This is a genomic window from Paenibacillus sp. 01T424 (assembly GCF_056398745.1).
In genome coordinates this window covers 1-112452 of record NZ_JBFTPZ010000022.1, presented here as the reverse complement: position 1 = coordinate 112452, position 112452 = coordinate 1, and the positions used below count along the sequence as shown (strand labels likewise).

Here is a 112452-nt window from a genome sequence, read left to right as displayed (position 1 = left end):
TCCCAGGTACGGTCGGTGGTGCTTTGTATATGAATGCAGGAGCCTATGGCGGACAAATTTCGGATGTATTAGTCAAAGCTTTAGTAATGAACGAAGCAGGCGAGCTTCTCACATTATCAAGTGAGGATCTGTCATTAAGTTATCGGAAAAGTAATATTTCTGCAAATAAATATGTCGTGCTCGAAGCTGTATTTAATCTTAAACAAGCTGAATATGCCGATATTAAAGAAAAAATGGATGAGTTCACTTTTGCGCGAGAAAGTAAACAGCCATTGGAATATCCTTCATGCGGCAGTGTATTCAAACGCCCGCCTGGATATTTTGCTGGAAAACTGATACAAGACAGCGGTTTGCAAGGGAAACGAATCGGAGGAGCAGAGGTATCCACAAAACATGCAGGTTTCATTGTAAATGTGGATCATGCTACATCTCAGGATTACATTGATTTAATCGAAGTTATTAAGACGACGGTAAAACAAAACTTTGGCATAGATTTAGAAACGGAAGTCATTGTCATTGGGGAAGACAATCAAAACTAAAACAAACGATTAAAGTTCAAAGACCCTTCCCATTCAATTGGCGAGGGTCTTTGATTTTTTACAATATTTATATTTATATAGCATTTTTGGTTTCTTATATAAAATATATCTATTATGTAATCAATTGACCTCAAGTGGGTGTGAATGCTACAGTTATCTCAGCCTTTAATCCTCACTTAACCCGTAGGGATTATGAGTTTAATACACAACCAAATTGGAGGAAACGATTTTGAAAAAGTTTAATGCATTTACGTTTGCCCTTGTTTTCTTATTTGTTATTACAGCATGCGCCAATAATGGCAGCAGCAATAAAGGAGAATCAGCCGCGGGGGTTAAAAAAGTTATTGTCGGCACTGGTAATGATTTCGAGCAAGTCGCTTTTCTCGATGATAACGGAAAGTTAACAGGCTACGACGTTGAAGTTATCAGAGAGATAGACAAACGTCTGAAAGAGTATGAATTTGAGTTTCAAACGATGGAATTTTCCAACATTCTATTAAGTCTAGAAACGAAAAAGATCGATATAGCCGCTCATCTATTTGAGAAAAATCCTGAGCGTGAACAAAAGTTTTATTTTAACGAAGAACCTTACGCTTATTGGCGGAACAAAATTATTATTGCAGCAGCAAACAATGAATCGATCAAGTCCTTAGATGATTTGAAAGGAAAAAAAGTGCTGATTGGCCCGACCAGCGCTCAAGCTCAAATCCTTGAAAATTACAATAAGGAGCATGATGGCGCAATAAAAATCGTGTACCAGCAAAACGATGCTAACGATGAAGTTCTTCAAATCACTAATGGACGGGTTGACGCAACAATAAGCGCAGACTTCCTTCTTCCGATCAAAGATCCGCAAGGCAAGCTCAAAGCAGTAGGAGATGCGCTTAATGAGGGGCATATCCAGTATGTACTCCGTAAAGACGACCCCGAGTCAAAGAAACTTGCCGACGCTGTGGATCAAACGATAAAAGAAATGAAAGCGGATGGAACCCTCGCAAAGCTTAGTACGGATTGGCTTGGTCAGGACTTTTCAAAATAAAAGCTTAACACTTTAAATGTGGAGGTGATTATTCACAATGGGAATTGCAGTGATTTATGGAAGCTCCCGCAAAAATGGAAACTCGGATCAACTAGCAAATTTATTAGTTGAAGGATTTGAAGCAGATAAAATTCACTTATCTGACTACAACATCGAGCCTATTGTCGATTACCGGCATTCTGAGAAAGAGCCTTACCCAAATGATGATTACCATCATCTGATCGAACGCGTAAAGGCACAAGATGTATTGGTGTTTGCGACGCCAATCTACTGGTATGGCGCATCAGGACTTACGAAGACGTTCATTGATAGATGGTCCCAATCATTAAGAGAGAATAAGACCGAGTTTCTATCTAGTTTTGCGTCAAAAACAGCTTGGATCATCGGTATAGGCGATGACGAGCCCCATCTGAAAGGAATTCCGCTTGTTCAGCAATTTCAATATATTTTCGACTATACGGGCACAAATTTTGCAGGTTACATCCTTGGGAGAGGCAACAAACCAGGCGATATTTTGCAAGATACCATTGCTTTGGCCACTGTGGAGGAAATCCGGAAAAAATGGCATACTTAATCAAAATGTAAATTTAGAGGAATTCACACGTTGTAACAACATCTGAATTCATTTTATAATGTAAAGAGGCAGGGAGGTGATAGGAATGGCAAATCAAATTGCCGGGAAAAGTAACTGCTCATGCAAAGCCTACTATTAGGGCGATACTTTGCGTGGGGCCGGACTGAAATATTTTCGCCCAATGGAGCTCATATCGTTTCTAATAAAAGCTTTGCACCTTATATTTTTTTTCATTAAAAATAAGGGGCTGAACAGCTATGAATAAACCATTTATTAGAAACCATCAATATAATTTAATTAAGAAACAAGCACATCTGCTTCAAACTGCGTGTAACACGGTATCCGATCCAAAAGTAGTTGAAGCGGTTAGGTATAGTACGCAAACAAAGATTTCCGAAGCATTCCCGGGCGCAACTGATCTTCAAAAGCATGAGTTAGAGAAGCTTGCAACGTTAAATAGGACAGAAGAAATTCAATCCTATTTGCAATCGCTGCAGCCTTTGATGTCGGAATTCACTCAAGTAACGGCAGCTCAAATAAAAAAGCTGTTTCCAAAAGTCAAAAAGCTAAAGGTACCTGATTTAGATGATATTGACTACCGTTATGTTACGTATATGGGTTGGACCGATATCGCATCTAATAGGCTGTTTCTTATTTACCGTCAAGACGGACAGCTTATCGGCATTGAAGGAAAGTTTACGCCAACAAATAAGAAAAGCACCTGTTTTTTGTGCAATAGACATGAAGAAGTTGCGTTATTCACGGCGATTACGAAATCAAGGCCTGCTAATGCTTCACCTGATTACTACAAGGCCATTGGAAATTATATGTGCGTAAACAGCGAAGCCTGCAACGCAAATATAACGGATGTCACCGTTTTAGAGAAATTCATAAGCAACTTCATCGGAAAACATGAATCATAATATGAAAAGAAGCATCAGAAATTCTGATGCTTCTTTTTTTTATGGTGATTTGCTTCCTCCAGTATATCTGATTGCAGTCTACACAAGTTCTTCAAAAGTGTAAGTTACAATGAGGATAAGGAATAGTAGATAGGAGGACATAAGAACAAATTTTTTAAAAAAAGAAATGAAATTACGTTTCCGAAATACCCATTGGGGGTATAATGCGAATAACATACTGAACGAATAAACAGAGGAGTGTTATATAAAATGAAAAAACAATTGGTTTTACTTAGTGTTGCTGCGGTAATCGCTTTAAGTGGATGCGGTAAAAACGAAAGTGCTGAGAACGCTATGACCAGCAATCAAGGTGAAGACCACTCACAAATGAATCACTCCAATAGCAGTCAGCTTCCTAAAGGGTTAAAAGAAGCAACGAATCCAACCTACAAGGTGGGGAGTGAAGCGATTATAAAAGCAGACCATATGGCAGGAATGAATGGAGCTACAGCAACAATTGTGGGCGCCTATACGACTACTGCCTACGCTGTATCTTATACCCCAACAACGGGCGGCGAAAAAGTGACCAATCATAAGTGGGTTATTCAAGAAGAAATTAAAGATGCAGGCGACAAACCCTATGAGCCAGGTACAGAAGTTATCCTTCAAGCAGACCATATGGCGGGTATGAACGGCGCAACCGCAACAATTGATTCCGCAGAGCAAACCACGGTTTATATGTTTGATTACGTTCCAACCACTGGGGGAGAAAAAATGAAAAACCATAAATGGGTAACGGAAAGCGAGCTTTCACCGAAGTGATCAACCGTTTCTGAACAAACGACGATTCTTTCTCAATAGTAGAGAGAATCGTCTTATTTTATACAGGAAAACGAAACTTTTTTACAAATAATGGCGTCTAATCCTTGTAAATAAAACAATGAGGTGATGATTTGCGAGGATTAAAAACCCGTTTGCTTATACTATTCATTGTAGGTGCTGTTTCATTATCTATGACACCAGCATCCGTAAATGCGGCGCAGTTACCTTTTCTAGATGGCATTATCAGCATTGATGGAAATCATGCATTGGATAAAAAAGGTGTGCTCTGGTCATGGAATGAAAAAACATTTGAAGCCGTTCCCATCTTAGATCAAGTAAAGAAAATCTCGGAAAGCAATGCCGCAATAAGAACGGACGGCAGTGTGTGGACCTGGGGAAGAAAACCTGGAACGACGTCAAGCCTGTCTAATGTTCAACCCTCACAGGTGGAAGGTTTGGACAAAGTCATTGATATTTCAGGTAATTATGCATTAAAAGCAGATGGTACCGTATGGTCACTCGGTGGATTATGTGAATTTCAGATTCAAAATTATGCCTGCAGAGAAGGCAGTAGTAAGGAAGAGCAGCTTCGACCCGGCCGTATTGGCGAGTTAGAAAATATTGCTGCGATTGAAGGAAACGGTTATTTTCCGATTGCACTTGCAAAAGATGGGACAGTGTGGATTTGGGGGTACGATAAATATGGCGATTCCTTTCTGCCGATCACAGTGCTTGATAAAAGCAGCATGAAAACAGACCATTTAAAAGGTATCAGTTCTATTTCTAATGGAACACTCGTAACTTCTTCTTGGAATGTGTATATTATGAATCGATATTCTCTTTATGGGCTGACCGAGCCTAGCTTCAATCTGGCCAAGCTCGCTCCAAACGTTTCGGCTGTATCGGGCTTTGTTGATGGGATGGGAGATTTTCATGCCTTTTCATTTGTACTTACGAAAGATGGCAAAGTATCTTATTGGATTTGGCCTATACAAGATAAGAAGCTTTACCCTGTGAAAGGACTAGATCAAGTCAAGATGGTCAGCGCGATTGGCGAAGGAGCAGGTACAGCTTTGCATAAGGATGGAACGGTTTCATCTTGGGGGAAGTTGAGTCAGTATTACGGTGACGATAAATACAAATACAACTATAAGATCATACCTAAAAAAGTGGTTAAAGGCATAGGCATTCGCTTAAATAATAAATACCACTTAATGGACGCGCAAGCAGCTTTTATAAATGGATCCGTATTCGTGCCCGTCAGGGGACTTATTGAATCTCTCGGGGGTACGGTCAGCTACTCAAATGACATCGTAAAGGTAAAATACGGTTCCCATTCAATCACAATGGAAGTGTGGAAGAACCAGGCAACGGTTGATGGCAATGTTGTAAAGTTAACCGCCCCTGTTCAAATCGTTAGTGGCAGTACGATGATTCCTCTGCGATTCGTTGCACAAGCACTTGGTGCAAATGTCGTATGGGATGGAAAAAATCAGGAAGTACATTTGACTATAAAGTGAACCGCAAATAAGCTTCAAAATAAGAAAATGAACAAAACCAGTTCAAACACATCTCATGTGTTGAACTGGTTTTTTTTATAGGAAAGAAGCTTAGATTTGTTTTATTATCATTGAATCGCATACGATTTCCGTAATATTACATCTTATAGCTCGGTCAATTATGTCTTTATAATGTAAGGGTGTGACAACGAGAGGAGGGTTGTCTATTATTCTAAAATGAACTAGGAAAGTGAACGGAAGGCTATACGGAAATCGCATAATAGTGAAACAATCTTTTTTGTAAACGCTGCCATTTGTACGTTTTTCGGTAGATCGCACATTTCTCGTACCCCCACATTATTGAGGAGGAATATAATGCGCAATAAGTATGTTGCATGGTCGCTCATCGTTACCATGCTATTCTCAACCTTGCTCCTATCTACTGGACCGTTTACTCCCGTTTCTGCTGCAGGTGGATCAAACCTGTCGATCGGCAAAGACATTACAGCAAGCGGCCAATCACAAACCTACAGTCCAAGCAATGTGAAAGACAGCAACCAAGGAACGTATTGGGAAAGTGCAAACAACGCATTTCCACAATGGATTCAAGTCGATCTCGGCTCCAATACTAGCATCGACCAGATTGTATTAAAGCTGCCTGCAGGCTGGGAAACCCGGACACAAACGCTTGCGGTTCAAGGCAGTGTTAATGGAACAACGTTCACGAATATTACAGCTTCTACAGGTTATGTATTTAATCCGGCGGTTGCAAGCAATTCGGTCACAATTAACTTCGCATCAACGAACACACGTTATGTTCGCTTGAATTTTACAGGCAATACGGGCTGGCCAGCGGCACAGTTATCCGAATTCGAAATTTATGGCACTGCGCTGACACCGTCACCTACTCCTACATCAACGCCTACGGGCACCTATCAGGCTGAGTCTGCTGCATTGTCCGGCGGAGCGAGCGTAAATACCGATCATACCGGCTATGCCGGCACCGGATTTGTTGACGGCTACTTAGCACAAGGTGCGACAACAACGTTTACGGTCAATGCAGCCGCGGCAGGCAGCCGCAACGTGACACTCAAGTACGCCAATGCAAGCGGAAGCACAAAAACAATAAGCATCTACGTTAACGGAACAAAAATCCGCCAAACCTCACTTCCAAACCTTGCGAACTGGGATACGTGGGGAACGAAAGCAGAGGCTCTCACTTTAAATGCAGGCTCCAATACGATTGCTTATAAATACGATGCAGGTGATTCCGGCAATGTCAATCTTGACCAAATCACGGTTGATTCAACGATCATTACGCCTACACCTTCTCCTACAGCAACGGCAACTCCTACTCCAGCGGTGACACCAACATCAACTCCTACGCCAACTGCTACGCCAACAGTGACACCAACTCCAACAGCAACGCCTACGATTCCTCCAGGTGGCAACATCGCTATTGGCAAAGCTATTAGCGCATCATCCAGCACACAAACGTTTATTGCAGCGAATGCAAACGACAATAACACCGCCACTTATTGGGAAGGCGGCAGCGCTTCGAGCACCTTAACTCTCGATCTTGGGGCGAATCATGACATTACATCCATCGTGCTGAAGCTGAATCCTTCTACAGAATGGGGCACTCGTACACAAACGATTCAAGTACTAGGTCATAACCAAAATACAACAACCTTCAGCAGCTTAGTGTCGGCACAAGCTTATACGTTTAATCCAGCTTCGGGCAATACGGTAACGATCCCGGTTACCTCGACGGTTAAACGTCTGCAGTTGAATATTACGACGAACTCCGGCGCACCTGCCGGTCAAATCGCTGAGTTTCAAGTTTACGGAACGCCTGCTCCAAACCCTGATTTGACGATTACAGGCATGTCATGGGCACCTGTCTCACCAATAGAGACAAATGAAATTACACTGAACGCAACAGTTAAAAATATCGGCAACGCCAGTGCCCCGGCGACTACAGTCAACTTCTACCTTAACAACACGCTTGCCGGCTCTGCTCCAGTAGCCGCACTAGCGGCCGGTGCTTCAGTAACGGTACCATTTAATGTTGGTGCCAAAACCGCAGCCACCTACTCAGTAAGCTCGAAGGTAGATGAGAACAATGCAATTATTGAGCAAAATGATACCAACAACAGCTATACGAATCCATCATCACTTATTGTCGCTCCTGTTGCCAGTTCCGATTTAATTGGAGCTGTATCCTGGACACCAAGTAATCCAGTTGCCAGCAATACAGTCGCTTTCAACGTTCTCCTTAACAATCAGGGAAACATTTCTTCAGCAAGCGGCACCCATGGCGTAACCGTTATTCTTAAAAATTCTGCCGGCTCTACCATTCAGACCTATAACGGGTCATACAGCGGTACATTAGCAGCTGGAGCATCTGCAAATGTCAGTATTCCTGGGACATGGACAGCAGTAACTGGCAACTATACCGTATCAACAATCGTTGCTGTTGATGCCAACGAATTAGCAATTAAGCAAGCAAATAACACGAGTTCAACAAGTCTAGTCGTTTATTCTGCTCGAGGTGCCAGCATGCCTTACAACAGGTACGATACGCAGGATGCGACTCGTGGTGGAGGGGCAACTTTACAATCTGCACCGACATTCGATCAGGCGCTGATTGCATCCGAGGCATCTGGTCAGAGTTACGTGTCACTTCCATCGAATGGCTCATATCTTCAGTGGAACGTAAGGCAAGGGGAGGGCGGAGCAGGCGTTACGATGAGATTTACGATGCCTGACTCGTCAGATGGCATGGGGCTCAGCGGATCACTTGATGTTTACGTCAATGGTGTCAAAGCCAAGACCATCCCGCTCACTTCTTACTACAACTGGCAGTATTTCGCAAGTGATCAACCAGCTGACACTCCATCAGGAGGACGTCCGCTCTTCCGATTTGATGAGGTGCATTGGAAACTAGACACAGCTCTTCAACCTGGCGATACCATACGTATCCAAAAAAGCAATGCAGACAATCTCGAATATGGTGTAGACTTCCTTGAAATCGAGCAGGTTCCTGCTGCGATTGCCCGCCCAGCCAACTCGGTTTCTGTAACGGATTTTGGCGCTGTTGCAAACGATGGCCTCGATGATCTTGCAGCCTTCGAAGCTGCTGTAACATCAGCGGTTTCTACAGGAAAAATCATGTATATACCAGAAGGAACATTCCATCTCGGAAACATGTGGAAGGTCGGTTCTGTCAGTAACATGATTAATGATATTACGATCATGGGCGCAGGCATCTGGCATACAAACATCCAGTTTACCAACCCTAATGTAGCATCGGGCGGCATTTCATTCCGTGTCGAAGGCAAGCTTGATTTTAGCAATATTTATATGAATTCCAAGCTGCGGTCACGCTATCACGAGGGTGCTATTTACAAGGGCTTTATGGACAATTTCGGTAAAAATTCAAAGGTGCACAATGTATGGGTAGAGCACTTTGAATGCGGTTTTTGGGTAGGGGATTATGCACATACACCAGCAATTTATGCGGATGGGCTCGTGATTGAAAATAGCCGTATCCGAAATAATCYTGCTGATGGTGTCAACTTCGCTCAAGGCACAAGTAATTCGACTGTTCGCAACAGCAGCGTCCGAAATAACGGTGATGATGGTCTTGCCGTATGGACGAGTAATGTAAATGGTGCCCGCGCGGGTGTCAACAATACTTTCTCGTTTAATACGATTGAGAATAACTGGCGTGCGGCTGCTATTGCATTTTTCGGCGGGGGAGGACATAAGGCTACTAACAACTTGATCATCGACACTGTCGGCGGATCTGGCATTCGAATGAACACTGTATTCCCAGGCTACCATTTCCAGAACAATACCGGCATTTTGTTCTCGGATACAACGATTATAAACAGCGGAACCAGTAAAGACCTCTACAATGGTGAACGCGGAGCTATCGATTTGGAGGCATCTAACGATTCCATCAAAAACGTGACGTTTACCAACATTGATATTATCAATACGCAGCGCAGTGCAATCCAGTTTGGATATGGCGGCGGATTTGAAAATATCGTGTTCAACAATATCAATATTAATGGTACGGGACGTGATGGAATCCTTACATCGCGGTTCACATCACCGCATCCAGGTGCGGCAATTTACACCTATACGGGGAATGGATCAGCAACGTTCAACAACCTGACGACTAGCAATATCGCTCATCCCAACACGAATTACATTCAGAATGGATTTGGTTTGATCATTCAGTAACAGATTGATCATTCAGTAACAATAAGAAATGCCTGTGTAGGGGAGTTCTTCGGAACTCCTCCATTTTTTTTATGTTTATCAAAGCTATTCAACGAAAATGGAAAATCTCAAAATACATATTAAATATATACGATTTTAGAAAATGAATCTGAAAAACAAACAATTGTAAGAGCAATTAGTTGATAACGTCGTTTATTAGATAACACAAAGCGATTAGTTAACCAAAATGTTGATGATTTAAATAAAAATAATCGGAATAATCCAAGCATTCTATGCATTAAATGAATTACCGTTCATATTTTATATATAAAAGAAGCAGTTCACTCCAGAAAGCAGGAGGTTATCGCATGAATGCCGAGCACAGTCAAGGACTTAATGCCATTTCGCAACCCGGTGAATTCACAGAGCTTGACCGTTTCATGTTCGAGTCGTGGGGTTATTTGATCATTCCTAATGTATTAACCGCTGACCAAGCACAGCAATGTTTGGAGGCATCTATTCGCCTGCATGAGAGAGAAGGTACAACCGGATGGGCTCAGGTTGGCCGAGGATTTGAAAGTGAACCCACGCTGGACCAGTTGATTGATCACCCTGCGGTGCTCCCAAAAGTGAGAGCATTATATGGCGATCGTTTCATTCTTCAATCCGCTTGGTGCACGAAGCAGCCTGCATTTGGAGGAGCAGGCGGCTGGCATCAGGATGGCTCAGGAGCCTACGATTTTAATCAACTAGCTTATCCGATTCCTCTGCTGCAGCTTCGTGCTTCCTATTTACTCACTGACCAATCGCTGCCTAGGATGGGCAACATGGAGATGATTCCAGGCAGCCATAGAGCCCAAGTTCCACTCCCGGCAGACATCCGCCGCGACAAAGGTGATTTGCCTGTAGGACATGTCATTTGTGCGCCTGCCGGATCTGTATTGCTCTTCCATAACGCGGTTTGGCATCGTACATATTATCATGACGGAGATTACGACCGTTATACCGCACATTATATTTATAGTCCGCCTTGGGTTCGATTCTCCGATCGCTTTGGAAACAACAAGGACTATTTGGAGCGTACAACGCCTATGCGCCGTTACTTAGCAGGAGAATATGAGCGGCCAGACGCGCCATTTGGCGCCGGGTACCCCGCAACGGCTTTTAAAGATTAGCAATTCGCCGCTTAAGCAAATATTTGAATAATGGAGGGATTTTTGAATGTTAAATGTCGCGATGATTAGCAAATGGCATGTTCATGCTGATGGATATGCCAAACACCTGCAATCACTTGGGAACGTAAACATAACAGCAGTTTGGGATGAAATAACGGAGAGAGGGCGAACGTGGGCAGCAGAGCTCGGAGCTGCTTTTGAATCTGATCTGGATACGCTGCTTCAAAGGGAAGACGTAGATGCTGTTGTCATTGATGCCCCTACCAGCATGCACGCGGGAGTCATGGTTGCTGCTGCGCAAGCTGGAAAACATATTTTCACAGAGAAATCGATGGCGCTTACGGTAGCCGAATGCGACAAAATTACGGCTGCTGTACAAAAATCCGGCGTGAAGTTTTGTATATCTTTTCCCGCTCGAACAAGGCCTCACCATTTATTCGCAAAACAGCTTCTGGATGATGGGCTGCTTGGCGCCGTTACGCTGCTGCGTATCCGAAATGGTCACGACGGAGCATTAAACAATTGGCTGCCTGAATACTGGTACGATGAGAAACAGGCAGGCGGCGGAGCTATGATGGATCTTGGTTGCCATCCGATGTATTTGGCAAGCTGGCTGCTTGGTGAGCCGAGACGAATTACATCCATGTTTAATTATTTTACGGGCCGGGCTGTTGAAGATAATGCACAATGCTCGATTGAGTTTGCTAACAACGCGGTTGCGCTGCTGGAAACGAGCCTTGTTACTTACTCGACGCCATCTGCGTTTGAACTATACGGTACGGAAGGGACACTGATCATATCCGGAGAAGATGTTAAATTTGCTTCCAAACATACCGATTCACCGCTCCAAGGCTGGATTTCACCTCGACAGCTTCCAAAGGAGCAGCCGCTTCCACTAACACAATGGGTGGATGGCATTCTGAACGACAAGCCGATGCCATTTGGACTCGAGGACGGAACAAAGCTGACGGAGCTTCTTGAAACGGCATATATCGCACATCACGAGAGAAGAACGGTAGATTTTAAACGGCAAGGAGGAAATTAATTAGATGCGAACAGTAAAGGTAGGTATTATCGGATGCGGCATGATTGCTGGCGGCAAACATATGCCAAGCTTAGCCAAGGTGGGTAATGTAAAGATGGTCGCATTCTGCGATCTAATCGAAGAAAGAGCGCGCGAAGCTGCTGAGAAGTATGGAGTTCCCGGCGCGAAGGTTTTTACCGATTATAAGCAGCTATTAGCCATGGAGGATATTGAAGTCATTCATGTATTGACGCCAAATATTTCACATGCCGTCATTTCAATCGATGCCATGGAAGCAGGCAAACACGTTATGTGTGAGAAGCCGATGGCCAAGACCRGTGCCGAAGCGAAAGCGATGTACGAAGCTCATGTTAGAACCGGCAAGAAGCTGACAGTCGGCTACCAGAACCGCAGCAAAGCTCAGTCGTTGCTGTTAAAAAAAATGATCGAGAATGATGAGCTTGGCGAGATCTATTATGCCAAAGCGGTTGCAACAAGGCGTAGAGGGGTTCCTACATGGGGAGTATTTCTGGATAAAGAGAAACAAGGCGGCGGACCTTTGATCGATATTGGCACCCATTCACTGGATCTCATCCTATGGCTGATGAACAATTATGAACCTCACAGTGTTGTAGGCAGTGTGTTTCAGAAGCTGAAGGATACAGAAAATGCAGCTAATGAATGGGGATCATGGGACCCAGAGCAGTTTGAAGTAGAAGATTCCGCTTTTGGTTATGTGAAATTCAAAAACGGTGCTGTCGTTTCAATTGAAACCAGCTGGGCACTTAATATCGCCAAATCTGAAGGATCATATTTGTGCGGTACGAAGGGCGGTGCTGATTTTCATGATGGTCTGCGCATTAACGGTGAGAGGGACGGCAGCTTATTTCTCAACGTCATCGACGTGAAAGCAACCGAGAGAGAGCAATTCCGTGGAGAAAACCTGACTGATTTCGAGTATGAAGCCAAGCAGTGGATCAGCAGTATTGTGAACGACACCGATCCGCTCGTTAAGCCTGAAGAGGCGATGGTGGTATCGGCTATTCTGGAAGCGGTTTACTTATCAGCCAAAACCGGAAAAACGATCTACTTCGATTGATAGGCAGCTCAAGGACAAAAGTAAAAAGTAAGAAGGACGATAATAATATGAATTGCATTAAAGGACGGTATCCTGAGGTCATTAGACTTCTGGATATCGTCCTTTTCAATTGGTGTGCCCTATATTTAAGATGAAGATTTAGTGCTTTTTGCAGAGCTGAGGTGATCAATTTGATCATCTAGTACTTTGCCGGCTCTCTCTAGAAACAGTGTAATCAGTTCCAGCTCTGCATCTGTATAGGAGGAAGCCAGCTTCACCATCTCGTTGTGAAGTGGAATATACGTATTGCTGACATCTTCTTTCTGTTCATAGAGCGGAACAATAATCACTTTGCGACGGTCATTGGGATCGTTTTGCCTGCGTACGTAACCGAATTTTTCAAGGCGGTCAATTAATGCTGTCACACTTCCAGTAGCAAGCCCAGTTAGTTTGGACAACTCACCGGCTGTGATTGGTCCTTTTTCACGTAAAATATCCACAGATAAAAAATCATTATTATATAAGCCGAGAGCAGCAGCTACATTTTGTTGGTACAAAACTGTTCGGCTTCCTAGTCCGCGCATACGTGCGACGAATTGTTCCTGCTGATCGGTCGCTTGCACTTGTTGCTCGCTTGACAAAGGACAAACCTCCTTTTAAGATATGGGTATCTCGGATTCCGAGATACTTTGTTATAAAGATATTAGATGGAATGAATTTAATCAAGTTCATTCTATCGAAATCATTCATAATTTGCAAAAACTTTAGTCATGATGGCTAAACACTTTAATCCATATTTGAGATCGGAATGCTATAAGACATAGAATAATTATTTATTATGAGGAGGATTTTTATGAAAGATACCATTTTTATTAAAGGTGCACGTGAAAACAACCTGAAAAATGTTTCCCTTTCAATTCCAAAGTACAAGCTGGTCGTTCTTACAGGTCCATCAGGATCTGGCAAATCAACTTTGGCTATGGATACACTTCAAAGAGAATGCCAAAGGCAGTATTTGGATTCCATGGGCATGACCTCGGATTCGATAGGGAAGCCGAAGGTTGAGTCTATCGAAGGATTATCACCTTCCATCAGCGTTGGACAGCATGTTACCAATCGAAATCCGCGCTCAACAGTCGGAACAGTAACCGATATCTATACGTTTGTAAGGTTTATCTTCTCGCGACTAGGGAAGCGGATTTGCCCTTCTTGCAGCGGTCACATAGCTCCTTTATTTGAGCCCATAGGTGCAATGGCCGATGAAGATGAGGAAATGGATCATCAAATGATAGGCTGTCCTCACTGCGGAGCAGCGCTTGAGCAGCTAGGAATGTCACACTTTTCCTTCAATAAGCCAGAAGGAGCCTGTGGAGCTTGCAGTGGGCTTGGGCATGTGGCAAGCATTAATGAAGCAGCCGTTTTCAATTCGGAGCTCAGTCTGCGCGATGGGGGAGTGGCTTCTCTGAACGGGGTTCATCGCGATATTCAAATTCGTATTTTGATGGCGGCAGGAAAGCATTACGGCTTTGCATTTGGTCCGGATCAGCCATTAAAGGATTTCGGAGAGGTACAGCGCGATTTGTTATATTATGGTGTCGGTAGTGAAGCCTTCAAGCAGCATTATCCAAATGTGAAGCCTGTCCAAGGTACAAAATTCGAAGGAGTCATCCCTGGTTTATGGAGGCGTTACAAAGAAAAAGAAGGGGAAACAGGCACTGCGGAAAAAGAGGGAAGTTTTTTTCATGAACAGCTTTGCCCGGAATGCCTAGGAGCACGCCTTAAGAAAGAAGTTCGTCTTGTTCAAGTAGCCGGCTCAACCATCTCCGATGTATCGGAATGGTCACTCAGTGATGTATTTAAGTGGACCGAGGAATTACAAGAGACGCTCCCGCCTGAAGGTCATTATCTGCTCGAACCCATTCTGCATGATATGCCTACTAGGCTAAAACGAATCATTGATGTTGGCCTAGGCTATCTTTCTCTGAATCGGCAAACCGTTTCGTTATCAGGCGGCGAAGCACAGCGGCTGCGGCTCGCATCGCTGCTCGGTTCTGGCCTAACCGGAGTACTTTATATTTTGGATGAACCGACCACGGGTCTTCATCCCCGTGATACATCCGGTCTCATACGAGTACTTCAGCAGCTTCGTGATTTAGGGAATACAGTACTCGTAATCGAGCACGATGTTGAGATGATGCGTGCTGCAGACCATATCATCGATATAGGTCCTGGCGCTGGGTTGCACGGTGGAACCGTCGTAGGCGAAGGAAGTCTGGAGGATTTAATGTCCAGTAAGCTTTCGGTTACAGGCGCTTATTTGAGAGAAGAGAATGGCTCAACTCCTGTACGCATCCGCAGAGCAGGCAACGGTCAGTTTATTACAATCGAGCAGGCTAAACTCCGTAATGTTGACATTCCAACTGTAGCATTCCCGCTTGGCTGTCTCGTTTCCGTTACAGGTGTATCTGGCTCCGGCAAATCCACGCTAGTCTTTGATATCCTAGCAGAAGGAAGTCAGAAGGAGTTGGAGCGAATAGGGTGCAAGAAAATTACGGGCTTAGAGCATGTCGGAAATGTCGTTATATTTGACCAGACACCCATGGGACGAGTGCAGCGCTCCAACGTAGCAACGTATACGGATGTGTTTACGCAGCTGCGCCAGTTGTTCGCTGGTTTGCCTGAAGCTAAAAAAAGAAAACTGACAACCAAACATTTCTCATTTAACACCTCTGGTGGTCGTTGTGAGACATGTCAGGGGCTAGGTGTGCTTTCCGTTGATATGAACTTCTTGCCTGATCTGGAGGTAAAGTGTCTTGACTGCAAAGGAAAACGATTTACGGATGAGGTTTTGCAGGTTCAGTATGAAGGCTGCTCTATATCGGATTTGCTGAATATGTCTGTGCAGGAAAGCTTAGCTATTCTCAAAAATGAAACAAAGATAACAGGTATTATCGAGATGCTTTGTGAAGTCGGACTAGGCTACTTGAAATGGGGGCAATCGGTCAAAACGTTATCTGGCGGCGAAGGACAGCGGATCAGACTGGCGAAAGAGCTGAGCAAGCCTTCCAAAAACCATACGCTCTACCTGCTGGATGAACCGACTACAGGCCTCCATCCATCTGACATTAAGCAGCTCCATACTTTACTCAGCAAGCTGGTTGATACAGGCAATACGGTAATCGTTGTTGAGCATAGTCTGGAACTGATACGAGAATCCGATTGGGTTATCGATATCGGCCCAGAAGGGGGCGCAGCCGGCGGAAAATTAGTAGCAGAAGGCACGCCTGAGCGTGTAGCGGAAGTGGCAGAGTCGTATACGGGTATGTTCTTAAAGGAAATGTTGGCTAAAAGGCAGTAATTATAGCTTGCCAATCTATTGCTAAATCAATACGTAGTGAAGGTACTGTCATGCTAACGGTACCTTTTTTTGTTAACTATTCCAAATGGAGAGTAAAATTCAATTACTATTATAACGAATCACTAATTTATGGTAAATTACAGTAGTGCAACATTTAAATCAAAGGAGGAGATCACCGTTTCTAATGCTCTAAATAAACATAATGAATACCCAATGGTAAGCATTCCAGCTGGAGTAATTGAATTAAGAGATGACCGGACGAAGCGAAAATGGAAGTCTGATATTAAACCCTTTTATCTTTCACCTTATCCCGTAACGATGGAATTGTATTTAGCTGTAACCAAAAAATCTCCTCTTTCTTTGAGTAGTGATCAAAGACCAGTGGTCAATATCTCTTGGAATGAAGCCATTTATTTTTGTAATTTACTGTCCCTGAATGCAGGATTAACAGAGTGTTACTCATTCAGTCAGGATGGAGATCATATTGAATGTGATTGGGAATCTGATGGCTATCGCCTCCCGACAGAGGCAGAGTGGCAATATGCGTGTAAAGCAGGAACAGCTGGCTATCAATACGGAGAGATTGATAAAATCGCTTGGTACAATGGAAATTCGGGAGACAGCATTCATGAAGTAGGTAAAAAAGAACCCAACGCATGGGGTTTATATGATATGTTAGGAAATGTCTGGGAATGGTGCTGGGATTTATATGATGAGCAGGTATATGGCTCATATCGCATTTTTCGGGGCGGCAGCTGGGCTGAAGAAGCGAGAGGCTGCGGAGCTACTTGTCGTCGTCGCAGTCATCCGTCATTTTGTATTGACGACCTTGGGTTTCGCCTTGCCAAATCATGTTAACGATTGATAATAACCGCGGAGGTATAGACCTCGGCGGTTATTTCTAATTCCTATTAAGCTATTTGCTATTCATAAGCTCACGCAGCGCATCAGCAAATTTGGAGATTCCTAAACCAATTTCAGCTTCTTTTGCTCGAGCAAAAGTAAATCTTACGAAACCAGAATCCGATCCGTACACACTACCAGGAACAAAAACAATCCCTCTTTTAATGGACTCCTCCAGCAGCTTTCCATCGTGAACATCCGGAACTAGCTTACACCATAGATGAAGACCACCTTGTGGGGCAGTGAACGTAACCAATCCTGGAAGTTCCTTCTGCAATGCTTCAATAAGTAAATCTCGTTTATATTGGAGCTGCATTCGCAAGCGGTCAAGATGAGGTTCAAAGTAATTGGACTTCAAAAATTGTGCCGCTACCTGCTGCGGTATAACGCTAAGTCCAAAATCCATTTGCTGCCTTGCGTCAGCAAGTCTCTCCACAATGGAGTTAGGGGCAACCATCCAACCTATTCGCATGCCAGATGCAGCTATTTTGGAAAAAGAACCGATATAGAGGACAGACCCAATTGAATCCATTGATTTCAGCGGTGAAGGCGGTAAACCTTCATAGTCCGTTAAGCTAAATGGGTCATCCTCGACAATAGGTAGCGCCAACTCGCTTGCGACGTCAAGCAGCTGTTTGCGGCGTTCAACACCGAACACTGTACCTGTTGGGTTCTGATAGTTGGGGTTCATGAACACCATTTTGATCCGATGTTTTTTGTATAAAGCACGAATGTCCTCAGGACATACCCCTTGACTGTCAACAGGAAGTCGGAACAACCTAAGCCCAGCTGATTGAAACATAGGCAGAGAATAGCAGTAGGAAGGATCTTCAATCGCAACCGCGTCGCCAGGCGACAACAAACACTGGGTTATTAAATATAACGATTGCTGAGATCCCGATGTGATCAAAATCGATGATTCCGTTGTCTTAATACCCCGATGTTGATCTAGATAGGATACCAATGCTTGTCTAAGCGGAATATACCCTTGAGGATTATCATAACCCAAATATGAAGTATATTTATTCTCGCTCATCAACGTTGTAATTTCATCATTTGGAGCCAAATCTGCCGACAGCTCACCGCTAGCAAAATCGATGAGAGAGGGGTTTTGATTGAGCGCTTCACGAATTCTTCGCATAAAGGGCAAGTTAGGTAGAAAGCTGCCGCCCTCAGCGTACCGACTCCAATTAGGCGTGTGCTTGGGAGTGGCTCCCCATTTTGTTTTGGATACACGCGTTCCACTGCCTGTCTGACTTTCAATAATCCCCATCGATCGAAGCTCGGCAAATGCCAAAATGACTGTACTGCGGTTTACGCCTAGTTGTTCAGCCAATTTTCTCTCAGATGGAAGCAAGCTGCCAGGAGGGAATTCACCGTAGGAAATCCGTCTTTCTAGATGATCGGTAATTTGTTTATATATAGGAATTTTACTTTTCCTCTCAAGTTCCCACATCAGGTTCACATCCCTTGCTTGTAAATAAAACATTATAGTCATGATTATCATACCACTGATTTTCAAACTGAAAGAGGCTGTTTTCAACCTAACTATGACAGTTAAATGAAAACCAATCGAATTGGATGGTAGTAATTCATCCGATTTGGATGGTTCGTTTTTTCGCTTTTTATTTTATGATAAACGTTAATTCACATTTCAATGAACTGCACGTATTAGGGATCAAAAATATACTGCTAACATATAGGGGGAAATCATATGCAAGTACCTATCGGCGTATGGATCGTATCTTTTATAATCGTAGCCATTCTTTCATGGATTACATTCTGGATCACGAACAAAGCGTATTCAAGACGTTGGGAAGATCATGATGACAGCAACCTAAATAATTAAAAAAATGATTGTGAGCTACAACAAACAAATAGCACAGGAAGTGGAAATCAGTAACGACAAAAGCTTTGTTGTTACTGGTTTTTTTATGTTCATCTGCGTAGTTTCTGACGATAAAAAATAAAAGGTCAATATTCAATTTTTACTTGCATTTTGCAAATAATTGCGTTATAAATAGATCAAGAGGTGAAACAAGTGGAGAACACTAGAGAGATGTTTCAAATAATGACTCGCCGGTTTGGGCTTCTGGATAAAAATTGTTGCACAGCGGGCGGAGTGGATATCTCATTAATTCAAAGCCATATTATTTATGAGATCGATCGAAAACATAATCCATCGATTCAGCAGGTGGCGGATTCACTATCCATAGACATCACTACGTTTAGCCGCCAAGTTCAAAGCCTTGTGAAGTTAGGATTGGTGAAGAAAACACAACTTCCTGAAGACCGGAGAATCAATATTTTAACGTTAACGACTGAAGGCAAGTACATTTCAACAGTCATTGATGGCCAAATGAATGACTATTTAAAAGAGGTCTTTTCGCATATGTCTGAATTTGAACAAGACATGGTCATAAACTCGATAAAATTGCTTAACGAAAGCATGGCAAAATCGAAAGTATGTTGTACAACACTGGGATAATTATTTATCCCTTTAAAAATCATTAATACTTGCAATTTGCAAATAATATTGAGGAGGAAATAATATGATGAAAAGTATTCCTATTAACCAAATTAGCTGCTGTGAGGTACATGACAACGAAAAAAGCAATTTGCCAATTGCAATTATAGGAGCTGGACCGGTAGGTCTTGCGGCTGCTGCACATTTACGTTTAAAAGGAGAGTCATTTTTACTTTTAGAAGCTGGTTGCGATATCGGAGCAAATATTAAAAAATGGGAGCATGTAAGACTCTTTTCCCCATGGGAATATAACATCGATAAAGCAGCTAAACAATTGTTGCTTTTAACCAACTGGATCACACCACAAAATACGGATATTCCAACAGGGAAAGAACTTGTAGAACAATATTTAAAGCCTCTATCAGAGCTCTCTGAAATAAGTCCGTCTATTCATTTGAATACGAAGGTGACTGCCATTAGCCGTAAGGGTTTAAGTAAAGTTAAAACGAACGGTCGTGATGATCTGCCTTTTGCCATTCACGCCACCCAAAATGGCAGCCAACATCTTTTTGAAGCAAGAGCGGTTATTGATGCCACGGGAACATGGTCAAATCCAAACCCGCTTCGTTCGGATGGTGTGTTCTTATTAGAAGAAAAAGCGCTTAGCAATCAAATATATTATGGCATCCCAGATTTGCTCAGAAAGGATGAAGAACGTTACCGCGGAAAAAAAGTCCTTGTCGTTGGAAGCGGTCATTCCGCTATTAATACACTTTTGGAACTTGGCGAACTTCAAAAGCAAACAAACGAGACTGAAATTGTATGGGCAATACGAAAACATAATCTTGAGAATGTTTATGGCGGACGTGAGTTAGATGGATTACCGGCTAGGGGTGAACTCGGAAATCGAATTCAAAAATTAGTAGAATCGGGAATTTTGAAAGTGATGACCTCGTTTTATATTGAAGAATTAAAGGAGAGTAACGGGAAAATTCATGTTATCGGTACGATTGGATCAGAGAAAGCTTTTATTGACGGTGTCGACGAGATCGTATGCAACACAGGCTCACGTCCTGATTTATCATTTGTCCGTGAGGTAAGAGTGATGATGGACCCGAGTCTTGAAAGTGCATATGAGTTAGCGCCACTAATCGATCCAAACGTTCATAGCTGCGGTACAGTTAGACCTCATGGTGAACTCGAATTACGTCAACCTGAGAAAGATTTTTACATTGTGGGTGCCAAAAGCTATGGAAGAGCACCGACCTTCTTAATGACAACCGGCTATGAGCAAGTTAGATCGATTGTAGCCGCTTTAGTGGGGGATATGGAGTCTGCTCGTAAAGTAGAGCTGGAATTGCCGGAGACAGGTGTTTGTAGCATTGGTGTCGGCGGCGGAGACAGTTGCTGTGGACCAGATCAAAAGTAGAAATAATATACGATGTTCCAGCAAGTAATTTGCCTAGTATTCTAGGAATACCGAAATGTTCCGTCTACTTTCGTAGCCAGTATGAGCAACGTTCTACTTCAAACAACCTAAAACAAAGGGCATTTATTTAATCTAATGCCCTTTGTTTTGTTTATTTAGGAAGAAGGGGCGACTTTGAATGGTTATAAACACTCGAAATTTTCACATCTCATCATATTCGCCATTGATTATATAAGTAGTTAGTTATATAATTATGAAATGAAAAGAAGCCAACGGGAGAAAACAGAGGGAGGTACTACATATGGAGCAAACGATACAGGAAATGGCCGAGGCTTATAAATTATTAGCCGATAAAACGCGGTTAACCATCGTAGCACTGCTCAAAGAAAAGGAACTATGTGTATGTGATATCACTGACATTATCGGGATGTCTCAGCCAAATGCCAGCCAGCATCTACGAAAACTAAAATCAGCCGGACTTCTAAATGAAAAGAAAAAAGGGCAGTGGGTATATTACTCCCTTAATCCGGATGCGGAAGCCTATGTACAGTGCGTGTATCCGTACCTGCCTTCCATGAAAGAAAAAATAGCAGGCTTAAAAAATAACAGCTGTGATACACAGGGGGAAGTATGACACTCATTGCCATTTTAATCTTTTTGCTTACGCTCACGTTTGTAATCTGGCAACCAAAAGGACTAAGTATTGGTTGGTCGGCAGCTGCCGGAGCTATTCTGGCTCTTCTGTTTGGCGTCGTAAGCTTTGCTGATGTTAGTACGGTTACGGGTATTGTTTGGAATGCTACGCTTGCCTTTGTAGCCATTATCGTAATATCGCTTCTTTTAGATGAAATCGGCTTTTTCGAATGGGCGGCGCTTCACATGGCGCGGCTCGCACAAGGCAATGGAAAACTTATGTTTGTTTATGTTGTTCTTCTTGGTGCAGCAGTATCGGCATTCTTTGCCAATGACGGCGCCGCGCTTATTTTAACACCTATTGTGCTTGCGATGGTGCGTGCACTCAAATTTGATCAGAAAATGATTTTGCCATTCATTATGGCCAGCGGTTTTATCGCAGACACAACTTCGCTCCCTTTTGTAATCAGTAACCTCGTTAATATCGTTTCCGTTGATTTTTTTGGAATCGGCTTTATCGAGTATGCTAGCCGGATGATTATTCCGAACTTTTTTTCGCTGCTGGCGAGCCTTCTGGTCTTGTTTTTGTTCTTCCGTAAAAGCATCCCAGGTCACTACGATTTAAAACAGCTCAAGAAGCCGTCTGAAGCCATAAAAGATAAGAAGATGTTCCGAATTTCATGGGTAATCTTAGCCATGTTACTTCTCGCATACCTTGTAATTCAATACATTCATGTTCCAATTTCCGTCATAGCAGGCGTCGCTGCAATCTTGTTTATTTTAGCTGCTCGACGCAGCCCGGCTATTCAAACTTGGAAGCTGGTCAAGGGCGCTCCTTGGGCAGTTGTCATCTTCTCCATTGGCATGTACGTGGTTGTTTATGGACTTCGTAATGTGGGACTTACAGATGAACTAGGAAAAGTCATACAAGCCATCGCCGACAAGGGACTATTCATCTCCACTATCGGTATGGGATTCCTTGCTGCGATATTGTCTTCGGTCATGAACAATATGCCAACCGTGATGATCGATGCACTAGCCATAAAAGGAACAGCAACGCAAGGCGTCATTCGTGAATCTTTGGTGTATGCCAACGTTATCGGCAGTAATTTGGGACCTAAGATGACACCCATCGGATCGCTCGCGACACTTTTGTGGCTGCACGTATTATCACGTAAGGGTGTAAAAATCACATGGGGAAATTATTTTAAAACGGGTATCATTCTCACGATCCCAACACTCTTTATCACATTAACAGGGTTGTATATGTGGCTGCATTTCATCCATTCAACAAGCATTAATGTATGGCTGCTGATTGCCGTAATTACCGCTATATTGGTTCTAATCGCCATATTAATAAATGCTTGGATTAGCTCGAAAATGGGCAAAACGAGATTTCAAGAAGAGATCGTAAAAGTTAACTCGAGAATATAGGAGGCCGATAATAATGAACTACAAACCACTCGTTTATTTTCTGTGTACTGGAAACTCTTGCAGAAGCCAAATCGCCGACGGATTTTTGAAGGCAATGGGCAGCGGCAAATATGAAGTGATGAGTGCTGGTCTAGAAGCTCATGGCTTAAATCCCCGTGCGGTTCAAACCATGAAAGAAGCAGGCATCGATATCTCCAATCATACTTCGGATGTCATTGATCCTGAAATTTTAAAACAAGCAGATTACATCATCACGCTTTGCGGTCATGCTAACGATAACTGTCCGGTTGTAAGTAACGACAAAGCGCAAAGATGGCATTGGGGCTTCGACGACCCCGCAAAAGCGACAGGTACAGAAGAAGAAATCAATACTGCATTCGCAGAGATCCGAGATTCGATAAAAAATCGTATTGAGTTGTTTGTGAAGGAAGGGAAGTAACAAACAGTAATAATTATGTTCTTTCGAATATATTCGAGGATTTAGGAACTGTTTTTGTGCCATTTATAACTATACTACAAAAGAAGCAAGCCCTCAGGGCTTGCTTCTTTATCATTTAAAATTGCTAATTATTTGGTCTTGCTGAATTTCGTCATCTCTAATGATACCTACTCCTGCGTATAAAATATAAATAATGCCGCCAACGAAGCACGCACATAAAGTTAAGAAGGAAATCATATGTTGTCATCCTTTCTAATCGTGATTACATCAATCGTACAGTGACCCTTAAACCTTGTGACCCTCCAATCCAATCTGATATCTCCCATCCAATAAAATTCAACTGACGGTAGTTATTGATAGCTTGACAAAAAATGAAGCTCCTCTTACTATAATATTATCTCGATTATCAAGATACTTATAACTATAATTATATTTATTCAAGACAATCGGTCGTCGAGATAAAAAAAGGGAGTGGCAATTACATTGTCAATTGAACAAAGTGGAGGGAACGAGAAACAATGGAAATGGCAAAAGGAAATAAAGTAGGTGTAATCATTGCAGCACTTCTGCTGGCTACACTGATGGCATCGATGGATAACACCATATTAGCAACTGCGATGGGGACAATCGTAGGGGACCTTGGCGGGTTTGACAAATTAATGTGGGTGACTTCTGCTTATATGATCGCAGAGATGGCTGGTATGCCGATATTTGGTAAGTTATCTGATATGTATGGTCGCAAGCGTTTCTTTGTTTTCGGAATTATCGTATTCATGATCGGCTCAGCTTTATGCGGTACAGCGGAATCTATTGTACAGCTAAGTATTTATCGCGCGATACAGGGTATTGGCGGCGGAGCACTTGTACCCATTGCATTCACAATTATGTTTGATGTGGTCGCACCTGAAAAACGTGGGAAGATAGGCGGATTGTTTGGTGCTGCGTATGGTATTTCCAGCATATTCGGACCTCTAATTGGCGCTTATATTGCAGATTATGTTCATTGGTCCTGGATTTTCTACATCAATTTACCAATAGGAATCATTGCATTTGTAATGATTGCTTATTTTTACAAAGAGTCTGTTGAGCATTCTAAACAAAAAATCGACTACATGGGCGCAATAACGCTCGTAACTTCAATTCTTTGTCTCATGTTCGCGCTGGAGCTAGGAGGTAAAAAATACGATTGGGACTCCTTCACGATCATAGGTTTGTTTTTAGCTTTTGCCGTATTATTGGTCACTTTTATATTTATTGAACGCCACGCAGAAGAACCGATCATCACCTTCAGCATGTTCAAAAATCGGCTTTATTCCACGAGCAATTTAATGGCTATTTTTAGCGGTGCAGCATTTATAACAGCTTCCGTTTACATCCCAATCTACGTTCAAGGGGTACTTGGAGGCTCAGCTACAAACTCGGGGCTCGTGTTGCTTCCTATGATGGTCGGATCTGTTGTCACCGCTGCTGGCGGCGGTATTCTGCTCTCCAAGTTTAGTTATCGCTCCATCATGATTTCGACGTTGTTTCTGCTAGTGGGCGGCATGGCTCTACTGACTACTTTAACACCCGATTCATCCCGATTTACGGTTACAATCTTTATGATTTTAGTTGGTCTTGGCATCGGCTCATCGTTTTCTGTTCTAAGCAATTCTGCCATACATGGATTTACTGCTAGGCAGCGAGGCTCTGCAAGCTCTACACTTAGCTTCACTCGGGAACTGGGAATGACGCTTGGAATTACGGTATTTGGTATTATTCAAAGTCACTTATTTGCAAATAAGCTTTCTTCATCGTTCGGCAGCGGCGGTCAAACGTCGGAGTTCATTGATCTAAGTGATCCAAGTAAAATTTTGACACCTGAGACAAGGGAGAGCATTCCTTCTCAGATTCTTGATAAAATAACTGAAACACTGTCCTCGTCACTCGTTCATACTTTTGCTTGGGCCATCATTCCATCCGTCATTGCTCTTTCAGCTGCCTTTGCTATGAGCAAGGAGAAGTTTGATCCAGCTTCCGAGCTAGAAGAATATTCAGCATCTCATTAAAAATAAACCTCGCTATTCGTAGCGAGGTTTTTCTTATGTACATTAAACTTTGGCAAATAAATCTCTAATGACGCTTGCGTCAAGCTCATTCGTTATTTTATATGAATTAGCAGCATTTTTGAAGCAATATAATCAAATACATTTAGATAATGATAATCATAAAGTGTAATAACCAAGAGACTACTTAATTACATAATAATATTTCACAACTTGACATATTAGCGACTTCATAGGTATTATAGACACAATAAGTCTGTAATTGAGGTGAGAACATGAAATTTTCCAAAGCAACCAATTATGCACTTCACACCATGCTCATGCTTGTAGAAGCTTCTAATTTGAAGCCCATAGGCGTCAAGCAGCTGGCGGAATCCCAAAACGTTTCACCTACTTATCTTTCCAAAATTTTAACGAGACTCGTCAAAGCAGGGATGATTGAATCCGTTTCTGGGGCAAACGGAGGTTACCGGCTATCACRCAAAAAGGACGACATTACGTTTTTGGATATTATCCACGCTATTGAGGGTACAACATCATTATTTGAATGTGATTTTGTTCATGGTGAAGAATGCTTGATTCAAGCTGCAATGAAAGAAGCGGAAGAGAAGATGGAACAACATCTGAAACAAACGAAATTAGCTGACATTGCAAAAAAACAAACCAAAATTGAAAGTTAAGAACATTTTTTCTGAAAAAGGAGAAGTACAATTAACATCGTATAAAATCCTTTTTTGAAATAATTATAGATATAACGAGTCTTCAATGTCGGACTTGAACTTGATAATAAGCGTTTTTTTCGCTTTATTATAGATATAATGAGTCTTTAATATCCCATTAGTAGGAGATGAGCTACATGAATTATGATTGTGCCATTATTGGCGGAGGACCAGCAGGGTTAAATGCCGCACTTATGCTTGGCAGGGCAAGGAGAAGCGTTGCTTTGATCGACAACAATCGTCCAAGAAATGCTGTTACTCATACATCGCATGGCTTTATAACAAGGGATCGCGTTACACCAGCTGAGTTTCGCCGCATTGCTTATGAAGAGGTGCTGAGTTATCCAACAGTCGATCATAGGCAAGCTGAGGTGATTTCTGTCAGTAAAATTGAAGCCGGATTTGAGCTTATTGATTCATCTGGATTTCGCATTCATACACGTAAATTGATCTTGGCAACAGGAGTAAAAGAAATATTTCCCGAGATCGAAGGCTTTTACCCGCTTTATGGAAAAAGCTTGTTTAATTGCCCATATTGCGACGGCTGGGAGCTACGCGATCAGCCGCTTGTCGTTGTTTCGGAATATCCGACTGTTTTTCATACAGTGAAGCTGCTTCTCAATTGGAGCAAGGATTTAGTTGTCTGTACAAACGGGAATGAAAACCTGTCGAACGAACAAAAAAAACAGCTCCAACGAAAGGGGATCGTAATCATGGAGCAGCCCATTGCAGCATTCGTCGGACAAAATGGGAAGCTTGAGCATATTCGTTTCTCAGATGGAACTACCATCGAAAGAGCTGGTGGTTTCGTTACTCCTAAGTTTATTTCAAGCACGCGGTTCGGAGAACAATTGGGCTGTGATAAAACGGAGTTGGGAGGAATTCAAACGGATGGAAAGGGGAAAACCTCAATACCCGGTCTTTATATCGCTGGTGATGCTTCCTATTTTATGCCCTCCCAATTGGTTTTTGCTGCGGCAGACGGCAGTCGAATAGCGATGAGCGTAAATTTGGAGTTGGCAGAGGAAGACTTCATTTAACGAAACTTAAATGAAGTCACAATACGGAAAGAGGGAGCGCTATTTGCAAATAAAAAATCATTTGATTGGGTCTTCAAAATTTCGGGCAGCTTTATGTGTCATCTTGCTTCTTACAGAGCAAGGCGGAACGTTGACTAGCTCAGAAATGGCGCAACAGCTGAATGTCCATGCGGCTTATTTACGAAAAATCATGTCCACATTGCTGAAAGCTGGGATGGTTGAAGCTAAGGAAGGACAAGACGGTGGATATAAACTAAAACATCCTGAATCAGATATAACACTGGCTGATGTTTACGATGCAGTAAGAGAGGTAAAGAAAAGCCAAACCGTTACATTCTGTCATTGGACAACATCTATAAATGAAAACTTAGCGAAATTGATGCTAGAAGTTGATGAATGTACCATTTCATACTTAAAGGAAATTAAAGCAACTGACATGATAAGCAGCTTAAGCAATTCAAATTAGAAAAATCTAACATCCAACTGGAGAGGAAGACATAACCATGACAATTATACATGCAACGGATACAACACTAAAAAATGAAATTCAAAAGGAGGGGCTAACCATAGTTAATTTCTGGGCACCTTGGTGTGGGCCATGTCTTATGTTTGCACCCATTCTTGAAACATTTCGTTCGGCAGGAAGCCATAATGTAAAAATTGTGAAAGTAAATGTGGATGTTAGTGAAGCGATGGCTTCACTATTTGGAATTATGAGTATACCTACTACCATCCTCTTTAAAGATGGAATACCTGTTGACAATAGGAGCGGAGTCTTATCAGTAGAAGGCTTGGAACAATTTATTTCTGGTCATAATAAATAATAGCCTGCCTTATATATTCCTTTACAGGAATATTCCCTATGTGGTATATTTGGTTTAAGAAGCGATTCACAGTAAATAATAAATAGAGGTAAGGTGAACAAATATAAGAAAAACAATCGTATCGGAATTTTTATAGTGACTTATGAAGGATATAGACAAGCTTGATCGTTCATGATAGAGGAAAAAGATGTGTAGTACACACGTATCAAAAGGTTAATATCATCGCAATGGAGGATTCAGATGACTACAAAAATTAAAATGACTCATACGTTTAGTGCTCCTCGTGACCTTGTGTTTAAGGCTTTTTCAGAATCAGAACATTTACTGAATTGGTGGGGACCAAAAGGATGGGCTTTTGATATTAAAAAATTCGATCTCCGCCCAGGTGGTTTATTTCATTACAAACAGACCGCACCAGACGGAACCGAGATGTGGGTCAAGTTTATCTATCATGAAATTAATTCACCTGAGAAAATTGTGTATACAAACTCCTTTTCTGATGAGGAAGGTAACACCGTGCGTGCACCCTTTGACGCTAATTGGCCTCTTGAATTTTCAGTCACTTTTATTTTCAGTGAAGATGGAGACAAAACCATTCTTACTATGGAAGGGGAAGCAGTATCTCCAACTGAAGAGGAAGCCAAAACGTTAGAGGCATCACAAGATATGGTTCACGAAGGATATGAAGTGACGTTTAATCAACTGGCAGATTACTTATTAATGGTATAAACCAACTAGTTAAAGTGATACAGAAAAACTCTTAACGACAAAGGTTAGTTTGATCTCACATTGTTGATGATCAACCTAACCTTTGTTGTTTTTTTGTTAGAAGGGCTCAAATGGAACGGGGGCGAGCCTTTTTGCGTAATGTATCTCAGTACTTTGCACTTCATGTCCAACTTGATATTCTCGCTACATATTTTTACCAAAAAATTGTTGAACCACCAACAATCGTGTAAAATATAACTTATTTGCTCGACGCATATCGTTCCAAATTCCTCGGAGGAAGTGATTAAACATAATATTTTAGTCTTATGTACTTCAGGAAACTAGACTAAGGCTTCAAATCAGTTATTTTGTTACATTTCCCAGTCATTTTATTTTAACTATAAGTCGAGGTTATGCGTCGTATGAATAATAAGTATACAGCTCAAGCAGATACTTGGTACCAACTTGCAGAGCAAAAGGCAGCCCAATATTTTGAAACATTGAACGAACAAGTGAAGAATAAAACTTATGTAACCACACTAACCGAAGATATTCAATTGTGGAAAAAGAACCATATCCAACATTATTCATTGTTATCCTTTTTTTCGAAAGGAAAGAAAAAACCGGATTCTCGGGATTATCATAGATATATATGGTGGCTGAATTATTCAGGAAAACTGGATGATTATTTAGATCGAAGCGTTTCCTATATTTATATGAGGGATTTAGGAAAAGCTTTGGATGCTCCAGAGACACAAATGAGAATTCAACGAGTGATTGCTGACGTCAAAAGCCATTTTATTCAACCCTCAACAACAAACGGAGGAGAGCAGCCTGATTTTATGACCTTGGCGGGGCTGTATCGGTGGGCTCAGAAGGAAGGCATAGAAAACGGCATAATTTGGGTAATAAATAAACTAAAATCCGTATCCTCGAATATCCCAAAGGAAATGAGTTCCGAGCATGCGGTGCGCAAGCTGATCAAAATCATAATTGGCGTAATGTTGCATGTAATTGAAGAAATGGATGACCAAGTATTGCCTGCTGAACGTGCCAGGAGACTAGACGAAGCCATCAGACTTGGTTACTCCTATGGGCTAACCTATCCTTTTATTGACGATCTGCTTGATTCGGGTGTCCTAAAGGCAGAGGAGAAAGAACAATATTCCAATATGATCCGTACTTCGCTTCTAAGCGGATCTGTTCCACAATTAGGTGAATGGTCCGGCAATAACTTTGAATTTGTCCAATACGTACACGCGGAGCTTAGTGATGCTTTTGAGTATATTAAAAAATATCAGCGACCTGAAACACAACAAACCTTTTTCGAGCAATCCTACGTGTTTTTTCATTCTCAGGATTTGGACCGTGTCAAGGACCTATCGAATGTAAATTACACTAACAAAGAGCTTTACCTGCCTATCATTTTAAAATCCTCATCTTCAAGGCTCATCGTTCGTTCCGTCATTAGTGCTCCTTTGGATGAAGGCTTTGATAATCGAACATTTTATTATGGCATTTATAACCAGCTGGCAGATGATTTAGCAGATATGTTTGATGATATGAAAGACGGGGCGGTAACACCCTATACCTATTATTTGAAATACCATGAGCAGCGCTCAGATCTAATCAATCCCTTTGAGTTATACTGGTCCGTCATCTCTTATTTAATTCACAACATATACTACTCCGATGCCAAAACCCGAGAAGTGATTCTTGATCGTGCCTTCAATGGTCTAAAAAGGTTGAAAGAACGTATAGGTACTGAGAAATATAACGAAATTATGGCGGTGTTTGCTTCAGGAGATCCAGATTTCAATCGCCTTATCCAACATGTGGTTCAAAAAGCGGATGATGTGGATTTCTTCGATAAACTGCTCCGGGATCAGATGGTAACGGTTTTAAAAAGCAATCGCAGTGAAAAGGAACAATTCCTTTCAACTGTCAAAACTGCTCGCGAGCAAATCAACAATCTATTGCCGATTCACAAAAGTAATGAAATACCTCCAATGAGAGAGCTGCTTATTGATGCTGCAAACTACAGTCTTGAGGGAGATGGCAAACGATTACGGCCAATATTAGCTTGGGTCATGGGTATTAATGAGTATGGACTGCATGCTTCGACGATCGTGCCACTTCTAAAATCATTAGAGTACATGCATACCGCGTCTTTAATCTTCGATGATCTCCCAACGCAGGATAATGCCTCTACTCGCAGAGGGCGTCCTACGCTGCACCAGGTGCATAATAGTGCCACCGCGGAATTAACCGGCCTATTTCTTACCCAGAAGGCGATTGAAGAGCAATCATCCCTTGAACAGTTTGACCCTAAAACCGTGCTTGCTTTAATGCAATATTCGTCCCAAAGAGCTGGAGATATGTGCATGGGGCAGGCGATGGATTTGCATTCCAAAGGAAAAGCATTAACATTGGAGCAGCTAAATATGATGTGCTTTTACAAAACCGGAATTGCATTTGAAGCTTCACTTGTAATGCCCGCTATTCTCGCTCAGGTTAAGTCGTCAGAAATTGCGATTTTGAAAAAATACGCCTATCATGCGGGCATAGCCTTTCAAATTAAAGATGATTTGCTTGATTCGGAAGGAGATTTAAATTTACTCGGTAAACCTATTGGCCAGGATGTGGAGAACAATAACTCGACTTTTGTAACCATCCTTGGTCTAGATGGAGCTAGAAAAGAGATGTGGGAACACTTCTGCCTTGCAATGGAAGCATTGAAGGAGATGCCACGTAATCCAGCTTTTCTGAAGCAACTGCTGAATTATATTATAAGCAGGGATTATTAAATTACATTCGTACGTCTTGAAGAAGATTCGAGCAATCATGTTAGATAGTGCAATAATTTGAATAAGCTAACAGCAGTCCATCGGTGACATATGGTCACTGTTGGACTGCTTTTACTTTTTAATGGTGTTTGAAGCATTCAGCAAAAGTTGATGAGAATGAGAAGGGGAGAAGTAAAGTGAGCGAGGTTAATATGACTAATTACCAATTCATAAGTGACTATAAAGATATTTCAACCTTCAAAGAAAGCTTTAATGAATTGGCTAAAWTGGTATTTGGACTTGATTTCGAAAAATGGTATGAAAAAGGGGGCTGGAACGAAAATTATATATGTTATTCCTTTCTCGATAAAAGTAAAGTCATTGCCAATGCCTCAGCAAACAAAATGACGGTTATATGTAACAGTGAAGAGTACAAAGCCATTCAAATCGGTACCGTTATGACGCATCCCGACTATCGAAATCAAGGATTATCAGGCAAACTGATGAACCATATTATCGAGAAATATGAACAAGAATATGACTTTATCTACTTGTTCGCTAATGATTCGGTTCTAGACTATTATCCTAGATTTGGGTTTAGAAAAACGCAAGAAAGTAGTTTTACGCTAAACATTTCAGGTTTAGAATTAAAACCAGAAGCAATCCGTTCCTACCGCAAGCTACATACGAATAACGCCAATGATTATCGGTTGATGGAGCAGTTTGCTAAGGAAAGAATACCTGTATCCCCTATAATGGGTGTGAAAAACAATGAACATCTATTGCTGTTTTATTTTATCTTAGCATTCAATGATGCGATTTATTATGTCGAAGAAGTTGATGCCATTGTTATTTTTAAACACGAGGATAAACAACTTCATCTTTATGATATCATCAGCGTTCAAAAAGTTGATTATGATGTTATTTTGAACAGCCTTGTTACTGCCGATACGGAGATTATTCATTTTTACTTTACACCCGATTACGATAATGAAAACATTCATGTCGAGTTATTAGCAGAGAGTGAGGACACATTGTTTGTTCGTCCTTCATTTGAAGATAGAGCAGAACATATTTTGTTTCCATTAACTTCTCATTCATAACGAAACACTTTTTTCAAACATTATCAGTACAAGGTAAATATCATGCTCTACATCCTGCAGGAACAGCATAGGCCATCGTCTTCCATGTCAATCGTACAGGTCGTTTTGTCTTCTTGAGAATACAATATGGTGTATTCCAAAACAGGAAGGAGATAATTCTGTGAACCGTAACGATTATAATAACATGAGTAATAACATGAACATGGGTAGTAATATGGGTAGTAACATGGGTAGTAACATGGGTATGGTAGAAGGTGCGAATTCGGCTAACTTTTGTCCGGATTGTCCAACGCAAACGATTTATGATCCTCCAATTACGCAATATGAGGACATCTACCATCCGCAGCTTGTAAATGTTATTCAAAATATTGAAACGGTGAAGAAGCATCATTGTTGTCCTGTCTATCAGCATTATTACACGCAATCTGAGAAAAATGTCATGGTTTCAGGCTTAAAACGCAGAAAACGTGCTAAAATATCTTCCAAAAAACGTTCCAAAAAATAGTCCTTAAATATAAAAAAAGACCCGTAAGAGCCAACGCTTCGCAAATGAAGCGGCCGCCTTACGGGTCTTTCGCTTGTTTTCAAGATTACTTTAACTGATACAAGAGATGATTTCTTCTTAAATACATATACAATACATACAGAATACAGCAGACAGGCAAAACAAACAGAAAATTACCTTAACTGTTGTCAAAAAGGCTCCAGCCTCAATAAGATATGAATATATATTGTTAAATTTCTAAAGGAATTTAATGGGGAAGCTGAACAACTTTGTGAAATATATCTACTCCTTCATATAAACGTTGCAGATTATTCACAATTTGTATACTTGAAAATCTCAGAAGCAGAGAAGTAGCAACGTTTAGATTGAAACTAATAGAAGTTTAGTTTAACATCAAATACAGTGAACCATACCGCAAGTATCGGAAAAAATGTAATGATGCTAGTAACACATGGCGGCAAACAAAAGCTTCAATCGATGCATTAAGCTTTGTTATTGCCTTTGCTTTGTGTGTTCCTAGAGCCTTGTAAACGGACTTTTCACTTTTCACCAGCTTTCAAATAGCTTATAATTATCTGATAATCGCAGATCATTTAATCTATAATCAATTACAAAACAATATGATATGGTTTTAATTGAAACAGAAAAGGTGTGTGACTGGGTCGAGCATTGGCTTAGTGTAACGCCTATACAGAAGCGCCTACATGCTTTATGCAAATTTTAGGATATAAGGATGGTAATAATGAGCAACGGAGAAAATAAAACAGACGTCATCTTGATTGGTGCCGGAATCATGAGTGCGACTTTAGGGACACTTCTGAAAGAATTGGTACCGGAATGGAAAATTACCGTGTTTGAGAAGCTCGAGAGTGCTGGAGAAGAAAGCTCTAACGAGTGGAATAATGCAGGAACAGGGCATGCAGCACTGTGCGAGCTTAACTACACTGTAAATAAGCCAGACGGATCTGTAGATATTAGCAAAGCGATTCAAATTAATGAACAGTTCCAGCTTTCCATGCAGTTTTGGTCTTACCTTGTAAATAGTAAGCTAATCCGTAATCCGCAAGACTTTATTATGCCATTACCTCATATGAGTATGGTCCAAGGAGAACAAAATGTAACGTTTCTAAAGAAACGTTTTGAAGCCATGTCTACTAATCCGTTGTTTAAAGGGATGGAATTTTCCGATAACCCTGCAAAATTAATGGAATGGATCCCACTTATTATAAAAGATCGTAAATCAAATGAAGCTATAGCAGCAACCAAAATTGACTCTGGTACGGATGTCAACTTTGGTGCTTTAACGCGCATTCTGTTTGACCACTTAAAAAGTAAAAACGTTGATCTCAAATATAAACATAGCGTTGATAATATTAAACGTGCTAGCGACGGCTCGTGGGAATTGAAAGTACGTAATGGCAGCGGCAACGTCGAAAGGCATACTGCAAAATTTGTCTTTATCGGAGGCGGAGGCGGAAGCTTGCATTTATTGCAAAAATCCGGTATTCCTGAAGGTAGACATATTGGCGGATTCCCAGTAAGCGGAATATTTATGGTTTGTAATAATCCGAATGTTGTGGCACAGCATCATGCAAAAGTTTACGGCAAAGCCAAAGTTGGAGCTCCTCCAATGTCGGTTCCACATTTGGATACAAGATTTATCGACAATAAAAAATCTTTGCTGTTTGGTCCTTTTGCCGGATTCTCACCTAAGTTTTTGAAAACCGGTTCAATGTTTGATTTGGTCACTTCCGTAAAACCGGATAATCTCATCACAATGTTATCCGCAGGTGCAAAAAATATGTCATTGACAAAATACCTGATCGAGCAAGTCATGCTATCCAAAGAAAAGCGCATGGATGAGTTGCGCGAGTTTATCCCTAACGCCAAAACGGAAGACTGGGATTTAGTAGCAGCTGGTCAGCGTGTGCAAGTTATCAAAGATACTGAAGCTGGCGGCAGAGGAACACTTCAATTTGGTACGGAAGTTATAACGGCTGCTGATGGTTCGATTGCAGCATTGCTAGGCGCTTCGCCAGGTGCTTCTACTGCTGTTCACGTTATGCTTGAAGTATTTAAAAAATGTTTCCCTCAACACATCAAAGAGTGGGAACCAAAAATTAAAGAAATGATTCCTTCTTATGGCGTTTCATTAATGGAAAATCCAGAGCTTCTGCACGAAATTCATACTTCTACAGCTGACTCATTAGGCCTGAGTGAAAAGGAGCTGGCTTTTAGTTAGTTTTTCTGATGTAAAAACAAATGAATGTAGTGAAATATTACGTAATTGAAAGCATAGCGTGAATTATTTAATTTCATTAAAATAAATATTGAACCTTTGATCTAATTATAGATTGAAGGTTCTTTTTTTATTGAATTTACAGGTGCTGCAGTTAATATTGCTTGCATGTTACCGTTTTTGGTGAGAGGACATACTAATAAAAACCTTTTTGCTCCCTTTTAAAGCAATTGTCCCATTTTTTTTTACAGCGTGAAAAATAACGGGCTGCTCGATTGTATTACTAGTGAAAGGGGGACATTAAGTGAACGATTCATATGAGCTCAATGAATCCGTCCGCAAAGCCGTGGTCAACTATTCCGACAGCCTGGTCAAGATAGCTTTCGCTTATCTCAAAAATATTGCTGACGCGGAGGAAGTAGCGCAAGAAGTATTTCTAGCCTATCTCCAAAAATCCCCCGTCTTTGATAGCGGTGAACATGAGAAAGCCTGGTTAATCCGTACAACGATCAATAAATGTAAAAACTTGCTCAAGACGGGGTGGTTTAAGAGTCGAAACCCCATACCGGACAACCTGTCTAACCTGCCGAAGGATGAATACATGGTCATGCAGGCTGTATTATCATTGGATAAAAAATATCGGGTCCCGATCCATTTGCATTATTACGAAGGTTATTCCTTGGAAGAAATAGCGGATATACTTCATGCCAAACCTGCGACGGTAGGTACTTGGCTCGCTCGAGGGCGTAAACAGCTTAAAGAAGTTATAGGCGGTGATTTGTGAGAATGAAAAAAACAAGTTATAAATCGGCCATGTCCAAAGTGAAAATAAGTGAAGACTTTCAAGAACGTACACTTGAACGCTTAAGCCTGGAGAAGCACAAACAAATCGACAACAATAATAACAACATACGAAATGGAGAGATTCCTATGAAAACAGTTAATTCTAAAGTAAAGAAAAACAAAGTGATGATCTGGGCAACCAGCATTGCGGCTTGTGCGGTATTGACTCTGAGCATTTATGCAGTAAACCAAGACGCAGGCAGTACTTCTCCTGGTGCGGTCACGAAAAATCCAAGCGGCACCATTGAGAATAATGGTCCTGGACCGGCGACCTCAGCAAAACACAGGGTAAACATTGATGGTGTGATTGATGAGGTAAGTACCGACGGCCAAAGCTTTCGAATTGGCGAATTGTGGGTGACAGTTACGGAAAAAACGACTTACGGCATAACAGGCCCAACAGCTCCTGATATTTCAGAGCAGCTGGTAAGCAAGGAATTTAAAGTGGGCAACACGGTATCTGGCTTCACCTCGGAAGACGTCACGAGCGGAAAGGTAACAGCCGACGTCATTTTCAATAATTTTTGATTTAGCAGCTGTTAGCATACTAACCGCATCCTCCTATGGATGCGGTTTTTTGCTAGCATTATATAAAATAGACGATCATAAATCAAAAAAAGACAGATCAACATCAATGCTTGTTGGGATCACTCCGTTTCCAGTGTCCACCACAAAAAGCTAAGTTTTTTACAGTAGGAACTAAATTCTTACAGGTAAACGATAAAGAAACGTTTTGATAAAATAATTATTGTAATCGCTTTCAAGTTAATATATGGAAGGAAGTGAGGCTCGAGCAGCCTATTGCAGGCTTTACAGCATCATGTGAGACTAAATGCAATTAAAGAAGAGGAGGTATACAGATGAAATAATTGTAACCTCCGATGACGGACATGGGACGCTTACCTAGACTATTTAGAAATTCAGTAAAAACACTGAATCTAGTAGAGAGAGTTAAGCAGAACGGAGTGGCGCGAACAACCATACTTGTATGTTTATACGAGGAGGTACTACCATGTTCAAAGCAAAACTAATAAAAGGGGCAGCGGCCCTAGCACTTTTCAGTTCGTTATTCTCCATCCCGATAATGCCTATTGCCAGTGCAGCCGATGCCAACTGCCCGAACGGATATGTAGGTCTGACATACGACGATGGCCCAAATGCCAGTAACACTACATCACTGCTCAATGCTCTGAAGCAGGCCGGTTTGCGTGCAACGATGTTCAACCTTGGGCAAAACGCCCAAAATAACCCGTCACTCGTGCGGGACCAAGTGAATGCGGGCATGTGGGTCGGAAACCACTCTTATACACATCCTCACATGACCACATTGAGCAGCTCGCAGATGTCATCGGAAATTACGCGAACACAACAAGCGATCCAGTCAGCTACCGGAGCTGCACCAAAATTGTTCCGCCCGCCGTACGGCGAGACTAACGCTTCTTTGAAGTCAATCGAGAGTCAAAATGGGCTAACCGAGGTGCTGTGGAACGTTGACTCACAGGACTGGAATGGCGCCACCACCGCACAGATCGTAGCCGCTGCGGGCAGACTGCAGAACGGCGATGTCATCCTGATGCATGATCAATACCAGACTACGCTCCAAGCGATCCCCCAGATTGCTCAGAATCTTAAGAGCCGGGGACTTTGCCCTGGTATGATTTCAACAAGCACCGGCCGGGCGGTTGCGCCTGACGGTGGCGGTACAACTACTCCTCCAAGCACAAGTACAAAAAAGGAAGCCGAAAGCATGACCAAAGCTGGTCAGTACACCGGGAATATCAGCTCGCCGTTCTCTGGTGTTGCTTTATACGCCAACAATGATTTGGTCAAATACACACAGAATTTCACGAGCGGAACTCATAGTTTCTCACTCCGTGGTGCTTCAAATAACTCCAATATGGCCAGAGTTGACTTGAAAATAGGCGGGGTGACGAAAGGGACCTTCTACTTCGGAGGCAGTAGTCCCGCAGTCTATACCATAAGCAATGTCAGCCATGGAACCGGTAATCAAGAAATTGAGCTCGTTTGCACCTCCGATAACGGGACATGGGATGTTTACATTGATTATTTGGAAATTCAGTAAATAACTCGAACCAGTAAAGGATACGATTTAGTTATTGATTTAAATTCAAATCGTATGTTCCACTAAATCCCGGCGGGATCTTCTCCGTCGGGATTTTTGTGATTAGCCCTGTTGAAAAAACTGAATAAAACTTATCGTCATTTTTCAAGCTAAAAGATTGATCATTTATAATATTGGTTTAGTTCTTGACCTAAAGTAATGTCACCCCATATAATTATCCATTAATAACCAATAGAATGAGGTAAGGAGAGTGAAGTTAATGGAACCTACCCTTACAGCCGATCTTGAAAGAATACTGCGAAAACTTGATCAAGCTGATTTAATTAATCTTTTAGTTGATCGGATATCCTCCAGTGACTTGAATTCACTTCTCTTAAAAGTATTCAGCGAGAAAACAAAGACATCTTCTCCAAATGATCTACTTAAAAGATACAAGAATAACCGTTTTGTACACCCAGCTGACGTCGATGTGCTATTGCTTAAGAGGATGGAGTTGGATGTTTTAGATATTGCTTCAAAACATTCTTTTTCGCCAATTCAACTATCTCCCGTAGCACCATTGGGCTGTGCTTCTGTGCTAGGAACAGTTGATCAAAACAAAGCAATTTCCGCGTTAAGAGGAACGGAGGTTGTATCAGATGCAACCAATCTCTTAGCCCTGCATATCAGTAATTTACTTAAAACAATTGATTCAAATGATAAGAGAGATAATTTTATTCGCTTCTGTACCACCCATAGGCATGTCCGAGCGCAATTCTTTGGAGATGATCCAGGGATGCTGCCTCATTTCCATTTATTTTGTATGGTGACGTCTGGATTAGATGAAGGTTCCTATAGCTTCGAAAAACAATCATTATGGGAGCATATAAAAGTATACCAAAGTATATTTAAAACGCTGTTTGGGTCTGACATCGAGATCATTTTAAGTGAACGCAGTGGTTACAAAGATTCGGCTGGCTTAGTCTCAAGGATTATAAAACATGGAAATGAATTGTCATTGAATGTGTCGGTAAGTACAGGTGAGCCGAATATGGAAAACCAGTATTACAAAGGATTACAATTCACATTAAAAACAGTAATAGGCGAAACGGAGTATTTTATTGGCGATGGCGGTTTTGTAGATTGGACACAAAATATGTTAGGCAGCAGGAAAGAGCGGCTTTTGATTAGTGCAATTGGTCTGGACAGGCTCATTTTGTGAAGTTCCGGTCTTTCTCAAAGGACTCGAGATTATCGAATTCCTACTAAGCAGGTGATTATCATTTTTGAGAAGATGTATGCTGCAAACGTAATGGATTCATTGACTTATCTTTTCATCTTTATTAGGACTGATCCAACGAACCCTTTACTTTTTCAACTTTTACTCAAATATCGATGCTGGTTACATAAAGAAACCAAATTTAATTTTCGCTCAATAAAGAGGTTACTAAATGAATTGAATTTAATTGAAGATCCTCGATACAAAGCAACTATTATCTCAAAACTCAAAAGAATAAGGTTGTACAATAGGCTTCATAACATAGAAAGGGTATATCAGAGCATAGGTTCAATTAAATACATAATAGAAAATTTAATACATGTGATTGACCAACAAGATACAAATAAAATAAGCATTATGGCTAGTTCAGTCCATAATTATCCATCATTCATTTTAGGTAAATACAAATGCAACGCTGTAGATTTCTGGAATGAACAGATTTGCTTTTACAATAGAATTTATCAAAGTGACTTCATGAGTGATTGGAAATATTTGTTTTTTGAATATTATCCGAAGCATGAGCAATCACTGTTGCGTTAACCATTTAATAGGAATACATATTAAAATTTAAAAATGGAGTGATTAAGTGTTTCCGATTCTAGAGACAGAAAGATTGCAATTGAGAGAAATCGTTAAAGAAGATGCTCATAGCATCTTTCATTGCTTTTCCAATCATGATGTGACACGATATTATGGACAAGATACGTTAACAAATATCGAACAAGCAGAACCGTTCATTGCGTTTTTCGCGAAAAGCTACCAAGAAAATCGAGGCATTCGATGGGGAATTGAAATAAAAGGTAAAAAAGGAATGATCGGGACCATCGGTTTTAATGTTTTGTCTTTAAAACATAAGAGAGCTGAGATAGGCTATGAGCTTCATCCTGATTATTGGGGAAATGGATATGCAACAGAAGCCATTTCAAAAGTTATAGCATATGGTTTTAGCGAACTTGGGTTAACACGAATTGGCGCGATTGTTTTTATTGAAAATAAAAAATCCAATCAAATATTAACAAAACTAGGTTTTGAAAAAGAAGGGATTTTGAAAAACTATATGTATCAAAATGGTGTTGCCTATGATACAAACATTTACTCTTTGATAAAGTGAAGTTAATGAAAGGATGGAATCAATGAAAACAATTCAAAAGATGTATGAACATCTAAACTGGGCAAATCAACGTATTCTAGAAACTTTGCAAAATGTAGAAGTCGAGGATCAACTGGTGCGGTTATTTTCTCATATTCTATATGCCGAACAAGTTTGGATTGCTAGAATACAAGGAATGGACAGTTCACAAATGCCTATCTGGTCAGATGGTGATCTAGAATCCTGTGCAACACTTATTAAACAAAATGAAGAAAGCTTCAAAAATATTCTCACTAAAATCACAAATGCTGACTTAGATAACTTAGTTTCATATTCAAACAGTAAAGGTAAAGAGTTTATAACTTCCACACGAGATATTTTAACTCATGTAGCACTACATGGTCAGTATCATCGAGGACAAATTAATTTACAAATTCGAGCAAATGCTTTTGAACCCGTCAACATTGATTATATTTCTTTTGTGAGATAGAAATATCAATAGTTACGATTTGAATTACAGGTAAACGATAGTTATACTTTAGTTCTGGAGCAGTTTGCCATGGCAGCTGCTCTTTATTATTTATTAATACAAAGGTTCGTATGGCTCCAATACTTGGTCATAGTGATATATGATGAAGAAGGTCTGTACCCCTCGTTTTTGTAAGAGAAAGGTGTGTAAATCCTGTTTAAGCTTAATCATGTCTCTCGTCCTATGCGTACTACTTTATTCATTATTATCATTCTCGTTTTTTCGATTAGCACCGCATCTGTTCTGTTGTATGGCGATCACTTTCTCATTGGGTCATATGATAAACAAAATAATGACGACGTCAAATATGTAAATAGCGCTAAAATTTTATTGAATAAGCACACGATTGCTTATAACAGCGGCGATGAGCCGTCTGCTTTCATCATGCCAGGAATGCCAGTTGTACTGGCTGGTCTCATGCTCATCTTCGGACAAGGAGATGGAGGGGTTATGGCATTCCGAGTCCTTATGGCAGCCCTGCAGGCGTTCTCGATCTATTTGATTTTTATAGCAGCTAATCAGCTGTTTAATAGTAGAGCTGCTATAATAGCCAGCATCGCAACTGCGCTTTATTTGCCCGATTATTTTTCTTCAGGCGCCATTTTGTCGGAGACAATGTTCCGCACGTTGTTCATATTGCTTATTTGCTTTAGTCTTCTTGCCTTAAGGAGACAGGAAACGAAGTATTACATTATTTCGGCCGCTATTGTTGGGCTAGCATGTTATTTCAAACCGCATGCGGTGCTTTTTCCCGCGGTCTGGTTCATTTTATGGCTTGTGCAAAAGATATTTTGGAAAATTATAGTGAAGTATACAGCAGTTATTTCGTTAACGATGATCCTTTTGCTATCACCATGGTGGATACGGAATTACGTCACATTTGATAAATTCATTCCATTCACACAATCAGCAGGCAATCCAATGTTATTAGGCGCGCTTATCAACAACGACGCACCTTCAAAGGCTTTCTTCGACACCCATCTAGAATACGAGGGCATCAGTGAAAATCTATTTGCAGGCTCAGACGCTGCTCAAGCCGAAACAGCACAAAAGATTGTAAACTTCGGCTTTAAAAATCAACCATTAAAATACTTGAAATGGTATACGATTGATAAAGTATTTGGATTATATGCGGCTCCTTATTATTGGAAAACGGTATTTGGTGTAAATATTTGGATCGCGGGCATCTATCATGTCGTATTTATGCTATTGGGAGCAGCAGGTTTACTGATTACGCTTAAGCGAGCCTTCCGGCAAAATGAGATTGCTTATTTGTTTTTATTGCTTTCACTGGCCTATTTTACATTAATCTATATTCCTTTTGTCGCATTCAATAGGTATGGTTACCCGAATGTGTTTCTTTTCTTTATGAGCGCAGGTTTTTTTATCGACTGGGCGATTGCAAAGTATCAAAGTACGAGTGTGAAAAATCATGTCACTGCCAACCTTTAAAGGCTTCAACACACACGGGAATCGAAATGGATGGGAGGCTTTATGAAAAAAAGATATGCTTTCATGCTATTTATAGCAATCAGTATTTTATTTTTAATAGGATATAATAGATATTTTTATAGTTTTCAAGCTCTTAATAATAATGCTGTCATATTTAGTGGTCCGACCAAATCTCCGAATGGCGAATATAATGCAAGTGCATATTATATCCCTTACGGTGGCGCAGCAGGTGGCGTTTTGTATCTTGTCGAGGTTGAAGAAATCCAAACGGGCAAGAAAAAAACGATTTATTCAAGCAATCATAAAGACATTTTTTCTATGAATTGGAAATCCGCAGAAGTTCTTAAAATTAAAAATGAAAGTCCAGAATATAATGACCATAGGAATATAGAGTTAAATGTGAAGTCCGATATTTATGAAGAATCTGGAGCAGCATGTCGAAGTCTATTGTTAAAAGGAAAGTTTGAAAATTGTTATAAGGCCGATGACATTCAGGTGCCATTTATTCTTAAAATGATTGGTTTCTGAAAAGAGACACGGAACTCCACAATTTGAAATTACGATTGTTAAGATACATTGGCTTGATTAATTATGGTTTTAGTATTTAGCATACTTCATGTTGCAAACGGTACACCAATGCTTAAGGCTCAAATTATTATGAGAAAAGGTACAGCTCCTCTAAAAATATGAGGAGTTGTACCTTTAGTTTTTTCTATAGCTGCTTTTAAGCATAAGAGACAACATAAGAGATCTAAGGGTCATTGCAGTGGTATTTGATGTAATGTTCACCAGAACTAGTCACCGTGCAGGATACTTCCAAAATATATAGAATGTTTTTATAACATATCGATATTTTTGACAAATCTTTCATCAGATGTAGTGGGGGTATATGTTTATGGAAAATAATCGAAATTGGGCAGGTAACTATAGGTATAGCGCAGCGGAACTCCATGTTCCGGAAACATTGGAGCAAATACAAGAAATAGTAGCACGTAGCAATCGAATTAAGACACTTGGCACTCGTCATTCGTTCAATGGAATCGCTGATTGTAACGAAAACCTCATCTCTCTTCAAAAGTTTAACCGAATCATTGCATTAGACACTAAACACAATAAGGTTACAGTCGAGGGAGGTATTAGATACGGAGATCTGTGTCAATATCTGTATGAATTCGGTTATGCTTTGCACAACTTGGCGTCGTTGCCCCATATTACAATAGCAGGCGCATGCCAAACGGCCACACATGGTTCCGGTGACCAGAATGCTAATCTTGCTTCGGCGATTCATTCCATGGAAGTTGTCAAAGCGGATGGGAATAAGGTCGTATTCTCCCGTGATCAACAAGATGGGCTTTTTGCCGGGGCGGTAGTGGGGCTTGGAGGGCTCGGGGTTATTACGAAAATCACTCTAGATATAATCCCCACATTCCAGATGAGTCAATATGTATTTGATCATTTGCCTTTAGTTCAACTTAAAGACCATTTTGACGAAATATTCTCTAGCGCTTATAGTGTTAGTCTTTTTACGGATTGGAAAACGTCTACATTCAATCAAGTCTGGCAAAAGCGTAAGTTACCAGATCTTGAACACGCTGAAGTGGAATCTGATTTTTTTGGCGCCAAGCTCGTAAGTGTACCACGACATCCAGTGCCAGGTTATTCTGCAGAGAATTGCAGTGAGCAGCTTGGTATTCCGGGGCCATGGCATGAAAGGCTACCGCACTTCCGCATGGATTTCACGCCAAGTGCCGGAGAGGAACTACAGAGTGAATATTTTGTGCCGCGTAAAGATGCCTATCAAGCACTATGTGCGATTGACCGGATACGTGATTTCATATCGCCACATCTTTATGTGTCAGAAGTTCGTACGATTGCAGAAGACAATTTGTGGATGAGTCCTTGTTATAAGCAGGAATCCGTTGCTTTTCACTTTACATGGAAGGCGAATTGGGAGGCGGTCCGACAAATCCTTCCGATGATCGAGGAACAAATTGYGCCTTTCCATGCTCGCCCACATTGGGCAAAGCTGTTTGCCACGCCGCCTGCCCATCTTCAATCATTATATGAGAAGTTGCCTGACTTTCGGCAATTACTACTTCAAAACGACCCTCAAGGAAAGTTTTGCAACGGCTTCTTGAAAAACTACATTATGGAGAAACAATAATTCCTTTACAGTTATATAACCATATGGTAATGTATAAAATATAATATGGAAATTATAACTTTGGAGGGGATTGAATGGACGGTAAACTTCTACAATATGAAGGAAGAAGTGTGGTTCGGTTCGAGCGTTATCTAAATCATCCGATAGAAAAAGTATGGAGGGCGATAACTAGTCCCAATCAGATTGTCAATTGGTTAACTGCGCATGCTGAATTTGATTTGATCGTTAACGGAAAGATTACATTTCGTTGGGAGAATGGGGATCTGGTACATGGAAAGTTCACTATGGTCAATCCCCCAAATGAGCTCGAGTACACTTGGATAGAGAAGTCTTCAGGAGAATCAGTGGTTCGATGGGAGCTGCATGACGATGATAATGGATGCCATCTTCACCTGACTCATACGTTTTACGAGTCCGCTGAAGTTGCTGATTTTCTGGCAGGCTGGCATGTGCATCTAGACATGATTGATATGATTCTTCATGAAAAGCATGTCGACTTCCCTTCGGATCGTTTTAAAGACTTGCGCAAGAAATATGATTCGATAATGAATTGAGTTGTAAAGGAAGACAATGCTGATGCTCTTGCAGCGATTAGCACATCAAATTAAAATCCATTGTCGGTTGCGCATTCGAGTGGAGAGGACCAAGTGATGAGTAATAATATATTTGAAGTTTTGTCGGAACCGCACAGACGGTCTATGCTGGATCTATTGCGCATTCGCGAGCGATCAGTTGGTGAACTTGTAGATAAGTGTCAATTGAGTCAACCAGGTGTTTCTAAGCATCTAAGAGTATTGCGAGAAGCTGGATTGGTAGAGGTACGATCTGTATCTCAAAAAAACATCTATTCCTTACGCCCAGAGCCGCTTCAAGAAGTCGATAAGTGGCTGGAGTCTTATCGTCATTTCTGGTCCAGCAAGCTTGACGATCTCCAGTCCTTCCTTGACCAAGAAGAAGAATAGATACTTGATTAGAACTTACATTGACCATGATAAAGTCAGGAGATTATCCTGGCTTTTTCTGTGTTACACCATAGATGAAGATAGAGATTCGAAAATCGAATCTTATTGAACTAACGGAAAGCTAAGAACAATGATAATTGTGGATGAGCAGGCGCTTCGGCGGTCTGCTTTTTTTTATCTGAAAAGAAGTAGAGCGAGAAGTAAGACGGGGTACTATTAATGATAGAACTATTCATTACGATGGGAATGGGGATATAATTCAGGAAACAATAACACTTTTTAGCAATTTCCGCTCCATATCCTTATGAATTAGAATAATTTATTCATAATGCTAACTAATAACATAAAGTAAATTTTTCATTTTGAAAATTTCAATTGGAATGAAGGGGATGTAGCACCGTTGGAGAGAGTTCATGACGCTGCATTAAATAGTTTCTGGGTTGCAGTGGTCGTTTCGTTGATTCTTATGTGTTTTTATCCGCTCAGCTTCTTATTTGAGGTTCATATGATGTTTTATATGTACGTGCTGCCGTTTTTGATATTATTTCTGTGGATATTCACTCTTTTGTGCTTATGCCCTGCTTTTTATTTAATAGATCTGTTACTCAAAATTAAAAAAAGGAGATTAATTCCATCCATGCTTGCTCACGCATTTACCGGATTGATGATTTCCACAATGATATATTCCCTCTGTGTCGGCAAATTAGAATGGAATTACTTCTACTGCGTACCCGGAATCCTAAGCGGCTTTATGTTCCCAGTAATGGAGCGTTGGAATTAGAGAATCATTTCTTGCTTTAGCAGAAAGGATTGAACTACTTGAAGCCTATTATCATTTTGTACATATTGCTTCTGTTCGTAATGGGATGTCAAAGCAAAGAGGACAAGTCAATAATTAAGGAGGTTTCGTCCGAATCCATTACAGTTCGAGTCAAAGTGTAAAGAGAAGAAGCATCAAAAATTAAAATTCATACCGAATTGGTGAATACAGGCGATAATTTCATTGGGATCATCCATGGCGACCCTTTGACTGGAGCAGTCGTCGGAGAGCGATCTAATCGCCCAGATATTATTTATAGTTTTGTTGGTATCTCAAAGTCATTAGCTAAGAATGAAGTATACAGTTTCGATAAGGACAAAATGATTAATATTACACCTGAAGATCAAATTCTTTACACTGAAACCATATTTTCGATTAATGGTGAAAGGAAGACCATAGAATTAAATATTAATTTAGATGAAGTTGATTAAAAAGTATCTTTGAATTCCTAATTCAAAACTTTAAAATTGGAGGCGCATATTTATGGACTATTTTATAATAACCGGCACATCAAGAGGAATTGGACAAGCTATTGCAGAGCAACTTATCTCATCAGAGCACTATTTATTTTGTATTTCACGCGAAAGAAATCATTCGTTAACAAACAAAAGCAAGAACATAACCTATTTAGAATTTGATTTACACGACATTGATCAAATCGAGGCGTTAATGAACCGAATTTTTTCAGAAATTGATCTGTCTAAATCCACTGGTGTTTATCTCATAAACAATGCTTCTATGATCGCTCCTGTTGCATTTATTGATTCGGCTGCTGTTAACGAAATAACAGGAAACATTCATGTTAATCTGCTCGCACCTATTTTACTGACTTCTACATTTATGAAGCATACGAAAACCTTTTTAGGCAAAAAGCGCATTTTAAATATATCATCCTCCTCAGCCAAACATCACCACCCTGGCATGAGTCTTTATTCGGCATCCAAAGCAGGCTTGGACGTATTCACTCAATGTGTAGGTCTTGAACAAAGCCACACCCAAACACCTGTCGGTATTATTTCTATATGGCCAGGAATGATTGATACGAATTTGCAAAAGGAAGCAAGAACTCAAGACCAAGCAGCTTTCCCATCTGCTCAGCTATTCGGAAAGGCCAAAGATGCCGGCATGCTGACGACACCAGAAGAAACCGCACAACAAATAATAGCGTTTTTGTTTACAGAGCATTTTGAACATGGTGCTATCGTTGATATTTATGACTATTCGAAGCTTCAACAACATGTTGACACTCCAAACAAAAACACTTAACAAAGGCGGCTGAAATAATGATTAGCATAATTAACGGTTCTGAAACTTTAATCATAGTCATTCATGAAATCTATGGCATTAACCGTCATATGCAACATATTTGTCAATCACTAGCGGATCACGATTTTGATGTTATTTGTCCAAATCTTTTGGAACAAGAAGTACCTTTTGACTATGCAAAAGAGGAAACTGCATATCGTCATTTCGTAGAAAATGTAGGCTTTATTAAGGCTTCGAACCAAATTAAGCATCTCGTATCCGACAAGAGGGCTAATTATAAAAAAGTTTTTCTTGCCGGATTTAGCGTAGGAGCAACAACTGCTTGGTTATGTTCAGAGGAAGCAGAGGTTGATGGGATAGCAGCATACTATGGTTCACGCATTAGAAACTACACGGAATTATTACCTAAATGTCCAATGATATTATTTTTCCCACAAGAAGAATTGTCGTTTCATGTAGATGAATTAATTTCGATTTTAAGCAAAAACGATGCGAATGAAATCCATAAATTTAGCGGACAACACGGCTTCAGTGACCCGTATTCTCATAAATACAATGAACAATCCGCACAAAAGGCCTTTTCTGAGATGGTAGGCTTTTTCCATAACATAGAACGATTGTGATCCCATCGTAGGAAGCAAATACATTTGGTTGTTTGTAGACTGCCTGTTAACGGAGTTTAACTTTAAGAGGGCTATCATCGGTAATTTTACAGTAACTATTTTATTATTGGGGCGATAGAGTGGAAGAGAACAATTCATATCCTAATAGGACCCGAAGGTGATATGAAGTAACGGAGCCCGGCACGAGCTCTGCTTTTTAATGCGATAATGTTAGAGGGAAATCAAAAAAGAACCCGGATAATTTTATCAGGTTCTAAACATTTGCATATAAACAAACACGATGATATAATCGTTTCACGTCTTCGGAAATAATTTTGAACATAAATGTTACATCTTACAATTTTATTTTATCATGCTGGTAAGCTCTTGTCAAATCTTTTTCTCAATTTATTGGATAGGAGAGATATTGAATGCGTTCTTTAGTTCTCGGTTTTCAGGAAATGGAAAAAACGCAATTTTCACTCGTTGGAGGAAAAGGGTTGAATTTAGGGGAATTATCAAAAATCGAAGAAATTCAAGTACCAGAAGGATTTTGCGTTACAACTGAGGTTTATCAAAGAGCCTTCGAACATAACGAAACGTACTATGCATTGTTGAATCAACTGACAACGTTAAAAGCAGTAGATCGAGACCAGATTGGTGAAATTAGCAGAAAGATTCGACAAATCATTATGGAGGTAGAAATTCCTTCTGAAGTTGTGAAAGCAATTACACACTATCTCTCACAATTTGGTGATGAACATGCTTATGCCGTACGTTCTAGTGCGACTGCTGAAGATTTACCACATTCTTCTTTTGCTGGTCAACATGACACCTATTTAAATATCATCGGCAAAGAAGCAATCATTCAGCATATCAGTAAATGTTTTGCATCTCTATTTACGGATCGCGCGGTAATCTACCGTATGCAAAATGGATTTGACCACAGTCAAGTTTATTTATCCGTTATCGTTCAAAGGATGGTTTTCCCACAGGCTTCGGGCATTTTATTTACCGCCGATCCGATCAGTTCTAACCGAAAGCTGCTCTCCATCGATGCCAGCTTTGGACTTGGAGAAGCGTTGGTTTCTGGCCTAGTTTCTGCCGATTGTTATATCGTACAGGGAGGGGAAATCGTCAACAAAAGGATAGCAACCAAAAAAGTGGCTATCTATGGATTAAAAGAAGGAGGAACAGAGACAAAGCAAATCGATCCTGAACTACAGAAGACACAAACACTTACTGAACAACAAATTTTACGATTGGCGCTCATCGGAAGACAGATCGAAGCTTATTTTGGTTGTCCACAAGATATCGAATGGTGTTTAGTTGATGATACATTTTATATTGTACAGAGTCGTCCAATTACAACCTTATACCCGATCCCTGAAGCGAATGATAAAGAAAATCACGTCTATGTTTCTGTTGGTCATCAACAAATGATGACCGACCCCATAAAACCATTGGGACTGTCTTTCTACCTGTTAACGACCCCTGCAACCATGCGAACAGCTGGTGGAAGATTGTTTGTTGATATCACACATAGCCTGGCTTCCCCTGTCAGTAGCAGTATTGTAATAGATGCCTTGGGAAAATCCGATCCCCTCATAAAAGACGCGCTTATGACTATCGTAGAGCGAGAAGATTTTATAAAATCAACTCCTGATGTTAAACAAGTACCTAGTCCCATTAAAAGCAGTAAAGGTAAGACGTTTTCCGATATTCAAGCACAAATCGAAAATAACCCGACAATCGTTTCTGATTTAATTAAAAGTAGTCAAACATCGATAGAAGAGTTAAAACAAAACATCCAAACGAAATCAGGATCAGATTTGTTTGATTATATTTTAGAAGATATCCAGCAATTAAAGAAAACTCTATTTAACCCACAAAGTTCTGCTGTAATTATGACTGGGATGGATGCTTCATCATGGATTAATGAAAAAATGAACAAGTGGTTAGGTGAAAAAAATGCAGCAGATACGCTTTCGCAATCTGTACCAAACAATATTACTTCGACAATGGGTCTGGCACTATTGGATGTCGCTGATGTGATTCGTCCTTATCCAGAAGTAATTGATTATTTACAATATGTAAGAGAAGATAACTTTTTGGATGATCTAGTTAAGCTAAATGGTGGGAAAGAAACCCAAGACGCTATCTATGCTTATCTCGACAAATATGGGATGCGATGTGCCGGTGAAATCGATATGACAAAAACTCGTTGGAGTGAAAAACCAATTACACTTGTCCCGATGATTCTAGGCAACATCAAAAACTTTGAGCCTAATGCCGGCAAGCGAAAATTCGAACAAGGGCGACAGGAAGCTTTGGAAAAAGAACAAGAGTTATTAGACCGATTAAAACAATTACCGGATGGTAATCAAAAAGCCGCAGAGACCAAACAAATGATCAGCTTAATCCAAAATTTCAGCGGATATCGTGAATATCCAAAATACGGCATGATTAGTCGATACTTCGTATATAAGCAAGCTTTATTGAAAGAAGCCGAACAGCTCGTACAAGCGGGCATTATTCATGAAAAAGATGATGTATACTATCTTACTTTTGAAGAATTTCGCGATGTCGTAGCCACAAATATACTGGATTACCAGATCATCAACAATCGAAAAGACGAATATAAACGATATGAAAAACTGACTCCCCCACGAGTTATTACATCTGATGGCGAAATCATTGCAGGGAAGTATGAACGGGAAAATCTCCCAACCGAGGCTATTGCAGGTCTGCCTGTTTCTTCTGGAGTAATCGAGGGACGAGCACGTGTTATCTTAAGTATGGAGGATGCTGACTTAGAAGATGGAGATATTTTAGTCACTTCCTTTACTGACCCTGGCTGGACACCATTGTTTGTATCCATTAAAGGTCTAGTTACCGAAGTTGGTGGGCTGATGACTCATGGGGCAGTTATCGCGCGTGAGTATGGCTTACCAGCAGTAGTTGGGGTAGAGAATGCTACCACATTAATAAAAGATGGACAACGAATACGGGTGCATGGAACTGAAGGGTATATCGAAATATTGTAATGGCTAACAAGATAACATTTAATTTAAGACATAAAGGAGATAGAGATATGACGGAATTTTGGGAATCAAGTTTTATAGAAAAACAAACGATGTGGGGATTTGAACCTACAGACTCCGCAATCGCAACAAAGGACTTTTTCCTTGAAAAGAATGTTAAGGACATACTGATTCCAGGTATTGGTTATGGCAGAAATGCAAAGGTTTTTATTGACAATGGAATAAATGTAACAGGTATAGAAATTTCAAAAACAGCGATTGATTTGGCGAAGGAAAACGGGCTTGATATTAGTATTTTACATGGTTCAGTAACGGATATGCCCTTTGATAACAAGCTCTATGATGGTATATTCAGTCATGCGCTTATTCACTTATTGGATAATAGCGAGAGAGAAAAGTTTATTCAAGATTGTTATGATCAGTTAAAGCCAAATGGATATTTGGTTTTTACAACGGTTTCACAAAAAGCCCCAATGTTTGGAAAGGGCAAACAATTGGATAAAGACTATTTCGAGATTATGGAAGGTGTAAAAATGTATTTTTATGATGATGATTCCATAAAACAAGATTTTGAAAAATATGGACTAGTAGAGATTTCAGAAATTGACGAGCCAAATAAGAACACGAAAAATGCACTTCCAATCCATTTTTTAATTATAAAGTGCAAGAAAACATCGTAAACATAATCATATATTTTTCAACACGATCTAAAACATAGCTTAAAGAAAAAAACACTCCTCTGATTACGAAAAAGTAGTCATTAGTTCAATCAAAAAGTGACAGTCTAGGACATTATTTAATGGTCCATGACTGTCACTTTTTTTAGTTTGGAATACAAATATCAGTTCAACATTCATGCACTTGTAAAGACAAATAATGAAAACCATGATCATTCGAGATCTTCTTTATATATACTTTATCAGCAGTAGTCCATACCAACTGGTTAAACCCTTCATACGATACATGGCAACTGTCTAAATTGCGGGAGAAATGGATAAAGGAGTTGGATACATGAAATCAATAACAAAACTTACGGGGCGAGTGATTTTCAAGGGAAACCCTGGTTATGAAGCGGCTCGTAAGAATTGGGATCCTCATACCGACAGATTTCCAAAAGTTTTTGTTTTTGCCCAAAGAACACAGGATGTTGCAAACGCTATAAGATGGGCTCGCAAAAATAATGTTCCTATTCGCCCGAGAAGTGGACGGCACGCCTTGGAGACCAACCTTTCTCAAGTTAACGGAGGCATTGTCATCGATGTTAGCGAGATGAAGAAAATCAAGTTGAATAAAAAGTGCAGAACTGTTGTGGTTGAGTCAGGCAATCGGGTAGGAAGAGTCGTAGACAAATTGGCAAGACAAGGTTTTATCGCACCGTTTGGTGATAGTCCTTCGGTTGGAATCGGTGGAATTACACTTGGCGGAGGGATTGGTCCGCTCCAAAGAACGACTGGCCTCATTAGCGACAATCTCATCGGACTAGAAATGGTTGACGCTAAGGGAAGAGTAATCCGGGCAAATAAAAAACGCAATTCCGATCTCCTATGGGCTTCCCGCGGTGGAGGAGGCGGTAACTTTGGCGTATACACAAAATACAAATTCAAAGTACTGCGTGCTCCAGCCAAAGCTACCGTCTTCAGCGTAACGTGGCCATGGGAGCAGTTCGAAAAAGTCGTAAAGAAATGGCAAGTCTGGGCTCCTAATGCCAGCACCAGATTGGGCAGCGAATTAAATGTTGGACCCAAAAAGGGTGGAAATGTTAGCATGATCGGTCTGTTTCTTGGATCTAAAACGGAAGCCCTGCGTCAATTAGAGCCTATTTTAAGCGTGGGGACGCCTACAAAAAAAACCATCCGATTGTTACCATATCTTGAAGCTACAAAGTTTTTGTTAGCTCCTGATCCAGTGCTGACACAAAAGTTCAGCAACCAGTTTTCCAGCGGCTTCGGCAGACGTCCTTTTCCAGATAAAGCCTATAAAGTTATGCGCGAGTTTCTAGAAAACGCTGAGGGAGGGACTCCGGCCGGCTTCTTCTTCCTTAACTGGGGTGGTGCCATAAGCCGTATCGCACCTAAAGCCACAGCATTCTACTGGCGTAAAGCCAAATTTTATGTCGAATGGAACAGCTCATGGGTTAAGCCATCTCATGCCGCTAAAAATATTGCCTTAGCACGGAACACAAGGCATAAGCTGCAGCCATATATCGTAGGTTCCTATATCAATGTACCAGACCAAGGTATCAAATGTTCTGGTCCTGTTTATTATGGTAAAAACTTTCCTAGGCTGCGTAGAGTAAAAGCTAAGTATGATCCAAATAATGTGTTCAACAATCCTCAAAGTATTCCACCGGCTTGAATGAGAATGAATTGAAATAAGGTACTTTCTCACAGTTAAGTTGTGGGGGATATCATGTCACATGCCATGCAGCAAAGACACACAAGGTAACTAATCGCGTGAACCCAAGGGGAACCTTGGGTTCATTTTTCATTTTACAACTAAAATCGATAGGGCTAGGCTTCCGTAACCACAGAGAAAGTAATTTGATTAAAATAGTACCTTGACAGTCACAGTAGTATGTCGTATTATACAGTTGCGGGGTGATTAAATGAGTGAGAACAAAATTACATCCGACCTGCTGCGCGGACATACCGATACGATGATATTGCGACTATTATCCGAAGATGATCGCTATGGATACGAAATTGTCAAATTGATCGCGGAGCGCTCGGGCGGTGAGTATGAACTAAAAGAAGCGACCATGTATTCCAGTGTCAGACGCCTTGAGACAGACGGTGATATCGAGTGGTATTGGGGCGATGAATCACAGGGCGGACGGCGCAAATATTTTAGAATTACCGAGAAGGGCAAGGAAACATATGCCCGCAACAATAGCAACTGGGAGTATGCAAAACGCGTGCTTGAAAACTTACTATAGGAGGTTTGATGTGATGAATCAGAAATTGACGAATTATTTGAACGACGTTTTTACGCCATACGATGGGGTGAAAAGCGTCACCGAATTAAAAGCCGACCTGCTCTCCGATTTACAGGAGAGGTACCGTGAACTTAAAGCCGAGGGCAAAGACGATGAAACAGCGTTTAATAAGACCATTGAGAGCATCGGCGACATCGAGGAAACGATACTGGAAGTCGCCAATCTCTCCCGCTCGCTGGAGAGGCAAGTACTGACAAACTTTAGCGCGAGCAATTTGCTAAAGAGTGACTTTGCAGGTGTTATTGCGCATAAAGGAAATTTCACATCGAGTGCATTACACGGCTCTGACTTTGCAGGTGCAGACTTGACAGGAAGCACCTTTAAGAGCAGTGACATTCGTGAAGCCAATTTTAACGGCGCAAATCTGACCGACTGTACCCTATCTGTCAATGATCTTTCCAATGCGAGCTTCAATAAATCGATCCTTGTACGCACCAACTTCAGTATTTCGGGGATGGAAGGAGCAAAATTCACAGGCGTAAAACTGACCGATGTCACGCTAAACAAGATCGACCTTAAAAAAACAATCTTTGAAGGTTGTATCTTTGACGGCGTGGACTTCAAATATTGTGACCTGAGTGGGCTGTGTCTTGACGGGCAAACCTTTATCGGCGTTAAGTTTGACAAGTCTGCTATAAATGAAGTTTCGTTTAAGGGTGCTACACTCAAGAATGTTTCTTTTCAAGCATTTTTTTCCTTGACTAATAAGTATTACCGCTCCATCAAAACCATCTGCTTTGACGAAGCAGTCATGGATAAGCTGACCTATGCTGCGCTTAAAGGCATGGGAGCCGAATTGTCTAAAGTTACGGTTCGATAAGGAGGGGAAAAACATGAAAAACAAATCAATTCAAGTATTAGGTCTGAAAAAGTCTTACAAAGAGCTTGCTGTCCTTAAAGGAGTAGATTTCGAGGTGGAAAAGGGCAGTATTTTTGCACTGCTCGGTTCAAACGGTGCAGGTAAAACGACGGTAGTGAAAATCCTCACCACGCTGCTCAAACAAGACAGTGGAACCGCCGTCGTTGAGGGATTCGATGTGGCGTCCAAACCTGATCATGTGAGGCAGGCGATTAGTTTAACCGGACAATTTGCCGCCGTAGACGAACTAATGACTGGACGAGAAAACCTAATCATGATTGCCAAACTGCGATACCTGAGTAATCCGCGGCAAGTTGCGGACGACTTGCTTCAACGCTTTGGCCTGACAGACGCCGCCAACCGCAGGGTATCTACTTATTCGGGTGGGATGCGCCGCAGGCTCGACATCGCATTGAGCTTTGTAGGGAAACCGCAGGTTATTTTCCTCGACGAGCCGACCACTGGCCTTGATCCCGAGGCACGCATCGAGGTTTGGAAGATCGTGAAGGAGCTTGCAGACAGCGGCACTACGGTATTCCTAACTACGCAGTATTTGGAAGAGGCGGAACAGCTCGCTGACCGAATAGCTATTCTGCACAAGGGTAAAATCATCGCCAGCGGCACGCTTTTGGAGCTTAAAAAGATGTTTCCATCAACGAAAGTGGAGTATATTGAGAAGCAGCCGACATTGGAAGAGATATTCCTCTCCATTATTGGCAAGAAGGAGGGAGCATAAATGGAGACGGTAAAAAAACATTTTTTTAACGATTTGGGTGTTATGCTCGGACGTTCCATGCGCCATATTTCCCGTAGTATGGACACCATCGTCACGGTCTGTATCACTCCGATAGCGATGATGCTGCTGTTCGTCTATGTGTTTGGCGGTGCAATTCAAACCGGTACAGATAACTACGTTAATTATCTATTGCCCGGAATTCTGCTCATTGCGATTGCTAGCGGGATATCCTACACGGCATTTCGTCTGTTTACCGATGTGCAGCGAGGTATTTTCGAGCGGTTTCATTCCATGCCAATTTCGCGTTCTACCTTACTATGGGGGCATGTGCTGACCTCACTAGTATCCAATGCTATCTCGGTTGTCGTTATCATTCTCGTAGCTTTGATTATGGGTTTTCGTTCTTCGGCCGGGATACTAGACTGGCTTGCAGTAGCTGGCATACTCATGCTGTTTACGCTGGCATTAACCTGGGTCGCTGCCATTGCAGGATTATTGGCAAAATCGGTGGATGGAGCAAGCGCTTTTTCCTACCCGATCATCTTCCTTCCGTTTATTAGCTCGGCATTTGTGCCGACCGAATCGATGCCTTCGGTCGTTCGTGCCTTTGCCGAAAACCAACCGGTAACCTCAATCGTTGAAGCCATTCGCGCGTTGCTGTCAAACCAGCCTGTAGGCAATGATCTGTGGATTGCGCTTGCATGGTGCGTTGGGATCTTGTTTGTAGCCTACTTCTTTGCGATGAGGGTTTATAAAAAACGGTTTTAAATGAAGAAATGCGACCCAGTACTGTACCAGTGCTGGGTTTATTCTTTTTTATGATGATGTTCTTTTAACTTTATGCTGGACCGAAAAAAGTTTTATCCGTCTTTGGATCAGTTATTCTCAACAGATGAACTAGTAAAGCAATTCGAGCATAAGAACAAGGAGCTAATCTAGTTCGCGGTGGAAAACGGTTTGACCCGAAGAAAGGCAAGATCAGGGAGTGCCCTTATCCTGCCTCATACGTCTTATTCGTTACTAGTGCACTAAACTTTCCAAATCCGGCTGCAATTTGTTCCGTAGGACATACAGCATGATGGCTCCAACAAGGAACGCGACGGCATCCGCTATGACAAGCGACCAGACCACCCCATGAAAGCCATTCAAGCGATTAGCTATAAATAACACAGGAATCAGAGTAATTCCTTGAATTATTGACATAATAAACGCGGCGGTTCCTTGCGCTGTTGCTTGGAAGATTCCCGTAAACAACGAGGTCATTCCTGTAATAAACAAGGATAAGAACGTCACATGCAGAATGTAGCTGCCCATTTCAATTAATTGCGGGTCATTCGTAAATAAACCAATTAAATGGTCGGAAATCAGATAGACGATAACTCCGAACACGACTGCTAACGCAACAACCACTTTAATTGTGAATGTAATGGTATGCTTCATGCGTAATTTATTCGCTGTAAAAGAGAAAGCAATCATCGGCACGACTCCCTCACATAATCCCATCAGAATAAACTCTGGAAATTGCAGCAAACGCGATGAAATTCCGAACCCCGCTATAGCTTGCTCCCCATATTCAACAAGAAAATGGTTAAAGATGAGTGACATTGCTCCCATGAAGATACTCATAACAAAAACGGGAACTCCGATTTTGAATACATTGCTTAGAATGTCCTTGGTAGCCTTAAACCATTTTATAGAAATGGTCAAAAATTGGCTTTTATATCTTATATGAAAGGCGTAGTATATACTCGCAACCAAATTAGAAATGACTGTAGCAGACGCAACGCCGATTACATCCCAATGGAAAACGAAGATGACTAGCGCATCTAGAATAATATTTACGACAACACTGATAATCATACCGATCATCGACGTGGTAGCTGACCCCTCCGAGCGCACAATATTCTCCAGCGTGAAGAACAATACGACGATTGGTGAACCAATAAGCATTATCGTGACATAGTCCTTTGTAAATCCGAAGGAGTCAGGCGTTGCCCCCAGGCCATGAACGATTGGATCAATCAACGGGAGACTAACGGCCATCACGATAAGACCGAGCACTAAACTACTGTAAAAGGCAAATGAAGATACATGCTTAACATCATCATATTTTTTCTCACCCAGCAACCGAGAGATGAAGGCTCCGCTACCGATGCCAATCAAGTTGCCTAGTGCCATAATCGCCGCGAATAAAGGCAAGGTGAGTGCGAGTGCAGTCAACATGGCAGTATTGTGGAGTGTACCAAGGAAATAGGCATTCAAGATGGAGTATATAACACTCATTGACATGCCTAACATCATCGGTACAGCGAAGTGAGCTACAGCTTTTGAGACGGGTGCTTTTTCAAAATAATGGAGGTTTTCTGTATCCATGTAAATCACTACTTTCTTTATTTATTGTGACCATCAATCTAACAGTGTTAGTTTGTATCTTACAGTGTTAGATGATATCATGAGCCTATGAACCTGTAAAGCATAAACTTACACTGTTAGATAAAAGGACGGATACCGTTGAAAAAAAAGCAGCCTCAGATTTCGGAGGACAAAATTTTGGAAACCTCGTGGGAGCTTCTTGGAGAGGAAGGAATTGAGAAATTCAGCATGAGACGCTTGGCCGATCGTCTGGGCATTCAGGCTCCCTCTTTGTATTGGTATTTCAAGAGCAAGCAGAATCTCTACCAGCGCCTGGCCAACCATGTATCGAAGATCATTTTGGAGGAGTTTCACTCTGAGGGGGATTGGAGGGAGCAGCTAGCGGAATTTGCGGTAACTGTACGGAGTGTGCTCAGCCGATATCCCTGCTCCACGCAGCTCATGATGTTGACGCTGCCCCACGAACCAGACATGATCCGGTTCACTAACCGAATGCTGCTCTGCATGGAATCGACGCCACTTGAGCAAGAGCAAAAATTACAAGCCGTTCTTACGCTGGTGAACTATGTCTTCTACTTCGTTCTGGACAATTATCAGCATCAGCGCATATTATCCACTATGCTTGAGGAGCAGGGAGAGCTTCGTGATGGAGAGATAACAAGTCTTCTGGACGCCATGAGCGAGACAGATGCGGGAGTGTTTCGAGGGATGTACAAAAAAGGGCTATTCAATCTGATAGGGACCGACGGAGCGTTTGAATTCGGCATGAAGCTGATTCTGAAGGGGATTGAGCAGGTGATAAAGGATCAGGATAGGTAGTATAGTATGTAAAACACCCACATCTGGATATCGGATGGGCGGATTCATTGAGGTTTATATACAACTTTACGGTAGCCCGTTAAGCTAACAGGCAGGACAGTCGAACAATAGTGACTGATAAAAGGTTTTATTAGGTACGATTACATTTTGAGGAAAGGTGATATAAAGGTGATCTACAAAGGGATATTCTTGGCTTTCGTAATCATCCAAAATATTTATTTTCTCATAACACAACCAGATAAATATAAACTATGGATATCAGTATTTAATATATCAGTAGGTACCCTAATGACATTAATGGCTGTTTTTTATTATTTTGATGCTTATAAACCTAAAATTGGTCCAGTAGGAAATGGTCCCGATCCTGATTTAATTTTGACTAATTTTCTCGGCATGATAGTGACGGGAGGATGCTTTATAATTATCGGTTTGATCGGTGTTCACATTAAAAGAAAGCTGAAGCACAAGAAATAATAGGAGAAGCTATTCCTAGTTTGAATTACGGCCCGCCTTGACAAACGGAGAGTCCTCCACTTAGAATCAAATATTTGAAAGTGTATTTAGTCTGTTGCCAAGGAATGGGGATAGGAATCCAATTCCTCAAGATAGCATGCTTCAGCAAAGTCCGCAGATTAATAGTGGGAAAGAAATGGTCGATTTATTTGTAGGCGGGACATTTCCAGCACTGACTGCTCTGAATAGGGAAAGTGTGAATCCATTGCAGATTTACATATAGATTGGATCATATCTTTGGTTCATCTGTATGTTAATCATTATTATCGCTAGCTACCGAAAGACATATTTTGAATGGGAGTCCGCTTGCTTTTGGTGAGGGGAATGTAAAAGGGAGGATTAAAAACGTGTTGAATTACAGAAAACCGAGGTTTTGGTTACTTTTTTTCTCAATTGTCCTTATGATAGCAGTTGGAATTGGATTGCTAGCAAATCCTGTAATAAAGGGGAAAGATGCATTAGGACAAATTGCTGACTCAAATAATATACCATTAAGTGAAGAGGCTTCTTTGGAACTACCAGAGAAATCAGCAGCGGAAATATTAAGTGACCTGGCCAATCTGCAATTTTCAATTAAAAGGGATCAAATTAGTGATGACGATCAAGAAACCGTTGTTACATTTGGAAAAGCTTTTGTGAATTTGTATACCGGTGCTATCGCAGAACAAAAAGCAGTCACATTTAGAAATTACATATCTAACGAGAATCTTCTGAAATACACAAATAAAATGCTAGAGCTAGAACAAAGAAAAGAATTAAAGGGAGAGTTTAGTGTTATTTTTGGTCTGGAAAATAAATTTGCGGAAGCAGAATTCAAGCAACTTGATGAAAATCTCTACTACGTAAATTTACCTTTTTCGAACCAAGGATCTGGTATGAGCTTTAAGATGTTAGTTCAAACAGAAAATAAAATATTAATAATCGTTGATTTGTACTTTGGAAACAAAGACGGTGTAGACACGATTGTAACTGGACATCCCGCTGTTAGAAAACTTCATGATTCAAAACTCTGGGATGACAAAGAATGGGTTGATGGTGTTTTTGAAAAGCTTGAAAAAATAGAAATCTGAACGAAGCTCTTGAGTATGCATAAATAGGAGACAAGCTATTAAAAACCACGTATATCGTGGTTTTTTTGTTTTTTCGGTACATATACTTAGCAATGTGCTATGTCAAGAATTTGTACCGAATAACGAAAAAACAATCATGATTGACAATCATTTTACCGAGTGTTACCATAAATATATTAATTGTACTGACTAGTCAGTACATTACGAAAAGGAGAGTCATTTCGCATTGAGCAAAACGAAAATCATGTCAGCAGCGATAGACGTTTTCTCGGAGAATGGATACCACCGAGCTAATATGGACGATATCGCACTTAGAGCAAAGGTTGCCAAAGGGACGCTGTATTATCATTTTCCAGGAAAAGCACAGCTGTTTAAGACGATCGTAATGGRTGGACTGCAGGTCATTACCGATCGAATACGGAATGAGCTGCGAACTGATCTTTCGTTGGAAGAACAAATCAGGCGAATCATCCGGCACAATCTCGACTTGTTTCTGGATTCCAGCGGATTCGCACATATCGTGTTCAACGAATTATCGAACGGAATTGATCAGGAAGTACTAGAGGAATTGAATGAACTGAAGCTCGGCTATATTCGTTTTATTGCAGAGGTGCTGGAAGGAAGCCGGGAAGAGGGGGTAATGATCAATGTCAATTGCAGCTTGGCTGCTGCGGGAATTGTCGGATTGCTCAACAGTTCCTGCGATTATTTTCTAACCTATGGCAGTAGTATAAACCGCGACGATCTTGAACATTTTCTTTATCAGATTATTACGACCGGGTTGTTTTTGACCCCCGGCGGCAAGCCAGATGGTATGTTGAACTGATTTCATTCTAAGCKGAAAGCGGCGATGCGACGTATGAATTGGAAAACTGACAGCGAACTGATACCTTTGTCTTGGTTTAAAGAAATGCGAAACTCTTCCCCTGTCGTGTTCAATTCGGAGAAAAATACTTGGGACGTGTACAAGTACGAAGATGTAAAGAAGATATTTGCCGATCATGAGCATTATTCATCAAAAGGGACGGAAAGCGCCATGGAGCCGATCAACTCAAGCATTCTTAGGCAAGATCCACCTAAACACCGACAGCTGCGTATGCTCGTTTCGCAAGCTTTCACTCCTCGGGCTATCGAAGCGCTCGCACCGAAAATTGAATCGATTGCGCAGCAATTGTGCGATCAAGCAGAAGAGGCGGGGAAGATGGATGCCCTTCTCGATTATGCGAGCCCTCTGCCGATCATCGTCATCGTCGAAATGCTGGGCATTCCGTCCGTGGATCGCGACCGGTTCAAGGAATGGTCGGATTCGCTAGTTGGGAATGACGGCGAACGTTATTTTCAATGCCAGAAGGAAATGAGCGACTATTTCTCCGACATCATGAATCGAAGACGGCTTGACCCGCTGGATGATCTCATCAGCAATCTCGTTCATGCAAAGGTCGAAGGCAAGCAATTAAGTGACTTGGAGATCATCGGATTCTGCATTCTGCTGCTGGTGGCGGGGAATGAAACCACGACCAATCTTATAACGTCAGCCTTACTGTGCCTAGATAGTGACAGAGAGGCTAGGAAAAGTCTCATCGAGGAACCTTCCATGATTCCGCAAGCCATCGAAGAGGTGCTTCGCTATTGCTCTCCCGTTCAAACGATGATTCGAATCGTTAAAAAGACGACTGTTCTGCGCGGCCAAACGCTTTCGCCCGGACAAATGGTCAACCTCTGGATCGGGTCGGCCAATCATGACGGAGAGCAATTTGATACTCCGGAAAAATTCGATATCCATCGCAACCCGAATCCGCATCTGGCATTGGGACACGGCATTCACTTCTGCTTGGGCTCTCAGCTTGCCCGCTTGGAGAGCAAGATCGCCATTCAAACACTTCTTAGTAGGTTTCCTGACTACGCAAGAGATCGTTCGCACACGCTAGAGCGGTTGGACAGCTGGATGATGTTCGGGGTCAATCGTTTGCCGCTGGTTCTGACGAAATAACGTTACTTTAATAGGTGCATTATTGTATATTCAACGCCAATAAAAGTCGTAAAAGCTTATGTAATCATTGGTTCTACAATCGAACAATACTATAGCGTAAGAATCAACAAGACGAGGCTGCCGATATTAAACGGCAGCCTCTTTGAGCAATATTTATTTACTTATATGTTTAATACTCCGTATGAAGAATGGGAAGATTGGTAATCGCATCAAAAGCTCACCTAATTACTACAATAATTAAATATTCTATTGTGTGTTAAAATAAATTTGAATTAAATAAAGTTTAGATGGAAAATGGAGGAGCTTTTTATGACAATAGAATCACAAAACGATATTGATGGTCTGAAAGAAATTGGCAAAATCGTTGCTTTGACGATTAATGAAATGAAACGTCACACGCGAGTTGGAATTACGACAAAGGAACTGGATGATATTGGGGAGCGGATTTTGAAAAGTCATGGGGCTGTGTCGGCGCCTCAGATAACTTACAATTTCCCTGGCAACACATGTATTAGTGTTAACCACGAAGTTGCACACGGAATACCGGGAAATCGAATCATCCAACCGGGCGATTTAATAAACATCGATGTTTCTGCAGAACTTTGCGGCTATTTTGCGGATGCTGGACATTCTTTTCCGATAGCTCCATATGAGCCATCACTAATGCGTCTGTGTCAATACACACACCATACAATGATGAAAGTAATCTCTTCACTTAAGCATGGAGTGAAATTGAACGAAATCGGAAGGATTATTGAAATCGAGGCTAAAAAAGGCGGCTATAATATAATTAAGGATCTGTGCAGCCATGGTATTGGCAAATCTCTGCACGAGGCCCCAGTAGAGATTCTACCCGTTTATAACAAGCACGATAAACGGGTATTGAAAGAGGGCATGGTAATTACAATCGAGCCCTTTTTATCTACAGGTGCTGGGTATGTCGTTGAGCAGCCGGATGGATGGACTTTATGTACCCCCGACAATAGCTTTGCAGCACAACATGAACATACCATAATCATAACAAAGGATCAGCCAATAATCGTGACTGCAGCATAGAACATTAGTATGAGTCCGTTATTTTGCGTTGGTTACGATAACGGATGAAGTCAGATTAAAAAAAAACGACAGTCTAAGTTTTAATTTTCAATCCACACGGTTATTATTTCTTAGATTCTAGGGACAGGATTGAGACTGTCGGAGGTAACGTAAGTAATCAATGTAGCTACTGTAATTTCTTATTGTGTTATATACCATTTATGGACATCCGTTTTAGAAGAGCGGATATGTCCATTTTTATTGTAAAAATAAAAAGAGACAGAGATGGTAGGTCTTTGTTTTTTCATGTATTTCGTCCGGTGAAAGAGCACAGTAACATATAATACTATCGGTCCGATAATATTGCCCAGGCTGGTAAAGGCAGAGTTAAGTCCTGCCACATATCCCTGCTGTTCATTCGCAACCATGGACATTTGCGTGCTAATAGCGGGGCGTAAAATATCAATGGACAAGAATATAACAAAAGTAACTGCAAAAATCAGCCAATATTGATGAACGAACAACGTCAGCAGGACGAACACCCCTGAAGCGAGCAGACAAAGTGTAATGACTCGCTTTTCGCCGAAACGGTTGATGAGCCAGCCGAAAATGGATAACTGAATGACTGCGCCTCCAATGGACGCAAAGGTGAAAATGAAAGCAATATCCTTCGGTGTGAAGCCGAGCTTATGGTCGACGAAGAGGCCGAATACTGCTTCATAATTGGCAAGCCCAAAGGACATGACGAAAACAAGGAGTAAATTTATAAAATAGGGTTCGCGGTAAGCGAAACGCAACTGTTGGAGCAGACTCTTTTGGGGCTCCCGATTAGACATTGCCTTTTCGCTAATCTCATCTTTTTTTACAGTAGATGGCATCGATTCCCGCAGAACAACTGGTGTAAGAACTGCAGCGACCAGGCCGGCAATCCCTGCAGCATAGAACGGTACGCGAATGCCGAACTCCGCAAGATAGCCTCCAATACCAGGACCAATAATGTAGCCAGTCAAAAAGGAAGCATTGATAAAACCCATCCCTTTGGCACGTTCTTCCTCGGTAGTAACATCTGCCGCGTAGGCAATAACTGCAGGCATGATGAACGCTCCGCTAATGCCGCCCATCATCCGGGATACAAAGAGCAGCAGAGCAGAATCAGCCAAACCGAATATAACTTCGGCGCAAGCGAAGACCATCATTCCGGCAACAATGATGCGCTTGCGTCCGAAGGAATCGGATAACCGTCCCGCCAGTGGTGAGAAAACCAGCTGTGTAAATGCGAAGGAGGCGGTAAGCAAGCCGGCAGTGCTGCCGTTGATATCAAGCATTGTGATGTATTTGGGTATAACTGGAATGACCAGTCCGATACCAGCAAAGACCAAAAATAAATTAAACATCAGAAGCAGCATGGCTCCCCGATTTTTGAGCAATAAAGCCATCTAAATTCTCCTCTAACTCGCTTACTGAGTATTTACTTCAAATACATTTCTTTCTCAGATGCCAGCCTAACCTATTGCAAAGACCACCCATCATAAACCTATCCATTTTCACTCCTCACTTTGTAAATATATATGTATATAAAGTATACAAACAAATGTATTATACAATTATTTCAGTGTCAACAAATACTTTGTAAAATAATTTGTTTACTATGTGGAGAAAATTCATTAGCAAATCAATTTTATGTTTGGACAAGCTGGAAATTATGAAGTAATATTCAATAATTATCTTCCGTTTTATTTGTACAAGTATTTAGTAGTCGTAATAGAAGAAAATATCTTTGAAACTCTTAACAAAATTGTAATGGAAACGATTAATCTTATAGGAGGGATCATGTTGCAGCAGCTCTTTAACGATATGATTAAGCTTGACGTTAAGCCGTTCCTTTCCAAGCGTGGCTTCATGAGGAAGAGTTTGAATTTCAATAAGACGACAGAAAACCTTATCTACATGTTCAATTTCCAAAAGTCTTCTGGCAATTCAGCGGACAATGTAATGTTTTATGTGAACTGCGGTATTTATGCACCGGATTTGGCACTGATACAATCGAGGGAAATTCTGACTGCTCCCCAAGAAGCGGAGTGTCACTTCAGAGCAAGAATTGGAGAAATTGTTGAGTCTGTTCCAGATCGTTTTTCAATCACTCCTGATACGAATATGGATGATTTAAGAAAAACGCTGTTAAGTGGAGTAGAAGAGGTTATTCATTTCTATGATACGATGACCAGTGCCAGATCCCTTGTTGAATATTACACTTCAGGACCATTTCTACATCTGGGTGAAGAGAGCTTTCATTTACTGTTACAATCCAATGATATAGCAGCGGCTAAACATTATTTGAAGGCATTGCAGGAAAAGTACGGAACAGAAAAGCGATGGACTATATTCGAAAATAAATATAAAATCATCTTCAATAAATACGATGTGGAATTTGATAAGCTATAAGTCGCCATAGTGAATGTTAACCTATTATTTAAGCTAATTACTGACGAGTCTGAAATCCAATAAAGCTCACTTTAAGCACACCTCTGATCTGATACGAACAAATGAATAGTGCAAATAGAAGTTTTGCCGCCTATAGGGCGGTTTTTTTATTTTTAAAGGATAAATAATCGATTGGTGCCTTCACCTTCGTTGTAAAGCACAGTAGAGAATTACTTTATTGAGCAGATCTTAGAAGAAATCTTTTACTTAGAACTATCGAAGGCCCACTTACTTAATATCTTATAAGAAATTCTTGAAATGACAGAAATTTATCTGATAGGGGGGTGCTATTATACAAATATAAATAAAGACGAGGTGATGACATGCAATCGAAATTGGCAGCGGAAGCTATTCCCCTCTCCAAAAAGCGGAATTCGTGGTTAAGGACCATACAAAAGTATAAAATGATGTACCTTCTATTAATTCCGGCATTGGTTTATTTTGCCGTATTCAAATACATCCCATTGGCCGGAATCATTATTGCTTTTAAAAACTACAATCTGGCTTTGGGGTTATGGGATAGCCCGTGGGTCGGATTCAAAAATTTCACAGATTTTATTAACGGCGTTTATTTCTGGGACATCATGAGAAACACGATAATTATATCGTTGTATAAGCTATTGTTCGGTTTCTCCGCTCCCATCGCACTTGCTTTGCTTCTTAATGAAGTTCATACCCAATGGTTTAAGAAAATCGTACAAACCATTACTTATTTACCCCATTTTCTGTCTTGGGTCATTGTTTATGGATTGATGGTTGCATTATTGGCTCCGGGTGATGGCCTTTTCAATATGATTTTGAAGGAAAACGGTTTTGATCCCATCTCCTTCCTAACGGAGCCTGCTTGGGGAAGACTGCTGGTCATCTCGTCTGAAATATGGAAGGACATCGGTTGGGGAGCGATACTATACCTTGCCGCATTATCAGGGATTGACCCAAGCTTATATGAAGCAGCTCGAATGGATGGCGCTTCCAAATCGAGACAGCTCTGGCATGTAACCTTGCCCGGCATTCGAGGAGTCATTATTCTGATGCTCATTCTTAAATTGAGCCATATTCTGGACGCTGGTTTTGACCAAATCTTCATGTTTGCCAATACTTTTAACCAGGAGAAAATCGATATTATCGACACATGGGTATACCGCGAGGGGCTGGAGCGTCTTAAGATTGGCCTCGCAACTGCTGTGGGATTGTTTAAAGCTGTCATCGGATTTATTTTAGTATTGGCTGCAAACAAGCTTGCCAAAAAATTCGATGGGCAAATTTGGTGAGGTGGTATGAGATATGATTAAGCTGACGATCGGGGAAAAGGTATGGCAATCAGCCGTTTATTTTATTCTTATTATGTTATCGCTGCTTTGCTTGCTTCCCTTTTTATATGTGGTCGCTGTTTCGGTAACACCGGAATCGGAAGTTTTAAGAAGAGGGATTGTGATTATACCAGAATCCTTTACCTTTGCAGCCTATAAGGAAGTATTCATTTCTAATGGTATAGGTCAGGCGTATAAAATTACGCTATTCCGAACGATTGTAGGCACGGCGTTAAATGTGTTTTTTACGGTAATCGCGGCGTACCCGTTATCCAAAAAATATTTGCCGGGACGCAGTCCGTTTTTATTATTCATTGTGTTTACGATGATGTTTAGCGGGGGATTAATTCCGACTTATTTGTTAATCCGCTCTTTGGGGATGTTAAATAGTCCATGGGTTTTGATTGTTCCGCATCTCATTAGTGCATTTAATCTGGTGATCATTAAAGGCTTTTTCGAGCAATTGCCTGCTGAAATTGAGGAATCGGCGAGAGTTGACGGCGCAAGTGAACTTCAGTCGCTATGGAAAATCATTTTACCGCTTTCCATGCCTGTCCTCGCCACGATTTCCCTATTTTACGCAGTAGGGCATTGGAACAGTTATTTCGATGCGATTGTGTATATCAATGATGCGAATTTAATGCCACTTCAAGTTGTCTTGCGCAACATTCTGCTTAACATTGCAAATCAAAGTGCTGAGTCGATGGCCAATACCGGAACGGTTAGCCAGTTCGCTGTTCAAATGGCTGCTGTTGTCGTGACTACGGTCCCCATTTTGATCGTGTATCCATTTATGCAAAAGCATTTTACCAAGGGTATGCTCATGGGATCGATTAAAGGTTAAAAAGCAAATCTTATCTAGGTTGTTACGGGAAACCGTGATAATATACAAGCAAAGGAGAGGTCAATATGCAAAGAACAAAGATATCATTTGCCATTCTAGCTGCTATTGTAGGGCTGGGAACGCTATTGTCGGGATGTGGGGATCAAGAAGAGGAGGTTAAGCCTACAGCTTCGAGCAGTTCACCATCCACGGATAACCCGTTTGCGAAAAAAATGAAAATCACGATGTTTAACCAAGGCACGTTCAACGCTGCCGCTCCGATTCCTCCACGCGATGAAGACATTCAACGGCAAATGCTGGAGAAGGCAATGAACATCGACTTGGATATGACGATTCCTCAAGCTGGGCAATCAACAACCAAACTAAATACGCTTATTGCAGGCGGGGATATCCCGGATTTGCTTTTCTTGAAAAGTCGGTCCGATCTCGCGCAATATTATGATCAAGGTGTTCTTGCGGATTTGACACCGTATCTGGATCAATTCCCTGAACTTCAGAAACGCTTTAGCAGCGACTCCTGGGAGGCGATGTCCTATCAAGGGAAAACCATTGGAGTTCCAGGTTATGATAATGTAAACGGTATCAGCCGAAGCTTCTTCATCCGTAACGATTGGTTGAAAAAGCTGAATATGGAAGTGCCAACGACACCTGACGAGCTGTTTGAAGTCATGAAAGCCTTTACAGAGAAAGACCCGGACGGAAACGGCAAAAACGATACGTACGGATTCATCGGCGGCATGAATAAAGAGGGCAGTTTGCAAACCTATGGCTTCGATAGCTTGATGTGGATGTTTGGCGTCAATCCTCCATCAGCCATTGAAGTGAAAGATAATGAACCGGTATTTCTATTTATCGATCCCAAAATGAAAGAAGCGCTTGCTTACATTAATAAAATGATGGCAGCCAATGTAGTAGACCCCGATTGGGWGACGATGACTTCGCCTGATTTGTTGGACCAAAAGCTATTTAAAGGGAAAGTCGGCTTCATGATCAGGGATGCGCGCAGGTTGGAGCCGGATTATCAGCAGAAAATGAAAGAAATCAGCGGAGAGGTGCCGGAATGGATCGTTATTCCTCCAATGATAGGTCCTTACGGCGATCAAATCGTAGAGAGAAAATCGTTCCAAGGCAATTCATGGGCCATTTCCAAGAAAGCGGATAAGGACAAAATTATTCGTATCTTGTCCATGCTGAATTATCTCTTTACGGACGAAGAAGCCTATCCGAATTTTGCATACGGAATCAAAGGAATTCATTGGGATGTAGTGGACGGCAAGATCAAAAATAAAACGTCCGAATTATCGAAGGAAATGAAAGAAAAGTACCTATGGGTCGATCATTACAGAATGCCGCGCCGTGGTGACGATGCCGAGTACTTCAGCTTCCAGAATCCTAAGACCGCAGAAGCTTTCGTGAACAATCAGCAATATGTGGGGCCAACGTTGCCTGGAAACTTATTGACCGCAGACCCTAGCGATACCTTGGCAACTGACCGCTCGCGTTTCATTAATGAAAGCTTAGTCAAATTTATGACGGGCAAAGACCCTCTATCCAATTGGGACAATTTCCTCCAAACGTTGGATACCAAGTTTGACATGAAGAAATATAAGGAAACAGCAATCAAGCAATTTAAAGAAGCAGGCTTAATCAAGTAAATGAACGAAGAGAGTGGCTATTCGTAGCCCCTCTCTTTATTGTCATTTTAATACGGACTCAAAAAGGAAGATGCGCAATGCGAAGAAGAATCAGCTTGCCTTTAAAATTATTTTTTATCGTGTTTGCGTTTGTATTAGGCTGCATCATCTTGATAAGCCAATTGTCCTATCGCTATGTCCAAAAGGAAATAAGAACCAATGACATCTTCTACACCAACCAAATACTTGACAAGGTCGATCAGTATTTCACCGTTAATTTTTCCTCCTTCCAGACGATCCTGTTCTCGGTCGAAACATCGGTGAAAGCCAACATAGACAATACGGAAGTAATCAAAAAGCAATTAAGAGAGCTATATGAACTCAACAGTAATTACGTCAGTAATATTTATTTGATCAAAAGCGATTTATCCATTGTAGGCGGAAGCACGCCTACCCGTATTTTCGATGAACCGTTAGCGGAAAGAGAGCCTTTATTTTATGCGGCCGACAAGAACAGAAGGACGACCTTCGTCAGTGATCCTTACAAATCCAAGTATTCCGGCTGGACAGTTACGATGGTTCGATATCTGAATGGCGCTCCGTTTCCGATGGCCATTGCCGTAGATTTGGATCTAAATGCTATTGAAGAAACCTTGTTCAAGATTAATAAGCAGGAACAAATGAATTTGGCTCTGATCACCGCATCGGGTAAGATCATTGCCGGATTTTCGGAAAATAGAGGACCGCTGAATGTTCAAGATCATACGTTTTCAATCGGGGAAACGTCAGCAGAACAAATTCTGGATACGGCAGAAACAACCCTTCAACTGCATACCAAGGACGGCATGCCGGTCTCCCTTCTGAAAAAACCGACGGAGAAATTCAATTGGACCATTATTTCGATCAATGATGAATCACGCTTGAAAGCCGCTTTGTCCAGATTGGAAACCTATTATATCGAGCTTCTAGCCGCAGGTCTTCTCTTAAGTTTGTTCGTTTCTTTTTTTATTGCCAAGTATATAAGGACTCCGCTCTATGCGCTCAAATCAAAAATGAAACGGGTGGAACAAGGCATCCTTACAACGACAATAACGATTAAACGAAACGATGAGTTCGGAGATCTCTCCCGCGCCTTCGACCGTATGCTGCAGCAAATTGTGGAATTGATACGACGAGCGGAGCTTCATAATGAGCTTGAGCGAAAGCTGGAGATTCAAGTGCTGCAGTCTCAAATCAACCCTCATTTTCTGTATAACACGCTTGGTTCGATCAGCAATGTTATTCGTCTCGGACAAATAGAGAAAGTAGATGTGGTGATCGGATCGCTCATTTCATTATTGGAATATGGGATAGATGACGCTTCAGAGAAGGTTTCCCTACATCAGGAATTACGAAATGTAGCGGACTATATCGAGATCCAGAACATCCGGTATAACAGAAACTTCCACTTGATTGAAAATATCGAAGCAGGGTTAATAGATTTCCCAGTTTTTCGAATGCTGCTACAGCCCCTTGTGGAGAATAGTATCTTCCATGGCTATAACGGAGGAGGGATCGAAGGACCGATAACGATTCATGCGTACAGGGAGGGAAGCATCATCATCATCGAAGTCGTTGATCAAGGCGAGGGAATTCCAGCTGATAAAATAAAACATATTTTAGTTTCAGAACCGAGTGATGTGGAAGTGAAAAGGAAAAGAATCGGGTTAAATAATATTCATGGCCGAATTAGACTTCACTACGGAGAACAATACGGGCTCCAAATCGTTAGCATACCTAAGGAAATAACCCGGGTACGCGCCATATTCCCAGCAGACTTGCTAAAAGGAGAAACATAATGGTGAGAAACTATACCTGCTTCATTGTTGACGATGAAGACCTGATCATTCAAAGATTGGAATTGTTTTTTAACGAGCTCTCTCATAGGGATAAGCGATTTGTTCTAGTGGGAAAAGCCAATAATGGGCTGAATGGGATCGAGGAAATTTTAAAGCTTAAGCCGGATATCGTAATATCCGATATCGTTATGCCAAGAATGGATGGAATCTCCATGATTGAGCAGCTAAAGCCGGAGATCCCCCATACCCAATACATCCTTTTGACCGCCTATTCATCCTTTGAATACGCCCAGCGAGCTATTCATGCCAACGTATTGGAGTACATTGTTAAAGTTCCGCTGAAGGAAGCGGATTTAGATCGGGCCTTATCTAAGGCGGCTGGGATTTTAAATGAAGTGAAGAAAAAAGAAGCGGAATTTCAATCGTTAAACGTATCCGTGCTTGAAAATAAATATAGAGTCCGAAAGCAATTTTTTAACGAACTGATCAGAGGCGAAATTCCTTCCCATCGGGCATCGGATTTTGCCAATCGCATGCAGTTCCATTTCTTTCAAGCCAACTATTGCTGCTTCATTGTTGAAATGAATACGTATGAAAGTTTCCGGAACGAATACTCAGCCGCTGATCAAAACATCTTGAAATATGCGATGACGAATGTAATCGAGGAAACGGTGATGAATGGTGGAAGTGGCGTAGCTGCGGATCTGTCCGATAATCGCTTTATTGGTTTTCTTTCCTGGGAAAATAACCGCAGTGATATGGAAACGGAATATGCTTGCCAATCATTGGGAGGACAGATCGTCTCTCATTTGCAGCAATATTTGAATCAAAGGGTATCCGTCGCTTTTGGAGGTCCGCATCGAGGCTGGGAATCGATCAAACAAGCGTACACGGAAGCTAAAAATGTGAGTGAGGATTTCTATTATCATACAGAGAAAATAGTAAAAACACCCATGCATCGGTTCCCATACCATAATGACAAAAAAGCAGACTTTCAGCAGAAATTAGCTGATTTTCTTATGTGGGTGAAAAGGAAGATTTCCAAGGAAGAGCTGGAGAAAGAACTTGCTGATTTGAACCAATTTGTTTCGGACCATAAAATCCATAAGTCTATCATGGCACCCATGCTTCGAGACTTGTATAGAGACATTACTATAAAGTTTAAATCAGGGAACAAGCTGGCCACAGAAGTAGCAGAATTCCCCATGGAATTTATGGCATTTCAAGAGCAGCTTGCCTATATTGGCGACTTCACATTCGAATATGTCCATGCTGGCCAGCTATTACATCGTGCAGAAATCATGAGTGCTATGCAGTTTATAGAAAAAAATCTGAAACAGCGATTAACGCTGGAGGCTATTGCCGAGGATGTGAATTTAGCTCCGTCGTATTTTAGCAGCTTATTCAAAAAAACAATGAACGAAGGCGTGATTAGCTACATCAACCGTAAAAAAATTCAATTAGCTCTCGAGCTGTTAAATGTTCAGGATTATTCTTTATTGGAATTGTGCGAGGAAGTAGGAATCGTCAATGAAGGTTACTTTTGCAAACTATTTAAAGAATATACGGGTGAGACTCCTAAGCAATACCGGATAAAAATGACACGGTACGAATCCAAATAAGGTTGCAAAAAATGTATGATTTTTTCGCGAAATCATGTAAAAAAAAGGGGACCAAAACAATTACCATGATAGAAGGATCTAATCATGGAGGTTATCAAAATGGAGCTTATAAAAGCAGATGTAACCGTCGTAGGCGGAGGTATTGCTGGAATTTGTGCTGCTATTGCTGCCGCACGCCAAGGGCTGCAGGTTTCACTAATTAATGATCGGCCGGTTCTTGGAGGAAATGCGAGCAGCGAGGTCAGGGTTCATATCAACGGGTCTGCATATCTCGGAAACAGTCCATCCTATTATGCTCGTGAGGGCGGGTTGGTAGAAGAACTCAAGCTGAAGATCTTTCATTATAATCCGTTATACAACAAGAAGCTTATGCTTTCGCTTTCGGATACGGTCTTGCTCGACATGGTTTATGCTGAGCCTAATATTTCTCTATTCCTGAATACATGCGTGCATGAAACGGGGATGGAGAACGGCAGAATTCAATGGGTGGAAGGCCTTCAACTCGCTTCTGAAAGAAAATTTCGTTTTGAAAGCCGAACCTACATCGATTGCTCCGGCGATGGAATTGTTGGTTATCAAGCAGGTGCTCACTTCCGTTGGGGAAGAGAGGCGAAGCATGAATACAAGGAGGATTTGGCTCCTGAAGTGGCGGATCATTACACCATGGGCGATACGATTCTGTTTCAAGCTCGTAACGTAGACTATTCCGTTCCATACAAAAGACCTGGCTTTGCGTATGATATTACGAAGTTGCCATTTTTTGATAGTATTAGAAAAGGCTTAAACCATCGCTCTTTTCCAAGGAAAATCAACGGTCTTGGCGGATTGTGGTGGCTCGAATACGGCGGGCACATGGATATTATTAAGAATAATGAAGACATCGCATTGGAACTGCGTAAATTGGTATACGGGATTTGGGATTATATCAAAAATAGCGGCGAGTTTGATGATGTGGACAATCTCATCCTGGATTATGTATGCCCGATTCCGGGAAAGCGGGAGTCGAGGCGGTTCATAGGGGAGCACATGCTTTCTCAGAACGATCTTACAGCAAAACCTCATTTCGAGGATGCAGTATCTGTCGGAGGCTGGTATATGGATCTGCATGCGAATAAAGGCATCTACGATGAGGGGCCGGCTACAGCGTGGAATTTCGTGCCGGGATTGTATAATATCCCTTTCCGCAGCTTATTTTCACGCAATATTCCTAATCTTATGTTCGCTGGCCGCAATATAAGCGCTACCCACGTGGCTTTCGGGTCTACAAGGGTTATGGCAACCTGCGGTTGTATGGGGCAGGCGGTAGGAACGGCTGCTGCGTTATGCTTAAAATACGAGGCAGACCCCGCGGAAATAGTCACAGCCCATATGGATGAGCTTCAAGCGCAGCTGCTTCGAGACGGGCAAACGATTGTAGGGCTTCAAGAGGAGTTGGATCCTTATTTCGCTGACGGATTAACGATTCATGCCTCGTCTCAGCGAAGCTATGATAATCTTCATTCAACCGAAGAGATTTCCTTGGAGAACGCGTTATGTTTGGTCTTGCCGATTCAGACATCCACGGCTGAAAGCGTACGGATCAAGATTAAAAATAGGTCCGAGCATTCGGAAACTTTGCAAGTGAAGCTGTTTGGCGGGGAGCGGAAGGAAAACTATATTCCTGCCAGCGAGCTGAAAGATTACCGATTAGTTATCGCAGCAGGTCACGATGACTGGATTACGCTGGACCTCAGCTGCAAGAAGCCGGCTGACGACAAAATCTACATCGTACTGGAAGGTGCGGCGAGCCTTGCTGTATATGGAAATGAAGAGAAGTTGACAGGAGCGGTCAGCTTCCATTATAGGCCAGAGGTTCCGTCTAAGCTGAAGAAGCTTAATAAGAGCATTTGCTTCAAAGACCTGGTGCCATCCCAAAATATGTATAGCCCAGAGAATGTCGTCAATGGCTTCTCCAGACCTTATGGTCTGCCGAACGGTTGGATATCTGAACGTACAGAAGGACAGGAATGGTTGGAATTCTGCTTTGCAAGCCCCAAAAATGTGGAGGAAATCCATCTTGTGTTCAATTCACGGCTGGATTTGGAGCATTTCGACGATCCGATCGAGCTCCTTATCCAAGATTATGATGTGACCTTGACCTTAGAAGACGGAACCGAGAGTAAAATCATTATCCGCGGTAATTATCTGACACTGAATAAACATAAGGTGGATGCGAAACGCGTAACCCGAATCCAGATTCATTTCTGCGCAACCTACGGTTCTCCTTACTATGAAGTGTTTGCTGTAAAATGCTTTGCTCCGAAATTAATAAGTGAGGGCAGGTGAAGTCGCGATGAAGGAACTATTCCCTCGAAGAGGGCTGCCTAATGTCATTTCGAAGTTGGAACATGGGGAAACCGTGACAATTGTCTATTTTGGCGGCAGCAATACACGTTCTCAAGGATATAGGGTCATGACGGGAGATTGGCTTCGAGGTAAATATCCCAATTCGGAAATCCGCTCTGTGAACGCAGGCATTGATGGGACAGGATCAGACCTTGGCTGCGCCCGCTTGGAGACGGATGTACTGCGTCATCAGCCTGATCTCGTGTTTGTCGAATTTGTTGGTAACGATGGCGGAGTCCCTGAATCCAAGGCGAGGATCGAAGGAATTGTCCGACAGATCCGCAAGCGAAGCCCGTTTACCGACATTTTGTTCGTTTATACGTTGAAGGAGCGAGATGTGCCCTTATTTCAAGCCGGCGAATACCAGAAGGGGGCTATTATGCAGGAGGAAGTGGCTGATTATTACGGTATTCCTTCCATTCATCTGGGCGTAGCGGTCAGTCAATTGGTTTCCGATGGAAAGCTCATTTTCACCTCAAGGGCAGAACAGTCCAATCCAGGAGCCGTTATTTTTACGCATGATTCGGTCCATCCGACAATTCCCGAAGGGCATCAGATTTATACGAATACGATTACTCGGTCATTTGAGAAAATAAGCGAGCTTCGCGATCATCAGGGAAGATTGGAACATCAATTGCCTCGGAATCCGTTGGTCCCAGCTAATCCTTGGGAGTATGCATCCATGCTGCCGCTGGATAATCTTACTCTTTTTTCGGAAGGATGGTCTTACATGACCCCCGATGATTTTGCGTTAGTGCGAGAGTACAATTGGTTGTTCCCTGGCCTATGGCGAGCTGTCGATCCTGGAGAGGCTATCACGGTGCAATTCGAGGGGACCCATCTCGGGCTATTCGATATCGGGGGGCCTGATTCTGGCCGATTGAAGGTGTCAGTTGATGGTGGGGAACCCTTCCTTATCGATCGATTCACACCCTATAACGATCATAATCGAAATCAATATGTTTTCTTGCCGGAGCTACCGAATGGGAAACATACGGTTCGTTTCGAAGTCGATCACGAGAAGACAGACAAAGCGGCCGTGTTTGAGGCAAGCGGCAATGCAAAAAGTATGGAACATGTTCGGCAGCATCCAGCTTGGTATGATCAAACGGTCATTCAGCTTGGGAAGTTGCTAGTGGTGCAGCCGCCATTATAATAGATTTGTTCACTTGGAAAACCTACATCCTATCTGACTGCAAATGAGCGGTCAATTAGGATGTAGGTTTCTTTTTTTTAGATATAAGAATTTTTGATAGAAGATTTTATATGTTTCACGCGATAAAGTATTCTTCTATTTGTATGAGAAACGGATACCCTACTCTTACATAGGACGGCCAAGCCGTTTCTTATCGCTTAAAATCTTATAAGAAATTGTTAAAATGAAAGAAATTTCATGGTGATGTGACATGCTATGATAAAAACGAAGGAGCTGGATTAGCTGATGGATAAGGCTAATTGCTTTTTTACGATCATTCAAGCAAAGGGGGCATTATTATTTTGGAAGCGTTATCATTTAAAGGAGAGGCTGTGAGTGGTTTGGTCAAAAGGAAGCTGTTTTTCTTCATCGTTTTCATGTTGACGATAGTAGTTCCTTTCAGTCTGGTCGGAATAACGACCGCTTATGCGGAGACCTTACCTTATCAGACGATTATCATCGATGACGGAAGCATCACAATTAATGATGTTGTGACACTTGATGAGGGTAACGAGAACAATGGATATTCGGCTCCAAATTGGACCACTAGCACAGGGGTGAAGGGGTATGATCATTCCAGCTCCAAATATACGAGTACAGCAGGCAGATCGATAACATGGAATCCGCGCTTGGAAGCAGGAACGGCGAAAATATCGTTATACAAGCTTAACTGGGAGGATAAGGCTGATAGCAATGTAAAAATCGAAATCGTTCATAATGGAACGACGGATGTACTCTTTCTGGATCTGAGACCCTCATCTGGCCCTCCAGTGGGATGGGTTGATTTGGGAGAGTACTATTTTTCTGGGGTTGGTGAAGAATTCGTTAAAATGACACGGTCTACCAGCACCACGAGCACGATACTTACGCGAGCAGATGCGGTCAAGTTCGAAGGGAATATTCAGCAGAAAGAGCCGCATAAGACGATCATTATTGATGATCGAAGCCTCACCATTGATAATATCGTCACCGTAGATGCAGGTAACGCGAGTAACGGGTTCTCCGCTCCTTATTGGACCACAAGTGCGGGAGTGAAAGGATACAATAATTCCAGTTCCAAATATACGGACGCGGTAGGTAGAAGCATCACTTGGAATCCACGCTTGGATGCAGGGACGGCGAGAATATCGTTCTATAAGCTTGATTGGGCGGATAAAGCAGACAGTAATGTAAAGATTGAGATTGTTCACAACGGGATTACGGATGTTTTGTTTATGGATCTTAGACCTACGTCAGGTCCATCGGTCGGATGGGTGGATTTGGGAGAGTATTATTTTAGTGGTGAAGATACCGAATTTGTCAGGCTGACTCGAATGCAACCTACGACGGGCACGATTATTACTCGGGCCGATGCAGTCAAATTTGAAGGGAATATCCGACAGCAAGCTCCGCCGTTGCCCGCGCTGCGGAGCCGTGCATTAGCGAATCTCAGTTACACAGAAAAAGGCAGCATTGAAAATGCAAACTATAAGGCGACCTTTTATGAGGCAGCATGGGATGGAGGCAAATCCATCGTTCGTGACATGTTCTACAAGAACACGGATACGGGGAACTGGATGCCAATAAACAATGTGTCGGAAAGGCTTGAGGAGCAGTGGGTTTTATTGGATGGGAATGCGGGGAGTCGAACCAATTACTACGATACGATGAACAAACGCTGGATTACATTCGACGGAATCCATTTTCCAGACAGCCACACGGCGGTTTTAACCGATTCTATGCATGGCAGTGATTACGATTTTGAAGTGAACTGGTCCATGGCAGGGGATAAACCAGATGTTTCCTTCACCTTCACGCCTCGCCGCGATGGCAATTATGTGATTGGATATCAGTCCTTCACAACAGAGCAAATCACTGGCATCAATGAAGTATTAAATGGATTTAGGTCGCATGCAAAAATGGTTGGTACGGTGGAATCCACAAGCCTTAGGGAGCTGAGCGCTCCGATGAGTCTGGTGGAGAAGAATGACGGCGCGGGGAATCCTTTGACGTATGGGGTATTTGTACCTTCGGAAGAGCTTCCGGTTGAATTTGAACCGACGGGAGGCGTTACGAAACAACGGCTTGRCATGAGCCTTGTCAACAACGAAGGCAGCGTGCAGCCAATCCTATATGCTCCTCAATTAGGGACTTATTCGCAAATGACCGCAGAAAACACCTATCAATTTCATATGGGGCTAATCGCACAAAAAAGCAATCTTTATGAGTCCTACGCGGATATTCTTCGCAATGAGTACGGTTATTCGGCATATCGGGAAAATGTCTCAGGCCTGTCGCTTACCGACGCGATGTTCAATATGATCGATCTGCTTAAGGTAGAGCCGCAAGGGGACGACTCTGTTCAGTTTGTCCCGTCACCCAGCGGGTGGTGGAGCCGTGCCAAGGGCTTTATTGATATCGAAAACGAGGATAGCGTTCGAACAAGCTCGAATGCCGTTCTTTTGGGGGCTTATTATTTGACTGGGGATGACCAGCTTTACGATACGAGAGCATTGCCGTCCGTCCAGTATGGCGTTTCGCGAAATGGCATCGGTTGGTCGCCGACGCAGAAGAAAGTGTACGGCGTGCCTTCGTTATGGAAAATGGCCACCCTGCCGTTCGATGTTTCAAGCGTAGCCGCTGTCAATCAGATGATGGGCACTTCGGCAGGAATTGGGGCGCTGGCAAAGGAAGAATACCTCGTGCGTGATCCTGACCAAAAAGACCGGGGTCCTGTCATTCAGCCCCTGATGATGTATCGGATGACGGGAGATATGCAGTATTTACAGGCTGCCAAGGATGCAGCCGACAGCTATATCCTGCAGCATATCGATACTCCTGAATCCGTTAATGTGAGTAAAAATGAATTCATTTATTATTATAGCAAGCTGTGGATGGAGATTTTGGAGCTTTACGAGGAAACTCTGGATCCCAAATACTTGAATGCCGCTTATAAGGAAGCCAAACGGTATGCCACCATGTTCGTTGCTCGACCAGTTCCTGAAGGTACCGTTACAATTCCGCAGCCCGAGACGTATAATTACGCGGAGTCGTTCCATTGGCCGGAAAGCGGTAAATACCAATATCCTAGGAGCAAGCTCCCAGAAGATGTAGCAGGAGGCGTACAAGCGGATAGTTGGCTTGTTTCACCTAACGGATTGACGTTTGAAGCAGGAAGCACAACCGGCTATTATCGGATGAATGCTCAGGAAGCTCCATTCATGCTGCGATTGTCGCTCTATACAGGTGATAAACTGCTGCAGGATATCGCTCATAATTCGGTTATTGGTCGATATTCCAGCTATCCAGGTTATTACTATAAGGGCTTTGCCGTTAGCCAACTTGAACCGGATTTCCCTCTGGAAGGCCCAAGCGGGGCTACATCCATCTATTATCACCATATTCCGGGGCAGCTCGGGCAAACGATGGATTATTTGATCAGCGAACAATCATTAAAATCGAACGGGAGTATTACATTTCCTTCCGTATTCGAAACGAATTTTTTATGGTTCAAATATCACCTTTATGGCAATAAGCCAGGTCATTTCTACGGTAATTCCGACGTTTGGCTCTGGATGCCCAAGGGAATTATTCAGACTAACGATCCTCAATTGAACTGGATAACGGGAGAGAGCGGGGATAAATTCTATATCGGGCTAAGCAACGCATCGTCAGATGAAGTTCAGACTTCGATTGAACTGAATGCGGAAATCATTGGGTTCAACCCGTCACAAGATTATACCGTAACCATCATCCGCGATAATGGTACACCAGAACAAGCGGTTATGAGTAACGGAATCATTCAAGCTACGGTTTCAAGCAAAGGGATAACCGCTATCATTGTAGAGGGACTCCAGATTGATGTGCCGCTGCATCAGGTTAGAACTGCTGATACATCGGATGCAAGCTACTTCTTCGATACCCACAGTCCAATCGATGCGGTTAAAGGGATGCTGATCGTGAAGCCCGACGAGACGGTTTATGATGCTTATGTACAGGCAAAAACGACGAAACCAGCGAAAATCCATTATTCCTTGGATGGCGGGGCTACGTATACAACCATCCCAGATACGATCTATCCGATGGAATGGTCAATACGGGTGAACGACTTATCTCAAACCTTCACTTATTACGTGGAATCGGACGGGAAACAGACCCGCAAACGGACACTTTATCTGCCTGATAAGGTATCCGAAACTCCAGTCCAACCCGATTGGCAGGAGGGTTCATCTATTATTGTAGATAATACCGAGGCGGAGACAGAAGGGGTCTGGATAAGGGATACAACGGCTAACGACTATTACTACGATAACTATGTGTATGCCAAATCGACGACCGGCACAGCGACAAGCAAAATTATATGGCGGCCGGAGCTGCCGGATACTGTTACTTACAGTGTGTATTACAAGCTTCCGCAAATAACGGCTGCGAGTGAAAACTGGGCAACGAATGCCTCATTTACCGTTTATTATAGCGGGGGTTCCGAGACGGTTGCTGTTGATGAGACAACGGCAACTGGAACTTGGGTGCACTTAGGCGATTATCCTTTTGCAGCAGGCGATAGCGGGTACGTGGAACTAACCAATAAGGCCAATAAGTCTCGTGTAGTTGCCGATGCAATAATGTGGGTAGACCCGAACAGGATGCCGCAATTGGAGTCTGCGGTGATCCTATCCGATCGGAACGAGCTGCAAATGACTCAAACCGCACAACTGAGCGTAACCGGCTATTTGGATAACGGTTTGATCGGTGATCTTACACAGGCCAATGTGCAGTATTTCGTTGATCGTACGGATCTGGCTGAAGTGGATAGCAGCGGTAGATTGACCCTTCTAAATCTCGATGGAGACACAGATCACATTGAGGTATGGGCCACTGTAACGATTGACGGAGTGACCTTAACAACACCGCCTTTGACCATCACGATCAAGGACCTAACGGTTATCGTCGACAGTACAAATACAACGGGGTTATACACGACAGAAGGGTCTTGGAGCCAAAGCAACTTAGCCGGATACAAAATTGGGGTTAAGTCCCGTTACTCTACAGTACAAGGATCATCAGCAACGTGGAAAGGCCAGTTTCCAGAGGGGAAATATACGGTCTCCATCTACAAGATCGTCCATACGACGGCAAACGATAATTATGTCAAAGTGGAAGTGAAGCATCAGTCAGGTACCGAGGTCACATATATCGATGCAACAGTTGGCTCATCGGGCTGGGTTAATTTAGGAACGTTCGACTTTACAGGAGACGGCAGCGAGTATGTTCGTTTAACCAGGGTTACTCCTACAACGGTAGACCCGCCAACACTTCCTGCCGATATGATCTATACGAGGGTTGATGCAGTCAAATTCGAACGGCATTCCGTTAGTCCGGAGTTGATTGTGAATGAGGCGCCAGGTAAACCGACTCTTTCGAATAATAGCGGTGTTGCAACAGGCTTACATGATGGCAATTATGATGTTGCGATGAATATGTGGTGGGGAACCAATGGCTCACTGTATAAGTTGTACGAGAATGGCCAATTGATCCAAACGAAGTCATTGCCCGTTGATTCGCCAGCTGCCCAAACTTCCATTATTCCAATTCAAGGCAAGCCAAATGGAACCTATGTGTATACATGTGAGTTATCGAATTTGTATGGAACGACTTCATGTGAACCACATACCGTCACCGTTATTGATGCGAATCCTGGCAAACCTGTGTTATCCAGTGACAACTGGGATCAAGATGGGAACTATACCATTACTGCAAATATGTGGTGGGGCACGAACGCAGCACAGTATCGATTATATGAAAATGGCGAACTTATTGAAACGCAATCTTTATCTTCACACTCACCAAATGCCCAATCGGCAAATACACAAATTTCGGGAAAAGCTCCTGGCATTTATCAATATCGCGGTGAGTTTATGAATGGAATCGGAACAACGGTAAGTGATGTTATACAAATTATTGTAAAATAACCCTAAGAGCTGAGTGGATGAAAACGATCCACTCAGCTTTTTTTTCTTGAAATTTAGTTCGTCTCAAGCGCACTATCTAGGAATAGAAGTATTCAGCTTCAAAGCTTTCTCATGCAAAGCTTTATACTCCTATCCCTTTAGCGAGCCGGACGTGATGCCGTTAATGATATATTTTTGCATGAAAATGTAGAACAGAATGAGTGGTGCAACCGCCAGGAGCATCATCGGGAAGAAATTCGTCCAGTCGGTCGAGAATTGCCCAATGTTGCGGAATACTTCTAAGAGCAATACACCCTTTGAACGGGATTGCAAGAACAACAATGGCGTCATGAAATCATTCCACACAGCAAGTGTATTCAAAATAGCTACAGTGGCAATTACCGGCGTAAGCAACGGGAACACAATCTGCCAGAATGTTCTCCAAACCCCACAGCCGTCTACTCTTGCCGCTTCTTCCAGTTCAAATGGAACGGTAGAACTGATAAAGCTTTTAATTAAAAAGATAGAGAACGGAAGGCTGTAACAAATTTCTATTAGAATAATCCCCGTGAAGGTATTCATAAGCCCAAGCTGGGCTACCTGTTTATAAAGTGCTAAGATCCCCATTTGGTATGGTACCATCATCCCAACCATGAATAAAAGGAACACGATCCGATTGAAGTGATTAGTACGTCGTATCAAGCTGTAAGCAGCCATCGCAGAAAAGATTACAATACCCGCAACAGAGGAAATCGTAATGATAAGGTTGTTTCCTAACACATGAAAATAGTTCATTGCCTTAAAGGCACGAATGTAATTGTCGAACGTGATGTTAACTGGAAGGCCAAGCGGTTGAGAGACCGCATCAGCTGGCGTCTTAAGTGTTGTGATGATCAAGTAGTAAACTGGGATCATAAAAATCACCGCTAAGACGAGCATAAGAATTTCCGTGACAGCAGTTTCCTTAGTATATCGATTCATGATTACCGCCGCTCCCACATCTTGATTAGTGAAATGTGAATAAAGGTGATGATGCCTACGAGGATAACGAAGACGATACCGAATGCGGCTCCGTAGCTATAGAACCCTTCACTGAGCCCTTTCTTGATCATGAGTGATACGATCGTTTCCGTAGAATACCCCGGACCACCACCAGTCAAGGCATAAACAATATCAAATACCTTCATGCCGTTTATCATCCCCATAACCGTGTTGAAAGTGATCGCCGGAAGCAGTAGAGGAAGTGTGATATAGCGGAACATTTGCAGCCCACTCGCTCTGTCAATCTTCGCCGCTTCGTAATAATCTGTTGAGATGCTCTGCAAGTTGGCCAAATAAATAACCATTGTGTAACCAACCCACTGCCATACGGAGACAAGGATAACCGAATAAAGTGCAAGATGAGGATCTCCGAGAAAATTGATGCGTTCAAAACCAAGAGCGACTACAAGCTGATTAATCAAGCCAAAGTCGGAGGGAGAGTACATAAAATTCCAGAGAAAACCGATAACCAATACGCTGAACACCGCAGGAAGGAAGAACGCAGCTCGCAGCAGATTTTTTGTTTTTAATTTTTTATTAAGAAACACCGCTAATGGAATGGCTAGTATATTCTGTCCAAGCATCGCAAGTACCGCATAGATTAAAGTGTTTCTAATACCTGWCAAATAGATTGAATCTTTAAATAAAGCAATATAATTGTCTAGACCAACAAATTTGACAGCAACCGGATGCACATCCGACCAGTTTGTAAAGCTGTATAAAGCGGTCTTTATCGTCGGAAATATGAAAAAGGTACAATAAATAAGTAAGGCGGGAAGCAAAAGCAGAACATAATTGATCTCTCGTTTGAAAATGTTTGGTTTGTTCATGTGCAACAACCTTTAGCATTTAGGATGTACAAGAGGCAAATCGCTTTGCCCCTTGTATTTTATATTCGGCCTACTTAGATTTCTCCAGCAGTTCAGTTGCTTTCTTATCTACCGCTTCTAGTACTTGATGAGGCGTTTTGATACCAGCTATGAGTTCTTGAATACCTTTTCCCAGATCTGTGAAAGCAGCAAAAGCAACGCCCCAATTATTAACAGGGAACATAACATTGCCCGCCTTGAAAGCTTCTTGAGCACCGTTATATTCAGCTGGCATTTCAAAAGTAACGCCTTTCAAGAAAGATGAACCGCCTTTATTATCGGCCCAGTAAGCATACTGGCCTTCTGGTGTGGATAACAGATCAAGCACCTTGTACGCCGCATCTTTGACTTCGGACTTCGCATTCAAACCAAACGATACTCCGGGACCGCCTACCATCCAACCCGGGCCGCCTTTCGTGCCCAGGTTCGGGAACATATCAATCTTCATGTTTGGCGCTTTTTGCTTAAAGGTTTCCATGTACCAAGGCCCTGCTTGGAACATAGCTGCCTTGCCGCTTGTAAACTCGTCTATGGCTTGTTCTTCTTCAAGYCCAAGCATATCTTTGGTGAAGATATCGCGTTTCAAGTATTSAGTCCATGTTGTCAAAGCAGGCTCCAGCGCATCGGCTATTTTCGCGGTTCCTTTACCAAAATCGTTATTCCATTTTTTCCCTTCCTCTGTGCCGATAAAATCATTTAATGCCAAACCGAGGAAGGACTGGCCTGCGACGTTAGGATTCTTTAGACCGATCGCTTGGGGTTTGATGCCATTCTTCTTCAGCACATCCGCTACTTGGAAGTACTCATCAAGCGTTGTTGGTACTTCCAAGTTATATTTGGTGAATAGTTCAACGTTATAGAAAACCCCGTTGAACCAACTCGCTTGCGGCAACCCATACAGTTTATTATCAAATGTTACAGTGGACGTGCCGGTTTCATAATACTTGCTAGCGTAGCGTTCTGTTAAATCTTCGAAGTAACCTGTTTTGACAGTATTAGCATCAATTATTCCACCGATAATGTCAGGACCTTCGCCTGCTGCAAGTTGTGTTTTGATGACATCTGCGTAAGTCTTGTTATCGATGAACTGATACTCCACATCTACATCGGGAAGTTTATCTTTGAATAATTGCAGTAGTGTCTTTACACTGTCTTCTTTGTTCCAATACGATAATCTGACTTTCACTTTCTTTACCGGTTCTGGATCCTTTGTTTCTTTCGTATCGGTTGTATTCTTCGCAGTTGCATTTCCCTTTGTGCTGCTATTCTCCGTACTGTTCTTACCGCAGCCTGTAAATAGGATCGTGAAGGCGAGTATAGCGATAGCGGAGACAAACCATGTTCTCTTCATACAAAGACCTCCCAAATAGATAGTTTGTTTCTCGATACTTTTATCATTGTAGTATAAATGTCATTTTCATCGAAATAACAGATTTTTGCGAAACCTAACAGAATTCATTTGGAAGTAAGAATTTAAGAATGTGATTTAATACAATGGTATGAATGGGAATGTCCTGTGTGCTATGCTTTGGATTGTAGAGAGTATCCTCAAGTGGTGAGTGAATAGCGATCGTTTGAACAGACAGGGAGGAAAATATGTATCATATATTAGTCGTCGATGATCAACAAGCTGAAATCGAAGCCATTGAATGGCTTATTCATAAGCATGCTCTACCATTTTCTGTTGCTCAGGCCAATGATGGGGAAGTGGCACTGGAATATATAAAGGGCCATCATGTAGATCTGTTATTCACAGATATTCGCATGCCATTCATGGACGGTCTAGAGTTAATTAAGCAGGCAAAAGCAGTCGTTCCGAACCTTAAAGTACTTATTTACAGTGCATATGGGGAATTTGAATATGCACAAAAAGCGATTCAGCTTGGAACGGTTCATTATATGTTGAAGCCGATTGATGTGAAGGAATTCCTAAAAGTGTTCCATTTCATCATCGCTATACTTGAAGACGAACKGCTTCAGAGAGAGAAAGAGGATCTGCTCGTTAAAGGCTTTCATAAAGGAGTGGCGTATGAGAAAGAGAAGCTCCTGTTTGATCTCTTTCAGGGTCGTGAGAGTGACGTTCATTACGAGGAACGGGCAGCTTTTGCAAGCCTAAATCATCTGGTAAATAAGCGAATGTATATGATTATGATTGGATTGCAAAATCGTTTTTTTGATCAACATCATACAGAAGCGTTCGATTTTCTACAATCGATTTGTACACATGAGATGCTTTTTTTAAATTTGAATGAGTATCAAAGCATCATGCTAGTCGCTATTGATCCAGCTTCAAAGAACCGCGATAACCTGCAAGAGCTTATGGCTTATGGGGATTGGATTAAAGAATGGCTGGAGACTCGCTTCGACCGGCGAAGTTTTATTATTGTTGGTAGTCCGGTAGAGAAGCTAGAGGGACTTCATGATGAGTTTACCCAAATGGAAGAGTTAATGAATTTTCGTTTTTTTATGGAAAGCAGTGTCGTTTGTTCCAAAGAAGATGAAAGCTTTCATGACCATATAGACGACGAATCGTTAGAGCTTATGCTGAAGGATATTTATACTTCCATTGCACAAAAGGAATATTATACACTTGAGCATCGAATAGAGTTTCTCATTGCAAGTATGCAAAGTTGTAAGCGCTTTAGTTCTATGTATGCCAAGCTATTATTTACAGACATATTAAAAAAAATAGTAGAGTCTCAAGGCAAAAGAAACAGCAATTTATTAAAGAATGGTTTTGAGCGAATCGCACTATGCAATTCGATTGCTGAGTTGAGGCAAGTCATTTTATCCGTTTTTCAGGAGCATTTGCTGCAAATCGAAACGGCGACAGATGATCAATGCCGCAAAGTGATTGAAGATGTACAGACTCTCATCCAGATGGAATACGGAAGTGATATTGGGGTCGCCTATTTAGCCAATCGCGTCTTTTTATCGCCAAGTTATTTAAGTTTTTTGTTTAAAAAAAATACAGGCCAAAACCTAGTCAAATATATTACAGCCGTTCGTATGGAGCGAGCGAAGGAGTTGCTGCGAGATACAACGATTAAAGTTGTTGATATTGCCAGTACAGTTGGATTCACGAACACTTCCTATTTTAATTTAATGTTTAAGCAATATAATGGCTTGACTCCAGTTCAATATCGTGAGGTAGGTGGGCGAAGGTGACTCTACTCAAATTTATCCGTAATCTCCGCCTGCGCCAGAAATTATTACTTTCTTATGTGATTGTCATCTTCCTGCCAACCATTGTACTGGGCTTATATGCCTACCATAACTCTAAATCTTCATTAGAGAGCCAGTTTCTGCAAAGTGCGGATAACGAGGCGAAGAAAGTCACTTTAGAGATCAGTTACCGACTTCAGAGGCAGGATGTGTCAATAAAATCGATTGTTTTCCATCCTACGGTTATCGAGATGATGAGTAACCCGAATCTGGATTTGTACACACAATTAATGATGCTGAATGATAAAATTGAACCTATTTTTTTTAACTTGATGTATATGGTTAGGGATATGAATGAGATAATGTTGTACTCCGAAAGTCATCAATCTGAAATAGGAAACTTCATGACGCCTTCATCTGCAATTAAGGAGAAGGATTGGTATCTAGAAACAAAGGGCAGTGATACAACCAAGTGGTGGTTTGAAGATGGAGAATTGTTTGCCACACGAGTGATTTACAATATCGAGTTTAGGACCGTGAGCGCTGTACTTTATGTTAGATTTGATTACCACAAAATCTTCGGTGATTTCATTGGCAGAGTGAACGGAGGGAATGGCATCATCATTACCGATAGACAGAATCGGCCCGTATTATCAGAGCATGCTGGGCAGATGGATGATGTTCAACTTCAATCACTTTCAAGGAAAGGCACTTCAAATGCAAAATTAGATGGCGAATCCTATTTAGTTGTAAACAAAGATATTCCTCAAACCGATTGGATACTTCATTATTTGGTTCCCGACAATCAGTACAAAACAGGCATTGGCAATATTTTAAGCGCAACGGGCATCATTGTACTCATCTGCATGGTTTTTCTAAGTATTATTATCTTCTTGTTCTCAGAAACGCTGTTAAAAGGAATCGAGAAATTAAACACCAAAATGAAGATGGTGGAAGACGGTGATCTTACTATTGTTGTATCAGCGAATTCCAAAGATGAAATCGGGCAGCTTACCAATCGATTCGGTTCTATGCTTAAACAAATTAATCAGCTCATTTCAGAGGTATATCAAACAAAAATTACGCAAAAGTCTGCCGAACTGAAAGCGCTACAAGCTCAAATTAATCCCCATTTTCTATACAATTCTTTATCTTTAATTAATTCAAAAGCGCTGCGTATCGATGCCCAAGAAATTAGTGACTTGGTAAATCAACTATCTAGTTATTACAGAACAACTTTAAATAAAGGGAAGCAGATTATTTCGATTCAAGATGAATGGACAAACGTCCAAGCGTACATACATATTCAATTAGCAATGCACAATAAAAGGTTTGACGTAGAATTTGATGTGGACGACAAGGTGTTTCAATTTGAAATGATCCATTTGATTTTGCAACCGATTGTTGAAAACTCGATTATGCATGGCATCGATCTTAAGAGGGAGGGCCGAGGTAAACTCATCCTGCGGGCAAGTCTCGACGGTGAAGATATTGTATTTGTTGTGGAGGATAATGGTGTCGGTATGGAACCTTATAAGATTAAGCGTATTCTTGAACATGAAAGTGCGGGTTATGGCATTAAAAATGTGCAAGAAAGATTACAGCTCTTATTTGGATCCGAATACGGGATATTAATTCATAGTCAATCCGGGATTGGCACTTCAGTTATCGTACGCATACCGCAGTATCGTCATATAAGTGATCAATAGCCATGATCAAAAAAGGGTCAATGCTCATAAGAGCACGGCCCTTTTTTTGTTTCTAATCGAAATCTGTTAGATTTCAAAAAATACTGTTATTTTACAGGGTTTCAAATGATAATACAATGTAATTGTGAACAGACGGCGTTGTCAACCGCCTTTGTAAGCGCTTCAACAAATGGTTTCTGAATTAAAAAAAAGAATGAGAGGATTGTTGATCCATGTTCAAGCGAACAACGTATAAAATGCTTTGTTTTATGATTCTAGCAAGCTTCTTTTATCAGAACAATACTGCTCATGTCTATGCTGATAGCGGCCAGCTGGATGTATGGGTGGTTAATGCATTGAAAGCCGTATATAGGACCAGCACGATCCCCGCAAGTCCTGGGAACAGCATTGATCTTGTTTCAGCCAGAAACGAATACGAAAATGAGCAAATTGCTGTAAGAAGCACTACTGATTTTGAGATTACTGGAGTTGAATTTTCCAATCTTGTATCTTCTGGCAATACGATCTCAAACAGCAACTTAAGCTATCATTTTGCGGAATACGAACTTGAAGATACAGTGCAACCCAATCAGTATTGGCCGGATTTGGTAGGCGAGCAAATCTATCCCTTATCAGCAATCCCCGACCCGCTGTCCAACGAGCCATCTATACATGTGGCGGCAAATTCAACTCAACCCATTTTAATAACGAATTTTGTTCCAGCCGGTGCTGCTCCTGGCTTTTATCAAGGTATGGTTACAGTGAAAACGACTTTGGGCGATTATCAAGTACCTATTGACGTTGAGGTAGCTAACGTTGAAATCCCTCAAACCTCTGAAGCTAATTTCGTTAATTATCAGTGGTCGATGACGAATGGTTTTATGATTGGAGGTAATCCGCCTGAGAATGTTGATGATCCTTTAACTCAGAATAGTTATGACGTTGGTCAGTACTATTACGGAGTGGAAACATATAGCGATGAATGGTTTGAGCTTATGGATAATTTCGCCAAAATCATGAGCGACTATCGACAGAACATGATTTGGGTTCGGACAGACTTGTTATTAAACGCAAATGGTACCAAAATGGCGTCTTTTAAAGACGGGATACCTAAAGATATCGACTGGTCCTTGTTTGATCGATATGTTCAAACCTTTATGGATAGAGGGATTACTCATTTTGCGAACATTCACTTGATCCATGCATTAGAACAAATGCCGCAAAGCGAAAGGCCAAACAAAGAAAATCCCCAAGATCCGTGGTTAACGTCAATACCTAAGAACAATTCACTACCTGCAACAGACGCTTATCTTACTAACTACTTGACGGCATTGCACGATCATTTAGAGGAAAAAGGTTGGCTTAACGATAATGGCTTCACTTGGTATCAACATACTAAGGACGAACCCAACGGTTCTAGCATTACAAACTATATGACGTATATAGCTAGAAAAGTAAAAGAGATCGTTCCAGATTTCAAAACATTGGACGCTGATGCGGGCGGTACTTTAATGAACGAAGCCATTAAACCCTATGTGGATGTTTGGGTTCCGTTAACGCCGGTTTTTCAATACAATAAGGATTTTTATAAAAAGGAGCAAGCGGCCGGCAAAGACTTGTGGGTGTATACTTGCGATGCCAATCCGGCTCCGTGGTTGAACAGATTCTGGACACAGCCCACTATGACTGGCAGGCTGTTATTCTGGAATCTTAGTCAAGACGATGTTAAAGGGCACTTGCATTGGGGATGGAACGTATGGTATGTCCCACATTATGGCGATTCCACGATCGTATATCCGGATAATGATAATATGACGGTTAAGAGCTCGCTGCGCTACGAAGCCCAAAGAGACGGACTAGAGGATTACGAACTGATGCACAAACTCAAACAAACCAATCCTGATCTTGCCGAGCGTATAGCTGACAGCGCTGTTAGCCCTTCAGATCCGAGAAAATATACCATTGACCCTGAATATATCAGAATGCTTCATAATTATCTGGTTAAAGCTGCTGCCAGTGAACCTGTGGGTGCAATTCCCGTGCCAACGAGTCCCTACGATGGGCAAGATGTACCTATGACATACATGACCGATAACGCGACCGGCGAAATCACCTTCAACGGTGAATGGTTTGCAAAAAGCCGGAAATACGCTTATATGGGCGGTGTGCAAGCCACATTGAAAGCGGAAGATTATTTGACCTATACATTTACAGGGTCCGGAATCGATCTTATTGCAGAGAAAAATGAATACTCCGGTAAAATTGCCGTATACATCGACGATTCCGCTCCGGTCATTATTGATCTATATGAAAAGGTTCAACTCGATTCAATATCGGTATACAGCAATCATAATCTATCAGCAGGCAAGCACACGATCAAGGTAGTGAACCTAGAGAACAAAAGCCTATTCGTTGACGGTTATCGAGTGAGCATGTATGAAGGACAGCAGATCTATGACGGAACACTACAAAGTTTGGACCTGACTAGCTCACCTTCGTTTCATTTTAATAAGGACAATATTAATTACCAAGTTATCGTTCCCAGTGATGTTAACGTATTCTCCATTACGCCAACGCTTTCGGATGCAAATGGAACTCTGGAGGTCAACGGACAACGTATTGGCAGCGGAAAGAGGCTTACATTCAACATTCCTACAGGTAAAAGTAAGATCCATATTCGGTCTACCGCAAGTGATGGGGAAACCACGAGACTATATACTTTGAACTTTCTCAAAGGCAATGTGAATCAAACGACCACCAATATTGCGAGAAGTTATTCAGCGATTACAGCAACAGCTGCCAGGGAAGACAGCAGCGGATATGGCGTTTCGAATATGGTTGACGGCAGTTACGGTTCCATGTTTGCTAGTATTAGCGGGTATACTAACACCCATCCGTTCCCACATGAAATCAATCTTACTTGGGATCAACAGATGACCTTTAATACGATTGTCATGGCCACGCCATCAGGGTTATTACAGGGTATAACGGATATTGACGTTGAGGCTACTTCGGATGGAACGAATTGGACAACAATTGCGAAGAGGGTACCGATTCAATGGAATAGCAGCACAGACGACAACAAAATGGAATACACGTATGTCAATATCCCTACGGTTAATGACGCGCTGAAGCTGAGAATACGGGTCAATGACGCCAACAATACGTATTGGGGCATATACGCTTTATATGAGCTTGAGCTTTATAACCTTCCAGACAACGGAGAGATTAGTCCAATAGCAGATGGAACGCTAAGAAATTTAACAATCTCTAATGTTCCTTCCTTTACGTTTGACAACAGCACGACGACCTACCCGGTAATGATTCCTATTGATGTAAACACCATCGCGATTACGCCAACGCTTTCGGATGAAGAGGGTACGCTGCAGATCAACGGAAAGACCGTCGCCAATAACACGGCGCAGGCGATTGATATTCCAATCGGTAAAAGCATGGTTCATATCAAGTCCACCGCAAGCGACGGGACGACTTCAATGCTCTACACGTTGAACATTTTGAAAGGCAATGTGAATGAACCCGGCACCAATATTGCCAGAAGCTATTCTAACATTACAGCATCAGCTGCCAGGGAAGATAATAGCGGCTATGGTGCTTCGAATATGGTAGACGGCAGTTATGGAACCATGTTCGCGAGTATAAGAGCCAATCATCAATTTCCGCATCAGATTAATCTTACTTGGGAACAGCCGCAAACCTTTAACACCATCGTCATGGCCACAACTTCTGGATTACTCCAGGGTATTTCCAATATTGATGTTCAGGCTTCTACAGACGGAGTAAACTTTGAAACCATAGCGAATGGCGTACCCATCCAATGGAAAAACAGCGTAGATGACAACGTAATGGAGTACACCTTTGCCAATATTCCTACAATAAAGGACGCAATGAAGCTGAGAATACAAATCAATGATGCGAACTATACGACGTGGGGCATGTACGCTTTGTATGAGCTTGAGCTCTATAACCTTCGGGAAAACGGTGAGATTGGAGCTAAGACACATACGATCACAGCGAGTGCAGGGGATAACGGAACGATCAGCCCGAACGGCGCCGTTGTAGTCGATGAGGGTGCTGATCAAAGCTTTACATTCAATCCGAACAATGGATACGAAATCGACAAGGTCTGGGTAAACGGTACCGACGTGTCAGTGACCGCCAACGTCTATACGGTTACCAACGTAACTGCCGCCCATATGATCAATGTTACGTTTAAGCCAAAGGATACTGGTGGCGGTGACCAGACACATACGATCACAGCGAGTGCGGGGGAAAACGGAACGATTAGTCCTAACGGCGCTGTTGTAGTCGATGAGGGTGCTGATCAAACCTTTACATTCAATCCGAACAATGGATACGAAATCGACAAGGTGAGGGTAAACGGAACCTCCGTGTCAGTGACCGACAACGTCTATACGTTTACCAACGTAACTGCCGGCCATATGATCAATGTTACGTTTAAGCCAAAGGACACTGGCGGTGGAGACCCTTCTACTGGTGGTGGCAATGGTACAGTCAATGGAAATACCGATTCTCATACACTTATAGTGAAAACGGAAGACCTTACCTCTCCAGCTTCCAACGGAGTTGTGACAATCATAGCCAAAGATAAAGAGAAAATTGTACTTCCTGCTAATGCAGCCGAACTGCTCGGACCTAATCAATTAGTCATTCAAATGGGTCCATTCACGTTGGAAGTACCTGCTGAATTGCTTAAACAGTTGGTAGATAAATTGTCCGCAGAAGATAAACAAAACAGTAAGATAGAGTTGATCATGACTCCCTTATCCGAATCCGATGCTAACAAACTTCTAGCGATAAGGCAATCTTCCACACTTGCACAAATTAAACTTTCCGGCAAAGTGATCAATTTTAACTTATCGATTGTCGGGAAAGATGGTAAAGTGACAAGCTTGAGCAGCTTCGATAAGCCGATGACGATTCGATTCAAAGTGGATCCTTCCTTAAATCCAAAACTGACTGGCATTTACTACTTGGCAGACAATGGTATGCTGGAATATGTGCGAGGCACATTTATTAACGGAGAATGGGTCGCTAATATTTACCATTTTAGCAAATATGCGATGCTCGAATTCAAGAAATCATTTACCGATGTTAAGTCCACTCATTGGGCGGCCGATGCGATCGAACAGTTAGCGGCGAAGCAAATTATTGACGGAACTAGTGCGGCAATGTTCGAGCCAGAGCGTTCCATCACACGGGCCGAATTTACAGCTATGCTTGTCAAAGCATTGCATCTGACATCAGTAGGCGAATCGAAATTTACGGATGTGGCGAAGGGCGCCTGGTACGAAGATGCTGTTTCCATAGCTGTCAAAGCAGGCATTAGTAAAGGAACAAGCACAACGACTTTCGATCCCGATGCGAGAATCAAACGTGAAGAAATGGTCACCATGATGATGCGGGCGTATGTGATCTTGAAAGACGTCAAGTTGAACGGAAATACGGCTTCTTTCTTCACAGATGAATCCGCTGTGGCTGCCTGGGCGCTTGATTCAGTAAGAGCGGCGGCGGCACTTCATTTTATTAATGGACGCGATGCAAACAAATTCGTTCCGAGCGGTATTTCTTCCCGTGCCGAAGCAGCAGCTTTGCTCAATAGAGTTTTACAGTAAACATGTTAACCCTCAAGTCCTATATAGGGAGTCTTCGTTGAGACGATAGAACAATCCAATATAGGACTTCCTTGGGCACATCCTAAGTAGAGGAACAGCTCTTGCGGCAGCCTATGATTTGCCAGTTGTTCCGCATGTCGGAGAAATGGGGCAAATTCACCAGCATCTTGTGGGTGCAACGCATAATGCGATTATACTAGAATACTTTCCTTGAATTCGTGATATATTCGTTGAACCCGCAATGGTGAAAAATGGATTTATGTCCTCCCAGAAATGCCGGGTGCTTAAACAGAGGTCATTCTCCAGTATTTTGATAATTATCGTATCCGATAATTGTTAGTATAGAAAAGAAGATGGATAAACCAACTGGCAGCAATTCCACCTCTATACGTTGTCCACCTTTTATATTTGAGTCAAAGAGGGATGACAATGAAAAGATACGGATGGATCATTAAGGTGAAAATGGATAGGTTAGCCGAATACAAAGCATTACACGCGGCAGTATGGCCTGAAGTCTTAAATCGGTTAAAAGAAAGTAACGTCCAAAATTACTCTATATACTACCGAGATAGGAATCTCTTTAGTTACTTGGAATACACGGGACAAGACTTCGAGAAAGATATGGCTAATATGGCTGCTGACCCGATCACGCAAGCGTGGTGGAAACTAACAGATCCGTGTCAGGAACCAGTTGATTCCGCTTCGGAAGGAGAATGGTGGACGACAATGGAGGAAGTATTTCATATGGATTAAGGCGTTTCTTCAAATTTAACTACATAGAGTGATTGAGTTAAAAGAATTTGAGGAAAGTCTTAGACAAACGTAAAATTTTCACTTCGAAGTGACACGGAGAACAGAAGGAGGCAACAAGGTGAACGATATGGAAATCAAAGAACTTCAGCAAGCTGAAGTTCCGGAATTGAATGAAGGCGTCCACGGATACAGCAGCGAGACGAAATGGATGAAACCAGAAAATCCGATTACTCTGGAAAGATTGGAATGGTTTAAGGATCAGAAATTGGCCCTAATGATGCATTGGGGACCTTATTCGCAGATCGAGGCCGAGTCCTGGATTCTCAGCGATGAAGACGGTGAATGGGCGCGTAAAGATGTCGACTGGACGAGCGATTACGAAGAGTTGAAGCGCGAATATTTCGGCCTGAACCGCACGTTCAATCCGTTCCGCCTCCAACCGGAGGTATGGGCGGAAATCGCCGCCGAAGGCGGGTTCAAATATTTGATCTTTACGACCAAGCATCACGACGGATTTTGCATGTGGGACACACATACGACGAATTACCGGATTACCGGCACCGAAACACCGTTTCATGCACACCGCTATGCCGACGTTTGCAAGCATGTGTTTGACGCTTTCCGCAGCAAGGGGCTTGCGATCGCCGCTTATTTCTCGAAGGCGGATTGGCATATGCCGTATTACTGGGCGCCAGGAATGGAGAGGGGCCGCGATACGTGGAGAGGGCCATCGTACTCCCCCGAGGAATATCCGTGGCTGTGGGAGAAATTCGTCGATTTTACCCATGAGCAAATCATGGAGCTGATGACCCGTTATGGCCGGATCGATATATTGTGGCTGGATGCGGGCTGGGTCAAAGCGAGTGACGAGGTTAAGCAGGACATTCGTTTGGGCGAGGTCGTCGAGCGAGCCCGTCAAACGCAGCCCTGGCTGCTGTCCGCGGACCGTACAGTCGGAGGGCCTTACGAGAATTATGTGACGCCGGAGCAAGCGATTCCGGAGCGACCACTGAACGTACCGTGGGAAAGCTGCATTACGATCGGCAAACAGTGGGCCTTCAAATACGATGATCAGTATAAATCGGCGAGGGAGATCGTTCGAATTCTGATGGAAATTGTATCAAAAGGAGGCAATTTAGCGCTGAATGTAGGTCCTCAGCCCGACGGACGATTGCCGGCCGGGGCGATCAAAAGCATCAAGGAATTGGGCGCATGGATGGAGGTTTACGGCGAGGCGGTATACGGTACACGTGTGTGCGCGCCGTATTATACCGGTGCCTGCGCATTCACCACGAAAGGAAATACCGTGTATTGTACTTACTTATATGAAAGCGCAGATGCAACCGTCTCCAAGGTCGTTCATATTCCTTATCAGGAGCCCGTTTCCGGCATTGAGCTTGTCGGAAGCGACGCCTTGCTGCAGGTTGAGCGTACGCCGGAAGGTATCTCGATCACGCTTCCGGATTGCGAATTGAACGCGCAGGCTCCGATCGCCCATGTTTTTCGCATGCAGAAGGGCTAGGGGGAAAGTGAGTGATAAGATTAAGTCGCGTAAATCGCGGCTTTTTCTATTTATGGGAGCAAGTTCTTGTCATTGCTTGGTGTCAAGAACATCGTCCCAATCCCGTTTTGTGACAAGAACATAGTCCCATTCCTGACGGATGATTAATAGAGGGGGGGAGATTACCTAAACAGTAAGAGCGACCAAGCCTAGGTTGAGTAACATAACGATTGCTAAGTAATATAGGGCTTACGCTTCAAAGTCATATTGAAAAAAACGAAAAGCATGCCTGATTTCTGGCGTGCTTTTCGTTTTTATTTTTATCAACGCCTATATCCAAAGTAATTATTATCTATTGTCTTTAGGCTACAAACTAGATTGCAGACAAGTTATTAGCTTAGATGGGTGACTTTATTCTGTGTATTAAATAACCCGTCTACAAAACCGATAATAGTAAAGGTAGGAAATTATTGCAAACAAGGGAGAGGCTTAAATGTCCAAATGGGGTAAAAAGAGCATATACATCATTCTGTGCTTAGTCACGATGGCAGTATTTGCAGGTTGCGGAAAAGAGAAAACCGAAGAAGAGAAATTGCAAGAACAATTACAGCAGGCTTTCAAAGATGCGGGGATACAACTAGATAATTCGTCTCAGTCAGATGAAAAACCTACTGTAGAGTCAGAATTAGCGGAGATCAACAACTTCGTCACTAGAGATATTTGGAACGATGGTCTTGTAAATATCGGTCACTTTGCCCACAGTGGTACTTCTGCAACAGGAGAAACCATAGATATGGAATTCATGATCCAGCAACTCGGCAAGGCGATGGAAAAGAAAGCAGAATACGATAAGTATATCCAAGGAATAGATTCAAAATATGATGAAGTGAAACAATTATGGACGAAGGTTTCAGGCGAGATTGATACTTTGTATAAAAAACTTCAAGATAATCCTCCAAAGCCTAATGACGCAGACTACGAGTTTGATACCGGATTGTATCAGCAATACAAAGATGCTTTTTCGGAAGAAGTAGAAACACTAAACCAAAAGTAATAAACTACTTAATTCAGATGTTGAGCAGCTTTGTAAGATGACATAAGTACTATTTCATTAAAGGCCGCAAAAATCGCGGCTTTTTTTATTTAAATGATCAAGTTCATGTTTGGTCAAGTACAGTCGTCATCAAAAGATTAAACGAAGTCATTTTCAAAAAAGTACTGAATAATATGACATACTGTTGTCATCATTCCCGCCCTATAAAAAAGGTTGAGAATATTAAACGGGTGGAGGTATCACCATGATCCCATCAAACAAAGTAATTCTTAATCGCTCCTGAAAATGAAATTGAACCTTCAAAAAAGCGAAGACGAGCAAGTGTGCTCGTGTTTTGCTGGAAAGCTGCATGATATGAGCACAGGAGTTGGGCGGAAGTGAAGCTTGTGGAGAGTACACCGATCCAAGCATCAGTCGGTCGGTGCGGCGTACTTCCTCACGTCCGGCTCAAATGTCGTTCCTTTGGACAGGTCCACCTCCAAGTGGGTAGTTCCGCGATCGTCTGTCAGCACGAGCATGCGAGAGCCTACTAGGGGAACACGGTCGGAACTGGTGCGCATGTGCGCTGAGATGACCCGAGGAGTACCGTCGACGATGTAACCTACCTCGACCTTGAATATCGGGAGATCGAAGAGCCAGCAGTTCGTGAAGCTCACGGTGGTCAGTGTTCCGATGAACGAGCAGCCCTCCACTCGGAGGCGCTCAATGTCACTCTGACGTAGCCGGGCATGCGCGATCGAGCCGGGCAACCGTAAGAGCGCGATGGTGGCCCAGAGGGCGAAGGCGGCTCCGATGACAGCGCCAAGCTCTGGCGGGATCGTCGGTGACGTCCCGATGGCCTCGAGGTTGAAGGGGCGCGACGGATCGCTGATCAGCGTCCAGATCAGGAAGACTCCAGCGATTATGACGAGTCCTCCTGCAATCGCGAGCGACACGAAGAGGCCGGCGACCCTGGTCTGTCCGAACTGTTCTACCGCTCGCAAGTACACTCCGCCAGTCACACCGATTGCGACGAACAGCAACACTACGGCGACGCCCACCGTGACCGGATGACCGAGGAGCATACTGATCGCCGGTGTTGGCGCAAGACCGAGCAGGGCACCAAACGGCAGGGAGCCTGTCAGCGCCCACAGTGCAGCAGCTGCGAACAGCCACGGCAGCAGCGGAGTCGCGCGTCCGACGCCACGTCCCGGCAGCAGCGCAGTCATTCGTCCGCCTTTATCCGTAGTGGAAAACAGCGGCAGCATCTCACTGTGCTCATGTTGTCCCTCTGCAGCATCCCTCATAGATATCCTTCACCTCCATAATTTTTTTGCTGTATTTTTCCACTTATTGACTACTATATTGACTCATTCTCGAAGACTTTACAATAGGAAATAAACTCACGAACATGCATTAGAAGGCATGAAGAGAGCTGGATTTCACATAAAATATGGGCCTGTTGATGAGCTTTGGGGTGTTCGAAGATTGTATGTCCACGACCCGATTGGTAAACTTATCAACATTGTTGCTCATGAACTTTTATACTCTAACAGCCAATCGTAAAGGGACCCTGGTTTGTACATCTAATGGGAAACAATAGTTCAATAAATCAGTAGCGAAGCTATGGGTTTGGAACAATCGTGGGAGTGACGGCAACTTTATAATTAGGGAGTGTTATATGGAGCCAGTTGTAGGATTAGATGTGGCTAAAGGAGCCAGCGTCGTTCAGGTTTTTCTACGAAGGAACGAACCGTACGGGATATTTGAGAGTATTGCGCACGAGTAGAACGGTTTTGAACGACTGGGAGAATTGCTTGATGAATTGAAGGTACTCTCGGGCAAGGTGCCGGTCATTATTTTGGAATAATGTTTCTATTGGATGAAAATTGGTGGGCAATTTCTCCAGAGTTTTAGAGGAAATCGAAAAATCTTTCCGAAATAAGAGTAAACGCCGGTGACCTTTAGCAGGTGACCGGCGTTTCCATATTAGCGTTTCGGCATTTTGCTCTCATCCATGTACAGCAAATTCCAACGGTGACCGTCCAAGTCGGCAAATCCTGCGCCGTACATCCAGCCGTCATTTTCACTCGGCTTRCCAAAGATGCTTCCTCCGGCAAACTCTACTTTTTGAATAAAGGCATCTACTTCTTCTCTGCTTCCAGCACCAATGGAAAATATTACTTCTGCACAACGGGAAGTATCTGCGGTTTTTGAACCGGTAAATTTCTCAAACGCCGCATCCGGGAACAGCAGAATCGTTGTTTGGCCTATGGCAAGCTTGGCTCTCTCGTTACCAACGCTCACCGCATGGAATCCAATCTCATTGAAAAAGGCAGTTGACTTCTCAACATCTTTGACTGGTAGGTTAATCCAAATCTCCTGTGACATGGCTGTAGCCTCCTGGAATAAATTTTTAACTTCTCCTACTATACTCTACTTCTGGCTGTAGAAGCGAATCTTATAAAAGAAACAGCAAAGTATGACATTCCTGTCATGCATCCTACGATTTACTTAGTAAATACGCGCTCCGCAATCAGGGGTAAACGAACGACTGTATGCAGCAATTGTCAGAATAAAATAAAGTAATAGACTGACGTTACTTTATTAAGCCAACGAGCAGGATAGCTTAATCATATCTAGAATAAATATAGAAAAATACTAACAGCGTTTATAAGTCGAATGAAGAGTGGGGGAAGTTTCTTGGATGAGATTGCAAAAATCGCAAAAGAATTATTAAAGAATATTGAAGAAAATAAACGGAATCTTTTAAGCAGAAATGCAGATAAGAAGGTAATCAATTTTTATGAAATAAATAAGCCATATGGTTGTTTCTCAAATTTTTCGAAACATTCAATTACGTTACAAAACAAAGACTGGCCAACATCGGAACACTATTTTCAAGCTCAAAAGTTTGTAGGTACCGTTCATGAAGATGAATTACGTTTTGCAAGTACGCCAATGGATGCCGCCCGATTAGGCCGAGATAAATATAAACCGCTCCGTAAAGATTGGGAAGAGTGCAAAGTTAACATTATGCGGGAAGCTATCGTCGCTAAAATAGAACAACATCCAAATGTTAAGTCAATTCTCTTATCAACTGGTGATTGTGCCATAATCTTAATTGAAAAAGAGGTTTTGAATCAATGAATAGCAAAATGATTTGGGGGATAGTATTATTAGCGCTGAGTTTGTTTTTTAAGCCATTATTGGCGATAGTGGGGCTGAATGAAACATTGTTCGGATTGCAATGGCAAGGTGAAACTGTGTTTTCATTGCGTCCATTCTTAGTTCGGAGTATTCTAGCAATAATTGGTATTATCATGCTTATCATCGGCGGTAAGCAAGTTACAAAGCAGAAGAATAAATAGTTGAAAGGATCGAGAGCACAACAATTAATCTTGCTACAGTATTGAACGTTTATATCAAGGTATTGAAGACCGAAAAAGATTATGATAATCCCCAAAAGGGGATTTTTTAATGTTCGTAGAACAAAAGGAGCCATTGAGGCTCCTTTTGTTTGTAATTATCACGATTTACGAAATGTGACACATCACGAACTTTAATATTTTCAGATGACAAGAATATGAGCCGATTAATTACCGCGTAATTRACGAAAATATACGCTAAGCCCTGAATCCGGCTTGGCGTTTTTTCTTACTTTAACCTGAAACGGTACGATCATTCAACAAAACGAGTATCAAAGTTCTATTTATTTCTAACTCGTGGATGTCGATTTGCCATTCTCTCGTTCGTTGTCTTTATAACGGCGAAGTTCAGCTGATCCTGGATGAAGGACATCCGGGAGATACGCAACGGTCGGAATCGACTACACGACACGAAAGGACAGGGATAAAAATGGGGAAAATCATCATGCAGCAATTCATTACGTTGGATGGCGTCATGCAGGCGCCTGGCGAACTCTATGAATTCGAGTATGGGGGCTGGCAACGGTCCTATGTTGGCGAGGAGCACCTGGCACTCATTGTCGAGCAGGCCCACGCGGTTGAAGCACTTCTTCTGGGGCGTAAAACTTACGAGAGCTTCGCGGCAACATGGCCGTCAGCGATCGGCATGCGGGGGCTGGCCGATCGGATGAACGGCATGTCGAAGTTCGTGGCTTCGAGAACCCTAAGCCATGCGGAGTGGAATGCCACAATCATCCATGGCGACGCGGCAGAAGAAGCAGCGAAACTCAAGCAGGAGTTAAGCGGAGACTTGCTGGTCGTAGGCAGCGGCGATCTTGCACAAACGCTGATGAAGCATCATCTCATTGACGAATACCGGCTCTGGATCCATCCTGTGATCTTAGGTCGCGGACAACGGCTGTTCAGAGAAGGGATCGAGAAGGCTGCTATGCGCCTCATGGACGCCAAAATACTAAGCACAGGTGTCACGATTCACATCTACCAGCCCGAGATAGGCAATTAACAATAAAGCCATCTGAATTTATTCAACCAGAGACGTCTCCATCATCGTTGTGCAAGTGGAGATGGGACGTCTTTTAACCATTCAGATGCTGATCAGCGATCGAAACATTGGTTGATTCAGTAATATCATGCGCAATGATTGCTAAGAAGACATACGGGTGCTTACGATGCCATAAAAAAAATTTGCGAGTATGTCGAGTTTGCCAAAATCTGTTCGTCGTCTGAATAGAGGCTCAAATATCCGTCCGCGAAGGGAGTGATGAATATTAAAATAAAAGCAGTAATAACTGAAAATGAGACGTACGATGCACACAATAACTTCAAAGGACTGTACAAGATTGCCTATTATAGAGTTGGCCGGGGGCCGTCAAACATTCTAGTATCGGGCGCGTTCAGCTATCACAGATCCCCCGGAAAGGTGCTGTTGGCTAATTTGTTGTCAGAGCATTTCACGGTCAACAATTGCAATTACGACTGAATAAAAGATTATAAAATGGACAATGAGAGGGGAATACGATTATTATGTTTACAAATAAGCAGGATACGAGGACGATTCGTCTTCTTCTAATGGGTGGGGTTGTTTCCACACCGCTATTCTACATAGCAGCCATTATTCAATCGTTTACACGTACAGGATTCGATATCAGGCGCCACGCCATCAGTACCCTTACGTTGGGGGATTTGGGATGGATTCAAAGCGCAAATTTCTTCATGACAGGATTGCTTGCTGTTTGTGCAGCGATTGGAGTGCGCCGTTTGCTGCGAGGGCGTATGGGAGGCAAGTGGGGTTCGTTGCTCATTGGAATCTATGGGATTGGCATGATTCTGGCAGGTCTGTTTCGCCCAGATCCTGGCCTCAGCTTTCCCCCAGGTGCCTCTGCCGGAATGCCAACATCGATGAGCGTTCATGCAACACTCCATTCCGTTGCTTTCTTTACGGCTTTTATTTGTCTAATTGCGGCAAGCATTGTTTTTGCACGTCGGTTTGCTACACAAGGCGAGCGTGGTTGGAGTATCTATTGTATTGCATCTTGTATCCTTGCGCCAGTGCTCATTATTTTAGGCTCAAGTATCGGCACTTGGATCGGCGTTATTATGGGGAGCGCTGGAATTGTTGCCTTCGGTTGGGTTTCGGTTCTTACCGCGAGATTACGTGTTGAAGCCCTTTAGGCATAGATTCAACAAGAGAGAACCGTTAATGATTTCCGATTCATTCGAGCCGGTTACGTATAACCGCAGCAGCAGTCTTGTTTTGAACTATCACGATGAGTCAGAAGTCAAAATGGCATATGCCAGGCTAAGCAAGGGCAGCGAAATCCCTGGTGTTTTATACGAACGATGTGGGAGCTATCTCGGCAACTCCTTGTATATCTTCACAAAATAAAGGTTTTTGTATAGATGTACTGATAGGCGTTAAGATAACGGGCAGCTTTAGACATATTCGAACGGAGTGAGAGGTATGGATGTACAAAGTATTATTTCCAAAATTATTGATTGTCTTAAGCAAATCGATGGTGTGCAGGCTCTGGTTCTTGGTGGTTCAAGAGCTAGGGGGACTGAAAACCACAACTCAGATATTGATATTGGAATTTATTATAACCTAAAGAATGGGTTAGACATTTCCCACCTTGATCGGATAGCTTCCACCTTGGATGATGATAATAGAGTCAATTTAATAACAGAAATCGGTGGCTGGGGGCCATGGATAAATGGTGGTGGTTGGCTGAAAGTGCATCAACAACCGGTCGATTTTATATACCGTGATCTTAATATAGTGTCAAAAGTAATTGACAACTGTCTCAGAGGGGATCTTACAATCGACTATCAACCGGGACATCCTCATGGATTTATCAATTCTATATATTTAGCTGAAATCGCGTTGTGTAGGATTTTATGGGATCCAACAGGTCTTATTGGAGAAATGAAGTCTAGAACAAGTCCATACTCGCACGTTTTGCAAAAAGCAGTAATTCAAAAATTTTTATGGGAAGCGAATTTCTCCTTAGAGAATGGGAAAAAAGGTATCTATAAAAATGATTTATCTTACTTTGCTGGATGTTGTTTTAGATCAGTCTCTTGTTTAAATCAGGTTTTGTTTGCACTTAATGAAACATACTGGATGAACGAAAAAGGAGCTGCTGCTATCGTCGATACTTTTAGCATGGTCCCAAGCAATTACTCCCATAGAATAAACAAGATATTCACCTTAGTGACAGAAGAGCAGGCCGGTTTGGAGAAAGCTCTAAGCCTGTTACATGATCTGATTCACGAAACAGACAATCTAGTGAAAAATAAAAATCTGCTGAACTAACGCGACACTATAGCTCAATAAGCAACTAGAACGAGGCTGCCGGTACGGATCGGCAGCCTCGTTGCACTAACAGGCAGGTTAACGATGATTAAGTTAAAATTATTCGTTGTTAGGAGGAAATTATTTACCAATACATGCGTCATATTGGTGATTTTTTTATGATCCAATGCAAGTTCATTGATCAATCCGTTTAAGAAAATTGCAGCTGCAGTATTATAGAAAAACATTGTGGTATGACTGAAAAATTGAACATTGAAATAAATGGAAAAAATTAGATTTTACAATGGAAACTTTACATGAGTTTAGAATTACAATTCATGATGAGCAAAATAAACTTTAAGGATTAACTCTAAAATTAACTCTAAGGATAATTACGACAGCTGAATTGTAGCATTACTAATGAAATTAAACTCTAGATTTTATTAGTATTAATTCACAAGAGCAAACCGTTTAATTTGGAGCGGAAGTTGTATGGAATTTATCATTATAATGAAATACATAAAATGAAGGCAAGAGTAAGTGAAGTAACAGCAAGTTAAAGACGGATCAGTCATTACTGTTAATTTCATTACTACTTCTTCACAAAACTCGTATTTTGTACATATGTATATAAATCGATTTAATACCTAGTAACTACTGAATTTTCATTTACAACCGTGTCGGATGACAAGAATTGATTCCATAAATGACAAGAACTTAACTTACCTTGGATTCTCCTATAACCGTACGTTCGCTCACGCTGTAGATAAATCGCTTTGATCCACTGCTTGGTCTCACCATCAGGGTCTGCTTGCTTACGCTTAAGATATCGATAGTACGCGCTTCTCCATACATCAAGCAATTCACATAGCAGGGTCACTGGGTAAACATCAGATAACTCCTCGATAATTGCATACTTGCCTTTCACACCTCCCGTTTCCAGATTTCTAAGCACTTTTTTAAAACCGTATTCTCCCGTTGAAGTTGTTGGTTGTAACGATCCTTATCTTTATATTCTTCGCGGCGGCCTCTGTTATTCAATAATCCGTACTTTCCTTTTTTCCTAAATTTATACACCTATTTACGAACTCTATCTTTATCTTGTATTCCATACTTCTCTGTAATTTGCTTGTACGTCCATCTATCCTCTTCGTGTAAACGTACGGCTTCTTTCCTTACTTCATATGAATACAATTTATTCGGTTGCTCTCTTTTCCTCATAAAAATACACCCCTAAAGTATCATCGGTTTCCCATATGGGTTTTTCCAATGTCTACTAAAAGGGGTGCACTTCAGTTTCGTGCATGGGCTTGTTTTGTTATTTGGGATGAGAACCCCATATTAGGCTTTACGTTATGCTAATGGTTCAGCTGCCATAAACTTCGAACTCATAAAGAGAATACCAGTGGCCTGTGCCTCGATCTGTCGCATGCATCCTTATATACCTTGCATTTACCGGTTCAAAGTAGTTATCGTCTATACCACCGTCTCCATTCGTTGTCATGTATATATCCGTCCAGTTGGTTGCATCGTTCGACACCTGAATCTTATAGCCCTTAGCATAAGCATACTCCCAGTTGAGTTTGACATTGTTGACGCGGGTTTCCTGTCCGAGGTCTACATAGATCCATTGCGGATTTGAAAACAGGCTGGCCCATCTTGTCGTTACATTACCATCCACCGCTTTATCGGCCGTTAATGTGGATGTCTCGTTGGAAGAAGATGTTGCCGATTTGTTTAACACTAGATTCGGTTTGCCATAAACCTGGAATTCATATAAGGAATAGCCATAGAAGGAGTAAGCTCTCTGGGTTCCGTACATTCTTACATACCTTGCATTTACGGCAGTAAAGAATATATCGTCAATCCCCCCGTCTCCATTCGTTGTCGTATACACATCCATCCAGTTGACACCGTCATTCGATACTTGAATCTTGTAGCCTTTGCCATAGGCAAGCTCCCAATTCAATATAACTCGATTTATGTTATAAGCCTGCCCAAGGTCGATCGTAATCCATTGCGGGTCTGCAAACTGACTGGCCCATCTTGTCGCCACGTTACCGTCAACCGCATTATTCGGAGAAAGAGCTGCCTCTTGATTGGAAGATGACGTAGCTGTATTATTTAACGCCAAATTTGTTGTAGTAGCGGATCCGACGCTGTCTCCATATACTTGAAACTCATAAATAGAGTAACCATAGCTCGTGCCCCTCTCTGTTGCGTGCATTCTCACATATCTTGCCGTTGTAGGCACAAAGCCTATATCGTCTACACCTCCGTTGCCTGTCGTTGTCGAGTACACATCGGTCCAATTGACCGCATCATTCGATACTTGAATTTTGTAGCTCTTGCCGTAAGCATACTCCCAGTTAAGTTTGACGCGTTTGATGTTGTAGGCTTGCCCGAGATCGACGTAAATCCACTCTGTACTTGAATACTGTTGGCTTGACCACCGTGTACCCGGCAAATTGTCAACAGCTTTAGCAGCGGATAGAGAAGAACTTTGGTTGGAAGAGGCTACTGCCGATTTACCGCTTGCAAGATTAACTGGAATGGTATACGTTCCTTTAACAAATTTGTAGATATCTTCATACATCTGTCTCCCGTCATAAACTCCGTTTACACCGTTGTTATTCTTGTTTTTATACAAGTTATATATCCCAAAAATATCTTGATACCAACCCTTGACCGCTCCCGTCATGTATCCGTATTCTACGCCGGCCTTTAAGTAATTATCGAATCGGTTTTTAAAATCGGGGTCGAACATCGCTCTTTCGTCAAACTCCATTTCGATGCCCTTATTATATGTTTGAGCTTGGGTCGATACATTCGTCATTCTCGAATAATCAGTCTCCGGAACGAAATAGTGATTGGGCTGCTGGATGCTAAAATCCATTGCATAATTATTCCAGTTATTGCTTTGTCCGGCACCAAAGTATGGAATCCAGGCAAGTTTCAGACCAAGCGTATGAAGATAGTTACCAGAGTTATTAATTGCATTTACTTCACCCGGATTGCCGGGATCAATATCTTCATGGAACCAGTAGAAGCCTTTTAATTCAAGGTTGCTGTATTGGGCTTGATTCCATCTGCTTAATACGGTGTCGATATACCATTTGGTTACCTTCGTCATATTGCTAGGCGTCGAATTCAGATTTTCGCTGATTCCGTCGTTATCGACATCTCCGAAATTGGTGATTTCACTATTAGGATAAGGCATCATAATATATACTTTGGATTTGTAATTTGTTAGGTTTAGTGTGGTTGCAACTTGCTGGGTTGCTTGGTTGAGGGCATCGAGTTGTTGATTAGCGGTGAAAATGCGGTTTATATACCATTCCCAATCCGCCTTATAGGTCCACTTGGCAGGGTCCGCTGTATCACCAAAATCTCTATAGTCAGATGTGTTGATTCCTAGAAATAGAAATGAATCGAAAAAGGTGTCATCCATCACATTATTACTGTTGTAGTGCGCAACATAGGGCAAAAGCGTATTCTTGTCATACGTGCCGATTTCTCTTCCCTCATATGTCGTTCGTCCACCGTAATATCCAGTATAAAGCAAGGCCATGTTCTTCACATTTCCAGATGCCGCGGTATTTGGTGGGAAATATCCTGTTACAGCAGCAGCGGCAAGCGGCTGTTCTAAGTTAGACTGGGGTTGTTGCTCGAGATCAGGATCGGACTTTTCTTGTTGTCCCTGCTGATTAGGAACTTGAAGTAAAGGCTGTTGATCCTCCTGCCCCTGCGAAATCTTCGGCGACCTATCCCCTTCTCCCTTCACTACTGATGGTTGAACAGAAAAAACAATCGATAAGATTAACACAAATGATAACAACAAGGAACTTCGTCTTGGATACCTCTGACTTCGCTTCATCTTTCATCCCCATTTCTTAGGTTTAAATGATTTTAACAAGTCTGGTACATGGTCTTGATCCGAGTGTCCATTTTATCCAAGCTCCAAACGGCCTCTTTACGACTAATTCTATGAGGCAATTTTATGCTTGGAAATAGATTTTTGTTTACTTTCATATACACCTTTTTACAAATCAAAAAAATGAACCGATGCACCTTTCTCTCGTTTCTTCGCATGTGACCTACGCACATATATTCAAACCCATACGCCGCAAGGAATTCACCAAAAAAAACTTGCCCTTATTTGTGGTACGGTTCACCGCGTTTGRTCTTAAACTATCTTGCCCGTAAGCTCAATGGCCTGCAGAACATAGTTACAAAATTCAATTAATGCTAATTGAAGATATTATAAACGAATTCCAAAAAGCACTAAATAAATGAAAAGTCCCTTTTTACCATTTTCTCTTTGTAGTCGATTTTGGTTTGATTGTGAAATATGCAGAACACTTGATAAAATAGTTCATCGGCAATCGGTATACATTCTTGGCCTTTTTCGGCATTCGGTACATATTCTTGACATTGCACACTGCCAAGAATATGTACCGATAAAACAAAAAAACCGCGATTTACGCGGTAGTTAATCGGCTCATATTCTTGTCATCCGACATTACATGGCTTGTGTCACAATCTATCTTGTATTCTTAGCATTGTTATTTTGTCCACACACCTTAGATCGAGGAAGCGCTCTCACACTCCCCCTTGATCCAATAGAAGGCAGCCGGTAWCATTAGTATCGGCAAATTTGATTGCTATTAATCAAATATAATGATATTCATAGGACGCACACTACGCCAGCACCTCTTGAGGTCGCATCGAGTTGGCTGCGCGCAGTTGTTCGTTAACAGTGGCTTCCCGTCCACTCAAGTGTCTATCTGTGAGCTACTGACTTCCTCAAAGAATATTACAATCATCCTATTCATTTTTGTTCCATCAGATATAGGGAAATCAACACTAAGCTCCTCTAGAATTGAATATAACCTGACAATTTCCCTACTTATTTTGGAAACAGATAGTCAAACTGCTTCCGGAATATATCAGCACGGCGCGGATCGGGGATAATATTCTATCATCTGCAAACTGAACATATAGTATGATTTTCACCTTTACTTATTCTATAGCTTTGTCTATACTCTTGGTGCAGAGGCCCTCTTACATAATTCACTAATATTTCTAATTAAAGGAGATGTAAGGATGAAGAAAGGTATATTTTCCCTCTCACTTGTTTTAGTCATGCTTTTGAGTTTTGCAGCAACAGCATTCGCTGCGTTTAGTTACACTAGCCCGAACGTCACAATCTCAAGCGGAACCATTAAATTTGGACATGGCGTTATTGTTAACACGGGTAAATACCGTGATACTTTGACGATTAATGTTTATCGCGGGAACACATTTGTTGCTTCCAAACAAATCACGTTGAACCCTCAAGAATGGACTTATCCGGGTTCTACAACCACACCATTATTAACAATAGCAACTGGACAACCAGCTGGCGAATACCGTTATACGTTATCAGCTCCAGGGAGCTGGCATGTTATGGCAGGTTTTGCGAGTTAATAGCGAATAAATAGATAGTAATTATCATTAAAACCTCTCGTCTATGACGAGAGGTTTATTAAATTATTAGGACTTAAAATGCGAAAAAAAAAGAGCGAATCTCAGGAGGGATTCCTGAAATCGCTCAGCTTGACTGTAAGTATTTTAAATCCATCTTGTTTCTAGGATGTATACGATGTCAAATGAACATTGGGGTATAACAAATGATCGCTTAGCTTAACAATATTTCACCTTCAAAATCTCAATATAATTTGAATCAATTCCAGTAATATTGGATACTGTTCCAATTTCAATTCCTTGTTTTAAGGCATTTCGGGCAATTCTCATGTTATGTTTCATTTTCAACACCCTATCTTTGAATAAAATATCGTCAAAATCTAAATATTCATCAGCAATTTCTCCGTCTAAATTAAACTCAATATCATAAGTACCGATGTGTTCTTCTAAATAAAAAATATTTACTGAACAAAATATTACTGCTTCTTCAAGGTTAAAAGTATATTTAAGGTACATTGATCGTTCATGTACACTAATAAAATCCTCATACAACTTTCCATGAAATGTGTCGTGGTAATCGTCTTTCTCTTCTTGACGCCATTTTCTAAAATAACTCCAAAAGCCTTCGACAGTCCTATTTATTGCATTATGGCTAGTTTCCCATTCAAGTAATGATTTTTTGTTCATACTATATTTCACTTCCTACAACATTATAGCATGCATGTTTTCCATTTTATCCTGATTTCATTGAACTATCCTGCACGTTAGCTCAACGAGGATGCCGATTAATGCCGGCAGCCTCATCCTGGTGATTATGAAGCTTTAGTTCCCAGTAAGCTTAATATCTTGGCGCATAAATGTGATCAGTATCGGTATCAATTACGATTTCAGATCTGACGCTCTCCAGATATAACGAAGGCACCCGCTCAAATTGAAAAAGCCTGCAAAAAACATCTGTAAACTCACTCATGCTCGTGCATAGGTTTTTGGCTACTCTGTACATATCACTTAATTCCTTTATTGAACATGTCTTGCCGATAAGAAATGAATGCTCGAAATAATCATCAATCTCGACTATCACATAATCACCGCCGGTTGCTAACCAGCCTCTGAGCTCAAAGTTATGGACTGCTTCACTTTTGTTTAACTAACGTTCTCCGTTAGCATTCCTGTAGAGCGTTAAATTTCCGCTTTGCATAAAAACGAGCGCCTCGGTACGATGGAAGTACGCAACGGGTCATAGCCCTAAAAATTCCATCATCCAGGAGGACGCTCTACTATGAAGTTTAAATCGCAAGCGAGACAA

The 112452-nt window shown here is 41.9% G+C and carries 87 protein-coding genes; 76 read left to right on the top strand and 11 right to left on the bottom strand.

Annotation, left to right across the window (positions count from 1 at the left end; translation table 11 throughout):
• From murB to AC1DPK_RS17725, 10 genes are all read left to right on the top strand, one after another.
• The coding region (murB, locus tag AC1DPK_RS17770) for a UDP-N-acetylmuramate dehydrogenase (RefSeq protein ID WP_477511180.1) at nt 1-539 on the top strand (539 nt) is incomplete at its 5' end.
• Nucleotides 540-768: 229 nt separating this feature from the next.
• Complete coding sequence (locus AC1DPK_RS17765) at nt 769-1578, top strand: transporter substrate-binding domain-containing protein (RefSeq protein ID WP_441883241.1); 810 nt, start codon at nt 769-771, stop codon at nt 1576-1578.
• A gap of 37 nt (nt 1579-1615) precedes the next feature.
• The gene (locus tag AC1DPK_RS17760; protein WP_441883239.1) at nt 1616-2152 is read left to right on the top strand and encodes a flavodoxin family protein; all 537 of its coding nucleotides are present in this window, start codon (nt 1616-1618) and stop codon (nt 2150-2152) included.
• Nucleotides 2153-2409: 257 nt separating this feature from the next.
• The gene (locus AC1DPK_RS17755; RefSeq protein ID WP_477511179.1) at nt 2410-3075 is read left to right on the top strand and encodes a FusB/FusC family EF-G-binding protein; all 666 of its coding nucleotides are present in this window, start codon (nt 2410-2412) and stop codon (nt 3073-3075) included.
• Nucleotides 3076-3324: 249 nt separating this feature from the next.
• Complete coding sequence (locus tag AC1DPK_RS17750; RefSeq protein ID WP_477511178.1) at nt 3325-3876, top strand: YdhK family protein; 552 nt, start codon at nt 3325-3327, stop codon at nt 3874-3876.
• 131 nt (nt 3877-4007) lie between these two features.
• Nucleotides 4008-5396, top strand: coding sequence for a stalk domain-containing protein (locus AC1DPK_RS17745; RefSeq protein ID WP_477511177.1), 1389 nt, complete (start codon nt 4008-4010; stop codon nt 5394-5396).
• 354 nt (nt 5397-5750) lie between these two features.
• Entirely contained in the window at nt 5751-9629 is a 3879-nt protein-coding gene (locus tag AC1DPK_RS17740) for a discoidin domain-containing protein (RefSeq protein ID WP_477511176.1), read from the top strand.
• A 347-nt stretch (nt 9630-9976) separates the two neighbouring features.
• A complete protein-coding gene (locus tag AC1DPK_RS17735) occupies nt 9977-10783 on the top strand; it encodes a phytanoyl-CoA dioxygenase family protein (protein ID WP_477511175.1) in 807 nt (268 codons plus the stop codon).
• 46 nt (nt 10784-10829) lie between these two features.
• A complete protein-coding gene (locus AC1DPK_RS17730) occupies nt 10830-11828 on the top strand; it encodes a Gfo/Idh/MocA family protein (RefSeq protein ID WP_441883227.1) in 999 nt (332 codons plus the stop codon).
• A gap of 4 nt (nt 11829-11832) precedes the next feature.
• Nucleotides 11833-12906 carry a Gfo/Idh/MocA family protein gene (locus AC1DPK_RS17725; RefSeq protein ID WP_477511174.1) on the top strand — a complete coding sequence of 358 codons (1074 nt, stop codon included), beginning with the start codon at nt 11833-11835 and terminating at the stop codon, nt 12904-12906.
• A 125-nt stretch (nt 12907-13031) separates the two neighbouring features.
• Here the strand turns inward: AC1DPK_RS17725 and AC1DPK_RS17720 are convergent, their stop codons facing one another.
• Entirely contained in the window at nt 13032-13526 is a 495-nt protein-coding gene (locus AC1DPK_RS17720) for a MarR family winged helix-turn-helix transcriptional regulator (protein WP_441883223.1), read from the bottom strand.
• Nucleotides 13527-13738: 212 nt separating this feature from the next.
• Between AC1DPK_RS17720 and uvrA the strand changes: the two genes are divergently transcribed.
• Together uvrA and AC1DPK_RS17710 are read left to right on the top strand one after the other, a co-directional pair.
• On the top strand, nt 13739-16243 hold the full coding sequence (gene uvrA / locus AC1DPK_RS17715; RefSeq protein ID WP_477511173.1) for an excinuclease ABC subunit UvrA: 2505 nt from the start codon (nt 13739-13741) through the stop codon (nt 16241-16243).
• Between the two features lie 213 nt (nt 16244-16456).
• Nucleotides 16457-17101 (top strand): formylglycine-generating enzyme family protein, encoded by a 645-nt coding sequence (locus tag AC1DPK_RS17710; RefSeq protein WP_441883307.1) that lies wholly within the window; start codon nt 16457-16459, stop codon nt 17099-17101.
• 58 nt (nt 17102-17159) lie between these two features.
• Here AC1DPK_RS17710 and pdxR read toward each other — a convergent pair whose 3' ends face one another.
• The gene (gene pdxR / locus AC1DPK_RS17705; RefSeq protein ID WP_477511172.1) at nt 17160-18602 is read right to left on the bottom strand and encodes a MocR-like pyridoxine biosynthesis transcription factor PdxR; all 1443 of its coding nucleotides are present in this window, start codon (nt 18600-18602) and stop codon (nt 17160-17162) included.
• A 258-nt stretch (nt 18603-18860) separates the two neighbouring features.
• Here pdxR and AC1DPK_RS17700 point away from each other — a divergent pair, with 258 nt between their 5' ends.
• The 36 genes from AC1DPK_RS17700 to AC1DPK_RS17525 all read left to right on the top strand — a co-directional run bounded on the left by AC1DPK_RS17700 (nt 18861) and on the right by AC1DPK_RS17525 (nt 56988).
• Complete coding sequence (locus tag AC1DPK_RS17700; protein WP_256710766.1) at nt 18861-18995, top strand: hypothetical protein; 135 nt, start codon at nt 18861-18863, stop codon at nt 18993-18995.
• A 192-nt stretch (nt 18996-19187) separates the two neighbouring features.
• The gene (locus tag AC1DPK_RS17695) at nt 19188-19634 is read left to right on the top strand and encodes a MarR family winged helix-turn-helix transcriptional regulator (protein WP_477511171.1); all 447 of its coding nucleotides are present in this window, start codon (nt 19188-19190) and stop codon (nt 19632-19634) included.
• A 64-nt stretch (nt 19635-19698) separates the two neighbouring features.
• Nucleotides 19699-21042 (top strand): NAD(P)-binding domain-containing protein, encoded by a 1344-nt coding sequence (locus AC1DPK_RS17690; RefSeq protein WP_477511170.1) that lies wholly within the window; start codon nt 19699-19701, stop codon nt 21040-21042.
• Nucleotides 21043-21343: 301 nt separating this feature from the next.
• Complete coding sequence (locus tag AC1DPK_RS17685) at nt 21344-21676, top strand: ArsR/SmtB family transcription factor (protein WP_477511169.1); 333 nt, start codon at nt 21344-21346, stop codon at nt 21674-21676.
• A complete protein-coding gene (locus AC1DPK_RS17680) occupies nt 21673-23109 on the top strand; it encodes an arsenic transporter (RefSeq protein WP_477511168.1) in 1437 nt (478 codons plus the stop codon). Before AC1DPK_RS17685 ends, AC1DPK_RS17680 begins: the two co-directional genes overlap by 4 nt.
• Before the next feature lie 13 nt (nt 23110-23122).
• The gene (arsC, locus tag AC1DPK_RS17675; protein ID WP_477511167.1) at nt 23123-23548 is read left to right on the top strand and encodes an arsenate reductase (thioredoxin); all 426 of its coding nucleotides are present in this window, start codon (nt 23123-23125) and stop codon (nt 23546-23548) included.
• A gap of 518 nt (nt 23549-24066) precedes the next feature.
• Entirely contained in the window at nt 24067-25596 is a 1530-nt protein-coding gene (locus AC1DPK_RS17670; protein WP_477511166.1) for an MDR family MFS transporter, read from the top strand.
• A gap of 272 nt (nt 25597-25868) precedes the next feature.
• On the top strand, nt 25869-26273 hold the full coding sequence (locus tag AC1DPK_RS17665) for an Rrf2 family transcriptional regulator (protein WP_477511165.1): 405 nt from the start codon (nt 25869-25871) through the stop codon (nt 26271-26273).
• 176 nt (nt 26274-26449) lie between these two features.
• Nucleotides 26450-27352, top strand: a complete 903-nt coding sequence (locus tag AC1DPK_RS17660) for an NAD(P)/FAD-dependent oxidoreductase (protein ID WP_441883205.1) — start codon at nt 26450-26452, stop codon at nt 27350-27352.
• 43 nt (nt 27353-27395) lie between these two features.
• On the top strand, nt 27396-27818 hold the full coding sequence (locus AC1DPK_RS17655) for an RrF2 family transcriptional regulator (protein WP_441883203.1): 423 nt from the start codon (nt 27396-27398) through the stop codon (nt 27816-27818).
• Nucleotides 27819-27855: 37 nt separating this feature from the next.
• The gene (trxA, locus tag AC1DPK_RS17650) at nt 27856-28176 is read left to right on the top strand and encodes a thioredoxin (protein WP_441883201.1); all 321 of its coding nucleotides are present in this window, start codon (nt 27856-27858) and stop codon (nt 28174-28176) included.
• 240 nt (nt 28177-28416) lie between these two features.
• Nucleotides 28417-28905, top strand: a complete 489-nt coding sequence (locus AC1DPK_RS17645; RefSeq protein WP_477511164.1) for an SRPBCC family protein — start codon at nt 28417-28419, stop codon at nt 28903-28905.
• Nucleotides 28906-29297: 392 nt separating this feature from the next.
• A complete protein-coding gene (locus AC1DPK_RS17640; RefSeq protein WP_477511163.1) occupies nt 29298-31691 on the top strand; it encodes a polyprenyl synthetase family protein in 2394 nt (797 codons plus the stop codon).
• A 176-nt stretch (nt 31692-31867) separates the two neighbouring features.
• Nucleotides 31868-32773 carry a GNAT family N-acetyltransferase gene (locus tag AC1DPK_RS17635; RefSeq protein WP_477511162.1) on the top strand — a complete coding sequence of 302 codons (906 nt, stop codon included), beginning with the start codon at nt 31868-31870 and terminating at the stop codon, nt 32771-32773.
• 160 nt (nt 32774-32933) lie between these two features.
• A complete protein-coding gene (locus AC1DPK_RS17630) occupies nt 32934-33278 on the top strand; it encodes a hypothetical protein (RefSeq protein WP_477511161.1) in 345 nt (114 codons plus the stop codon).
• A 742-nt stretch (nt 33279-34020) separates the two neighbouring features.
• On the top strand, nt 34021-35520 hold the full coding sequence (locus AC1DPK_RS17625; RefSeq protein WP_477511160.1) for a malate:quinone oxidoreductase: 1500 nt from the start codon (nt 34021-34023) through the stop codon (nt 35518-35520).
• A 301-nt stretch (nt 35521-35821) separates the two neighbouring features.
• Complete coding sequence (locus AC1DPK_RS17620) at nt 35822-36301, top strand: RNA polymerase sigma factor (RefSeq protein ID WP_441907699.1); 480 nt, start codon at nt 35822-35824, stop codon at nt 36299-36301.
• A 2-nt stretch (nt 36302-36303) separates the two neighbouring features.
• Nucleotides 36304-36888, top strand: coding sequence for a hypothetical protein (locus AC1DPK_RS17615; RefSeq protein WP_477511159.1), 585 nt, complete (start codon nt 36304-36306; stop codon nt 36886-36888).
• 484 nt (nt 36889-37372) lie between these two features.
• Nucleotides 37373-38443 carry a polysaccharide deacetylase family protein gene (locus tag AC1DPK_RS17610; protein WP_477511158.1) on the top strand — a complete coding sequence of 357 codons (1071 nt, stop codon included), beginning with the start codon at nt 37373-37375 and terminating at the stop codon, nt 38441-38443.
• Between the two features lie 259 nt (nt 38444-38702).
• Nucleotides 38703-39644 (top strand): hypothetical protein, encoded by a 942-nt coding sequence (locus AC1DPK_RS17605; protein ID WP_477511157.1) that lies wholly within the window; start codon nt 38703-38705, stop codon nt 39642-39644.
• Between the two features lie 643 nt (nt 39645-40287).
• Complete coding sequence (locus tag AC1DPK_RS17600) at nt 40288-40812, top strand: GNAT family N-acetyltransferase (RefSeq protein ID WP_477511156.1); 525 nt, start codon at nt 40288-40290, stop codon at nt 40810-40812.
• A 22-nt stretch (nt 40813-40834) separates the two neighbouring features.
• Nucleotides 40835-41281, top strand: a complete 447-nt coding sequence (locus AC1DPK_RS17595) for a DinB family protein (protein WP_441883184.1) — start codon at nt 40835-40837, stop codon at nt 41279-41281.
• Between the two features lie 222 nt (nt 41282-41503).
• On the top strand, nt 41504-42772 hold the full coding sequence (locus AC1DPK_RS17590; RefSeq protein ID WP_477511155.1) for a glycosyltransferase family 39 protein: 1269 nt from the start codon (nt 41504-41506) through the stop codon (nt 42770-42772).
• A 42-nt stretch (nt 42773-42814) separates the two neighbouring features.
• On the top strand, nt 42815-43300 hold the full coding sequence (locus AC1DPK_RS17585; protein WP_477511154.1) for a DUF5412 family protein: 486 nt from the start codon (nt 42815-42817) through the stop codon (nt 43298-43300).
• Nucleotides 43301-43667: 367 nt separating this feature from the next.
• On the top strand, nt 43668-44936 hold the full coding sequence (locus AC1DPK_RS17580) for an FAD-binding protein (protein WP_477511153.1): 1269 nt from the start codon (nt 43668-43670) through the stop codon (nt 44934-44936).
• Nucleotides 44937-45010: 74 nt separating this feature from the next.
• Nucleotides 45011-45490 carry an SRPBCC family protein gene (locus AC1DPK_RS17575; protein ID WP_477511152.1) on the top strand — a complete coding sequence of 160 codons (480 nt, stop codon included), beginning with the start codon at nt 45011-45013 and terminating at the stop codon, nt 45488-45490.
• Between the two features lie 96 nt (nt 45491-45586).
• Nucleotides 45587-45898, top strand: a complete 312-nt coding sequence (locus tag AC1DPK_RS17570) for an ArsR/SmtB family transcription factor (protein WP_339209257.1) — start codon at nt 45587-45589, stop codon at nt 45896-45898.
• 1303 nt (nt 45899-47201) lie between these two features.
• Nucleotides 47202-47984: a (S)-benzoin forming benzil reductase gene (locus AC1DPK_RS17565; RefSeq protein WP_477511151.1), complete on the top strand. Its 783-nt coding sequence runs from the start codon at nt 47202-47204 to the stop codon at nt 47982-47984.
• A 17-nt stretch (nt 47985-48001) separates the two neighbouring features.
• Nucleotides 48002-48607: a dienelactone hydrolase family protein gene (locus tag AC1DPK_RS17560; RefSeq protein WP_477511150.1), complete on the top strand. Its 606-nt coding sequence runs from the start codon at nt 48002-48004 to the stop codon at nt 48605-48607.
• Between the two features lie 410 nt (nt 48608-49017).
• A complete protein-coding gene (ppsA, locus tag AC1DPK_RS17555; RefSeq protein ID WP_477511149.1) occupies nt 49018-51633 on the top strand; it encodes a phosphoenolpyruvate synthase in 2616 nt (871 codons plus the stop codon).
• Nucleotides 51634-51680: 47 nt separating this feature from the next.
• Nucleotides 51681-52310 (top strand): class I SAM-dependent methyltransferase, encoded by a 630-nt coding sequence (locus AC1DPK_RS17550; RefSeq protein WP_441883166.1) that lies wholly within the window; start codon nt 51681-51683, stop codon nt 52308-52310.
• A 331-nt stretch (nt 52311-52641) separates the two neighbouring features.
• Complete coding sequence (locus AC1DPK_RS17545; RefSeq protein WP_477511148.1) at nt 52642-53985, top strand: FAD-binding oxidoreductase; 1344 nt, start codon at nt 52642-52644, stop codon at nt 53983-53985.
• Nucleotides 53986-54235: 250 nt separating this feature from the next.
• Nucleotides 54236-54565, top strand: a complete 330-nt coding sequence (locus AC1DPK_RS17540; RefSeq protein WP_339209247.1) for a PadR family transcriptional regulator — start codon at nt 54236-54238, stop codon at nt 54563-54565.
• Nucleotides 54566-54578: 13 nt separating this feature from the next.
• Entirely contained in the window at nt 54579-55445 is an 867-nt protein-coding gene (locus AC1DPK_RS17535; protein WP_477511147.1) for a pentapeptide repeat-containing protein, read from the top strand.
• A 13-nt stretch (nt 55446-55458) separates the two neighbouring features.
• Nucleotides 55459-56220: an ABC transporter ATP-binding protein gene (locus AC1DPK_RS17530; protein ID WP_477511146.1), complete on the top strand. Its 762-nt coding sequence runs from the start codon at nt 55459-55461 to the stop codon at nt 56218-56220.
• The gene (locus AC1DPK_RS17525; protein WP_076266041.1) at nt 56221-56988 is read left to right on the top strand and encodes an ABC transporter permease; all 768 of its coding nucleotides are present in this window, start codon (nt 56221-56223) and stop codon (nt 56986-56988) included.
• Between the two features lie 252 nt (nt 56989-57240).
• Here the strand turns inward: AC1DPK_RS17525 and AC1DPK_RS17520 are convergent, their stop codons facing one another.
• A complete protein-coding gene (locus tag AC1DPK_RS17520; protein WP_441883156.1) occupies nt 57241-58593 on the bottom strand; it encodes an MATE family efflux transporter in 1353 nt (450 codons plus the stop codon).
• Nucleotides 58594-58731: 138 nt separating this feature from the next.
• Between AC1DPK_RS17520 and AC1DPK_RS17515 the strand changes: the two genes are divergently transcribed.
• The 6 genes from AC1DPK_RS17515 (at nt 58732) to map (ending at nt 64041) form a co-directional block, all read left to right on the top strand.
• Entirely contained in the window at nt 58732-59412 is a 681-nt protein-coding gene (locus AC1DPK_RS17515; protein ID WP_477511145.1) for a TetR/AcrR family transcriptional regulator, read from the top strand.
• Between the two features lie 288 nt (nt 59413-59700).
• Nucleotides 59701-59886, top strand: a complete 186-nt coding sequence (locus AC1DPK_RS17510; RefSeq protein ID WP_441883152.1) for a hypothetical protein — start codon at nt 59701-59703, stop codon at nt 59884-59886.
• Nucleotides 59887-60272: 386 nt separating this feature from the next.
• Nucleotides 60273-60995: a hypothetical protein gene (locus tag AC1DPK_RS17505; RefSeq protein WP_477511144.1), complete on the top strand. Its 723-nt coding sequence runs from the start codon at nt 60273-60275 to the stop codon at nt 60993-60995.
• A 226-nt stretch (nt 60996-61221) separates the two neighbouring features.
• Nucleotides 61222-61821 (top strand): TetR/AcrR family transcriptional regulator, encoded by a 600-nt coding sequence (locus AC1DPK_RS17500; RefSeq protein ID WP_477511143.1) that lies wholly within the window; start codon nt 61222-61224, stop codon nt 61819-61821.
• Nucleotides 61822-61854: 33 nt separating this feature from the next.
• A complete protein-coding gene (locus AC1DPK_RS17495) occupies nt 61855-62985 on the top strand; it encodes a cytochrome P450 (RefSeq protein WP_477511142.1) in 1131 nt (376 codons plus the stop codon).
• A 309-nt stretch (nt 62986-63294) separates the two neighbouring features.
• Nucleotides 63295-64041 carry a type I methionyl aminopeptidase gene (map, locus tag AC1DPK_RS17490; protein WP_477511141.1) on the top strand — a complete coding sequence of 249 codons (747 nt, stop codon included), beginning with the start codon at nt 63295-63297 and terminating at the stop codon, nt 64039-64041.
• A gap of 179 nt (nt 64042-64220) precedes the next feature.
• Here the strand turns inward: map and AC1DPK_RS17485 are convergent, their stop codons facing one another.
• Entirely contained in the window at nt 64221-65456 is a 1236-nt protein-coding gene (locus tag AC1DPK_RS17485) for an MFS transporter (RefSeq protein WP_477511140.1), read from the bottom strand.
• A 244-nt stretch (nt 65457-65700) separates the two neighbouring features.
• On the opposite strand from AC1DPK_RS17485, the gene AC1DPK_RS17480 reads away from it, so the two are divergent.
• The 9 genes from AC1DPK_RS17480 (at nt 65701) to AC1DPK_RS17440 (ending at nt 83277) form a co-directional block, all read left to right on the top strand.
• On the top strand, nt 65701-66462 hold the full coding sequence (locus AC1DPK_RS17480) for a DUF4304 domain-containing protein (RefSeq protein ID WP_477511139.1): 762 nt from the start codon (nt 65701-65703) through the stop codon (nt 66460-66462).
• 362 nt (nt 66463-66824) lie between these two features.
• On the top strand, nt 66825-67772 hold the full coding sequence (locus tag AC1DPK_RS17475; protein WP_477511138.1) for an ABC transporter permease: 948 nt from the start codon (nt 66825-66827) through the stop codon (nt 67770-67772).
• 13 nt (nt 67773-67785) lie between these two features.
• Nucleotides 67786-68655, top strand: coding sequence for a carbohydrate ABC transporter permease (locus AC1DPK_RS17470; protein ID WP_339209231.1), 870 nt, complete (start codon nt 67786-67788; stop codon nt 68653-68655).
• Nucleotides 68656-68720: 65 nt separating this feature from the next.
• Nucleotides 68721-70310 carry an extracellular solute-binding protein gene (locus AC1DPK_RS17465; RefSeq protein ID WP_477511137.1) on the top strand — a complete coding sequence of 530 codons (1590 nt, stop codon included), beginning with the start codon at nt 68721-68723 and terminating at the stop codon, nt 70308-70310.
• Between the two features lie 77 nt (nt 70311-70387).
• Entirely contained in the window at nt 70388-72127 is a 1740-nt protein-coding gene (locus AC1DPK_RS17460; RefSeq protein WP_477511136.1) for a sensor histidine kinase, read from the top strand.
• Nucleotides 72127-73749, top strand: a complete 1623-nt coding sequence (locus AC1DPK_RS17455; RefSeq protein ID WP_477511135.1) for an AraC family transcriptional regulator — start codon at nt 72127-72129, stop codon at nt 73747-73749. The genes AC1DPK_RS17460 and AC1DPK_RS17455 overlap by 1 nt, the downstream gene beginning before the upstream one ends.
• A gap of 99 nt (nt 73750-73848) precedes the next feature.
• Nucleotides 73849-76074 (top strand): FAD-dependent oxidoreductase, encoded by a 2226-nt coding sequence (locus AC1DPK_RS17450; RefSeq protein ID WP_477511134.1) that lies wholly within the window; start codon nt 73849-73851, stop codon nt 76072-76074.
• 7 nt (nt 76075-76081) lie between these two features.
• Entirely contained in the window at nt 76082-77290 is a 1209-nt protein-coding gene (locus AC1DPK_RS17445) for an SGNH/GDSL hydrolase family protein (protein WP_477511133.1), read from the top strand.
• 341 nt (nt 77291-77631) lie between these two features.
• Entirely contained in the window at nt 77632-83277 is a 5646-nt protein-coding gene (locus AC1DPK_RS17440) for a golvesin C-terminal-like domain-containing protein (protein WP_477511132.1), read from the top strand.
• A gap of 129 nt (nt 83278-83406) precedes the next feature.
• Here AC1DPK_RS17440 and AC1DPK_RS17435 read toward each other — a convergent pair whose 3' ends face one another.
• From AC1DPK_RS17435 to AC1DPK_RS17425, 3 genes are all read right to left on the bottom strand, one after another.
• Complete coding sequence (locus AC1DPK_RS17435; RefSeq protein WP_441883124.1) at nt 83407-84237, bottom strand: carbohydrate ABC transporter permease; 831 nt, start codon at nt 84235-84237, stop codon at nt 83407-83409.
• Between the two features lie 2 nt (nt 84238-84239).
• A complete protein-coding gene (locus AC1DPK_RS17430; RefSeq protein ID WP_477511131.1) occupies nt 84240-85127 on the bottom strand; it encodes a carbohydrate ABC transporter permease in 888 nt (295 codons plus the stop codon).
• A gap of 70 nt (nt 85128-85197) precedes the next feature.
• Nucleotides 85198-86517, bottom strand: a complete 1320-nt coding sequence (locus tag AC1DPK_RS17425; RefSeq protein ID WP_477511130.1) for an ABC transporter substrate-binding protein — start codon at nt 86515-86517, stop codon at nt 85198-85200.
• A 245-nt stretch (nt 86518-86762) separates the two neighbouring features.
• Between AC1DPK_RS17425 and AC1DPK_RS17420 the strand changes: the two genes are divergently transcribed.
• The 6 genes from AC1DPK_RS17420 to AC1DPK_RS17395 all read left to right on the top strand — a co-directional run bounded on the left by AC1DPK_RS17420 (nt 86763) and on the right by AC1DPK_RS17395 (nt 98981).
• The gene (locus tag AC1DPK_RS17420) at nt 86763-88334 is read left to right on the top strand and encodes a response regulator transcription factor (RefSeq protein WP_477511129.1); all 1572 of its coding nucleotides are present in this window, start codon (nt 86763-86765) and stop codon (nt 88332-88334) included.
• Nucleotides 88331-90040, top strand: coding sequence for a cache domain-containing sensor histidine kinase (locus AC1DPK_RS17415; protein WP_441883116.1), 1710 nt, complete (start codon nt 88331-88333; stop codon nt 90038-90040). Before AC1DPK_RS17420 ends, AC1DPK_RS17415 begins: the two co-directional genes overlap by 4 nt.
• Before the next feature lie 212 nt (nt 90041-90252).
• Nucleotides 90253-95673 (top strand): glycoside hydrolase domain-containing protein, encoded by a 5421-nt coding sequence (locus tag AC1DPK_RS17410; protein ID WP_477511128.1) that lies wholly within the window; start codon nt 90253-90255, stop codon nt 95671-95673.
• 429 nt (nt 95674-96102) lie between these two features.
• A complete protein-coding gene (locus AC1DPK_RS17405) occupies nt 96103-96426 on the top strand; it encodes an L-rhamnose mutarotase (RefSeq protein WP_477511127.1) in 324 nt (107 codons plus the stop codon).
• Nucleotides 96427-96553: 127 nt separating this feature from the next.
• On the top strand, nt 96554-97948 hold the full coding sequence (locus AC1DPK_RS17400; protein WP_477511181.1) for an alpha-L-fucosidase: 1395 nt from the start codon (nt 96554-96556) through the stop codon (nt 97946-97948).
• A gap of 472 nt (nt 97949-98420) precedes the next feature.
• The gene (locus AC1DPK_RS17395) at nt 98421-98981 is read left to right on the top strand and encodes a hypothetical protein (protein ID WP_477511126.1); all 561 of its coding nucleotides are present in this window, start codon (nt 98421-98423) and stop codon (nt 98979-98981) included.
• Between the two features lie 410 nt (nt 98982-99391).
• Here the strand turns inward: AC1DPK_RS17395 and AC1DPK_RS17390 are convergent, their stop codons facing one another.
• Nucleotides 99392-100267 (bottom strand): hypothetical protein, encoded by an 876-nt coding sequence (locus tag AC1DPK_RS17390; RefSeq protein ID WP_477511125.1) that lies wholly within the window; start codon nt 100265-100267, stop codon nt 99392-99394.
• Between the two features lie 682 nt (nt 100268-100949).
• Nucleotides 100950-101351, bottom strand: a complete 402-nt coding sequence (locus tag AC1DPK_RS17385; protein WP_441883104.1) for a VOC family protein — start codon at nt 101349-101351, stop codon at nt 100950-100952.
• 312 nt (nt 101352-101663) lie between these two features.
• Here AC1DPK_RS17385 and AC1DPK_RS17380 point away from each other — a divergent pair, with 312 nt between their 5' ends.
• The 6 genes from AC1DPK_RS17380 to AC1DPK_RS17355 all read left to right on the top strand — a co-directional run bounded on the left by AC1DPK_RS17380 (nt 101664) and on the right by AC1DPK_RS17355 (nt 105701).
• Nucleotides 101664-102110: an NADAR family protein gene (locus tag AC1DPK_RS17380; RefSeq protein ID WP_477511124.1), complete on the top strand. Its 447-nt coding sequence runs from the start codon at nt 101664-101666 to the stop codon at nt 102108-102110.
• A complete protein-coding gene (locus AC1DPK_RS17375) occupies nt 102107-102331 on the top strand; it encodes a hypothetical protein (RefSeq protein ID WP_477511123.1) in 225 nt (74 codons plus the stop codon). The genes AC1DPK_RS17380 and AC1DPK_RS17375 overlap by 4 nt, the downstream gene beginning before the upstream one ends.
• Before the next feature lie 502 nt (nt 102332-102833).
• Complete coding sequence (locus tag AC1DPK_RS17370) at nt 102834-103391, top strand: dihydrofolate reductase family protein (protein ID WP_477511122.1); 558 nt, start codon at nt 102834-102836, stop codon at nt 103389-103391.
• A 521-nt stretch (nt 103392-103912) separates the two neighbouring features.
• Nucleotides 103913-104560 carry a DUF998 domain-containing protein gene (locus AC1DPK_RS17365; RefSeq protein WP_441883096.1) on the top strand — a complete coding sequence of 216 codons (648 nt, stop codon included), beginning with the start codon at nt 103913-103915 and terminating at the stop codon, nt 104558-104560.
• 28 nt (nt 104561-104588) lie between these two features.
• Nucleotides 104589-104774, top strand: coding sequence for a hypothetical protein (locus AC1DPK_RS17360; RefSeq protein ID WP_441883094.1), 186 nt, complete (start codon nt 104589-104591; stop codon nt 104772-104774).
• A 75-nt stretch (nt 104775-104849) separates the two neighbouring features.
• Nucleotides 104850-105701, top strand: a complete 852-nt coding sequence (locus AC1DPK_RS17355) for a nucleotidyltransferase domain-containing protein (protein ID WP_441883092.1) — start codon at nt 104850-104852, stop codon at nt 105699-105701.
• 1345 nt (nt 105702-107046) lie between these two features.
• On the opposite strand, the gene AC1DPK_RS17350 is transcribed toward AC1DPK_RS17355, so the two are convergent.
• Entirely contained in the window at nt 107047-109557 is a 2511-nt protein-coding gene (locus AC1DPK_RS17350) for a discoidin domain-containing protein (RefSeq protein ID WP_477511121.1), read from the bottom strand.
• Between the two features lie 1229 nt (nt 109558-110786).
• On the opposite strand from AC1DPK_RS17350, the gene AC1DPK_RS17345 reads away from it, so the two are divergent.
• Nucleotides 110787-111149, top strand: a complete 363-nt coding sequence (locus tag AC1DPK_RS17345) for a hypothetical protein (RefSeq protein ID WP_339209213.1) — start codon at nt 110787-110789, stop codon at nt 111147-111149.
• A 216-nt stretch (nt 111150-111365) separates the two neighbouring features.
• Here the strand turns inward: AC1DPK_RS17345 and AC1DPK_RS17340 are convergent, their stop codons facing one another.
• Nucleotides 111366-111833, bottom strand: coding sequence for a hypothetical protein (locus AC1DPK_RS17340; protein ID WP_477511120.1), 468 nt, complete (start codon nt 111831-111833; stop codon nt 111366-111368).
• Nucleotides 111834-112452: the final 619 nt, after the last annotated feature.

What these genes read in the sequence shown, in the direction of transcription:
- AC1DPK_RS17700 (WP_256710766.1), top strand. Translation starts at nt 18,861, where the DNA reads ATGCAAGTACCTATCGGCGTATGGATCGTATCTTTTATAATCGTAGCC.
- AC1DPK_RS17395 (WP_477511126.1), top strand. Translation starts at nt 98,421, where the DNA reads ATGTCCAAATGGGGTAAAAAGAGCATATACATCATTCTGTGCTTAGTC.
- AC1DPK_RS17565 (WP_477511151.1), top strand. Translation starts at nt 47,202, where the DNA reads ATGGACTATTTTATAATAACCGGCACATCAAGAGGAATTGGACAAGCT.
- AC1DPK_RS17605 (WP_477511157.1), top strand. Translation starts at nt 38,703, where the DNA reads ATGGAACCTACCCTTACAGCCGATCTTGAAAGAATACTGCGAAAACTT.
- AC1DPK_RS17520 (WP_441883156.1), bottom strand. Translation starts at nt 58,593, where the DNA reads ATGGATACAGAAAACCTCCATTATTTTGAAAAAGCACCCGTCTCAAAA.
- AC1DPK_RS17680 (WP_477511168.1), top strand. Translation starts at nt 21,673, where the DNA reads ATGACACTCATTGCCATTTTAATCTTTTTGCTTACGCTCACGTTTGTA.
- AC1DPK_RS17610 (WP_477511158.1), top strand. Translation starts at nt 37,373, where the DNA reads ATGTTCAAAGCAAAACTAATAAAAGGGGCAGCGGCCCTAGCACTTTTC.
- AC1DPK_RS17585 (WP_477511154.1), top strand. Translation starts at nt 42,815, where the DNA reads ATGAAAAAAAGATATGCTTTCATGCTATTTATAGCAATCAGTATTTTA.
- AC1DPK_RS17540 (WP_339209247.1), top strand. Translation starts at nt 54,236, where the DNA reads ATGAGTGAGAACAAAATTACATCCGACCTGCTGCGCGGACATACCGAT.
- AC1DPK_RS17660 (WP_441883205.1), top strand. Translation starts at nt 26,450, where the DNA reads ATGAATTATGATTGTGCCATTATTGGCGGAGGACCAGCAGGGTTAAAT.
- AC1DPK_RS17390 (WP_477511125.1), bottom strand. Translation starts at nt 100,267, where the DNA reads ATGAGGGATGCTGCAGAGGGACAACATGAGCACAGTGAGATGCTGCCG.
- AC1DPK_RS17670 (WP_477511166.1), top strand. Translation starts at nt 24,067, where the DNA reads ATGGAAATGGCAAAAGGAAATAAAGTAGGTGTAATCATTGCAGCACTT.
- map (WP_477511141.1), top strand. Translation starts at nt 63,295, where the DNA reads ATGACAATAGAATCACAAAACGATATTGATGGTCTGAAAGAAATTGGC.
- AC1DPK_RS17370 (WP_477511122.1), top strand. Translation starts at nt 102,834, where the DNA reads ATGCAGCAATTCATTACGTTGGATGGCGTCATGCAGGCGCCTGGCGAA.
- AC1DPK_RS17455 (WP_477511135.1), top strand. Translation starts at nt 72,127, where the DNA reads ATGGTGAGAAACTATACCTGCTTCATTGTTGACGATGAAGACCTGATC.
- AC1DPK_RS17470 (WP_339209231.1), top strand. Translation starts at nt 67,786, where the DNA reads ATGATTAAGCTGACGATCGGGGAAAAGGTATGGCAATCAGCCGTTTAT.
- AC1DPK_RS17450 (WP_477511134.1), top strand. Translation starts at nt 73,849, where the DNA reads ATGGAGCTTATAAAAGCAGATGTAACCGTCGTAGGCGGAGGTATTGCT.
- AC1DPK_RS17435 (WP_441883124.1), bottom strand. Translation starts at nt 84,237, where the DNA reads ATGAATCGATATACTAAGGAAACTGCTGTCACGGAAATTCTTATGCTC.
- trxA (WP_441883201.1), top strand. Translation starts at nt 27,856, where the DNA reads ATGACAATTATACATGCAACGGATACAACACTAAAAAATGAAATTCAA.
- AC1DPK_RS17560 (WP_477511150.1), top strand. Translation starts at nt 48,002, where the DNA reads ATGATTAGCATAATTAACGGTTCTGAAACTTTAATCATAGTCATTCAT.
- AC1DPK_RS17735 (WP_477511175.1), top strand. Translation starts at nt 9,977, where the DNA reads ATGAATGCCGAGCACAGTCAAGGACTTAATGCCATTTCGCAACCCGGT.
- AC1DPK_RS17405 (WP_477511127.1), top strand. Translation starts at nt 96,103, where the DNA reads ATGAAAAGATACGGATGGATCATTAAGGTGAAAATGGATAGGTTAGCC.
- AC1DPK_RS17690 (WP_477511170.1), top strand. Translation starts at nt 19,699, where the DNA reads ATGATGAAAAGTATTCCTATTAACCAAATTAGCTGCTGTGAGGTACAT.
- uvrA (WP_477511173.1), top strand. Translation starts at nt 13,739, where the DNA reads ATGAAAGATACCATTTTTATTAAAGGTGCACGTGAAAACAACCTGAAA.
- AC1DPK_RS17645 (WP_477511164.1), top strand. Translation starts at nt 28,417, where the DNA reads ATGACTACAAAAATTAAAATGACTCATACGTTTAGTGCTCCTCGTGAC.
- AC1DPK_RS17345 (WP_339209213.1), top strand. Translation starts at nt 110,787, where the DNA reads ATGAAGAAAGGTATATTTTCCCTCTCACTTGTTTTAGTCATGCTTTTG.
- AC1DPK_RS17445 (WP_477511133.1), top strand. Translation starts at nt 76,082, where the DNA reads ATGAAGGAACTATTCCCTCGAAGAGGGCTGCCTAATGTCATTTCGAAG.
- AC1DPK_RS17350 (WP_477511121.1), bottom strand. Translation starts at nt 109,557, where the DNA reads ATGAAGCGAAGTCAGAGGTATCCAAGACGAAGTTCCTTGTTGTTATCA.
- AC1DPK_RS17545 (WP_477511148.1), top strand. Translation starts at nt 52,642, where the DNA reads ATGAAATCAATAACAAAACTTACGGGGCGAGTGATTTTCAAGGGAAAC.
- AC1DPK_RS17755 (WP_477511179.1), top strand. Translation starts at nt 2,410, where the DNA reads ATGAATAAACCATTTATTAGAAACCATCAATATAATTTAATTAAGAAA.
- AC1DPK_RS17625 (WP_477511160.1), top strand. Translation starts at nt 34,021, where the DNA reads ATGAGCAACGGAGAAAATAAAACAGACGTCATCTTGATTGGTGCCGGA.
- AC1DPK_RS17590 (WP_477511155.1), top strand. Translation starts at nt 41,504, where the DNA reads ATGCGTACTACTTTATTCATTATTATCATTCTCGTTTTTTCGATTAGC.
- AC1DPK_RS17460 (WP_477511136.1), top strand. Translation starts at nt 70,388, where the DNA reads ATGCGAAGAAGAATCAGCTTGCCTTTAAAATTATTTTTTATCGTGTTT.
- pdxR (WP_477511172.1), bottom strand. Translation starts at nt 18,602, where the DNA reads ATGTGGGAACTTGAGAGGAAAAGTAAAATTCCTATATATAAACAAATT.
- AC1DPK_RS17595 (WP_441883184.1), top strand. Translation starts at nt 40,835, where the DNA reads ATGAAAACAATTCAAAAGATGTATGAACATCTAAACTGGGCAAATCAA.
- AC1DPK_RS17730 (WP_441883227.1), top strand. Translation starts at nt 10,830, where the DNA reads ATGTTAAATGTCGCGATGATTAGCAAATGGCATGTTCATGCTGATGGA.
- AC1DPK_RS17375 (WP_477511123.1), top strand. Translation starts at nt 102,107, where the DNA reads ATGAATAGCAAAATGATTTGGGGGATAGTATTATTAGCGCTGAGTTTG.
- AC1DPK_RS17365 (WP_441883096.1), top strand. Translation starts at nt 103,913, where the DNA reads ATGTTTACAAATAAGCAGGATACGAGGACGATTCGTCTTCTTCTAATG.
- AC1DPK_RS17750 (WP_477511178.1), top strand. Translation starts at nt 3,325, where the DNA reads ATGAAAAAACAATTGGTTTTACTTAGTGTTGCTGCGGTAATCGCTTTA.
- AC1DPK_RS17360 (WP_441883094.1), top strand. Translation starts at nt 104,589, where the DNA reads ATGATTTCCGATTCATTCGAGCCGGTTACGTATAACCGCAGCAGCAGT.
- AC1DPK_RS17475 (WP_477511138.1), top strand. Translation starts at nt 66,825, where the DNA reads ATGCAATCGAAATTGGCAGCGGAAGCTATTCCCCTCTCCAAAAAGCGG.
- AC1DPK_RS17510 (WP_441883152.1), top strand. Translation starts at nt 59,701, where the DNA reads ATGACATTAATGGCTGTTTTTTATTATTTTGATGCTTATAAACCTAAA.
- AC1DPK_RS17480 (WP_477511139.1), top strand. Translation starts at nt 65,701, where the DNA reads ATGTTTGGACAAGCTGGAAATTATGAAGTAATATTCAATAATTATCTT.
- AC1DPK_RS17525 (WP_076266041.1), top strand. Translation starts at nt 56,221, where the DNA reads ATGGAGACGGTAAAAAAACATTTTTTTAACGATTTGGGTGTTATGCTC.
- AC1DPK_RS17640 (WP_477511163.1), top strand. Translation starts at nt 29,298, where the DNA reads ATGCGTCGTATGAATAATAAGTATACAGCTCAAGCAGATACTTGGTAC.
- arsC (WP_477511167.1), top strand. Translation starts at nt 23,123, where the DNA reads ATGAACTACAAACCACTCGTTTATTTTCTGTGTACTGGAAACTCTTGC.
- AC1DPK_RS17760 (WP_441883239.1), top strand. Translation starts at nt 1,616, where the DNA reads ATGGGAATTGCAGTGATTTATGGAAGCTCCCGCAAAAATGGAAACTCG.
- AC1DPK_RS17615 (WP_477511159.1), top strand. Translation starts at nt 36,304, where the DNA reads ATGAAAAAAACAAGTTATAAATCGGCCATGTCCAAAGTGAAAATAAGT.
- AC1DPK_RS17410 (WP_477511128.1), top strand. Translation starts at nt 90,253, where the DNA reads ATGTTCAAGCGAACAACGTATAAAATGCTTTGTTTTATGATTCTAGCA.
- AC1DPK_RS17495 (WP_477511142.1), top strand. Translation starts at nt 61,855, where the DNA reads ATGAATTGGAAAACTGACAGCGAACTGATACCTTTGTCTTGGTTTAAA.
- AC1DPK_RS17575 (WP_477511152.1), top strand. Translation starts at nt 45,011, where the DNA reads ATGGACGGTAAACTTCTACAATATGAAGGAAGAAGTGTGGTTCGGTTC.
- AC1DPK_RS17550 (WP_441883166.1), top strand. Translation starts at nt 51,681, where the DNA reads ATGACGGAATTTTGGGAATCAAGTTTTATAGAAAAACAAACGATGTGG.
- AC1DPK_RS17685 (WP_477511169.1), top strand. Translation starts at nt 21,344, where the DNA reads ATGGAGCAAACGATACAGGAAATGGCCGAGGCTTATAAATTATTAGCC.
- AC1DPK_RS17570 (WP_339209257.1), top strand. Translation starts at nt 45,587, where the DNA reads ATGAGTAATAATATATTTGAAGTTTTGTCGGAACCGCACAGACGGTCT.
- AC1DPK_RS17340 (WP_477511120.1), bottom strand. Translation starts at nt 111,833, where the DNA reads ATGAACAAAAAATCATTACTTGAATGGGAAACTAGCCATAATGCAATA.
- AC1DPK_RS17485 (WP_477511140.1), bottom strand. Translation starts at nt 65,456, where the DNA reads ATGGCTTTATTGCTCAAAAATCGGGGAGCCATGCTGCTTCTGATGTTT.
- AC1DPK_RS17535 (WP_477511147.1), top strand. Translation starts at nt 54,579, where the DNA reads ATGAATCAGAAATTGACGAATTATTTGAACGACGTTTTTACGCCATAC.
- ppsA (WP_477511149.1), top strand. Translation starts at nt 49,018, where the DNA reads ATGCGTTCTTTAGTTCTCGGTTTTCAGGAAATGGAAAAAACGCAATTT.
- AC1DPK_RS17530 (WP_477511146.1), top strand. Translation starts at nt 55,459, where the DNA reads ATGAAAAACAAATCAATTCAAGTATTAGGTCTGAAAAAGTCTTACAAA.
- AC1DPK_RS17355 (WP_441883092.1), top strand. Translation starts at nt 104,850, where the DNA reads ATGGATGTACAAAGTATTATTTCCAAAATTATTGATTGTCTTAAGCAA.
- AC1DPK_RS17710 (WP_441883307.1), top strand. Translation starts at nt 16,457, where the DNA reads ATGGTAAGCATTCCAGCTGGAGTAATTGAATTAAGAGATGACCGGACG.
- AC1DPK_RS17400 (WP_477511181.1), top strand. Translation starts at nt 96,554, where the DNA reads ATGGAAATCAAAGAACTTCAGCAAGCTGAAGTTCCGGAATTGAATGAA.